Below are 113326 nucleotides of genomic sequence, written 5' to 3' on the forward strand. Positions count from 1 at the left end.
ACGGCAGTGCCGCCGGCCAGTTTCTTCGGCATCGAATTGAATGGCGGCCTGGCCTATTACTACTACGTACTGGCCATCGTCGGGCTGGGGCTGCTAATCCTGCATCGCGTTGTGGCGTCCCGCACGGGTGACGCCCTGCAGGCCATTGCAAACAATGAACTGGCCGCCCAATCGCTGGGTATACCAGTGTTTCGATACAAGGTTCTATCCTTCACCATCAGCGTCATGTTCGCTGCATTTGCCGGAACGCTGCTCGTGCACTACGACGGGTTCGTCGACCCGGAACGTCTGGGTACGCACGTTTCGATCCTGTTCCTGATCATGGCCTTCGTCGGCGGTATCGGTAGCCTGCCCGGGGCACTGTTGGGCGCGTTCTCCCTCACGATCATGGAGGAGTACACGCAGGAGTTCGGCGAGTACAACGTTTTGATCTACGGCCTGACGCTGGCCGTGGTGATTCTGTTCATGCCAAAGGGGCTGATCTCCCTTGTGCATCGCCTGTCCGCACGAGAGGGGAAGTAACATGTTAGACATCCGGAATGTCAGCCTGGCCTTCGGTGGAGTGCGTGCGCTGACCGATGTGTCCTTCACTATCCGTCCCGGCATCGTCACGGGCTTGATCGGGCCGAACGGCGCGGGGAAAACCTCGCTCTTCAACGTCGTCAGTGGCATCTATACGCCGACTAGCTGTGAACTGTCAATAGGTTGTATTCGTCCAGGTTGAGTCTGGAGATGGGTACAGCGCGCCCGATGCCTTGGTGGGGTCGATGCCAGTTGTAGTGGTGTAGCCAGGATTTCATGGCATCGGCTCGGTGTTGGGAGTTCTGGTAGGTGTGAGCGTAAGCCCACTCACGCAAGGCCGACTGGATGAAGCGTTCGGCCTTGCCATTGGTCTGTGGGCGGTAAGGTCGGGTAAAGCGGTGCTTGATGCTCAGCTCATGGCACAGCGCGGCGAAGGCGCGGCTGCGAAAGGCCGAGCCATTGTCGGTGAGCAAGCGCTGGATGGTCACGCCCAGGCGCTGGTAGTAGGCCACTGCGTCCTTGAGGAACTGGACGGCGCTGGGGAAGCGCTCGTCGGGGTGGATGTCGGTGAAGGCCACGCGGGCGTGGTCATCGATGGCCACGAAGACGAAGTCCCAGCCGGCCCCCTCAACGGTATCGCGTCGGTTGCCCGTGACCCGGTGGCCAGGGCGCTGGATACGTCCCAGCTTCTTGATGTCGATGTGCAGCAGATCGCCGGGGGCCTGATGCTCGTAGCGCACCACCGGCTCGGCCGGCTCCAGGTCGGCCAGGTGCGACAGACCGGCGCGGGCCAGGACGCGGCTGACGGTGCTGGCTGACACGCCCAGCGCCTGGGCGATGCGCGCTTGGGTCAGCCGCTTGCGGCGCAGCTCCACGATAGCCAGCGCCTTGGCCGGCGCAATCGCTCGGGGCGAGACCGTCGGGCGCGAGGACGCATCGGCCAAGCCCGCCTGGCCCTGAGCCAGAAAGCGGCCCAGCCATTTGCGCACAGTCGGCGCGGTGACCCCATAGGCGCGGGCCGCTTCAGGCACACAAACTTGATGGGCGATCAATTGCTGGACCATTTCGAGGCGACGTAGGAAGGTCAATCGGGCATGCTTATGGGTGTTCATCCGGCCGGGCTCCTTGAGTGAACTGGGGGGTTGGCGATTTCCAGTTTCTCAAATCCGGTTCGGATGAACCATGCATACAACCTATTGAATCTTCACAACTAGCGGGTCCGTATATTTCCAGGATACGGAGATCAGCCATCTGGCGTTGCATCAGATCAACCGCCTGGGCGTAGCACGCACGTTTCAGCACGTCATGGTGTTCCCCGACCTTACGTTGGTGGAGAACGTGATGATCGGTCGCCAAGCGCGCACGAAAGCTGGCGTGTTCGCGTCAGTTCTGCGCACACCAGGTGAGCGGCGTGAGCGAGCCGCCTCTCGCGCCCGCGCCATTGAGCTGCTTGATGATGTCGGTCTGGCCGACAAGGCTGACGAGTTGGCGGGCAGCTTGCCTTACGGTGAGCAGCGACAACTCGACATAGCTCGCGCACTGGCCACAGATCCCCAAATCATCCTTCTGGACGAACCGGCCGGCGGCCTTAATCTGCAGGAACGGCTTGCACTTAAGGCCCTGGTGCGCAAACTGCACGGCAAAGGATATACGGTTGTACTGATCGAACATGACATCCGTCTGGTGATGGAGCTGTGTAGCCATATCGTCGTACTTAACTATGGCACCAAGATAGTGGACGATACGCCCGACGCCGTCCAGCAAGACAAGCAAGTGATAGCCGCCTACTTGGGCGAAGGAGCGAAAAAATAAGGTTCATCGCGGAATAGCGTGGAGCCGTGCTTGATTGCCGTTACGCTTGATCCTTGATTTTTCAAGGATCAAGGCCGGGATCATGCTGGACCACAAGACGATCGAGAGGTTGGGTGGGTGGGAAGGTTATCGGGTGGAGCGGGTCGTGTGGCCTGAAGGTGAGAGCCGGACGGTCACGATTTACCTGAAGCCTTCAGCGCGAACGATGCACTGCGAGCACTGCGGCAACCGATGTCGGCAGGTGCATGAGACGACCACGCGCCGGGTGCGGGATCTGCCGCTAATGGCGCTGCGAGTGACGCTGGTAGTGCCGCGTCGGCGGGTCTGGTGCGAGCAGTGCGGTGGACCGCATCTGGAGAGGCTGAGCTGGCTGGGCCGTTACCAGCGAGTGACCGACCGGCTGGCCGAGGCGGTCAGCCAGTTGCTTGAGTCCAGCAACATTCTGGCCGTGGCACGCTTCTTCCAACTGGGTTGGCACACGGTCAAGGCGCTGGACAAGGCCCTGCTGCGACGGGCGATCCAAGAGCCGGACTGGAGCCAGATCCACTACCTAGCGATGGACGAGTTCGCTCTACACAAGGGCCATCGTTATGCCACGGTCGTTGTCGATCCGATCCGCCGTCAGGTGCTATGGATCGGTGATGGCCGCTCGCGCGAGACGGCCAGAGCCTTCTTCGAACAACTGCCAACTGGGGTTGCCCAGCAGATCCGGGCCGTAGCGATCGACATGACGACGGCCTATGAGCTGGAGATCCAGGCCAACTGCCCCAACGCCGAGATCGTCTACGACCTGTTCCACGTCGTGGCCAAGTACGGCCGTGAAGTGATAGACCGGGTGCGTGTAGACCAAGCGAACCAGTTGCGGCACGACAAGCCGGCCCGCCGGGTGATCAAGTCCAGTCGCTGGCTACTGCTGCGCAATCGCAAAAACCTCGATCCGTGCCAATCGGTAAAGTTGGACGAGTTGCTCCAGGCCAACCAGCCCTTGCTCACCGCTTATCTGATGCGCGATGAGCTCAAACAGCTGTGGTTCTACCAACACCCCGGCTACGCCCGCCAGGCATGGGATCACTGGCTGCAACAGGCTCAGGGCAGCGGCATCGCCGCCTTGGCTCACTTCGCGCTCAAGCTAAAAGCCTATCTGCACGGGATTCTGTCTCGCTGTCGCCACCGGCTCAACACCAGCATCGTCGAGGGCATCAACAACACCATCAAAGTCATCAAGCGCCGCGCCTACGGCTACCGCGATCAGGAGTACTTCTTCCTCAAGATCCGGTCTGCATTCCCCGGTATTCCTCGATGAACCAAAAATAATGCTCAAGCTGAACAACATCAGTGCCCGCTATGGCCGCATCGAAGCCTTGAAGGGCTGCTCACTGGAAATTGGCAAGGGTGAGTTCGTAACCCTCATCGGCGCCAATGGCGCGGGCAAGAGCACGATGCTCAAAGCCATTCTTGGTCTGAATCGTCCAAGCCAGGGCAGCATCGACTTTGATGGGCGCGCCATTACCGGTGCATCCACCGAGAGCATTATTCGCAGTGGCATCAGCATCGTTCCTGAAGGTCGGCGAATCTTCCCGGAATTCACGGTGGCAGAAAACCTGGCTATCGGCGAGCAGATTCGCAATGCCACCAAGGGCGAGATAGAAGCCGATCTCGAGCGAATTGTTGAGCAGTTCCCCCGCCTGAAGGAGCGCTGGAGCCAACGCGCAGGCACGATGAGTGGCGGTGAGCAGCAAATGGTCGCAATCGGCCGCGCGCTGATGAGCCGGCCGCGCCTGCTATTGCTGGACGAGCCTTCGCTGGGCTTGGCTCCACTCGTCGTGGCGGAGTTGATGGAGAAGCTCAAGGAAATCCATCGGGCTGGAACCACGATCTTCCTCGTTGAGCAAAACGTCACGCTGGCGCTTCAGACTGCGCAGCGTGGCTACCTCATGGAGACAGGTCGCATCGTGGGTGCAGACAGCTCCGAAGCCCTGCTCGCCAGTGACACCGTGCGCAAAGCCTATCTGGGCATTGACGACTAATAAATCATAAACAAGTTAATTCAAACGAGAGGAAGACATGCAAGGTATTCAGTACGCAAAAAAATGCTTGGGCGTTTTCGCCACGCTGGCCATGGTTGGCAGTGCCGTGGCCGCCGATACCCCGCTGCGGCTTGGCTTCATTGAGTCCATCACCGGCCCAGGCGCCGCCTACGGCGAAGCCCATTTCAAGGGCACCCGCCTTGCCGTTGATATGATCAATGCCGACGGGGGAGTGAATGGAAAGCCGATCGAGATCTTCGCCGAGGATGACAAGAGCGATCCGACGGTCGGCATTAATTCGGCCAAGAAGCTCATCACGCAGCGCAAAGTCAACGTCATGGCAGGTTCGTCAGCCAGCCTAGTGACCATCGCCTTCTCGCGTGAGAACGAGAAGGCAAAGGTGCCACTGGTGGTCGGTGTGGCGGGTTCTCCCACTATTACCAAACAGGGCTATCAGCATGTCTGGCGCGTCAACGTGACGGATAATCAGCTTGACCTCAAAGCCGTCGAGCACTTCTTCAAGGACGGCGGCAAGCGTCGCTTCGCCTTCTTGGCTGAGAACTCCGACTATGGCAAGCCTCCGACCAAGAGTTCTGCTGACTATATTCGTTCGTTGGGCGGCGAAGTCGTTGCCTACGAGGAGTACAACCGTGGCGAAACGGACTTCAAGGCGCAACTGAGCAACATCCGCAAGCAGAATCCGGAAGTTCTGCTGGTTCACGGTTACTACACCGAGGGCTCGATCATTGCTCGCCAGGTCAAGGAACTGGGCATCAATGCGCAACTGATCGTCAACATGGGGCAGGGCGTGCCCAAGTTCGCTGAGCTGGCTGGCGCGGCCGCCGAGGGCGTGGTGTTTCCAACCAACTGGGCTGAAGGCGCTGATCCGCGTCACGCTCCGTTTGAAAAGGCGTTCAAGGAAAAGTATGGCGTCAATGCCAGCGCCTTTGATGCCGCGGCTTACGCCGCCGTCCAAACTATTGCGGAGGCAGCGCGTCGTGGTGGTGGCAACGGTTCGGCCGATATTCAGAAGGGACTGCCAATGCTGATCGGTTTCGAAACCCTGCTGGGACCGATCCAGTGGGATGCGGCCAATCAGAACGACGGCAAGGTCCTGCTGGCAAAGTTCGAGCGCGGTCAGATCATCCCGGCCAAGTAAGCGCGGCCTGAATCAGTCGTTTTCCGGCCCTTGCCGGCCATTACTAGGCCGCCTTTCATGGCGGCTTTTTTTGGTTCATCGAGGAATACCGGGGAATGCAGACCGGATCTTGAGGAAGAAGTACTCCTGATCGCGGTAGCCGTAGGCGCGGCGCTTGATGACTTTGATGGTGTTGTTGATGCCCTCGACGATGCTGGTGTTGAGCCGGTGGCGACAGCGAGACAGAATCCCGTGCAGATAGGCTTTTAGCTTGAGCGCGAAGTGAGCCAAGGCGGCGATGCCGCTGCCCTGAGCCTGTTGCAGCCAGTGATCCCATGCCTGGCGGGCGTAGCCGGGGTGTTGGTAGAACCACAGCTGTTTGAGCTCATCGCGCATCAGATAAGCGGTGAGCAAGGGCTGGTTGGCCTGGAGCAACTCGTCCAACTTTACCGATTGGCACGGATCGAGGTTTTTGCGATTGCGCAGCAGTAGCCAGCGACTGGACTTGATCACCCGGCGGGCCGGCTTGTCGTGCCGCAACTGGTTCGCTTGGTCTACACGCACCCGGTCTATCACTTCACGGCCGTACTTGGCCACGACGTGGAACAGGTCGTAGACGATCTCGGCGTTGGGGCAGTTGGCCTGGATCTCCAGCTCATAGGCCGTCGTCATGTCGATCGCTACGGCCCGGATCTGCTGGGCAACCCCAGTTGGCAGTTGTTCGAAGAAGGCTCTGGCCGTCTCGCGCGAGCGGCCATCACCGATCCATAGCACCTGACGGCGGATCGGATCGACAACGACCGTGGCATAACGATGGCCCTTGTGTAGAGCGAACTCGTCCATCGCTAGGTAGTGGATCTGGCTCCAGTCCGGCTCTTGGATCGCCCGTCGCAGCAGGGCCTTGTCCAGCGCCTTGACCGTGTGCCAACCCAGTTGGAAGAAGCGCGCCACGGCCAGAATGTTGCTGGACTCAAGCAACTGGCTGACCGCCTCGGCCAGCCGGTCGGTCACTCGCTGGTAACGGCCCAGCCAGCTCAGCCTCTCCAGATGCGGTCCACCGCACTGCTCGCACCAGACCCGCCGACGCGGCACTACCAGCGTCACTCGCAGCGCCATTAGCGGCAGATCCCGCACCCGGCGCGTGGTCGTCTCATGCACCTGCCGACATCGGTTGCCGCAGTGCTCGCAGTGCATCGTTCGCGCTGAAGGCTTCAGGTAAATCGTGACCGTCCGGCTCTCACCTTCAGGCCACACGACCCGCTCCACCCGATAACCTTCCCACCCACCCAACCTCTCGATCGTCTTGCGGTCCAGCATGATCCCGGCCTTGATCCTTGAAAATCAAGGATCAAGCGTAACGGCAATCAAGCACGGCTCCACGCTATTCCGCGATGAACCTTATTTTTGGCGGCTTGCCCCAGACCGGTGACTCCGCGCGCCAGGCGAGCGCGCCACAGCATGCCAGCGCCCAGATACAGCAGGTAAATCGCACCGGCGATGCGTATCAGATCATAGGCAAGGCGCGAGGCGGACAGCAAGGCGCCAAGCCCGAAGGCGGCCGCCGCACCCCAAGCCAGGCAGCCTGCGCAAATGCCCACCGCGGCCATGAAAGCGCGTCGCGGGCCTTCGGTGGCGGCCGTGCGCAGAACCAGCGCCGTGTCCAACCCGGGGGTGAGCGTCATGATAAGGGCGGCAAGGGCGAAGGCGAGCAGGGCGGCAGTCATGGCAGAAAATGGTAGCTAAGCGCTGATGATACGCGCAGGCGGTATGATGGCGGGCTTTGGCGACTACGCCGGATGGTTTCATGGCCCTGCGCGCAACAATATACAAAGCCGACCTCAATATTGCCGATACCGACCGCCACTATTACGGCAGTCATGGACTGACCGTGGCGCGTCACCCTTCGGAAACCGATGAGCTCATGATGGTGCGCCTCGCGGCATTTGCCATGCACGCGGACGAGACACTGGCCTTTACCAAGGGCCTGAGCGACACCGATGAGCCGGATATCTGGTCCAAGGACCTGACCGGCGCGATTTCGCTCTGGATCGAGGTCGGCCAACCCGAGGAGCGCCGCATCCTGCGCGCCTGCGGTCGCGCCGATCAGGTGGTCATTTACTGCTACGGTGGCCACGCGTCCCAAATATGGTGGGAGGGCGTGCGCGGCAAGGTGGAGCGGGCGCGCAATCTACAGGTAGTCAACCTGCCGTCCCATCAGACGCAGGCCCTGGCCGCGCTGGCCGAGCGAGGCATGCAGATCAACGTCAATATCTCGGATCAGACCGTATACGTATCCGCCGCCGAAGGCGAGGTCGCTCTGGAGCCCGAAATCTGGCGTCAGGCCAGGGATTGATTGGCCACTCCCGGTTCTGGCGTACACTTGACGCCGTTGTGGCCGGTTTCGCGCCCGCCGTAAGCGTTTACGTCAATCAACGCACCTACCGATGCTCGGCTATCGGGGTGCGTTGTCTCATCCATGCACCCGCCGCCGCCGGGCCAGCATGGAGAAAATAGTGTTTCCTTTCTTTCGATCCGTTCCCCACGGCGCCCGTCTGCTGTGGCTCACGGCCGTCCTCTTTGTTTGCTACCTCTGCATAGGCATGTCCTTTCCGGTCGTGCCGGTCTATGTGGCCGACACCCTGGGTTTGGACAATTTCTGGGCCGGTCTGGCCGCCGGCAGCGCGTTTCTGGCCACTATCTTTACACGCACCTATGCGGGCGGGCTGGCCGACCGCGTGGGCGTCAAACCGGTGACCGTACGCGGTCTTTTGATCTACATGCTGGGCATAGGCTTGTCGTGGACCGCCAGTCTGAGTTCCCATTGGGCCGCCTTTGCCGTGCTGTTGGCCGGCCGTGTACTACTGGGCCTGGGTGAAAGTCTGGTCGCCGTTGGCGTGGTCACCTGGGGCATTGCGTTGGTCGGCGCCGCCAGTTCCGGGCGCGTCCTGGCGCTGATCGGCGCGGCCATGTATGGCGCGCTGGCGCTGGGTGGGCCGGTCGGCCTGGCCTTGTTCGCGCATCTCGGGTTTGGCGGCGTGATGCTTGCCGCCTCGGTGCTGCCTCTGATCGCGTTGGTCGGCACCCTGTCGTTGCCAGGCTCGCCGCTTCAGGCTGCCGGCGCCCGTCGAGGGTTTCTTCCTATCCTGGGCCGCATCTGGCCGTACGGTACGGTCGTGTGCCTGCAAGGCATAGGCTTTGCTGCCATTGGCGCGTTCTTTGCCTTACATTTTCTGCAGCGCCATTGGGAGTATGCCGGCCTGGGTTTGACGGCTTTCGGTGCCGGTTTCGTACTGGTGCGTCTGGTTTGTGGGCACCTGCCCGACCGAGTGGGCGGCCTGCCCGTCGTCATGGCCTCGTTGGCCGTGGAGGCCGCCGGCCAACTCATGATCGGGTTGGCCGACAGCCCCGGGATGGCGCTGGCAGGCGCCTTTCTCACGGGTTTGGGGTGCTCGATGGTGTTTCCTTCCATGGGGCGCGAGGTCGTGATGCGCGTCGAGCCCGCCCAGCGCGCAACGGCACTGGGTGCCTTTTCCGCGTTCCAGGATCTGGCCTATGGCCTGACGGGCCCCTTGGCCGGCCTGCTGGCCGATCGCAGCGGTTACGGTCACGTCTTTCTCATTGGCGCGCTCGCCGCTGCGGCCGGTTTGATGCTTGCAATGGGCCTGCGCCGGCGCCAGTCAGCGGCGCGGTGAGATGGCCTGAGCGGGAATGCCCGCCCGGCGGTCATGGGCTTTGAGCGGTGGCTGCGTGCGCCCGGCGTGCAGCCAGAATTCCGGGAGAAAACATTCCGCCACCAAAAGTGGTTGCCTGTGGCGCCAGAATACCGATCGCCGCGCCCATAACGCGCGCGCATCGGCAGGCGTGACCGAGGGCAGCCTGGCGATCATGCGGTAAAAAGGCTGGGCAGAGGTCAGGCGGCGGCAGGCAAAGGGGGAGCGGATGACGCTGCGGTCATGATAGAGCATGTCGGCCAGCGGCCGGGTCAGCAGACGCCGCATCCCTTGCCAGCTACCATGCGAGGCCGTCAACGGCGTGAGACTGCGCGCGGGAACGCTGTCGACGCCATCGACGGACATCAATACCTCACGCACCCATACTGCCGAACCCGGTGCGATATGCATGGCTTGCGCCTCATCGGGCGCGGCCCCTTCGGCATACTCGGCCACCACGCGCAGGCGCACCTGGCCCAACTGACGCAGGCCAGCCGTCAGCGCGCCAGGGCGGAATAGCCAATGGCGTTGGGCGGGTGTCAGGACATAGGGCGCGCGGGTCAGCCAGCCAGCGGCCAGCGGTGCTTGATACAGGACGGTCATGGCTACGTATTATGCCAACAGGCGGCGTGACAGGTGTAGCGCGGCATCGCTTTACAATACGCGCCATGGAAAAAGTACGTATCTCCAAGTTGATGTCCGAGCGCGGCCTGTGCTCGCGCCGCGAAGCCGACGGCTACATCGAGCGAGGCTGGGTTCGGGTCGATGGCGTGGTGGTGTCCGAACTGGGCGCGAAGGCCTATCCCGATCAGACCATCACGCTGGAACGCGCCGCCCGCGCGGCGCAGACGTCGCTGGTCACCATTCTGATCAACAAGCCCATCGGTTATGTGTCCGGACAGGCCGAGGACGGCTACACGCCGGCGGCCGCCCTGGTCGATGCGCGCAGCCAGTTCGAGGGCGACCGCTCGCGACGCCGCTTTGACCGCACGCATCTGCGCGGCTTGGCCGTGGCCGGGCGGCTGGACATCGATTCGCAGGGGCTGCTCATCCTCACCCAGGACGGGCGTATCGCCAAACAACTCATTGGCGAGGATTCGGCGGTCGACAAAGAATATCTGGTCCGGGTCGATGGCAAGTTGAGCGAGCGTGGCCTGGCCGTGCTAAATCATGGCCTGACGCTGGATGGCAAGCCGCTTAAGCCGGCAGATGTGCGCTGGCAGAACGACGACCAGTTGCGTTTTGTGCTGCGCGAGGGCAAGAAGCGGCAGATCCGGCGCATGTGCGAATTGGTCGGCCTCAAGGTCGTGGGCCTGAAACGGGTCCGGATCGGCCGCATCCGACTGGGCGATTTGCCCCTGGGGCAGTGGCGTTACCTGCGCGAGGACGAGGGCTTCTGAGCCCGGCCAAGCCCGCCAATTCGCTCAGAGTCGTGCAAACCAGTTTCAGGGATTACAAATGCCTGGTTCAGGCGGTGTCGGGGAACAGGCGGGCGCTATGCTTTTCGCCCGGCCCCTGCATGTCCAGGCGCTCCATCAGAAATTCGATGAAGATGCGTGTCTTGGCGGGCAGTAGCCGGGTGTCGGTGACCGCATAGACCGGAAAAGGGCCGGCATGCCAGTCGGGCAGCACCCTTTCCAGCGGGCGGCTTTCGTCGCCACGCACACTGCCCAGGATGGCAATGCCCGCGCCCAATCCCGTCAGACTGCGCAGCATGGACACGCTGTTGACGGAGTAACGTTTGCCGGGCGTGATTTCGATGTGATGGAGCCCGTCGGTCAGGGGCCAGCGCGTGACACGTCCCGCGTGTCCTACCCGGAACTCCATGCACTCGTGGTGGATCAGATCATCGGGATGCTGTGGGCGGCCGCGGCGGGCAAGGTAGTCCGGCGATGCGTAGAGGTAAGCCGGAAGTTTGCCCAGCAGGCGCGCAATCTGGGTGGAGTCGGGCAATTCACCGATCTGTATGGCGACATCGCAGGCCTGGAACACCCGTGTCGCATGCTCGGGGCTGGCAATGTCCAAGTAAAAATCCACGTCGGGGTAGCGTAGCGAGAATTCGACGAAGCACTCGGCCAGAAACTCTGTGCCGAAGTCGGCAGGCAGGTTTACGCGTAGCGGACCGGAGGGGGTTTCGAGCAGATTTTGCAGTTCTTCGTGCACGACCTGCGCTTCGGCCACGATGCGTTGGCAACGGTCGAAATAGAGCTGTCCGGCCGGGGTGAGTTCGACCTTGCGCGTGGTGCGGGCCAGCAATTGCAGGCCGATCGATCGCTCGAGGTCGGCCACCTGGCGCGAGAGCGTCGATTTGGGTATGCCGAGTTTTTCGGCCGCACGGCTGAAATTGCGTGTCTTGGCCACCTCGACAAAGAGTTCCATGCCTTGCAGTCGGTTGTTCATCGGGTAGGAGCTTAAGGTCTTTGGCGTCCTTTTATTGTCCCATATTTGGAATGATGTTTTCGAAATTGACGACTTTGTTTCTGCGGCGGCATAAAGGAAAATATTACGTTTTGCATTGCAGCAAAATGCGTACTGGCCGCGGGGTGCAGGTCCGTGGCCGGAGATAGCTTGGATTCGGGAAGGATCATATGAAAAGCAAGAAGCAGGTATGGCGCGGTGCTGCCGCGTTTTCAGTGGCGGCGATTGCCCTCGCATTGTCCGGCTGCGGCAAGGAGCAAGCTGCGCCTCAGGCCGGCAAACCCCAGGTGGGCGTGGTGACCTTGAAGACGCAGCCTGTTTCGCTTTCGACGGAATTGCCTGGCCGGACATCGGCCTTCCGCGTCGCCGAGGTCCGGCCACAGGTCAATGGCATTGTGCAAAAACGCCTCTTCACCGAGGGCGGGGACGTGCGTGCCGGCCAGCAGCTCTATCAGATCGACCCTTCCGTCTATCAGGCGACGTACGACAGCGCCAAAGCGGCGCTGGCACGGGCCCAAGCGCAACAACGCACGGCCGCGCTGCTGGTGGATCGATACAAGCCCCTGGTCGAAACCCGGGCCGTGAGCCGTCAGACCTATGACGACGCTGTGAGCTCGCGCGATCAGGCCGCCGCCGATGTGCTGTCGGCCAAGGCCGCGCTGGAGACGGCCCGCATCAACCTCGTCTACACCAAGGTGCTTGCACCCATCGACGGCATCATCGGCCGCTCGCAGGTCACGGAAGGCGCGTTGGTAACGGCCAACCAGACCGGCGCCATTGCTTCGGTGCAGCAAATCGACCCGATTTATGTCGATGTGACGCAATCCAGCGTTCAACTGCTCAAGCTCAAGCGCGCCCTGGCCACCGGTCAGTTGCAGCAGGCCGACGGTGCGCAAGCCGCCAAAGTCACTCTCATGCTCGAAGACGGCAGCGTCTACGACGCGCCGGGCAAGCTGGAATTCTCCGAAGTGACGGTCGACCCGACGACCGGATCGGTGACACTGCGCGCCTTGTTTCCCAATGCCAAGCATGAATTGCTGCCCGGCATGTTCGTTCGGGCGCGCCTGGCGCAGGGCGTAGCCGCCGATGGCCTGCTCGTGCCGCAGCGTGGCGTGGCGCGCAGTCAGCGTGGCCTGCCGACGGCGCTGGTGGTCAATGGTGAGAACAAGGTCGAGTTGCGCGAACTCGTCACCGACCGCGCACTGGGCGACCAGTGGCTGGTGACCAAGGGGCTGGCAGCGGGTGATCGCGTCATCGTCGAGGGGCTGCAGTCCGTGCGGCCCGGCGTCGAAGTCACCGCACAGGAATATCAAGCCGGCGCATCCGCGCCGGCCGGGCAGGGCGGCCAGGCGCCGGCAGCAAAGTAAGGGAGCCAGCGCATGGCAAAGTTTTTTATCGACAGGCCGGTATTCGCCTGGGTGATCGCTATCGTTCTGATGATGGCCGGCGCCTTGTCCATCCTCAGCCTGCCTGTAGCGCAATACCCCAGTATTGCGCCACCTGCGATCGCCATCAACGTGACCTACCCGGGCGCGTCGGCCCAGACCGTGCAGGACACGGTGGTCCAGGTGATCGAGCAGCAGATGAATGGTATCGACAACCTGGAATACATTTCCTCCGAGAGCAACTCGGATGGCAGTGTGTCCATTACCTTGACGTTTGGCCAGGGCACCAACCCTGACACTGCCCAGGTACAAGTGCAGAACAAGCTGGCCGTCGCCCAGCCCCTGTTGCCGCAGGAAGTGCAGCAGCAGGGGATACGCGTGACCAAAGCGACGAAGAACTTTCTTATTGTCGCCGGCTTTGTCTCTTCCGATGGCACCATGGACAAGTCGGACCTTGCCGACTACGTGGCTTCCTATGTACAGGATCCGATCAGCCGTACTCCAGGCGTGGGGGACTTCCAGCTGTTTGGTGCCTCGTACGCGATGCGTATATGGCTCAGTCCCGAGAAGCTGATCAACTACAACCTGTCGGCCTCGGACGTCACCAATGCGATCAAAGAGCAGAACGTTCAGGTTTCTTCGGGCCAGTTGGGCAGCCTGCCGGCCACGCGTGGTCAGCAACTGAACGCCACCGTCATCGGCCCGACTCGCTTGCAGACGCCCGAAGAATTCGGCGACATCCTGCTCAAGGTCAATACCGATGGGTCGCAGGTGCGTCTGCGCGATGTTGCCAAGATCGAGCTGGGTGCGCAGGGTTACTCCATCGACAGCTATTACAACGGCAAGCCCGCTTCGGGGCTGGCGGTCAAGCTGGCCACCGGCGCCAATGCGTTGGATACCGCCCAGGCGGTGCGTGACACCATCAACAATCTCAAGCCGTATTTCCCGCCGGGGATGGAGGTCGTCTATCCCTACGACACGACGCCGTTCGTCAGCCTGTCCATCGAGAGCGTGATCCACACGCTGCTCGAGGCCATCGTGCTCGTGTTCCTGGTGATGTACCTCTTTTTGCAGAATGTGCGCGCCACGCTCATTCCGACATTGGCCGTGCCCGTGGTGCTGCTGGGCACTTTCGGGGTGCTGGCGGCATTCGGCTATTCCATCAACACCCTGACCATGTTCGGCATGGTGCTGGCCATTGGACTGCTGGTCGATGACGCCATCGTCGTGGTCGAAAACGTCGAGCGGCTGATGGTGGAGGAGGGACTGTCTCCCAAAGCGGCAACGCGCAAATCCATGGGACAGATCACAGGTGCGCTGGTCGGCATCGCGATGGTGCTGTCGGCCGTGTTCATTCCCATGGCCTTCTTCGGCGGTTCGACGGGCGTGATCTACCGCCAGTTCTCCATCACCATCGTGTCTTCCATGGTGTTGTCGGTGCTGGTGGCGGTCGTCTTTACGCCGGCGTTGTGCGCTACCTTGCTCAAGCCCGTGCCCAAGGGCCACCACGGCACCAAGAAAGGGTTCTTCGGCTGGTTCAATCGTTCGTTTGAGCGCTCCACCGAGGGCTACGCCAACGTCGTGGGCCGCAGCCTTACGCGAGGCAAGCGGCTTCTGGTGCTGTATGTGGTGCTGATTCTGGCCATGGGCTGGCTGTTTACACGTATTCCGACGGCCTTTCTGCCTGAAGAAGACCTGGGCATTCTGTTTGCCCAGGTACAGGCGCCGTCGGGTGCATCGGCCGAGCGCACCAAGGTCGTCATCGACCAGGCCGTCAACTACCTGCTCAACGACGAGAAGGATTCGGTGGCATCGGTCTTCGCGGTCTCCGGCTTTTCGTTCGGGGGACGGGGCCAGAATGCCGCCATTCTGTTCATCAAGCTGCGTGACTGGAAAAATCGTTCCGGCAGCTCGTTGCGCGCCGGCGCCGTGGCACAACGCATCAATGGCTATTTCGCCACGCATATCCACGATGCGCAGGTGTTCGCCTTCGCGCCGCCAGCCGTGATGGAGCTGGGCAACGCCAGCGGCTTTGACTTCATGCTCCAGGACCGCGCCGGGGTGGGGCACGAGAAATTGCTGGCCGCGCGCAATCAGTTGCTCGGTGAGGCCTCCCAGAGCCCGGTGCTGGCGCGCGTGCGTCCCAACGGGATCGAGGATGCGCCTCAGTACCAGCTGGATATCGATCGCGAGAAGGCGCGCGCACTGGGCGTGGCCATCTCGGACATCAACAGCACGCTGTCGACCGCCTGGGGTTCGTCGTACGTCAATGACTTCATCGATCGGGGCCGCGTCAAGAAGGTCTTCGTCCAGGGCGAGGCGGCGTCACGCATGCTGCCCGACGACCTGGACAAGTGGTATGTGCGCAATACGTCGGGCGATATGGTGCCGTTCTCGGCGTTTGCCAAGGCGCACTGGACCTTCGGGCCACAAAAGCTCAACCGCTACAACGGTGTGCCGGCCTACAACATCCAGGGTGAGCCGGCGCCAGGCCGCAGCTCGGGCGAGGCCATGGCCGAAATGGAACGCATCGCCGCGAAGCTGCCGACGGGTATCGGTTTCGAATGGACCGGCCTGTCCTTCGAAGAGCGTCTGTCTGGCGCCCAGGCTCCCGCCTTGTATGCCATCTCGCTGATTGTGGTCTTCCTGTGCCTGGCAGCGCTGTACGAGAGTTGGAGTATCCCGACGGCGGTGATGCTGGTGGTCCCGCTGGGGGTGCTTGGGGCCTTGGCGGCAACCTTGATGCGCGGCCTGTCCAATGACGTGTATTTCCAGGTCGGGCTGCTCACCACCGTTGGGCTGGCGGCCAAAAATGCCATCCTCATCGTGGAGTTCGCCAAGGAACACTATGAAAAGGGCGCCGGTTTGACCGAGGCCGCGATCCATGCGGCGCGGCAACGCCTGCGGCCGATTCTCATGACGTCCATGGCCTTCGTGCTGGGTGTGGTGCCGCTGGCGATTTCCAGCGGTGCGGGCTCGGGCAGCCAGCACGCCATCGGTACCGGCGTAATTGGCGGCATGCTGTCGGGCACCTTCCTGGCCATCTTTTTCGTGCCCTTGTTCTTCGTGGTGATCCTGCGCCTGTTCAAAGTCCGGCGCCGGGCCGACATCCACGCCGAAGAAGAGGCATTGCATCCCCATTCCAACGGAGATCAGCCGCAATGATCCCGACCATGAAAACCTTATTGTCGATGTCGCTGGCGGGCGCCCTGGCGGGTTGCTCTCTGGCGCCTACTTATCAGCGTCCGGATGCCCCTGTTGACACGCTGTATCCGAGCGGCCCGGCCTATGGCGTGGCGGCGCAACAGCCTGCCGGTCAGGTCGCAGCCGCCGATGTGGGCTGGCGCGAGTTTTTCCATGATCCGCTGTTGCAGCGGATCATTGCACTGGCGCTGGCCAACAATCGGGACATGCGCGTAGCCGCCCTCAACGTCGAGGCAGCGCGCGCGCAGTACCGGATACAGCGCGCGGACCTCTTGCCCTCCCTGGGCGTGGCGGGCGATACCACCGTACAACGCTCGCCCGGCGACCTGACGCAGACGGGCAGACCGGAGATTTCGCGCCAGTATCGCGTCGGTGGCGCCATCTCGTCGTGGGAGTTGGATCTCTTTGGCCGCATTCAGAGCCTGAGTGAACAGGCTTTGCAAACCTATCTGGCTCAGGATGAGACCCGCATCGCCACTCAACTGGCCTTGATCGCCGAGACGGCCCAGGCCTACCTGACGCTCAGGGCCGATCAGGAACTGCTGCAACTGACCAAGGACACGCTGTCCTCTCAGGAAAACTCATACAAACTCACCAAACAGAGTTATGACCAGGGCGTGGGAACGGCGCTGGATCTGAGCCAGGCCGAGATCTCACTGCGAACGGCGCAGCGCAATCAGTCGCAATATCTGCGGCAGGTCGCTCAGGATCGTAATGCGCTGACGCTGCTGGCGGGCCAGCCGTTGCCTGCCGATGTGCTGGCGCAGTTGGACGAATCCAAAAGCCTGCCGGATGACATCGTCATCGCCGATCTGCCGGCAGGTCTGCCATCGGATCTGCTGTCACGCCGTCCGGACGTCAGGGCGGCCGAGCATGTCCTGCGCGGGGCCAATGCCAATATCGGTGCCGCGCGTGCGGCGTTCTTCCCCAGCATCAGCCTGACCGGCATGGCCGGCACCGCCAGCGCTTCGTTGGGCGGCTTGTTCAAGGCGGGTTCGGGTGCGTGGAGTTTCGCGCCCCAGATATCCCTGCCGATCTTTGCCGGCGGCTCGCTCATGGCCGACTTGGATCTGGCCCACGTGCGCAAGCGCATCGAGGTGGCCAATTATGAGAAGGCCATCCAGACGGGCTTCCGGGAAGTGGCGGACGGGCTGGCCGGGCGCGCCACGCTGGACGATCAGATTGCCGCGCAGCGGCTTTTGGTCGATGCGAGCCAGCGGGCTTACACCTTGTCGGATCAGCGTTTCCGCCAGGGCGTGGCCGATTACCTGAGCGTGCTCGACTCACAGCGTTCGCTGTATACCGCGCAGCAGGCCCTGGTCGATACGCGCCTGTCGCGGCTGACCAATCTGATCACGCTGTACAAGTCTTTGGGCGGGGGCTGGACAGAACATACCGTTAGCGCGGATGCCGCCACCACCGCGTCGTCGCAATAAGGGATGAGCCGTGATTGAAAAAGGGCGGGCACGTAATGTGCCCGCCCTTTTTGGGTAATCTGCCTGCGGCAGCGTGTTGCCGTGGCCTCAGGCGCGCTTGCGGGCGATGAGCCCCACCACGAACAAGACGATGATGGCGCCGACGACCGAGGCGATCCAGCCTGCCGGTTCGCCCGGCGCATACCATCCCAGCGATTGGCCGAGATACCCGGCGACAACCGAGCCGACGATACCGAGTATGGTCGTCATGATGATGCCCATGCTTTGATCTCCGGGCATCAGCGCACGGGCGATAAGCCCCACGACGAAGCCCACGATGATCATGATGATGATGCTCATGCTGCACTCCTTCTCCAGGGATAGTGGCAGCATCATACTCATGAGGCAGGCGCGCCGGGTGTAACAACTGGTGTATCCGCAGAGCCGACTCTTGCGCAGTCAGCCTTGAGTGATGTCGAGCAGATGCTTCACATCCTTGGTGATGTCCGCCACGCTGTCGGTGTCGGAGGCCAACAACCGCGCCCGGCCTTCGTTGTCGAAGATATAGACGCCCCGGCTATGGGTGACATCATACTGGTCCGCAGCGTAACCGGGCTTGGGTTTCTCTATCTGGTAGGCGACACGATAGCGGCGTGCCATATCGGCGATCTGTTTTTCGCTGCCTGTAACGCCCAGGGCCTGGTTGTTAAAGGCGTTGACGTAGGCCTGCAGAATATCGGGGGTGTCCCGATGCGGATCCACGCTGACAAACAGGATGCGTACGTCGCGGGCCCGCTCGCCCAGTTGCTGCAGGACTGCCGTCAGTTGTGCCATGGTGGTTGGACAGATGTCCGGACAACTGGCATAGCCAAAGAACAACAGCACGGTTTTGCCTTTGAGGTCTTCGCTGCTGAGTGTTTTACCGCCTGCCGCAGGCAGGCTAAACCGCAGGTCTGGCAAATGCCCCTTTACGTCATAGAGCGACCAATTGGCATTTCGCTCGCCACAGGCCGCCAGGCTCAGGCAGAGCATCAGAAACAGGGCAGGCAGGACGGAGCCGGGCGAACGGTTGCGCAGCATAGGGCAGAGAGGCGCCGGAAGTCGTTGAACTGACTTGATTCTAACGCGCAGGCCCGTCAGCGGCTGCCTGGCGGTGAGTACGTCTGGCATCGTTGCCTGATCCGCCATGGGCGCGGGGCTTGGCTAGAATTTTTGCTCCGGTTCACCTGGGGCCACCCTGGCCCCTCACAGTCAGGCAGTGCAGTCAGTATGCGTCCGTACCATTCCGTCGTTCTTGATATTTTGTCGCGCGATGGGGTGCGGGACGTCCTGGATGCGCCTTGTGGCACGGGATGGTTGGGCGAGCGCAGCAGCGCCATGGTGCTCGATGGCGTGGGGTTGTAGGAGTTTCCGCGAGATCCGGCTTGCTACCGTGAGGTGCGTGAGCAAGACCTGGATGAGCCGCTGAGGTTGTCGCAGCGCTACGATGCGGTGGTCTGCTGCGAGGCCATCCACCTGCTGACCAATCCGGGCCTGGCGCTGGCAGGGTTCTTCCAGGCCCTGCGGCCGGGCGGCCTGCTGGTCGTCACCACACCCAACACGTGGTACCAGCGTTCCCGGCGGCAGTTTCTGCTGCGCGGGTTTCATTCCGGGTTCCGGCCCATGGTCGGACGCCGCCGTGGCAGGGACTACATCACGTACTTCGCCTGGAATTTCCCGCTGTTGCACCTACTACTGACGCATGCCGGCTATGAGGATATCCGGCTGCATGAGGTCGAAGAGCCCAAACCCAAACGCTGGGTCGAACACATACTGGCATTGCCATCGCGGCTGTATTGCCGCCAGCAGATGCGCCGCGATCCCCGCCATGCGGCCTATTGGCGGCAGGCGGGTTCGGTGCAATCCTTGCATGGCCGCTGGCTGGTAGTCTCCGCCAGGCGACCGCCGCGCTAGCTGTGAACTGTCAATAGGTTGTATTCGTCCAGGTTGAGTCTGGAGATGGGTACAGCGCGCCCGATGCCTTGGTGGGGTCGATGCCAGTTGTAGTGGTGTAGCCAGGATTTCATGGCATCGGCTCGGTGTTGGGAGTTCTGGTAGGTGTGAGCGTAAGCCCACTCACGCAAGGCCGACTGGATGAAGCGTTCGGCCTTGCCATTGGTCTGTGGGCGGTAAGGTCGGGTAAAGCGGTGCTTGATGCCCAGCTCATGGCACAGCGCGGCGAAGGCGCGGCTGCGAAAGGCCGAGCCATTGTCGGTGAGCAAGCGCTGGATGGTCACGCCCAGGCGCTGGTAGTAGGCCACTGCGTCCTTGAGGAACTGGACGGCGCTGGGGAAGCGCTCGTCGGGGTGGATGTCGGTGAAGGCCACGCGGGCGTGGTCATCGATGGCCACGAAGACGAAGTCCCAGCCGGCCCCCTCAACGGTATCGCGTCGGTTGCCCGTGACCCGGTGGCCAGGGCGCTGGATACGTCCCAGCTTCTTGATGTCGATGTGCAGCAGATCGCCGGGGGCCTGATGCTCGTAGCGCACCACCGGCTCGGCCGGCTCCAGGTCGGCCAGGTGCGACAGACCGGCGCGGGCCAGGACGCGGCTGACGGTGCTGGCTGACACGCCCAGCGCCTGGGCGATGCGCGCTTGGGTCAGCCGCTTGCGGCGCAGCTCCACGATAGCCAGCGCCTTGGCCGGCGCAATCGCTCGGGGCGAGACCGTCGGGCGCGAGGACGCATCGGCCAAGCCCGCCTGGCCCTGAGCCAGGAAGCGGCCCAGCCATTTGCGCACAGTCGGCGCGGTGACCCCATAGGCGCGGGCCGCTTCAGGTACACAAACTTGATGGGCGATCAATTGCTGGACCATTTCGAGTCGACGTAGGAAGGTCAATCGGGCATGCTTATGGGTGTTCATCCGGCCGGGCTCCTTGAGTGAACTGGGGGGTTGGCGATTTCCAGTTTCTCAAATCCGGTTCGGATGAACCATGCATACAACCTATTGAATCTTCACAGCTAGCCGGGCATCAGGCGGATTCGAGCATACCACTGTGACGCAGCAGGGCATCGATGCGCGGTGCGCGGCCGCGGAACGCGGCAAAGGACTCGGCCGCGGGCCGAGCGCCGCCGACAGCGAGGATTTCGCGGCGGAATCGCTGGCCCGTTGCCGGGTTCAGGATACTGCCTGCCTGCGCAGCCTCCTCAAAGGCTTCATAGGCATCGGCCGACAGCACTTCGGCCCACTTGTAGCTGTAGTAGCCCGCGCCGTAACCGCCGGCAAACAGATGAGAGAACGCATGCGGGAAGCGATGCCATGCCGGCGGGAACAGCACGGCCACTTCGGCGCGTACCGTCTGCAGCAGCGACAGGACCTCGGCGATGGGCATTCCACCGGCGCGATCGTGCATCAGCATGTCAAACAGCGCGAACTCGATCTGACGCACGGCCTGCATGCCGCTTTGGAAGTTTCGAGCTGCCAGCAGCTTGTCAAAAAGCTCGCGCGGCAACGGCTGGCCGCTGTCGACATGGGCCGACAGTTTCTGCACGACGGCCCATTCCCAGCAGAAGTTCTCCATGAATTGCGAGGGCAGTTCGATGGCGTCCCATTCGACACTGGCAAATGCCGAGGCGCCCGGTTCGTCGACTTCCGACAGCAGCGCGTGCAGGGCATGGCCGGTTTCGTGAAAGAGGGTGATGACGTCGTCATGGGTGAGCAGCGCCGCCTTGCCACCATTGGGGCGTGAGAAATTGCAGGTCAGATAGGCAACCGGCGTCTGTACCGTGCCGCCGACCAGACGGCGGTTGCGCTCGCTGTCGACCCAGGCACCGCTTTGCTTGCCGGCGCGGGCGTACAGATCCAGATAGAGGTAGCCCAGCGTCTTGCCTTGGGCGGACGTCACGCGCACGCCTCGCGCGTCCGCATGCCAGGTCGAGACATCGGCTGCCTGCAGACGTACGTCGAACAGCGTTTCGATCACGTCGAACAGGCCCGCCAATACACGTGGTTCGGTGAAGTACTGCTTGATCTCGTCTTTGGAGTAGGCGTAGCGGGTTTCGCGCAGCCGTTCCGAGACAAAGGGCACATCCCAGGGTTGCAGATCGTCCAGGCCGAGTTCGCTCTTGCCGAAGGCCCGCAGTTCGGCCAGGTCACGCTGGGCGTGGGGCTTGGCGCGGCCGGCCAGGTCACGCAGAAAGGCCGTGACTTCGCTGGCCGAGGCGGCCATGCGGGTTTGCAGGCGCAGCTCGGCAAAACTGGCAAATTTCAGTAGCGCGGCTTCTTCGGCGCGCAGGGCCAGCAATTCCTCGATGAGCGCGGAGTTATCGAATTGGGGTTGACCCTGCTCGGAGGCCACGGTGCCATACGCGCGATACATCGTTTCGCGCAAGGAGCGGTCGTGGGCGTACTGCATCACCGGCAGGTAGTAAGGCATCTTGAGCGTGAGCAGATGGCCGTCCTGGCCTTGCTCGCGCGCGGCATCGGCCGCAGCGGCCACGACATCGGCCGGCACGCCATGCAGCCGGGTCGCGTCGTCCAGGTGCAGACTCCAGGCGTCGATCGCGTCGAGCACATTTTCGGAGAACTTCTGCGAGGCCTGCGCCTGCCGATCGGAGATCTCGGCGTAGCGGGCGCGTGCTTCGCCTTGCAGTTCCACGCCGCTCAAGCGGAAGTCGCGCAGCGCCAGTTCGATCACGCGACGGCGCACGGGCGACCAGTGGGCGAAATCGTCGGCCTGCGACAGACGCTGATATTGCCGGTATAGCCCCTCATGCAGGCCGACCCAGGTCGAGAACTCGGTGACTTTGGGTAGCGCCGCGTTGTAGGCCTCGCGCAACTCCGGCGTATTGACCACGGCATTGAGGTGGCCGGCCACCGACCAGGCGCGCCACAGGAGCTCGGAACGCGTGTCCAGCGGTTCGACGATGGCCTCCCAGGTGGCTGGGCGGGCCGGGTCGGCCGCAGCGTCCACCGCCTGGCGTGCCAGAGCCAGCAGCTCGTCGATGGCCGGGGCAATATGTTCGGGTTTGACGCTGGCGTAGTCAAGCAGGTCGGCCACGGGGGCGAGCAGCGGATTCTGGGTCATGGGAGTCCGATTAGAGAAGGCGTGACAGGGCGAGCCGGCGCGTGGCGGCCGGCCCTTGTTTGATATATGGGGAGCATGCCAGGGATTGCAATGCCCGGCAGACGTGCCGGGCATTGGGGTCAGGCAGCGAGGGTGCGCTCGGCAGCCTCAACCGTATTGACCAGCAGCATGGCGATGGTCATGGGGCCGACGCCGCCTGGCACCGGGGTGATGGCCGCGGCCACCTGGCTGGCGCTGGCGAAATCCACGTCGCCGCACAGTTTGCCGTCTGAGCCGCGGTTGATACCGACGTCGATCACGACGACGCCAGGTTTGACCATGTCGCCGGTGATCATGCGCGCCCGGCCCGTGGCCACCACCAGCACGTCGGCGCGGCGGGTCTGTGCGCCCAGGTCACGCGTTTTGGAATTGCAAAGCGTGACGGTGGCGCCGGCGGCCAGCAGCAGCATGGCCATGGGCTTGCCGACGATATTGCTGGCACCGACCACCACGGCCTCGGCGCCGCGCAGATTGACGCCTTCGGCTTCGAGCATCTTCATGACGCCGTAGGGCGTGCACGGACGGATCAGCGGCTGCCCGGTCATCAGCAGGCCCGCATTGCTGATGTGAAAGCCATCGACATCTTTCTCGGGGGCGATGGCTTCGATGACCTTGTGGGCATCCAGATGCGCCGGCAGAGGCAGCTGCACCAGAATGCCGTGGATGGCCGGATCGCGATTGAGCGCATCGATGCGCGCCAGCAGGTCGGCTTCGCTCAGATCGGCAGGGTATTGCTCTTTGACCGAATGCAAACCGGCTTTTTCGCAGGCGGCGACCTTGTTGCGCACATACACGTGGGAGGCCGGGTCTTCGCCCACGAGGACGACCGCCAGGCCGGGGCGCACGCCTTTTGCGGACAGCGCCGCCACACGTTGAGCGACTTCCTCACGGATACGCTGCGACAGGGCGACGCCATCAATGATTCTTGCGGTCATGCGTGGGCCTCGGGTTTGGCCAAGGCGACTTTCATGAGGTCGGCTACGGTGGTCACTTCCAGTTTTTCCATGATGTTGGCGCGATGCGCCTCGACGGTCTTGATGCTGATGCCCAGGTCGTCGGCGATCTGTTTGTTCAGGCGGCCGGCGACAATGCGCTCGAGCACCTGTTGCTCGCGCGCGGTCAGGCGCGCCAGCATGGCTTCGTGGTCTTTCTGTGCCTGATGCTGGGAGATGCGCTGCGCTGCCTGCTCGAGCATGCGCGCGACGATCTCGCGCAGATCCGACTCGTTGAAAGGCTTCTCGAGAAAATCGATGGCGCCTTTCTTCATGGTCGATACCGCCATGGGCACGTCGCCGTGACCGGTGATGAAGACGATGGGCAGCGGGGCGTTGCGGGCGATCAACTGTTCTTGCAGTTCGAGGCCGCTCATGCCGGGCATGCGGACATCCGCGATGAGAACGCCGACCTGGGCGGCGTCGTATTCATCGAGAAAGGTTTCGCCGCTGGCGAAAGCGCGCACCCGATAGCCGTTGGCTTCCAGCAGCCAGCGCAAGGAATCGCGGACTGCTTCGTCGTCATCGACTATGTATACCGTGCTCGACAGGTGGGGGGTGTTCATGCGTGCAACTCCTCTGACTGATCATTCCGGGCAGGCGCTTCTGGCGCCGCACAGGGCAAGGTAAAGCGGAAGATGGTTCCGCCAGCCGGATTGGGATCGGCCCACAAACGGCCGTGATGCGATTCGATAATGGTACGGCAGATGTTCAGCCCCATGCCCAGGCCCTGGGACTTGGTGCTGAAGAACGGTTCGAAGAGCCGCTCGGGCTCGGCAATGCCGTGGCCGCGATCGACCACGGCCACTTCCATCAGGTTGTCGTGGGGAATCACCGCGACCTTGAGTTCATCGGAGGTGCTGCCTTCCATGGCTTCGAGGCCGTTTTTCAGCAGATTCAGCAGCACCTGTTCAATCAGGATGGGATCGGCCATCACATCCGGCGCGGTCGAGGGCACGAAACTGTCGATACGGATGCGGCGTTTGCGCGCGTCGATTTCGGCAAATCCGATGGCGTTGTCGACGATACGGCCGATGGGCACGCGCTGGCGGCGGGGTTCGCTGCGTTTGACGAACTCGCGGATGCGGCTGATGATCTTGCCCGCCCGCTCGGCCTGCGCAGCGGCTTTTTCCAGTGCTGGCAATAGCATGGTGGGGCTGGTGTGGCCGGCCTTGACCAGGGCCACGGCGCCCATGCTGTAGTTGGCGATGGCCGTCAGCGGCTGGTTCAGCTCGTGCGCGAGCGAGGAGGCCATTTCGCCCATGGTGGTCAGGCGGCTGGTGATCTGGATTTTTTCTTGTTGCAGGCGCGAGGTTTCCTCGTGCGTGCGGCGTTCGGTGATGTCGCGCGCCACCTGCATGCGCACACGGCGGCCATCGGTCCAGGCCAACATGCGGTGATGGACCTCGAACCAACGCTGCACCGAGGGCGCAAAGACTTCCACGGACTCATCCGTAAAGCGGCCACGGCGCCCGGCCAGCAATTCGTCGTGCCCGCCGGTCTGCGCGCCAAAGACGCGGCGGTAGGTGCGGTTGGCAAACAGCAGCTCCAGCCCGTCATGGGTATCGGCGGTGACCGAAATGGCGTCGTCCAACCCTTCGAGCACCGTCATGAAGCGCTCGTGCGCGGCGGTCAATGCTTCCCGGATACGCTTGGGTTCGGTGATGTCGGTCATGGATGTCATCCAGCCGATCTGCGTGCCGTTGGGGTCCAGCAGCGGCGAGACATACATGCGCGCGGTAAAGCGAGAGCCATCGCGGCGCTGGGCTTCGACCTCCAGGCCGCTGGAGGGTGTTTTGCCGGACACCAGTACATCGAGCGTGTGCTGATGTTGCTCATGACGGCCTGGCACCCAATAGGGAAAGGGCGGGCTGCGGCCGATGAGGTCGGCTTCGTTCCAGCCTATCATCCGGCAAAAGGCGGGATTGACATAGGCGATGCGGCCTTCCATGTCCAGCACGCGCATACCGGTGGACATGGAGTTCTCCATCGCGCGGCGAAAGCCGGTTTCGGCGATGAGGGCGGCTTCGGCGGTCGAGCGAAAACGCGTGTAGCGCCACAGCATCAGCAGACTGATGATGATGACGATGGACAGGGCCAGAACCACCCACAGCAGGCGCTGCTGGCGCAACTCCTGGTCGATGGTCACGAACATGACGCTGTCGTCATGGATGCGTTGCAGCCAGAAAAACATGCCCATCACACATATATAGAGGACGAGCACCAGCGCGGGCGTCACCCAATACAGACCGCGCCGGCGTGAGCGGGCGTGATCGTGGAATGAATTCGGGATGTTGGACTTGGCGGGACTGAACATGGGCATACGGCCGTTAGGCTGCGTATTTTACGGGTAATAGGGCGCGGATGGGCCGGGCACCTGCGCCGCTCAAGCCGCCGGGACGAGGCGGGTTGCCGGCGAGGCGAATATTTCGATGCTGCACTGCGCCATATTACGGTGCCGGGCGCGGCATTTTGATTTTTTTTGTCTATGAGGAGCTGGCTGGCTGCGCCGCCACATGCGGGCGACACGATCCTGCACGGCGCGCCCGGCGCCGCCACCCGTTGGGCTGGCGGGGCTGGATTTACCGGGTATTCCGAGCGCCATCGAGGGGTGGAGCGTGTCGGATGAAGGCAAGGGCGGCGCGCCCAGACGATTCAGAAAACTGTCAATATTCCGCATTATGAAATGCCGTACCGCAACATGAAATTTTTCTTGCTCCGGGCTAACCTAGCTACTTAGAATGCGCGCTTCGATGGTTGGCGCCCCTGATTCGATCGAGGGGTGTCGGCGCGCATAAACTTCTGTACCCCGCTTACCCATACACGGGGTGTGGTCCAAGAAACCCCATCAGGAGACACACGATGTCCTCTCCCGCTCAGGCCGGCGGCCTTCTGGCTGCCAACGACGAAGACACCCAAGAAACCCAGGAGTGGCTGGAAGCCCTGGCTGCCGTCCTCGATCGCGAAGGTCCGCAACGCGCGCACTACCTTCTGGAGCGCCTGATTGATGAGGCTCGCCGCTCCGGCGCCCACATCCCGTTCTCGCCCAATACGGCCTACGTCAACACCATCCCGCCGGGCCTGGAGCCCGCGCATCCGGGCAATCTGGAGCTGGAGTCGCGGATTCGCTCCTATGTGCGCTGGAACGCGATGGCCATGGTGGTCAAGGCCAACAAGCATAACCCGGCCGATGGCGGCGACCTGGGCGGGCACATTGCCTCGTTTGCCTCGCTGGCGACCATGATCGGTTGCGGTCAGAACCACTTCTGGCATGCAGAGAGCGACGATCATGGCGGCGACCTGGTGTATTTCCAGGGCCACACCTCGCCCGGCATGTACGGCCGCGCCTATCTCGAAGGCCGCCTGACCGAAGAGCAACTGAATCACTTCCGTCAGGAAGTCGACGGCAAAGGCCTGTCTTCTTACCCGCACCCGAAGTTGATGCCGGATTTCTGGCAGTTCCCGACGGTGTCCATGGGCCTGGGCCCGCTGATGGCTATCTATCAGGCACGCTTCTTGAAGTACCTGCATGCCCGTGGCATTGCGGACACCAGCAAGCGCAAGGTCTGGGTCTTCTGCGGCGACGGCGAAATGGACGAACCCGAATCCTTGGGCGCGATCGCCCTGGCTGCCCGCGAAAAGCTCGACAACCTGATTTTCGTCGTGAACTGCAACCTGCAGCGCCTCGACGGCCCGGTGCGCGGCAACGGCAAGATCATCCAGGAACTGGAAGGCGACTTCCGCGGTTCGGGCTGGAATGTGATCAAGCTGATCTGGGGCGGGTATTGGGACCCGCTGCTGGCGCATGACAAGGAAGGCATCCTGCGCAAGATCATGGAAGAGACCGTCGACGGCGAGTACCAGGCGTACAAGGCCAATGACGGCAAGTTCGTGCGCGAGCATTTCTTCGGCAAGCATCCCAAGCTGCTCGAAGCCGTTGCCCGCATGAGCGATGAAGACATCTGGCGCTTGAACCGCGGCGGCCACGATCCGCATAAGGTGTACGCGGCGTTTGACGCGGCCTCCAACCACAACGGCCAACCCACGGTCATTCTGGCCAAGACCATCAAGGGCTATGGCCTGGGCCAGGTGGGCCAGGCCAAGAACCCCACGCACCAGCAGAAAAAGCTCGAGCTGGATTCGATCCGCGAATTCCGCGATCGCTTCGGCATCCCCATCGCCGACGATCAGCTCGAGAACCTGCCGTACTTCAAGCCGGCGGAAGACTCGCCGGAGATGAAGTACCTGCACGAGCGCCGTAAGGCGCTGGGCGGTTACCTGCCCAAGCGTCGCCAGAAAGCCGACGAGCAGCTCAAGGTGCCCGCGCTCGAAGCCTTCAAGTCCGTGCTGGAGCCCACCGCCGAAGGGCGTGAGATTTCGACCACCCAGGCGTTTGTGCGGGTCTTGAATCAGATTCTGCGCGACAAGCAGATCGGGCCGCGCGTGGTGCCCATCCTGGCCGATGAGTCGCGCACCTTCGGTATGGAAGGCCTGTTCCGCCAGATCGGCATTTATGCTCCCGAAGGCCAGAAGTATGTGCCGGTCGACAAGGACCAGGTCATGTACTACAAGGAGTCCGCCGACGGTCAGCTCCTGCAGGAAGGCATCAACGAAGCGGGTGCCATGAGCTCGTGGATCGCGGCGGCCACGTCGTACTCCACCAACAACCGCATCATGGTGCCGTTCTTCATCTATTACTCGATGTTCGGCTTCCAGCGTATCGGCGACCTGGCCTGGGCGGCTGGCGACATGCAGGCCCGCGGCTTCTTGCTGGGTGGGACTGCCGGACGCACCACGCTCAATGGCGAAGGCCTGCAGCACGAGGACGGCCACAGCCACATCCTGGCGTCGACCATCCCCAACTGCGTGTCCTATGACCCGACGTTTGCCCACGAACTGGCCGTCATCGTCCAGCATGGCATGAAGCGCATGGTCGAAGATCAGGAGAATGTGTATTACTACCTGACAGTGATGAACGAGAACTACGTCCAGCCGGGCCTGAAAGCGGGCGACGAGGACGGCATCATCAAGGGCATGTACAAGCTGCAGTCCAAGGGCGCCGCCAAGGCCAAGGCCCGCGTGCAGCTGATGGGCTCTGGCACGATTTTGCGTGAAGTGATGGCCGCGCAGGATCTGCTGGACGCCGATTGGGGCGTGGCATCCGACGTCTGGAGCGTGACTAGCTTCACCGAGCTGCGCCGCAATGGCCTGGATACCGAACGCTTCAACATGTTGCACCCGGAAGCGCCCGCTCAGGTGGCCTACGTGACCGAACAACTGGCCTCGACCGATGGCCCCATCATCGCGTCGACCGACTACATGAAGCTGTTCGCCGATCAGATCCGCCCCTTCATGCCCAAGGGCCGCGAATACAAGGTGCTTGGCACGGACGGCTTTGGCCGGTCGGACTTCCGCAGCAAGCTGCGCGAGCACTTCGAGATCGATCGTCATTTCGTGGTCGTGGCCGCGCTCAAGGCGCTGGCCGACGAAGGCAAGGTGCCGGCTGCCAAGGTCGCCGAGGCGATCAAGAAGTACGGCATCAACCCGAACAAAGCCAACCCGCAATACGCCTGAGGGTAGACAAACATGAGCAATATCGTGGAAATCAAGGTTCCCGACATCGGCGACTTCAAGGAAGTGGAAGTCATCGAAGTGCTGGTGGCCCCGGGCGATACGATCAAGGCCGAACAAAGCCTGATCACGGTGGAGTCCGATAAGGCCTCGATGGAAATCCCCGCCTCGCAAGGCGGTGTGGTCAAGTCGATCAAGGTCAAGGTCGGCGACAAGGTCGCCGAGGGCGGCGTGATTCTGGAAGTCGAGGCCGAGGCAGAGGCTGCCAAGTCCGAAGCTCCCAAGGCCGAGCCGGCCCCGTCCGAGCAGGCCCCGGCGCAGCCCGCCAAGGCAGATGCCCCGGCCAAGGCCACCGCGGTCCAGGCCGAGGCGCCCGCTGCGGCCAGCGGCCCGGTGGATGTCGCCGTGCCGGATATCGGTGACTTCAAGGATGTGGAAGTCATCGAAGTGTTGGTGGCCGTGGGCGACACCATCAAGCCCGAGCAAAGCCTCATTACCGTCGAGTCCGACAAGGCATCGATGGAGATCCCCGCCACGGCCGGTGGCGTGGTCAAGTCCATCAAGATCAAGGTGGGCGACCGTATCAACAAGGGTGATGTGATTCTGGTGGCTGAAGGCGCTGCTGCGCCGGCGGCCAAGGCTGAAGCCGCCGCGCCCAAGGCCGAGGCGCCGGCGGCCAAGGCCGAAAGCGCCGCAGCTCCCGCCAAGGCGGCCGCGCCAGCGCAGCGTCCCTCGCCCACGCAGGACCTGGAAGACGCCGCTCTCAAGCCCGGCCAGTTGCCTCATGCCTCGCCGTCGGTGCGCAAATTTGCCCGCGAATTGGGCGTGAACCTCTCGCGCGTCACCGGCAGCGGCCCCAAGGGCAGGATCGTGCTCGACGATGTGCGCGGCTTCGTCAAAACCGCGCTGGCCGCCCCAGCGCCCGCGGCCCAAGGCGATGGCGTAGCGCTGGGCCTGCTGCCCTGGCCGAAGGTGGACTTCACCAAGTTCGGCCCGGTCGACGCCAAGCCGCTGTCGCGGATCAAGAAGATTTCCGGCGCCAACCTGCATCGCAACTGGGTCATGATCCCGCACGTCACCAACAATGACGAAGCGGACATCACCGACCTCGAAGCCCTGCGCGTGCAGTTGAACAAAGAGAACGAGAAATCGGGCGTGAAGGTCACCATGCTGGCCTTTGTCATCAAGGCCGTGGTCGCCGCCCTGAAGAAATTCCCCGAGTTCAACGCCTCGCTCGACGGCGACAACCTGGTCTACAAGCAGTATTTCCACATCGGCTTCGCGGCGGATACGCCCAACGGGCTGGTGGTGCCGGTGGTGCGCGATGCGGACAAGAAGGGCATTATCGAATTGGCGCGCGAGACCTCCGAGCTGGCCAAGAAGGCGCGCGACGGCAAGGTGTCGCCGGCCGACATGCAAGGCGGTTGCTTCTCGATTTCGTCGTTGGGTGGCATTGGTGGCACGCACTTCACGCCCATCATCAACGCGCCCGAAGTGGCCATTCTGGGGCTGTCGCGCTCCTTCCAGAAACCGGTGTGGGACGGCAAGCAGTTCGTGCCGCGCCTGACGCTGCCGCTGTCGCTGTCGTATGACCACCGCGTCATCGACGGTGCGGCTGCGGCCCGCTTTAACGCTTACCTCGGCCAGTTGCTGGCTGATTTCCGTCGTATCGCGCTGTAAGCGCCCGGAGACAAGATGAGCAATCTCAAGCCAATCAAGATCCCGGACATCGGTGACTTCAAGGAAGTCGAAGTCATCGAGGTGCTGGTTGCCGTGGGCGACACCATTAAAGCTGAGCAAAGCCTGATTACCGTCGAATCCGACAAGGCCTCGATGGAGATCCCGGCATCCGAAGGCGGCGTGGTCAAGTCGGTCAAGGTCAAGGTGGGCGACAAGGTCGCCGAGGGCGCGGTCATTCTGGAGATCGAGGCTGGTGCGGAGGCGGGCAAGGCCGACGCTGCCCAGCCTGAGGCCGCCAAGGCCGAAGCACCCAAGGCTGCCGCCGCGCCTGCCAACGCCAAGCCCGCCAAGGCGGCCGCCGCTTACAGCGGCTCGGCCGATCTGGAGTGCGACGTCCTCGTGCTGGGCGCGGGCCCCGGCGGGTATTCGGCGGCATTTCGCGCCGCCGATCTGGGCCTGTCGACCGTGCTGGTCGAGCGCTACGCCACCCTGGGGGGCGTGTGCCTGAACGTCGGTTGCATTCCGTCCAAGGCCCTGTTGCACAATAGCGCCGTCATCGACGAGGCGCGGGCCCTGGCCGCGCACGGCATCAGCTTCGGCGAGCCCAAGATCGATCTGGACAAGCTGCGCGGCTACAAAGACAGCGTGGTGGCCAAGCTCACGGGTGGTCTGGCCGGCATGGCCAAAGCACGCAAGGTCAGCGTGGTCACCGGGGTGGGCGAGTTCGCCGACTTCCATCATCTGACGGTCAAAGCCTCCGATGGCAAAAGCCAGACCATACGCTTCAAGAACGCCATCATCGCCGCCGGCAGCCAGTCGGTGAAGCTGCCGTTCCTGCCGCAAGATGACCGCATCGTGGACTCGACCGGCGCGCTGGCGTTGCGTGAGATCCCCAAGAAGATGCTCATCATCGGTGGCGGCATCATCGGCCTTGAGATGGGCACGGTGTACTCGACGCTGGGAGCGCGCCTGGACGTGGTGGAGATGCTCGATGGCCTGATGCAGGGCGCGGACCGCGACCTGGTCAAAGTGTGGCAGAAGATGAATACCGGCCGTTTTGACAACATCATGCTCAAGACCAAGACGGTGGGCGCCGAGGCGCGCGCGGACGGCATCTACGTCAGCTTCGAGGGCGAAGGCGCACCCAAGGAACCGCAGCGTTACGACCTGGTATTGCAGGCCGTGGGCCGCAGCCCCAATGGCAAGAAGATCGCCGCCGATAAGGCGGGTATTGCCGTGACCGACCGGGGCTTCATCGAGGTGGATCGCCAGATGCGCACCAATGTGCCGCACATCTTCGCCATCGGCGACATCGTGGGCCAGCCCATGCTTGCGCACAAGGCCGTGCACGAGGGGCATGTGGCGGCCGAAATCTGCGCCGGCCAGAAGTCCTTCTTCGACGCCCGCGTCATTCCTTCGGTGGCGTACACCGATCCGGAAGTGGCCTGGGTGGGCCTGACCGAGGATGACGCCAAGAAGCAGGGCATCAAGGTCGAGAAGGGTGTGTTCCCTTGGGCCGCCTCGGGCCGCGCCATCGCCAATGGCCGCGACGAAGGCTTCACCAAGCTGCTGTTCGATGCCGAGACGCACCGCATTCTGGGCGGCGGCATCGTGGGCACCCATGCGGGCGATCTCATCAGCGAAATCGCGCTGGCCGTCGAAATGGGCGCCGACGTGGTGGACATCGCCAAGACCATCCACCCCCACCCGACCCTGGGCGAATCGGTCGGCATGGCCGCCGAGGTCGCCGAAGGCGTCTGCACCGACCTGCCGCCGCAGCGCAAGAAGTAAGTCCGCCGCCGCGCACGCCAAAGCCGCCTTCGGGCGGCTTTGGCGTCTGCCAAGCAGGCATACGCGGTCGGCATGCGGTTTCGGGGTCTGACGTGAGGCCAAAAATGAGCTGCCCCCAGATTTAGTACGGCACCGACATAGAGCCCAGGGGTAAAAGACCTTCTTTCTGATGAGCCTGCACGAATTGCACCAGCCTGACGGAGCTGGCCCGGCGCTCGCAATTCATACGGTACAGCGCACGGTCCTTCATGGGCGCGGAGATCGACCGCCTGCTCGAGTCACGCAGCATCTTCATCGAGCGCACCTTTTAGTTCGACAATACGGACCCTCTGCTGAGCCTGGTCAGCGCGGGCCTGGGCTTTGCTGTCAGCACACCCTTGTGCTTATGGCAGAGCCGTCACTTCCTGCCTACCTTGAAGATCCTGCCTCTGACGCTGCCGACCACCAGCGCCGAAATCCCCAATAGCCGCAGCTTCTATCTGGCTGCACGCGCCAGTGAGGCCGGCCGGCTCCCGTATGAGGCACGTGAGGCGATTCTGGTGGCGGTGGAGTCACTCTACGACAAAGAAATCGTCCCGGCACTGCGCTTGCCCAGCGCCACCTTGTGGCGCAGCCTGCGCCGCTAGGTGGCGGCCTCCCTAGGGTTAGCCCGCAAGCAGGATAGGGGAAGTCGATGTTTTATATCGCCGCAGCTTATAAACCCGCTGCTGACCCCCGGGCCGAGAGACAGTTCAGCTTCATCATTCGCGCCATCGAGGCGCTCAAACCAAGGGGAATACAGCATTGAATCGTCGGGACATGTTGAAACGCGCAACCGCGCTTGCCGCCGCCAGCACCATGGGCTTTCCTATGATTGCCCGAGCGGCCAAGACACGCCTGACCTACGGGGGATCAGGATGGCTGGGGCACTATTCTGCCTATATCGCCCTCAAGACCGGGCTGTTCGACAAGCAAGGTCTGGACATTGTCTGGCAGAGCTTCGCGACCTCGTCGGATCGCATGGGTGCCGTCATGGCTGGCAATATCGACCTGGCAGGCACGGGCGTGGTTTCGTCGTTGGCGCTGATGGCCGCTGGCGCTCGCCAGTTCCAGGTAATTGCCACGCCGAACAATTTCGGCCGGGCTGAAGGCGTACTGGTGCGTGAGGACGTCAACGATGTGGCAGGCCTGAAGGGCAAGAAAATCGGCGTGACCTATGCCTCCAGCGCCCACGTGCTCCTGCTGGACGTGCTGCAGCAAGCGGGGTTGAATCCCGACAAAGATGTCACCATCATCAATCTGCCGGCGACCAATCTGCTGGCTGCTTTCCAAGGCAAGCAAATCGAGGCGGCCGTGGTGGCCTGGACCCCGGCGTTCGACCGCATCAAAGCCATCCCCGGCACCCGGGTGTTGCTCGATGACACGGCGTTCTCCCTGTATAAGCAGTACGGCATCACCCCAGGTCCGGATGTGCTTCTTACACGAGCCAGCATCGGCAAAGAGAACCCGGAGGCCGTGCACAAATTCCTGACTGCCGTATTCCAGGCCAACACCATGATGACCGAATCGCCCGCCGAGGCCGCCAAGGTATTGCTCGAACTCACCGGCCTGAGCCAGCAAGAACAGGAAGCCGTCATCACACAGACCACCTGGTACACCGAGAAAGAGCAGCACGCCCTCATGGTCGACCCAGGCAATTTCGTCAATGGTATGCAGCAACTGGCGGGCATGCTGGTTTCGCTCAAGCAGATCGACAAGGCACCCACGGTCAAAGACTGGGTCCAGACCAAGTACCTGTGATTACGGAAGTCAAAGCATGTCCACGCAATCTAACAAAGGAGGCCGTTCGCTGATTCTGGTCAGCGTTCTGTCTCTGATTGGTTTTCTTCTGGTGTGGGAGGCGCTGTGCCGAGGCGGCGCCGTGGATCCCATTTTCCTGCCCGCGCCGTCTCAAGTCCTGGCCCGGGCCATGTCGATGTCCGACCAAGGCGCCTTGTTCTACAACGTGTTGGCTTCGGCGCGCCGTGTGATGGTGGGCTTCATCGCCGCCATCGTCGTCGCCATCCCACTGGGAATCCTGCTGGGCACATCGCGCGTGGCGCGCTCGGTGTTCGACCCCATCATTTCCTTCTTGCGGCCGCTGCCTTCCATGAGCTGGATTCCGCTGTCGCTGCTGTGGTTCGGTATCACCGAAACGCAGAAGTACAGCATAGTCTTCATGGGGTCCTTCGTCCCGGCGTTGCTTTACGTGATGGAAGCCACGCGCAGCATCGATCCGCTGCTGGTGCGCGCCGCCCGCAACCTGGGTGCGAATCGCTGGCAGATTATGCGGGAAGTACTTTTTCCGGGTTGCCTACCTCAAATCATCTCCGGAATGAAGATCATCCTGGGACTGTCCTGGACCTGCGTCATCTCCGCGGAGCTGGTGGCATCCAAGGAAGGCCTTGGCTTCATGATCATGAACGGCAAAGAGTTCTTCCAGACCGACACCGTCGTGCTCGGCATGGTTCTGATCAGTTTCACGGTCCTGGTGACGGACCTCTGCTTGCGCCTACTTGAGCGCTGGATACTCTTTCAGCAGTACGCACTTTTTCCTTGGCGCACGGTATAGGAAAACGTCGAATTCGGCCTGAAAATGCGCGGCATGCCAAAAGCCGAACGCGCACCGATCGCCCGCAAATACATCGACATGGTCGGCCTGAAGCATGCCGCGGACAAATACCCGCACGCGTTATCCGGCGGGATGAAGCAGTGCGTGTCGATCGCCCGTGTCCTAGCCAACAATCCGGACGTCATGCTCTTCGACGAACCCTTCGCCGCGCTCGACGCCATGACCCGGCAGGTCTTGCAGGACCAGTTGCTCAAGATCTACGAGGAAAGCGGCAAGACCATCGTCTTCATCACGCATTCGATCGATGAAGCCCTGACGCTATCGACCCGCATGGCGGTAATGGGGTCAAAACCGGGCCGTATCGTACAGGACATCGACAACGATCTGCCGCATCCGCGCAGCGCCGACGTGCAACTGTCGGAGCAATTCGTCCAACTCAAACGAGCTATCTGGCAGCGAGTGCAGGAAGAAGTGACCCGCAGCATGGAGCTTGCGGACTAAATGCCAACCGCGCCTGGGCTAGGCCACGTCTGGCGAGCCTGGCGCGTTTGCCATTGCGCGTGGCGGTCACGTCGGGGCGACAGAAAAAAGAGGAGGGCAGCGCAACGTCCGATCATGGACGTTTGCCTTTCTTGCGAACAAGGCGCGGTCCAGCCCCGGAACAGACGCGGAAAGACTCCGGCCCATAGCGCTTGCGCGACTCATTGCGGCGCGCATATGAGGCACGCCGGCTCGCGTGCGATCTTGGATTGCCGTGATCGTGACCTTGCGCAGACCCGGCGAACAACCCGGATCCTAGCCGCTGCAGCACCAGGAACCACTGCAAGAGGTGTTCTATGACGTCAAACGGAACACCATTTCATTGGCAAAATCGGCTTTCTTCAAACGCCTCCGGCGGCTTGCCAGTGGACGTGGCGCTTGCTGATTCAAAATACGCATAATGTATATTATGTAAAGTACAGGATTTATCGGCGAATAAGCTAGACGGCCTGTCTGCGAACAACGCGGGCAATTGCCCCAGCTTCCAAAAGGCGGTTGCGCCGGGGTCTTGCCCATGATGGGCATCTACCCCAGGGCCCCGCCCAATGACGCGCTGGCGACTCAGACCTCAAGAATCTTACGTCCCATATACCGTTTCGGCTGTCCAGGCTTCTTGGGGTTGCTGGTACATCTGCCAGAACAAACTGGCGACGGCTTTGGTGTCCGGGCTGTTGGCGTCAATGAATTTGGCGATCGTTACCGTCGCCACATGCACGCCCTGGGCCTTGAACGGCTCAAACAACGCCAGCGCCAGTGCGCGGATGGCCGCTTTGCCAATGCTCAGCGTCAGGTAGTCCGGGTGCGGATACAGGCCCAGACCACCGCCAGTAATCAGAACGGCGCCCTGGCGCCGCGCCAGCATTTGGCCTGCCGCAGCTTGGACCGCGGCGACGGCCCCGCCCACGTTGGCCAACAAATCGCTGGAAATATCCTCGCGGCGAAGCTGTTCGATAGAGGCCTGGCGAAGGCTGGCTACGTTGTAGTGAAGTACGTCTATACCCCCCCTCTCCTGCTCGATGTCCCGTATCAGTGACGCCACCGAGTCGATATCTGTGACGTCGACGGTGCGCGCCTGAGCGCGGTAGCCCGCAGCATTGATCCGTTGCGCCAGCGGATTCACGGTATCGGCCCGGCGCGCAACGAGCACGACGTCGAAGCCCTGCCTGGCGAATTCCGCTGCCGTTTCATAGCCCACGCCCGGACCTGTTCCCAATCCCAGATAGGTTTTCAAGATTGACCACTCCATTAAAAGGTGGCCTCATCTTAATTAGCCACTATGCTTGCAATAAATAGTCTCCAACACATAACACTCATGCAAAAACTGCACGGCAATAACGAAGCCGGACTGGATGAGCTCAAGGCGTTCGTGGCGGTGGCCACGCAAGGCAGCTTTGCTGCGGCAGCAAGGATGTTGGATCGGGATAGCTCGGTGTTGTCCCGCCGTATCAGTGCGCTGGAACGGCGTTTGGGCGCCCGCCTGGTCACCCGCACGACCCGAGCCATCATTCTCACCGAGGCAGGAACACAATACCTGCGTCGCGTACGCACCATCCTGGACGAGCTCGACGCGGCCAACCTGGAGGCCAGCGACGTCGCATGCACCCCTCGTGGCGTGCTGCGTATCTCGATGCCGCTGTCTTTCGGGCGACGATGGATCGCTCCCTTGTTCTCCCGATTTATGCGGGCCTATCCGGCGGTGAAACTGGATGCCCGCTACACGGACCGGTACGTCGATCTCGTATCCGAGGGTTTCGACCTCGCCGTGCGTGTGGGACGCATGGCCGACAGCTCGCTGGTCACGCGGCGGATCGGAACGTATCGAACCATGCTCGCCGCCTCTCCGGGGTATCTGCAAGAGCATGGCCACCCGCAGACCCCTACGGAACTGGCCTCGCACGCCTGTCTCGGATTCACGGGCTTTTCAAGTTGGCCGCGCTGGAGTCTGGCGCGGGCCGACAGTCGATTTACGTTTGAGCCGGTGGGCCCTCTCATTGCGGACAGCGCGGAAGTGGTGGTCGATTCGGCCGTAGAGGGTTTAGGTATTGTTCTGGCGCCGGATTGGCTCATCGTTGACCATCTGCGCAGCGGTCAATTGGTTGAACTATTGCCTGGTTGGGGCGCGAGCAATGATGGTCCCGTCAGCATCGTTCATCCGTCCGGTCACATTGTTGCAGCCAAGTCGCGCGTCTTTATCGACATGGTGGTCGAGAATTTGCACAACGTTTGGCACTGGCCGCCCTCTCGTTGAAACCCTCCCGCCCCTGCCCCACGGCACCGGCGCTGACGCGGGAAACGCTGGCTCGCCTGTCTTTTTATTCAGGCAGATAGGTCTGGGTCTTGCTATTCATGCCGCCAACGATGCTGCCGTGCGCCGCGCCGCCTGAAGTGTCCTGCCCGGGGACTGTCGGATGGCCAAACAGGCTATTATTAGTATGTTATAATATTCGTTTTTGTGGATTGGGTGTCACGGTGCGACCGACCTGTTGAACCTCATTGCTGAAGGAAGCCCATGAAAGTCCTCGCCTCTCTCAAGGATGCCAAAACCCGTCATCGGGATTGCCAAGTGGTGCGCCGTCGCGGCCGCGTCTACGTCATCTGCAAGTCCAACCCCCGCTTCAAGGCTCGTCAAGGCGGCGCGCGCAACCGCAACAGCTAATCGGTCAGGAACGTCAGCGGCGTGACCCCGCCCAGCACGACACGCCGGCCACCCTGCACCTGAGGCGCGCGGCGGGTTACGATCACGCGCATGACGCTCCGCTTTCATCTTCGCTCTCTGTGTGTTGCCGTGGCACTGCTTTTGGCCATGGCAACGCTTGCCACGGTTGGAGCCCATTGGGGATGGGCCCGTAGCTTTCTGGGCGACACCCTGGCCGTCATCTGGATTTACTACCTGTTCAAGACTTTTTTGGGTGCCCATGTCCTGACGCTTGCCGGCTTGGCGTTTGGCATGGGCGTTTTCATCGAGATGGCTCAGTATGCGGCCACCTATCTCGGCTGGAGCCTGCCCAACCCTGTCTTGCGCATCGTGTTGGGCAGTACGGCAGACTGGTGGGACATCCTGGCTTACGCGCTGGGCTGGATCGCGGTCGTCGTGATCGAGTTGCCACGCCAACTCCCGCTACGCCGTAGTGAGTCGCCTGCCGCTTGACCCCCCCCCTCCCCCGATAGCACCCAACACGTTTTAGCGATTGCCGGCCGCTGGCCACCGACGAGAATCCCTCGCATGACATCCCGCTCCAAGTCCGTCCGCACCTATGGCATGCGCGAGCGCAGCGATCGCCTGGATTTCTATATCCGTACGCAGGATGCCCGGCCAGCGCTCGAAGATATGCACCGCCACGACTACTTCCAGATCCAGATCAATCTGGGCGGCGATACCGTGCAACAGATTGGAGGAACGACTCGGCCCTTCGTCAAGGGCATGATGGCCTTTATCCTGCCGCACCGACTGCATCGCATTCCCCACCCGCCCGATGGCAGGTTCATGGTCATCAATGTGTCGCAGGAGTTCTTGCTGCCCGGCCTGCAGTGTGATCCGTTGGATCTGGAGGATGTGCCATTGTCGCAGGCGCCGGAGTTGGCCCCGTTCCGATTTCAGGAGAGCCTGGATTTTTCGGTGTCTGCCGAGGAACTGCCCGAGTTGGAGTCGTTGCTGGCGCGCATGCTGCACGTGGACCGCGAGCGCGGCTTTGGCTCGGCTGCCGTGTTGCGTGGCGGCTTGCTGCAATTGATCGGGCAGACCTGCATGCGTCATGCGTCGGCCTTGCAGGCGGGCTTGCCTCGGCAAGGACGGCGCCAGGCACTGGCACGCGTGAGCGCGCACATCGAGGCCCGGCTGGATCAGGCGGATTTGTCGCTCAATAGCGCTGCTGCCGCGGCGTTTCTGTCGCCCAGCCACCTGGCGCACCTGCTGCGCAAAACCCTGGACCGCAGTTTTACCGAATGGGTGCTCGAACGCCGCATGACACGCGCAAAAGCCTTGTTGCTGACGTCCGACAAGCGAATCACCGAAGTCGCCCACGCCTGCGGTTTTGCCGATGAAGCCTATTTCTCGCGCCGTTTTCGGCAATCCGTAGGAATGTCGCCGCGCCAGTTCCGGCAGCAATAAGCACACGGTGTCCAAGTCATCGGCAGCTTTGTCCAAGTTCGGAGCGCGCCGGGAAACTAGACTGAGGCTTCCTGTCAGTAGAGAGAAACCTCATGTCCAACTATGTGATTGCCGCCCCTGAACAAGCCTCGGCCGCCGTGGCCGGCAGCAGCCAGCGGTTTCCGATCCGCCGGGTATTCTGCGTGGGCCGCAACTACGCCGAACATGCCCGCGAAATGGGTCATGATCCCGACCGCGAACCTCCTTTCTTCTTTACCAAGCCGGCTGACGCCGTCGTGCCAGCCCAGGGGACCCTGCCCTACCCCCCGCTGACCGAAGACCTGCACCACGAAATCGAGATGGTCGTGGCGATCGGCAAGGGTGGCAAAGATATCGAGGTAGACCAGGCGCTCGCGCATGTCTGGGGTTACGCGGTCGGTCTGGATCTGACCCGGCGCGATCTGCAGGCGCAGGCCAAGAAAATGGGCCGTCCCTGGGACTGGAGCAAGGCCTTCGATGCCTCCAGCCCGATCACGCCCTTGCGCCCCGCGTCTGAAATCGGTCACCCGCAGAAAGGGCGTATCTGGTTGGACGTCAACGGCAGCGTACGCCAGCAAGGCGATCTGGCCGAACTGATCTGGTCGGTGCCCGAGGTCATCGCCGCCATTTCGCGGTCCGTGGCCCTCAAGCCCGGAGACTTGATTTTCACCGGTACGCCCGCTGGCGTTGCCGCGCTGCAGCCCGGAGATGTGGCTCGGGGCGGTGCCGATGGCATCGGCGAATTCGAACTCACGATTGGCCCGAAGGTCGCGGCCTGATAGACCCGTGCCTGGCAGGCCCGAGAGCCTGCCAGGCGCTATCCCGCCGGCTGAGGCGCCAACATCGCCGCTGCCTCGGGATCGAAGGTCCAGGCCGCCGCGGGCCGTCCGGTCAGATAACCCTGCAAGACGTCGCAACCCAGATCAATCAGTAAGCGGCGTTGCGCTTCGGTCTCGACACCTTCGGCCACCACCGACAGTCTGAGCGCATGCGCCAGGGCCACGATGGCGGCCACGATGGCGGCCACGATGGACACATCCTCGCTGTCCTGCGTCAGTTCCATGACGAACTCGCGGTCTATCTTCAACTCTCGTGCCGGAAACCGCTTGAGATAAGACAGGCTGGAGTACCCCGTGCCAAAGTCATCGATCGACAGCCCCACGCCCATGGCGTAGAGCCGGCGCATGATTTTCACGCTTTGCGCGGCCTGCTTCATGGCCGTGGTCTCGGTGATCTCGAGCACCAGACGCTTGGCGGGCAAGCCATGACGCTTGAGGGCCGCGGCGATGCTGTCGACGAAGTCGTTCTGCTGGAACTGCAGCGCGGCGATATTGATGGCGACCGTCGGGATGTCGGCGCCGAGTCGATCCCAAGCGGCCAATTGCCGGCAGGCCTCGTCCAGCACCCACGTCTGCAAGGACAGGATCAGGCCGGTCTGCTCGGCCAACGGGACAAACTCCGCAGGCGACACATCACCCAGCTCGCCGTTGTGCCAGCGCAGCAGCGCTTCGACCCCTACCCGCTCTGCAGTCTGCGCCTTGACCTTGGGTTGATAGAACAACCGCAACTCGCCTCGCTCGACAGCCAGGCGCAGTTGTTCGAATACGCGCAAATGCCTGTCGCTGCCGGCATTCATCGAGGGTTCGAAAAAAGCATGGCGATCACGCCCGAGGTTCTTGGCGTAGGACTTGGCGGCTTCGGCCTTGGCCATCAACGCATGCGGATCCACGCCGTCATGGGGATAGACCGCGATGCCGACACTGGCCGATATCCTGATGTCCTGTCCGGCCACGGTGAAAGGTTGCCGCAATGCCGCGAGATAGTTGTCAGCCACATGGCCGGCGTAGCTTGTGTGCGGCAAGACCGCAACGGCGACGAACTCATCGCCGCCCAAGCGGGCAAAGCTGTCGTGCGGCCCAGCCGCCTGAGACAGACGCTGAGCCGTCTGCATGAGGACTTCGTCGCCCACCGGATACCCGTAGGCCTCGTTGACGGCACGAAAGCTATCGACGTCAATGACCAGCAGCGCGAGCAATCCTCCTTCGGCGCGGCTGGCGGCGATGGCTGCAGCAAGCCGTTTGTCGAACATCCGGCGATTGACCGCGCCGGTCACGCTATCGTGAGAATTCAAGTAAGACAGGCGGTGTCGGGCTTCCTGTAACGAGCTTGCCAATTGCGCGCTTTTGGCGGTGGTCTTCGCGTAGCTGGCCGATAGTTTGATCGCCGCCAACGACAAAACGACGGACAGGCCCAGGATGGTCGCCGCCAGGCCTTCGGCGCTGACCGCCAGCGAAGGCGTCCCCGCATCGGTGCCCTGCACCGCCGAAGCCATGCCGCTATAGTACATGGCCGACAACCCCAGACCCATGGCCACCGCCTCCCAGACACGTAGCGATGCCCGTTCGGGCCGCGCGCGTTGGCGCGTGCCTCGCCAGATGCCCAGCCCAGCGGCGAAAACTGCTGCCGCAAAACACAGCAGCACCAGCGGCCATGAGAAGCTCGATGAAATCCGCACCGCTTCCATTCCGGTGTAGTGCATGCCGGCGATGCCGGTGCCAACGATGACGGCGCCCAACGCTCGCTCCCAACGCGCCAGCCCGGGCTGCGTCATCAACCACAGCGCGAGCGCTGCGAAGGCGATGGCAATGAGCAAGGCGATAAGCGTGGCCAAGCGTCCGTAGCCCCACGGCAATGGCAGACCAAACGCCAGCATGCCCACGAAATGCATGCCCCAGAGCCCGAAACCCGTAATGCAGGCGCCGACCCACAGCCACGCGGAACTGACGCCTTCCCGTTCGACGACGATGCGCGCCGCGATCGACAGTGCGGTATAGGAAGCCAGCACGGCCAGCGCAATGGACAGCAGAATGAGTGCGGGGCTATAAGCAGCCTGGGCCATGGGTCGACGCGCCGATCAGGAATCAGAGAGCGCCCAGATTAGAGCGCGGCCGCAATGAAATCAAGAAGAACGACGATGACGCAATTAGGCTGCGAATTTTTGCTTTTTAAGAGATTCGCAGCCCTGTGAACATCAGCCTGCGGCAACCCGGCGGCAATGCTGCAACGCCGCTTCGATCAGGTTGTCGCTGGCCTCGGGAGTGCGAAACGCCGAATGCGCTGAAAGAGTGACGTTATCGAGACTGTAGAGCGGATGGTCAGCCGGCATGGGCTCGATATCGAAAACGTCGAGCCCGGCATGGCGCAGCTTGCCGTTTTTCAGGGCGGCGATCATCGCAGCCTCGTCGACCAGCGCGCCGCGCGCGGTGTTGATAAGAATGGCACCATCGCGCATGCGGGCGATGCGCTCGGCCGACAGCCAGCCACGGGTTGCATCATTGAGCAGCAGATGCACGGACAGGACATCGCTTTGCGCCAGCAACTCATCAGGCTGCATGAATTTCACCCCCGGATGGGTCTTGGCGCTACGGTTCCAGGCCAACACCTTCATGCCGGCCCCTTGGGCCAGCCGTGCCATCTCGGCCGCAATGCCGCCAAATCCCAGCAGCCCCAAGGTCTTGCCCGTCAATTGCACGGCATCGGTACGCAACCATTGACCCGCGCGCATGCCGCGGTCCATCTTGCCGAAATCGCGGGCCGCAGCCCACATCAAGGCAAAGGCGCATTCGGCCACCGCCGTATCGCCGTATCCCTTGATGATATGAACCTCGATACCCAGACCGGCCAGCTCTTCGGGATTCATGTAGGAACGTGCACCCGTGCCAAGAAACACCACATGCTTGAGCCCTTTGCAGTTGCGCGCCACGTCGGTGGGCAGGTGCGTGTGATCGATGATCGCAATCCCCGCGCCATCGAGCACGGCAGGAATCTGCTCGGGACGGATATCCGGCTGACCGTTGATCGTCAGGTCCGGATCACCCTGGCGATGAAGGCGTTGCGCCACAGCGGCCAGGGTCGGATTGGCATCGATGAATACAGCGTGCATGCGGGCTTCCTGTTGGGTGTGGAATGACCTCGAAAGCATAGCAGGCCGATGTCTGCCAGTCTGTTCAATCCTGCGATGCGGCCGGCGGCGCGATACGGAAGCGCACGGGCAACAAAAAACGCGTGGGCCGCAACAAGGGCTGGCCGTCGTCGAAGGCCAGGCCACGCATCGCCTCCAGTGCCGACTGATCCAACACAGGCCAGCCGGAGGATTCCTCGATTTCGATCTCATGCTCGCCTGAGGGCTGCATCGCGATACGCAGGACAACCCTGCCCTCTTGCATCATCCGTCGGGCCTTGAGCGGATAGACGGGCTGGTTCCAACCCAGCGTACGCACGACGGGCGGGATCTCACTGCTGAAATTCAGGCGCATCTGCTGGCGCACCGGTCTGCTCGCCACCCCCTCTTGCGCTGCTGGCGCCTGCGGCCAGGCTGCTAGGGGCGCAATGACGAGGCCCACCGCGAGGCAGGCGCTGGCGAAGGCGTTCAATGTCATGCTGCATTCCGACAAAAACTGGCGTGGACAGGACGGCGCACACTATATACCCCGCCCGCCCTCCTGCAGAGGCTTGACCCCACCTCGCCCGGCTGCGGATGGTCACGTCTTGCGCGGCCCCCTGGCCTTGCTGCGCGCCGCCGCCAACAACCCGGCGATCTGTTCGTCCTTGATCGCCAGTTGTGCAAGCAACTGGGCCGCGTGCGCTTCGAGGTCTGACTGCCGCTGAGACAGCGCCGCTTCGCGCAACGCCAGTGCACGCTCACCGGCCTCGGCAACCGCCTGCCAATGCGCCTGGCCGGCAAGCGCCTCACTGGCCGCAGCAAGCGCTGCGGCCAGCCGCTCGCCCTCGGCCCGCGCTTGCTGTTCCATCGCCTGCAGCGCCTGCGTATGGGACTGCTCGCGGGCAGCTAATGTTCGGGCACTTGCCTCACGCTCTTCCTGTAGGCGGCGCACTGCCTGGCGTTGTGCGTCTATGTCGAGCAGCCACCGCCGCTCGTGGCTGGCGTGGCGCGCCTCGGCCTGCTCCAGGGTTTCCTGATGCAATTTGTGGGCCGCAGCCAGACTGTCCCGTCCTTGCCGTTCGGCCTGCTGAAGCTGTTGGTGTGCACCCTCGAGGGCCTGCCGCAGGGCCTGTAACTCGGCCTCTGCGCTGTCGAGGCGTTGCTGCAGGGCCTGCGCCCTGGCCTGGGCTGCCTGGCCCAAGGCCTGCGCGGCGACCAGCGCAGCCTCCAGATCGGCCTCACGTTGAAGCAGCCGCTGAGCATCCGCCTCGAGGGCTTCGCGCTGCGTCTCGATGGCGGCCTGTTCGGCGCGCAGCGCAGCGTGCTGCTCGGCTGCCTGCGCGTTGGCATCGGCATGCGCCTGCGAGAGAGCCATCTGCCACAGCTGCTGGGCGGCAGCGACGATGGCGTCGGGCGGCTCGCCTTTGTCGAGCCGCCCGCCCAGATCGCGCAGCCAGGTTTTCAGGTGGGGGCCGACCGTATTGGGCGAGCCCCTGCCCAGATGCAAGCGCACCCTTTCTATCGTGGGCTGCTCGCCCGCGCGCAGCAACGCGTCTGCGGCGGCCCAAACGTCCTGCTGCTGAATACCGATCCCCATGTTTTTGCCCCTGGCCCTGATGACTGCACGAATTTGCGCGACGAATCGTATTTAGCGCGGATAATAGATGTTTATCCGCGCTAACTATACAATGATCGTATTATATATTATGTACTACATATGATTTACAACATTGATAAACGAGGGCCGTCCGTTGAGCCAGAATCTGCGGCGCAGTCGGGGGCTCTTTCGTTAAGCCAGCACCTCGAAGGGCTCGGAAGCAGTGCAGCCTCGCTGCGTGCCTTGCTGCGCGAAGGCAGCTCGCCCAATACGCGCGCCGCGTATATCGCGGCGATCCGCTATTGGTCCGGGTGGCATACCTTGCGCATGCAGGGCCCTTTTGTCCTGCCTTTGCCGGTCGCTACCGTGCTGCAATTCATCGCGGATCACCTGCAACACAGCGAGCAGACCACGCTGGTGCATGACCTGCCCGAGGCCATTGACCAACAGTTGGTGGCCAGTGGCGTCAAGCGTGCGCCAGGCCCGCTGAAGCTCTCGACGGTTCGCCACCGTCTGGCGGTGCTGTCTGAAGCGCACGAAACTCAAGGGCTGCCCAACCCTTGCCGCGACCGGGCCGTACGTGCGTTGATGAAGCGTAGCCGTGCAGCCTATGCACGCCGTGGCGACCTGCCCCAAGGCAAGGATGCCCTCACGCGTGAGCCGCTCGAGAAATTGCTCGCGACGTGCGATGACAGCCTTATCGGCCTGCGAGACCGCGCAATGCTGTTATTCGCCTGGGCCAGCGGCGGACGGCGCCGCTCGGAAGTCGTGGCCGCCACGATGGAGAACACGCGCCGCACACCTGAGGGCTATCTCTATACGCTGGCGCACTCGAAAACCAATCAGGAAGGCCGAGCACGCCCCGATATCTATAAGCCAGTTGCCGGCCGGGCCGCCGCGGCACTGAGCGCATGGCTGGAGAAAGCCAATATCACCGAAGGCGCGCTGTTTCGGCGCGTTCGGCGTGGAGGCATCGTCGGGGAGGCCCTGAGCGCCGAGGCCATACGCCGGATGGTCCAGGCCCGCGTGCGCCTGGCCGGGCTGGATGGCGATTTCGCCGCGCACAGCCTGCGCGCCGGGTTCATTACCGAAGCCGGCCGACAGGGCCTGCCACTGGCAGAGGTCATGGCGATGAGCGGGCATGCAAGCGTGGCCACGGTGATGCACTACCACCGTGCCGGAGCCGCCGCCTCCTCCAAGGCGGCCCACATGCTCGATGACGACTGACGCTCTGACGCGAGCCGCGACAGTCCACGCGCTACACTAGCGGATCAGGCGGGCACTGCCTGCAACATTCATCCGGCGCCGGCCCGCGTGTGGCCCGCCCTTACTGGAGCCTCACCATGGCACAAGCCTCTGCCCGTCATATCCTCGTCTCGACCGAAGCCAAAGCTCAGGAACTGAAAACCGCCATCGAAAACGGCGCAGACTTCGCGGACGTGGCCCGCGAAAACTCGAGCTGCCCGTCGGCTCGCCAAGGCGGCGAACTGGGCACGTTCGGGCCCGGTGAAATGGTGCGCGAATTCGACGAGGTAGTCTTCAGCGCCCCGGTCAACCAGGTCCAGGGCCCGGTCAAGACGCAATTCGGCTATCACCTGGTGGAAGTCACCAGCCGCCGCGACTGATCGTGGTGGTTCGCATCGGCTCCAAACCACCGCGGAGCCGATGCCATCGGCCGCTGACATGCTGTCACGCAGCCTAGAGATCGCGGCCCAGAGAGCGTGACCCGGGCACCAGGTTCTGCGTCACGGGCGGCGTCTCGTGAAAGCCTAGCGACTCATAGAGATACTGTGCCGCCAGAAACTCCGGCAACACGTCCAGACAGATGCGCCGGTAGCCTGCCGCACGTGCCTCGTCCAAAATACGTTCCATTAATTGCCGATCCAACTGCTGCCCGCGCGCTTCGGGCCTGACGTAGACGCGCTTCATTTCGCAAGTCGTCGCGTCGATCTCGCGAAAGCCGCCACAGCCGACCACCGCTCCCGCTTTCCTTGCCAGCAACATCAAGCCGCGCGGCCGGGCGTACTTGCCCGACAGGCCGTCACGTTCTTCGTCGTAGTGCTGATACTCCAGACTGACACGCGTGCTGCTGATGTATTCGCGGATGATGGCAATCAGGGCATCGCGGTCCTGGGGAAAACGGGCGCCTTCGATCTGAAACATGACCTACCTTCGCGGCACACGCGGCGCCGCTGCGTTCAAATAAAAACGCCTGCGCCGTCGTCCGGGGCAGGCTTTGCGTGCGCGTACTAGCGTCTGACGCACGCACGCCCCGCAGAAACAGGCCGTTGGGCCATAGCGCGGCAACAACGAGTATTTGCAGCATGGGCGCGGCTGTCTTGCCTCAACCGCAGGCTGTCAAACCGCGGCGAGCCGGTCGACCTACTTGAAGCGCGCCAGCGCCTGCGCGCCGGTCATACCCTCTTGCAGACCCAGGGCACGAGCTGCCTGGCTCACCGCGATCAGCGGTGCGCCAAGCATCTGCGTGTGATCCGAGACCCCGGTGACAATGGCTGCCGCCTCGCCGGTTTTGTCAAACGTCGCGATGTTGAGATAGCCGCAGGCCAGCACACCATTGCCGCCTTTGACCAGCAGCAAGGGACGCGCCAGCTCATGGCGGATCTGTTCGAAATCGTTGAGGTTGATGTCCATGATCGTCGGCCCCGAAGCGCTGAATGAAGAACCCATTGTGTCACAGCCGGCCCACTCTGCGGTTTAATAAGGCCATGGAACACGAACACGAACTTGCGGCGCGCGTCACGGAGCTGGAGATCAAGCTGGGCTTTGCCGAAGATCTGCTCGAACAGCTCAACCTGCTGGTCTTTGAGCAGCAAAAGCAAATCGAAGCGATGGCCGCCCAGATCGGGCAATTGCGCAATCAGCAGACCGACGGCGCCAACGGCCCGTGGCGCAGCCTGCTGGACGAACGTCCCCCGCACTATTGAATCTGCATTCTGTCAGGAGATCACCATGAGAATTGCCATGGGGCAATTTGCTGTCCGACCCGTGTGGGAGGAAAACACCGCCATTTGCCGCGACCTTATGGAGCGCGCCCGCGCAGGCGGCGCGCAGGCGCTGGTATTGCCTGAAGGCGTACTGGCTCGCGACATCACCGATCCGGACATCGTCAAACGCTCGGCCCAGCCCCTGGACGGCCCTTTTCTCACCGCCCTGCTGCCCTATACCCAGGGATTGACGGTATTTTTCTGCGTGCACGTCCCCGCCCCGGACGGCAAAGTCTGGAACACCCAGGTGGCGTTGCGCGACGGCCGGGTCATTGCCCAGTACCGCAAGCTGCACCTGTATGACGCCTTCAATATGCAGGAATCCATCAACGTCTTGCCGGGCGCCGACATCCCTGCCCTGGTCGACGTCGCCGGCCTGAAGATCGGCATGATCACCTGTTATGACTTGCGCTTTCCGGAGCTGCCACGCCGCCTGGTTCTCGATGGGGCCGATGTCCTCGTCGCCCCATCGGCCTGGGTCAAGGGACCACTCAAAGAAATGCATTGGGAGGTGCTCTCGCAAGCCCGCGCGCTGGAGAATACCTGCTACGTGGTCGCCGTCGGGGAATGCGGGCCGCGCAACATTGGAGCCAGCATGACGGTCGATCCGCTGGGGGTCATCATTGCACGTGCGGCCGAGACCGATGCGCTGGTATTTGCCGACATCGATCCGACCCGCTTGGCGCAGGCCCGACAAGCCCTGCCTGTTTTACAAAATCGCCGTTTCGGGCGCCCGGAACTGGCCTGAGTGCACTGCGGCCGGCTCGGATGCGAGCCGCGCGGCGGTCAGTGCCGCGCCGCGGATGCGGCGGCGCCGTCAAGCTGACCTACGCGCGTATGGTTTTCCACGCCGCGCACGCCGACGCAGCTATCGGCGCAGCTCTGTACGCCATGACGGGTGCGGCCATCTGGCACCATGCCGTCCAGCCGCACACACCCCTGGTGTACGTCAACCGTCACCGCACTGACGTCATACCCGCTGTGGCGCAGTTGCTCACGCACGATTTCGCCCACGCGCGCATCGCCGTTGATGATGGGACGGTGTTCGGTGGAGCCCGCCGCGTCAGCCTCGGCTGAACGGCGCGGTCCGGGATACTGGCCGCCCTCTTCATATTGAGGGCCCTTGGGATTCGGTTTGCGCTCACCCGCCTGGCCCGGGCGCTGCCCGGCCGGGCGTCCATAGCCGGGTTCGTCGGCTCCGACGCGGCCGCTTCTGGCCTTGCCCTGGTGCCGCTCCTGCTCACCGATTCCGGGGTTTCGCTGCGGTTCTGCGTGCTTTTGCATGCTTGCCTCCTTGGATATGCCCGCGCCATCGTTATCGACTTGTCTTTCCATAGTAGGAAGCGAAGCGCCCCGGCATGTAAACGTCGGAAACCAAGTGCTGGATATTACCGCTGGCTGAACGGTCGCCCTGCGAGCCAGCTACCTCGCCGTAAGCGCTGCTTACGATTTGTCCATCCCTGCACGCGGCGAACACCATATAAGCACCGGGAATATCTTTATTCTCGCAATGGGCGCGAAGCGATACACTGCCAGAGGCGCTGCTGACCGGTTGCGCACCCTCCATAAGCTGATCGCAACAATGTCCGCCTCTCTGCGTCCCGCATTGCCCATCCTGATCGGTGCGTCGATCATGCTCAGTCTGGCGATGGGGTTGAGGCAAAGCCTAGGTATTTTTCTGCCACCGCTGACGCAGGACCTGGGTATATCCGTCAGCGATTTCACCATTGCCATTTCCGTACAGAACCTGGTGTGGGGCGTTCTTCAGCCTTTTGCCGGCGCAATGGTCGTGCGCTGGGGGTTCCGACCCCTGATGGTAGCTGGCGCGTTGCTCTACATCCTGGGCATGGTGCTGCTTACCACCGCGCACGGCATGCTGGGCGTTTTGCTCGGCGCGGGGTTTGCGGTCGGCGCGGCACTGGCCGCGACCGGCAGTGCGGTCGCCATGGCCGCTTCCGTCCGCCCTGTACCGCCTGCCATGCGCAGCCTCGTGCTGGGGATTGTTTCTGCCGCGGGTTCGCTGGGTGCGTTGGTGGCCGCGCCCCTGGGCCAGTCCGTCGCCCAGACCTGGGACTGGCGCATGGGCGGCGTGTCGTTCGTCGTGCTGGCCGTTTTCATGCTGCCTGCTGCTTGGTATGCCGGCAAGGTAGATAGTCTTCCTCGGTTGCCTGCTCCTGTCGACGGTGAGCAGAATGCCCGCCAGGCGCTGTCCATGGCAATGAAGAATCTGCCTTTCGTCGTGATGGCTACCGCCTACTTTGTTTGCGGTATGCAATTGGTGTTTTTGACCACTCACCTGCCGGCCTACCTCGCTCTTTGCGGACTCGACCCGATGCTTTCGGCCAAGGCGCTGGCCACGATCGGCGGGTTCAACGCCATGGGTAGCCTTTTCTTCGGTTGGGCCGGTGGGCGTTGGAACAAGCAAATCCTGCTGGGCTTGATCTATATCCTGCGATCCCTGAGCTTCATTTGGTATTTCCACACGCTGCCTACCCCGGAAAGCACACTGGTTTTCGCAGCGGTGATCGGCTTTCTTTGGCTGGGCGTGGTGCCCTTGGTCAGCGGCTGGATCGCGCAGACGTTTGGCCTGCGTTGGCAGGCCATGCTTGCCGGGGTGGCATTCTGCGGCCATCAGTTGGGCAGTTTTACCGGCGCCATTGGCGGCGGGCTGGCGTATGACCTGCTTCACAGCTACACCCTGGCCTGGCAGGTGGGCGCGGGGATGGGCATCGCCGCGGGTATTGTGCAGGTTATGGTGGCCTACCTGGCCAGACCTCGCCCGCCGTGGGCCCCGGTGGCGACTTAAACAGTCGTCCACGTCCCACGCAACTCGCTGTCGCGCAGAATCTGCAGCAAGGTCTCGGCCGGACGGCTCAGATGCGCCGCGCCCAGGGTGACGAACTCCGCATCCGGCAAGGCAGGCAGCTTGGCCGCATTGACAGGCTGGGCCAGACCCCGCCCGCTCATGAATTGCGGCCTGACCGTCAATCCCAGGCCACCCCGCGCCGCCGCGCTGCTGCCCGCCAACGAGCTGCTGGTGCACACGATGCGCCAGCTCGCGCCCGCCATGGCCAGGGTGTCGAGCACAACCGAGCGCGACACACTGGGCTCGGCAGCCAGCACCAGCGGCAACGGTTGATCCAGATCCACTTCGGTACCGCTGCGCGCGATCCACAACATTTGACTGCTAAAGAGCCGAGTGCCTCGTGTGTCGCCTGGCCGCCGTTTACCTACCAGCAAGTCGATGGCACCGGCGTCGAGCAACTCATAGAGTTTGCCGGTCATGGCGATCGTGAGCTGAAGTTCCACGTCCGGATGAGCGGTGCGAAAGGCCGCGAGAATCCCGGGCAATGGGCCCAACGCAATGTCATCGGAGCAACCCAGGCGGACCCGGCCCCGCAGACGCGGGGAACGAAACTGCGACTCTGCATGCGCCATCGCTTCGAGAATCACGCGGGCGTGCACCAGCATGGCCTCGCCGTCGGGAGTCAGCGCCACGGTGTGCGTGTCGCGCGTCAACAGCCGGCGGCCGACGTTGCTTTCCAGACGCCGGATGTGTTCGCTGATGGTGGATTGCGTCAGTCCCAGCTCACGGCCGGCAGCCGAGCAACTGTGCGATGTGACGACGGTGGCGAAGGAGCGCAACCAGACGGGATTGAGCATGGAGAGGGCCTGAGCAAGTACTGCTCATCGAATATATCGATGACAGTCAGTGTACCTAACGGATATATCGATAGGCTAGCGCTCACTAGAATAAACCTATTGCACAACGCCTGACGCTTGCCCGCCTCAGGCAAGTTTTCAGGACCCGCGTCGTTCATGCCCAAGTCTTCCGCTCACACCGCCATGCTATGGACCGTAGCAGGCGGTTTTTTCATGGTTCATCGAGGAATACCGGGGAATGCAGACCGGATCTTGAGGAAGAAGTACTCCTGATCGCGGTAGCCGTAGGCGCGGCGCTTGATGACTTTGATGGTGTTGTTGATGCCCTCGACGATGCTGGTGTTGAGCCGGTGGCGACAGCGAGACAGAATCCCGTGCAGATAGGCTTTTAGCTTGAGCGCGAAGTGAGCCAAGGCGGCGATGCCGCTGCCCTGAGCCTGTTGCAGCCAGTGATCCCATGCCTGGCGGGCGTAGCCGGGGTGTTGGTAGAACCACAGCTGTTTGAGCTCATCGCGCATCAGATAAGCGGTGAGCAAGGGCTGGTTGGCCTGGAGCAACTCGTCCAACTTTACCGATTGGCACGGATCGAGGTTTTTGCGATTGCGCAGCAGTAGCCAGCGACTGGACTTGATCACCCGGCGGGCCGGCTTGTCGTGCCGCAACTGGTTCGCTTGGTCTACACGCACCCGGTCTATCACTTCACGGCCGTACTTGGCCACGACGTGGAACAGGTCGTAGACGATCTCGGCGTTGGGGCAGTTGGCCTGGATCTCCAGCTCATAGGCCGTCGTCATGTCGATCGCTACGGCCCGGATCTGCTGGGCAACCCCAGTTGGCAGTTGTTCGAAGAAGGCTCTGGCCGTCTCGCGCGAGCGGCCATCACCGATCCATAGCACCTGACGGCGGATCGGATCGACAACGACCGTGGCATAACGATGGCCCTTGTGTAGAGCGAACTCGTCCATCGCTAGGTAGTGGATCTGGCTCCAGTCCGGCTCTTGGATCGCCCGTCGCAGCAGGGCCTTGTCCAGCGCCTTGACCGTGTGCCAACCCAGTTGGAAGAAGCGCGCCACGGCCAGAATGTTGCTGGACTCAAGCAACTGGCTGACCGCCTCGGCCAGCCGGTCGGTCACTCGCTGGTAACGGCCCAGCCAGCTCAGCCTCTCCAGATGCGGTCCACCGCACTGCTCGCACCAGACCCGCCGACGCGGCACTACCAGCGTCACTCGCAGCGCCATTAGCGGCAGATCCCGCACCCGGCGCGTGGTCGTCTCATGCACCTGCCGACATCGGTTGCCGCAGTGCTCGCAGTGCATCGTTCGCGCTGAAGGCTTCAGGTAAATCGTGACCGTCCGGCTCTCACCTTCAGGCCACACGACCCGCTCCACCCGATAACCTTCCCACCCACCCAACCTCTCGATCGTCTTGCGGTCCAGCATGATCCCGGCCTTGATCCTTGAAAAATCAAGGATCAAGCGTAACGGCAATCAAGCACGGCTCCACGCTATTCCGCGATGAACCTTTTTCATGCAGGCGCTCGATACCACCATCATCAATACGGCCTTGCCGTCCATGGCCGACAGCCTCGGTGTATCGGCGTTGCAGATGCAACCGGTGGTGGTGGCTTACACCTTGACGATGGCCCTGCTCACGCCCGCCTCGGGCTGGCTGTCCGACCGCTTCGGCTCGCGCCGCGTCTACTTTGTGTCGATATTGCTTTTCGTGCTGGGCTCGGTGTTCTGTGCGCTGTCGCAGTCGTTGCCGCAATTGATCGCTGCGCGCGTGGTGCAGGGTGTGGGAGGGGCCATGCTGTTGCCCGTCGGCCGCCTTGCCGTACTGCGCGCGATTCGTGGTGAGGCGTACGTCGCTGCGCTGGCCATGATCTCGATCGCCGGTCAGGTCGGGCCCATCGTCGGCCCCACTCTGGGCGGCTGGTTCGTGCAGTCTATGAGCTGGCACACCATTTTCCTGATCAATGTGCCGGTCGGCGTCTTGGGACTCGTTGCAGTATGGAAATTCCTGCCTGACGACAGCCTGCCCGATGCGCCACGCTTTGACTGGCTTGGTGGCGCTTTGCTGTCGTTGTGCATGGTCAGTTTCTCGCTGGCCCTGGAAGGCCCCGCGCACGAACACCGCGCACTGATCGCCAGCGTGCTGCTCAGCGTCAGCGTTCTGTCGGTCGGTGCGTACATATGGCATGCCCGCCGCCACGCCAATCCGCTGTTCCGGCTGGAACTGTTCAGTGCGCCGAATTTCGGCGTTGGGCTTGCGGGCAACCTTGTCTGCCGCATCGGATCGAGCGCCGTGCCGTTTTTACTTCCGCTGCTGATGCAGTTGCAGCTCGGCTACAGCCCTCTTCACTCCGGCCTGATGCTGCTGCCGGCGGCAGTCACCGGTGCAATTGCCAAAAGCTGGATCACTCCGCTGCTCAAACGTTTCGGCTACACCCACTTTCTGATCTGGAACACCGTCCTCGTCGGCGCGTCGATTGCCGGTTTCGCGACCTTTTCGCGGGTTACCCCGCTGTGGCTGGAAATCGCCGTGCTGTGCGTGTTCGGGGCCAGCAATTCCATGCAATTCGCGGCCATGAATGGCGTCACTCTCAAGGGCCTGCCGCCACGCGACGCCGGCAGCGGAAACAGCCTGTTTTCGATGGTGCAAATGCTGGCCATCGGACTGGGCGTGACCATCGGCGGCGGCTTGGTGACGCTGTTTGCTGGACATAGCGGCGATGCGGCCAGCGCATTTCGTATCGCCTTCGCGGTGACGGGATTGGTCACCATGACCTCGGCATTGGTTTTCCGCCGTATCGACGCACCGACCCGCCTGAGCCCGCAGGCGGCCTGAGGCCGGTGGCGGGCGCGGGGCCGCGCGCGTGGCGCGACCCCGCGGCCGAAGGTCTACTGTCCCATCGCCGGATCCGTGACCGATGCCTTACCGGTTTCCACGCGGCCGGCAAAACGTCGCACAAAGGCAGGATCCTCGCTCAGGCGTACGGTGAAGTCGTACCAGGCGCCGCTATTGGCAAGCGCCCAGTGCTGCTCGAACTGCCCGCCGGCGGCCACGCTGATACTCCAGCTCTCGTTGTTGGTGTAGTAGGCGTTGGGCGTGACCTCGAAATGGCAAGCGACGTTGCCGGTGTTCAGGAAGCTGGCATAGACGTCACCGTTAGCCACGTCATAGCAGACCCGGATCTCGGCATCGAGCTGTGCCGTTCTGGCCAGCGCGAGGTCCCCGGCGAAATGCCGGTGATAACCATTGGGGCCCAGCACCCACAGGTCGTACATGCCGCTGTCGCCGGCGACATCCCAACTGCCTTCGAGCTGCTTGCCAGCTTCGACGGTATACCGGCGCGGTAAACGATCCAGATGCAGCCGATCATAGACATGAAATACGGCGGCCGCCTTGCCGGTATTGGCAAACACCAGCCACATCGTTCCCGTGGCCGGCTGGCTGCGGCCGCTGGTGTGCAGCTCGTAAGGCAATGCTCGCGAAGGCCGCACGCCCGCGTCCTGAACCGGCCGCGCCTGCGCGGAGATATCCGGCAGCGGCACGGCCGGCAGCGCCTGCTGTGCACTTCGCTCCTGATCTGAACCGGTCCGCGTCAGCAGGTTCAAATCTGGCAGCACCTCGTCGTTGGGGTTGGCGAAGTTGAACGCCGAGGTCATGTCACCGAGCACTGCACGCCGCCAGGGGCTGATGTTCTCCTCCGCGACACCGAAGCGCGCCTCCAGAAAGCGCAGGACGGAGGTGTGATCAAAGGCTTGCGAATTGATCCAGCCGCCCCGGCTCCAGGGCGAGACGACATACATCGGTACACGTGGCCCAGGTCCGTAGACGCGGTTGTCGGCAGCATCTTGCGCCGATGCATGCGTATGGCGTTCCATATCGGTATTGACCGTCGAGGCGCCTGCCATCGAACCATCGGCGTTGATCGACGGCGCGGCCGGCGACGGCACATGGTCGAAGTATCCGTCGTTCTCATCAAAATTGATCAGAAAGACCGTTTTGCTCCAGACGTCCGGATTGGACGTCAGCGCGTCCAGCGCTTCCTGGATATACCAGGCACCTTGCACCGGGCTTGATGGGCCGGGATGCTCGGAATAGTTGGCCGGCGCCACAATCCAGGACACTTGCGGCAAGGTGCCATTCTGGACGTCGTCACGCAGAGCCTGCAGAAATCCGCCGTCGGGCATGGTGTTGGCTATCCCGCGGTACAACGGGTTGCCGGCGTCCATGCTAGGGGTCCACGGCGTGTAGGGCGAGCCGCTGCTGGCGTTGCCGGCCAGTTCGTTGGCACGGCGATACTGCTGGAAGCCGGCTAGCGGATTGTCCGTGTAGTTGTCCGGCAGATTCTGATAGACCTTCCAGGACACCCCGGCGCTTTGCAGCCGCTCGGGATACGTCTTCCAGGTCCAGCCGGTCGAAGATGCCCCCAAGCCGTCCCACTGGTTGCGGGTCGAAGGCCCATTGCCCTGGGCCAAGGGATCATTGGTGCCCGTCCAATGAAAGAGCCGGTTGGTATTGGTGCCGCCATGCGAGGCGCAATGGTAGGCGTCACACAGCGTGAAGGCTTCGGCCAGCGCGAACTGAAACTCCACCTCCTTTTGCCGGTAATACCCCATGGATTGATCTTGCTTGTAGCGCGGCCATTGCTGCATGCGACCGCCATCCCATGCGTTTTGCGCATCGGCGTAATCATGCGGCGTGCCCGCGACGCGTTGTGCATTGCCCTGCGTGCTATCGAGGTGATAGGGCATCACCACGCGGGTACCGTTGCTTTGCTCCCATACGCTGCGCGGGCCTGGCAACGGAATTGTGATGCGATCGCCAAAACCGCGAGCGCCCTTGTACGTCCCAAAATACATGTCGAAGGAGCGGTTTTCCTGCATCAGGATCACCACATGCTCGACGTCGTTGATCGTCCCGGTGCGGTTATTGGCGGGGATAGCCAGGGCACGGCGGATCGACGGCGGAAACATGGACAGCGCGGTCAGACCGGCAGTCGACGCCAGAGCGTTGCGAAGAAAGCGCCGCTTGCCGGCGTGAATAGGCGTGTTGTTGGAGTTCACAATTACTTTTCCAGGCAGGTGTTCGGGACTCAGGGCGCGCAGCGCAACTCGGGTTTGACGGCAGGCGGCTGCGGCTGGGTGCCGTTGTCAGGGGCGGCAGCACTGTCGTCGTCGTGGTCACTGCCGCCGCACGCGGCCAGCGCGGCCGTCAACAGCAGGGTGGCGCCCAGGCGCAGGGCGCCGTGCAGGAAGGGATGCTTAGTCATGGGTGTGTGTTCCGGCGAAAATCAGCGAAAAAGTTCCTGGACGGATCGTCCGGACAGTGCGATGGAGCGCACTTCGGCCTCGGTCAGCGCACGTGACCAGATGCCCAGGTCGTCGAAGTACATGGTGTAAGGCCCTTTGGTTCCGGCGCAGCACACGCCATACGTGCCCACTCCGTCTTCGTTCAGGCCGATGTGCGGGCCAAGTGAGCCTTCGACCTGCGCGAAATTGACCGACCCGGTGGCCACGCTACGGCGCGAGAACCCCAGCTCCGGGTCATACACATAGGCCTCCATCGTTTTGGCCGTCTTATTGATGACCATCGCTATATAGATCGGCTTATTCGGTGTGAACCGGACCCCGTTAATGTCTACACGCGCCCCGCCTGCCAGGTTGAATCGCAACTCCGGTCCAGCCCATTGGGCGATGGTGATGCCGGGATTGGCGCCAGTGTTGTAGTTTTTGTTGCCCACAATGGAGCGATCGTTGGCCACACCATCCGACTGATACCAGAAACCGATGGTAAAGGCGTTGGGCGTGGTCAGCATCCCGGCGGGATGATCCAGCTTGAAGGCCCCGCTTGCGGCCGAGCCGCGCTCGTTCTGGAACATCTGCCCGAAGACGCCATGTTGAGCAAAGGCAGGCTGCTGCACGCCGTCATAGGGGGTGATCGCGCCTCCCCCATTGGCCAGGTCGGTCAGCGCGCCCTCGAAGGGGAAAAACATCGTCAGACCGGCGCGCAGCGACTCCAGCAAGGCGACGGGCTTGGTGTAGACGACCGTGGCGCGTGCCGTCGCCACCGAGCGGCCTGCCGACACGCTATAAATCAGGTTCATCGCGGAATAGCGTGGAGCCGTGCTTGATTGCCGTTACGCTTGATCCTTGATTTTTCAAGGATCAAGGCCGGGATCATGCTGGACCGCAAGACGATCGAGAGGTTGGGTGGGTGGGAAGGTTATCGGGTGGAGCGGGTCGTGTGGCCTGAAGGTGAGAGCCGGACGGTCACGATTTACCTGAAGCCTTCAGCGCGAACGATGCACTGCGAGCACTGCGGCAACCGATGTCGGCAGGTGCATGAGACGACCACGCGCCGGGTGCGGGATCTGCCGCTAATGGCGCTGCGAGTGACGCTGGTAGTGCCGCGTCGGCGGGTCTGGTGCGAGCAGTGCGGTGGACCGCATCTGGAGAGGCTGAGCTGGCTGGGCCGTTACCAGCGAGTGACCGACCGGCTGGCCGAGGCGGTCAGCCAGTTGCTTGAGTCCAGCAACATTCTGGCCGTGGCGCGCTTCTTCCAACTGGGTTGGCACACGGTCAAGGCGCTGGACAAGGCCCTGCTGCGACGGGCGATCCAAGAGCCGGACTGGAGCCAGATCCACTACCTAGCGATGGACGAGTTCGCTCTACACAAGGGCCATCGTTATGCCACGGTCGTTGTCGATCCGATCCGCCGTCAGGTGCTATGGATCGGTGATGGCCGCTCGCGCGAGACGGCCAGAGCCTTCTTCGAACAACTGCCAACTGGGGTTGCCCAGCAGATCCGGGCCGTAGCGATCGACATGACGACGGCCTATGAGCTGGAGATCCAGGCCAACCAGCCCTTGCTCACCGCTTATCTGATGCGCGATGAGCTCAAACAGCTGTGGTTCTACCAACACCCCGGCTACGCCCGCCAGGCATGGGATCACTGGCTGCAACAGGCTCAGGGCAGCGGCATCGCCGCCTTGGCTCACTTCGCGCTCAAGCTAAAAGCCTATCTGCACGGGATTCTGTCTCGCTGTCGCCACCGGCTCAACACCAGCATCGTCGAGGGCATCAACAACACCATCAAAGTCATCAAGCGCCGCGCCTACGGCTACCGCGATCAGGAGTACTTCTTCCTCAAGATCCGGTCTGCATTCCCCGGTATTCCTCGATGAACCATAAATCAGGGTGTGCATGCCCTCGGCCTCGAAAGCCAGGGCCGAATCCACATACTCCGACGTGGTGCCTGCCACCCGCGCGATCTCGACTCCGTCGCGGCTGATGACGACGTCGCCCTGCGGCTCGCCGACGCGCACCCAACGCAGAGTCACGCTTTTGTTATCCGTGGCCGTGCGCGTCACCAGTCTGCGCACCGCCACGGGTTCTGCCAGCGACGTGCCCGCCATGTCGTACGCGCGCGGCTCGGGCAATGCGCCCATGTGGCTCAACACGGTCGGCGTGACATCGGCCGCGCTGGGCAAGGCATACCAATTACTGTCCCAGGAGCCATCGAAAGCGGCATCATCCGCGCTGCCACCGAGCATGCATTCAAGGTTGCCCGCCACAAAAATAGTCTTGTTCAGCGACAGAGGCAGTCCGTCTTCGGTACCGGTCTTGCCTAGGCCGTGGCTGCTCACCAGCAGCGTCAGCCATTTCTCTCCGGGGTGGGCCAGTTGCCTGGCCGCGACCTGTGCTGCAAGGACGCCGACGGCGGCGTCGGTGCGGCGCAGTACAGCCTCATAACTGACATCGAGCCCCCCTGCAGCAGCAGCCCTGCCCGGCGCACCGAACTGAGCCAACACGATGTCATAGCCCTCGGTGATCCGGTCGCGCGCCTGCGAGGACACACAGTCGTCCTGGCCCGCGCAATCGGTCAAGGACGCGAGATACCCCGCGTCGTGATCGCGCCGCAAGAGAGTGGCCAAGGGGCTGGCCGACAGTGCAGCGGCGCTGCGCACCTGCGGCTGAGCGGCAATGACACGTTGAAACAGGCTGGCGGTCTTGATGGCCTGATCGGTGGCGTTGGAACGCACGTTATGCCGATCGGCCCACTGACCACTGAGGAGTGTGGCCCATCCAGGCGCAGACAGTGTCGGCTGCTGGGTCGCCTCGCCCGTCACTCCCCCGGTCCAGGCCCGCGTGAGCGAATACGCAGACAAGTGGGGCAAGGTTTTGTCCGCCAGCCCGCGCCGCAAGGCATCGTACGTCAACCCGTCGTGACCTGTGACCTGCCCCCAGATTTAGTACGGCACCGACATAGAGCCCAGGGGTAAAAGACCTTCTTTCTGATGAGCCTGCACGAATTGCGCCGGCGTTAAATATCCGAGCGCGCTGTGAGGCCGATCGGTGTTGTACTCGACTCGCCAGTTTTCGATCAAGCTTTTAGCCTGTCGCAGGGACAAGAACCAGTGCTCGTTAAGGCATTCGTCGCGGAACTTGCCGTTGAAACTTTCGATATAAGCGTTCTCCACCGGCTTACCCGGCCGAATAAACGACAGCTTTACGCCTGCTTGGTAGGCCCAGGCGTCCAAGGCTCTTCCGGCGAACTCTGGCCCGTTGTCCACGGTAATAGATCGCGGCAGGCCACGCATCTCCGCCAGCCGTTGCAGCACCATGGCAACACGCAGTCCCGGCAACGACGTATCGACCTCGATGGCCAGGCATTCGCGAGTGTAGTCATCGACGATAGTCAAACAGCGGAATCGGCGGCCATAGGCTAGGCCGTCGGCCACAAAGTCCATTGACCAACTCTGATTCGGCGCGATTGCCGCTGGGCGAACCACGCGCTCGGTCGCCGCGATTCGCTTACGCTTTCGTTTTCGCACGCTTAACCCTGCCAGACTGTGCAGCCGCCAGATTCGCTTGTGATTTGCTTGCCAGCCTTCGCGACGTAAGAGCACATGGATCCTCCGATAGCCGTAGCGTCGTTTCGCCACTGCCATCTCTTTCATGCGCTCGGTCAGCGCAGCATCGCCTGAGCGTGTGCTCTCGTAGGCAAACAGCGACCGCGAAATTCCTACCAGCCCACAGGCCCGGGTAACACCCATGCTGCGCTCGGTCATTAATGTCCTGACCGCCTCGCGTTTGGCCTGCGGGCTGACTACTTTCGGCTTAGCAGATCCTGAAGCGCCGCCTTGTCCAGCATCGACTCGGCCAACAGCTTCTTGAGCTTGTTGTTCTCCTGCTCCAGCTCCTTGAGCCTCTGAGCGTCCGACACCGTCATGCCACCGAACTTCGCCTTCCAGTTGTAGTACGTTGCCTCGGAGATTCCGTGCTTGCGGCACAACTCTGCGGGCTTGGCACCTGCATCGGCTTCCTTGAGCACGCCGATGATTTGCTCTTCCGTAAATCGTTTCTTCATTGCCATTCCTTTGGGAACGGACTCTACATCGATTTCGTACTAATCACGGGGAGCAGGTCACAGAAAGTCAAATTTTCACCTTCATCTACTTATAGAGTAAAAAATAGAAAATTTCATATAAATATATTTTTTTGCCTGCCAAACCAGATACTCGATAGAAAAGTGTTGTTTTAATACAATTAATAAAAAATACTTGCGAATAATATCCTGAGGTTCCGAGCTTTACCGGTATGCTGTTGTCCGCCTCAACGATGCGATTCGAACGTGGGAAGTACAGGCACACAGAACTCACGACGCAGGCGGTAGTGCGACTCGCAGGACAACCGCAAGGGCGGTCAGGTGGCAGCCGATAGCCCAAGCGGCCAGGCTCATCGGCAAGGCATAAGCGGAATCTGAACAACGGGCGATACAATCCTGTGCGCGAAGGCGGCGGCCGCTGGAGTCAGGAGGAACAACTTGACCGAGCGCGCGGGCAAACCCGCCAACCCTATGCCAACTCGTGGGGACGCGCGCGCGGCGACTGAGCCGGCGCAACGCTCTCGAAAGCATGCTTGAGTCCCTGCCTGCATCAGCCACGGGTAGCGGACTGACATAGCCTGCCCCCTGTCACAGCACATCGTCTTATCCGAAGCGGCCATCGACAGCACCCCAAGGCTGGTTCCCTCCTATCACCGCGGACCGCGCCGAACCGCCGCCCGGAGGCGGCGAGCGGAACCCGGCGGGGTGAGCAGGTATCATCTGACACCACCGTTGGTGGCACGGCACCCATGCCCAGGGTTGAAAAGCCAGAAGAGTCACAATGGCGACCTTTGCGCCAATCGCCCTTGGAAACCCGCGTTAAACAGCGATCTAACTATTCATGCAACTAGCCACCTGGAACGTCAACTCCCTGAACGTGCGCCTGCCGCAAGTCATCGCCTGGCTGGCCGACAACCCGGTCGATGCCCTGTGCATCCAGGAACTCAAACTGGCCGATGACAAGTTCCCGCTCGAGGCCTTCACCCAGATCGGCTACCACGCCGCCTGGGCCGGCCAGAAAACGTATAACGGCGTGGCCATCCTCACCCGCGAACCCGGCCAGGCTATGGTGCGCAACATCCCCGGCTTCGACGATCCGCAACAGCGCGTCATCGCGGTCACCCTGCCCACTCCGGCCGGTGAGGTGCGCATCATTTGTGCGTACTGCCCTAACGGCCAGAGTGTAGGCAGCGACAAATACGCCTACAAACTTGAATGGTTCACTGCCCTGCACCGCTGGCTGCAGGAAGAACTGCGCGCGTATCCACGCCTGGCCATCCTGGGCGACTACAACGTCGCCCCTGCCGATGAAGACGTCCACAACCCCGAAAAATGGGAAGGCCAGGTCCTCGTCTCCGAACCCGAGCGCGCGGCCCTCAAGAGCCTGCTGGACCTTGGTCTGACTGACGCCTTCCGCCTCTTCGAGCAACCCGAGAAATCTTTCACGTGGTGGGATTACCGCATGTTCGCCTTCCGCCGCAATGCCGGCCTGCGCATCGACCATATCCTGCTCTCCGATGCCCTGAAACACACCTGCACCGCCTGCGTCATCGACAAAGCGCCGCGGGGCAACGAACAGCCCTCGGATCACACCCCGGTCATCGCCACACTCGACCTGAGCGCCTGAAATCGGCCTGGCCGCATCAAAAAAATTTGGTGTATAGTTTCGATCTTCTGTTTTGGGGCGGTAGCTCAGCTGGGAGAGCGTCGCGTTCGCAATGCGAAGGTCGGGAGTTCGATCCTCCTCCGCTCCACCAAAATTCCCGGTCAAAACAAGGCACTACATTTAGCGATGTAGTGCCTTGTTTTGCATTTGATGGCAGGTTTTGCCACACCCGCTCTGGCAACCCACAAATGCGGTTTGCCACGCGCTCAAGACGTTGTGAACGGCTCCAGGAAAATGCCAGGGATGGATGCGGGTAACGCCGTTCGCACGCCAGCCGGCGAGAGCGGCGGATTGCTCAGCATCCGCCACCGTAAACGTATCGGCGGAAACGCCAGAAAGAACGCACCAAGCATCGCCAGTCGATGCCCCGCCAGTCAGAATGGAGCCGGTTAAGCCAAGATCGGTATTGACCTGCCCCCAGATTTAGTACGGCACCGACATAGAGCCCAGGGGTAAAAGACCTTCTTTCTGATGAGCCTGCACGAATTGCGCCGGCGTTAAATATCCGAGCGCGCTGTGAGGCCGATCGGTGTTGTACTCGACTCGCCAGTTTTCGATCAAGCTTTTAACCTGTCGCAGGGACAAGAACCAGTGCTCGTTAAGGCATTCGTCGCGGAACTTGCCGTTGAAACTTTCGATATAAGCGTTCTCCACCGGCTTACCCGGCCGAATAAACGACAGCTTTACGCCTGCTTGGTAGGCCCAGGCGTCCAAGGCTCTTCCGGCGAACTCTGGCCCGTTGTCCACGGTAATAGATCGCGGCAGGCCACGCATCTCCGCCAGCCGTTGCAGCACCATGGCAACACGCAGTCCCGGCAACGACGTATCGACCTCGATGGCCAGGCATTCGCGAGTGTAGTCATCGACGATAGTCAAACAGCGGAATCGGCGGCCATAGGCTAGGCCGTCGGCCACAAAGTCCATTGACCAACTCTGATTCGGCGCGATTGCCGCTGGGCGAACCACGCGCTCGGTCGCCGCGATTCGCTTACGCTTTCGTTTTCGCACGCTTAACCCTGCCAGACTGTACAGCCGCCAGATTCGCTTGTGATTTGCTTGCCAGCCTTCGCGACGTAAGAGCACATGGATCCTCCGATAGCCGTAGCGTCGTTTCGCCACTGCCATCTCTTTCATGCGCTCGGTCAGCGCAGCATCGCCTGAGCGTGTGCTCTCGTAGGCAAACAGCGACCGCGAAATTCCTACCAGCCCACGGGTGTCAGCGCCGATGTAATACTGACCCACCGCGTCGGAGTAAATCTGACCCACCTGGGCGATGATGGCGGCCTTTTGGCCGCCGACAATGTTGACTCAGGAGCAAGCAGTGGAGATCAAGGTAATGGCGCGTCGTGGCGTCAGCATTCGGGAGATGGCCAAGCAGCTGGGCTGCTCACGCAACACGATCAGGCGGTATCTGCGTGAGGCTGGTGCCCAGCAGTACAAGCCCCGCGAGGCACGGACCACCAAGCTGGATCCGTACAAGGACTATCTGCACGGGCGCATCGAGGCGGCCCGGCCGCACTGGATTCCAGCAGCCGTGCTGCTGCGGGAGATTCAAGAACTGGGCTACCCCGGTGGTGTAACGCAGCTCAAGGAGTTTCTTGGCGGCTACAAGCACCAGGAGCCTGAACCGGTCGTTCGTTTTGAGACGCCGCCTGGCAAGCAGATGCAGGCCGACTTCACCCACATCCGGCGCGGCCGTGATCCCTTGATGGCCTTTGTCGCCACGCTGGGATACAGCCGTTCGAGCTGGGTGCGGTTCACCACCGATGAGCGCGCCGACACTTGGTTCGGATGTCTGCGTCAGGCCTTCATCTACTTCGGCGGCGTACCCCAGCACGTGTTGTTCGACAACGCGGGCGCCATCATCACCGAGCGCGATGCCTACGGCCCCGGCCAGCATCGCTGGCACAACGGGCTGTTGGCCGTCGCCCAGGAGTTCGGCTTCACCCCGCGTGTGTGCCAGCCTTATCGCGCCAAGACCAAGGGCAAGGTCGAACGCTTCAACGGATACCTGAAGGGCAGTTTCTGTGTCCCGTTGGCCGCGACCCTCAAGCAGGCTGGCCTGCGCTTCGATGTGACGGCAGCCAACGCGCACGTCGGTCGCTGGCTCACGGAGGTGGCCGATCAGCGGCTGCATGGCACCACTCGGGAGAGACCCGCTAAGCGGTTGCAGGAAGAGCGCCTGGCGCTACTGCAGTTGCCTGCGCAACACGGCATGCTGGTGCCGGCCACGTCTCACCGGCCTGTGCCGCGAGAGAGCTTCCAGCACCCGCTGTCGGTCTATAACGAGTTGCTGGAGGTGCGAGCATGAACCTTCAACACAACCGCATCGAACAGATCTGCGATGTCCTGAAGCTGGAGCGTATCGGCAGCGAGTGGCCCGCCATGGCCCAGCAGTGCGCCCGCGAAGACGCCAGCCATGGCGACTTCCTGGAGCGCCTTCTGGGTATTGAGAACGACGCCCGGATCGAACGCCAGCGCGCCGCCCTGATGAAGATCGCCACGCTGCCCTCGGTCAAGACCATCGAAGACTATGACTTCGCCTTTGCCAGTGGTGCGCCGCGTGCCCAGATCCAGGAACTGGCGGCCCTGAGCTTTATCGAACGGGCTGAGAACGTGGTGTTCCTGGGACCCAGCGGCGTGGGCAAGAGCCACCTGGCGCAGGCATTGGCGTACCGCGCCGTCATGGCGGGCATCAAGACCCGGTTTCTGACTGCCGCCGACCTGATGATGCAGTTGGCCACGGCCCATAAGCAGGACCGGCTGCAGCAGTACTTCAACCGCGCCATCATCGGGCCGCGCCTGCTGGTGATCGATGAGATTGGCTATCTGCCCTTCGGGCGCGAGGAAGCAAACCTGTTCTTCAACGTGGTGGCCCAGCGCTACGAGCGTACCAGCATCATCGTCACCAGCAATCTGCCCTTCAGCCAGTGGGCCTCGTGCTTCTCTGAGGATCAGACGCTGACCGCTGCCTTGCTCGACCGCCTGCTGCACCACGCCCATATCGTGCAGATTGCCGGGGAAAGCTACCGGCTCAAGGACAAGCGCAAAGCAGGAAACATCAAGATCAGGAACTAGGTTTTTGAACGCCGGGGTGGGTCAGTTTTACTCCGACGATTCCGACGAAAGTGGGTCAATTTTCAACCGGCGTTGACACACAGGCCCGGGTAACACCCATGCTGCGCTCGGTCATTAATGTCCTGACCGCCTCGCGTTTGGCCTGCGGGCTGACTACTTTCGGCTTAGCAGATCCTGAAGCGCCGCCTTGTCCAGCATCGACTCGGCCAACAGCTTCTTGAGCTTGTTGTTCTCCTGCTCCAGCTCCTTGAGCCTCTGAGCGTCCGACACCGTCATGCCACCGAACTTCGCCTTCCAGTTGTAGTACGTTGCCTCGGAGATTCCGTGCTTGCGGCACAACTCTGCGGGCTTGGCACCTGCATCGGCTTCCTTGAGCACGCCGATGATTTGCTCTTCCGTAAATCGTTTCTTCATTGCCATTCCTTTGGGAACGGACTCTACATCGATTTCGTACTAATCACGGGGAGCAGGTCACGGGCACGATCAAACCATTTAAATCGACGTGGCAAACGCAATCAATCCGAAAACAATGCCTGGAAAGTTTACGCAGGCTAACGGCCAATCACGCTTCGGCTTTTTGAGTGCCCCATACGTCACCCAGAGAGTGCAATTGATTGCAGCAACAAGCGGCTGAAGCCAACTTCCTTTCATGCCATCTAGGTTATTACTAATCTGCGGAATATATGACACATACATAGCGACGGCAGTTACAGTTGCTACCCAACCCAAAACCGTGAGCATTTTTTCGTTCATGTCATCTGCTTCGTTCGATTAACTCAGATCGGAAAATACCGCCGTCCGATACGTAAGTTACTACACCTAGCCGCTGCGTATCAGAAATCCTGCTCCACAAGCAACCTCAAGTCGACACCCACTCGCGAACCAACACAGATGTCTCCCTTCCCTTGGTAATCCCCCCCTTCTTAGCGATTGCCAGAAGTAGGAACGCTATGCGGCCATGGCTAGCCGCTGTTTAGGGGTGTAGCCGCCCAGTGCCATATTCGGGCGTTCGTGATTGTAAGACCACATCCATTCGGTCGCGGCGCGCTGCACGTGATCCAGGTCTTCCCAGTGGTACTGAGACAGCCACTCGTAGCGCACGGTCCTGTTGAATCGTTCGACATAGGCATTTTGCTGTGGCTTGCCTGGCTGGATGTATTCGAGCTTGATACCCCATTGCCCAGCCCACTTGGTAATAGCGTCGCTTAGATATTCCGGTCCGTTGTCGCAGCGGATCGCCAGAGGTTTTCCCCGCCAACCGATAATCTGCTTCAAAGATCGGATCACGCGCTCGGACGGCAGCGAGAAGTCGATTTCGATGCCCAGGGCTTCTCGATTGAAGTCGTCGATCACGTTGAACAATCGGATGCTTCGGCCATCGGTCAGCTGATCGTGCATGAAGTCCATCGACCATACATGGTTGAGTTGGTTTGGCACGGTCAGCGGCTCGGGCGCTTGGCGCACCAGACGCTTGCGCGGCTTGATACGAAGATTCAGCTCCAGATCCCGATGGATGCGGTAGATCCGCTTATGATTCCACGAGTAGCCTTTGACGTTGCGCAGATACAGGTAGCACAGCCCGAACCCCCAACTGCGGTGGCTGTCTGTAAGCCTCATCAGCCAGTCTGCAATCTCATCGTTCTCGGTGCTGCGCTTGCAGACGTACCGGTAGCAGGTCTGGCTGATGCCAACCACCTCGCAGGCCAGGCGTACTGAAATGCCTCGCTCGCGCACCATGTGTTGGGCCATCTCGCGTCGGCGAGATGGCCTCACCACTTTTTTTCGAGTGCCTCCGCTCGAAGTTCAGCTTTGAGCCTCTCCTCGACATACATCTTGCGAAGCCGCGCGTTCTCGGCCTCCAGCTCCTTCATCCGCGACATCATTGACACATCCATGCCGCCGAACTTGGACCGCCATTTGTAGAACGTTGCTGAACTGATTCCCAGCTCGCGGCACAACTCGGGCACTGCCAAGCCTGCCTCGGCCCGCTTAATCGCTTCGATGATCTGGCTGTCTGTAAATTTCGACTTCTTCATGCGGTAGAACTCCTCAACGAGAAAATTCTACTTCTGACCTCATCGCTTTTGCGGGGGGATTACCGTACATAACCCTCCCCGAGAAGGAATCTCAGTCATGAACCTGTCAGTGACTCTTGACGACCCGCTGCGCATTGCGCCGCCCTTCGAGGGGCCGGGCGACGCGATCGCATCCATGCCCATCTGGCGCCCCAACTCGACCCTGCCCTGTATCTTGACCACGACGTCGGCCAGACCAGCAGTGTCTACCCTGATCGGGCCGCAGCGCTGCGCAACGACTGCGCCACACCCGAGGTGCAAAATGTCTTCGCCGCCCTGGTGCGCGCAGCGGCTCGCCCCTCGCCTAACCAAGCCGGCCATCGTGCTTTCCCTGCTCAATCGTTGGCAGGCGATGGCCAAGCAGGCCGCGCTGGCCAATCTGGTTGCAGCCGAACTGGCCGGACGGCGCATAACCTTCGGAGCACTGCCCTTTTCATCCTGTTGCACTGACCGACTGAATCCATACGGACTAATTCGGGGCTAGGGTCAGCCAAGCACTGCTCCCAGGTTTGAAGCGATCACAGGGGGCAACTTGAACAGACAGCGGTGGCCCTTATTCCGGGGCGACACCTCATCGCTATAGCGATGTAGCACCTGGGCAACGGTTTGGAGCGCAATCCCGCCCACCGCCGTGGTCAGAATCTCAGTTTCGCGGGAGGCGACCCACTCCTGCGCCTCGCGCTTGGTGTCAAAAGACTTGCTCTCGCGGATGCCGGCCTTGCTGATCTCGGCGCGCCACGTCTTGCCACGTTTCCGAAATGTTCCCATCCCCTACTCTTGCTTGGCGTAAATCCTGGCGTAGATTTGGCGTAGAAAAATAGGCGATTCAGTATGAAAAAGTCAACGTCGTGGACAAAAGAAAAGCCCCCAGGCACTCGAATGCCAGGGGGCTGTATGACACTGTTGGCGTAACGCCAAAACAGTATCAAGAATAAGTTGGTGCGAAGGGCGGGACTCGAACCCGCACACCTGTTACGGCGTCAGGACCTAAACCTGGTGCGTCTACCAATTTCGCCACCTTCGCAAAGCCAAGCCCGCTATTGTAGCTTGCTTGTTAAAATCTTGCTCTATGAATCCAAGACTTGATGCTTTGCATCCCTATCCCTTCGAGAAATTGCGCGCGCTGCTGGCCGAGGCTGGTGCACCGCCACAGGGGCTAACGCCGATCAACCTGTCGATCGGCGAACCGAAGCACGCCGCGCCTGCCCGGGTTGGACAGGCTATTTGCGACAATCTGCAGGGTCTGTCGGTCTATCCGTCCACCAAGGGCGAACCCGCCCTTCGGCAAGCCATTTCGCAATGGCTGTCGCAACGCTACAGCATCCTTGCTCCCGATATCGAGCGCGAGGTTCTGCCGGTACTGGGATCGCGTGAGGCGTTGTTCGCTTTTACGCAGACGGTGGTGGACCCGACCGCCGATGCGTTGGTTGTCTGCCCCAATCCTTTCTATCAGATCTACGAGGGTGCCGCAGTGCTGGCGGGCGCCACGCCCTATTTTGTCAATGCGGATCCGGCCCGAGATTTCGGCTGCGATTGGGCCCGCGTGCCAGAAGACGTCTGGAAGCGCACGCAACTGGTATTCGTGTGTTCGCCGGGCAACCCGGCGGGCAATGTCATGTCGCTGCAGGACTGGGAGGTGCTGTTCGCGCTCTCGGACCGCCACGGCTTCGCGATCGCCTCCGACGAGTGCTACTCCGAGATTTACTTCGACGAGGCACCGTTGGGCAGTCTGCAGGCTGCCCGCCGCCTGGGCCGCGACGATTATCGCAACGTAGTGGCGTTCTCCAGCCTGTCCAAACGCTCGAACGTGCCCGGCATGCGCTCGGGTTTCGTGGCGGGCGACGCCAGGCTTATCAACCGCTTCCTGTTGTACAGGACGTATCATGGCAGTGCCATGAGCCCGACGATCGCAGCAGCCAGCGTGGCCGCCTGGGGCGATGAAGCGCATGTTGTCGAGAATCGGCATGAGTATCGAGCCAAGTTCGAGGCCGTGTTACCGATTCTGCAGCGAGTCATGGATGTGCGTCGGCCTCAGGCTGCGTTTTATCTATGGGCGCCCACCCCCGGTTCGGATACCGCTTTTGCCCGTGACCTGTATGCCCGCACGGGTGTGACGGTTCTACCTGGCAGTTTTCTGGCCCGTCAGGCGCATGGTGTCAACCCTGGCGCTGGGCGCGTGCGTATCGCGTTGGTTGCCCCCTTGGCGCAGTGTATCGAAGCTGCCGAACGCATTGTGCACTTCATCAAGACTTCCGTTTGATCAACCCTTTATAAGCAAAGCTTCATGACCCTCGATCTGCAAACCACTATCGAAAAAGCCTGGGAAGCCCGGGCCAACCTGTCGCCTTCCGACGCAAGCGCCGAAGTGCGTGACGCGGTCGAGCACACTATCGCTGCGCTGGACCACGGCCGCCTGCGTGTGGCCGACAAGTCCAGCGGCGAATGGGTCGTTCACCAGTGGATCAAGAAGGCGGTGCTGCTGTCGTTCCGACTGCAGGACAACGACGTGATGGGCCAGGCGCCGCTGACGTTCTACGACAAGGTGCCGACCAAGTTTGCCGAGTACGGAGCGGCCGCGTTCAAGGCGGGCGGCTACCGCGTGGTGCCGCCCGCCGTGGCCCGCCGTGGCGCCTTCATCGGCAAAAACGTCATCCTGATGCCTTCCTACGTCAACATCGGCGCCTACGTCGATGAGGGCACGATGGTCGACACGTGGGCTACCGTCGGTTCGTGCGCCCAGATCGGCAAGAACGTCCACCTCTCCGGTGGCGTCGGCATCGGCGGCGTACTCGAGCCCCTGCAGGCCAATCCCACCATCATCGAAGACAATTGCTTCATCGGCGCGCGCTCCGAAGTGGTCGAAGGCGTTGTGGTCGAAGAGAACTCGGTGCTGGCCATGGGCGTGTTCCTGTCCCAAAGCACCAAGATCTTTGACCGTGCCACCGGCACGATCACCTATGGCCGCGTTCCCTCGGGTTCGGTCGTTGTGCCGGGTTCGCTGCCTTCGGCCGACGGTTCGCACAGCCTGGCTTGCGCCGTGATCGTCAAGCGCGTGGATGCGCAGACCCGCGCCAAGACGAGCATTAATGATTTGCTGAGGGCTTGATGAGCACCGTACTGGATCTGGTTAAGGACCTGATCGCCCGTCCGTCGGTCACGCCCGACGACAAGGATTGTCAGCAATTGCTGGGCGATCGCCTCGCGCGCGTAGGTTTCACCTGCGAAACCATCGCGCGCGGCGGCGTCACCAACCTGTGGGCCCGCCGGGGCTCGCAGGCGCCGCTGGTGGTGTTTGCGGGACATACGGATGTCGTGCCCCCGGGTCCCCGCGAGAAGTGGGACAGCGATCCTTTCTTGCCGACCGAGCGCGACGGCTTTCTGTATGGCCGGGGTGCGGCCGACATGAAGAGTTCCATCGCTGCCTTCTTGGTGGCGGTGGAAGAATTTGTGGCCGCCAACCCCGCACACGACGGCTCCATAGCCTTTCTGCTGACCTCGGATGAGGAAGGCCCGGCGATCGATGGCACCGTCATCGTCTGCGAAGCCCTGCAGGCGCGGGGCGAGACCCTCGACTACTGCATCGTGGGAGAGCCGACGTCGACCGCCGATGTCGGGGATGTCTGCAAGAACGGTCGCCGTGGCTCGCTGTCGGGTGAGTTGACCATCAAGGGCATACAGGGGCACGTGGCGTATCCGCATCTGGCGCGCAATCCGGTGCATCAGGCCGCACCTGCCTTGGCCGATCTGGTCGGTATCGAGTGGGACAAGGGAAATGACTATTTCCCCCCCACCACGTTTCAGATTTCAAACATGAAGGCCGGTACTGGCGCGACCAATGTCGTGCCCGGGGAGGCGGTGGTGACGTTCAACTTCCGCTTCTCCACCGCAAGCACGCCGGCTTCGCTCAAGTCACGCGTGCACGAGGTGCTCGATCGTCACGGCCTGGAGTATGACCTCGTGTGGGAATTGGGGGGCGAGCCCTTTTTGACCGCTCGCGGCCCGCTGACCGACGCCCTGTCCTCGGCCATTCTCGCCGAGACCGGACTCACTACCGAACTGTCGACCACGGGGGGCACGTCGGACGGGCGCTTCATCGCCAAGATCTGCCCGCAAGTCATCGAATTCGGCCCGTGCAACGCCACGATCCACAAGATCAATGAGCGTATCGCCCTCGACAGCCTGACTCCCTTGAAGAACATCTACCGGCGCACGTTGGAAAACCTGCTGCTGGCACATTGAGGCTTTATGCCGTCTAACGATCGCCAAGAATTGCAGACCCTGCGCGACCTCATCCGCTATGCGGTGTCGCGCTTTCATGCCTGCCAAGTCGCCCTGGGCCACGGTTCGGACAATGCCTGGGACGAGGTCGTTTACCTGGTGCTGCACGGCCTGAATCTTCCGCCCGACACCCTCGAGCCTTTTCTCGATGCCCGCGTCGTTGAACAAGAGCGCGAGCGCGTGCTCAACCTGATCGACCGGCGAGTCAACGAGCGCATTCCGGCGGCCTACCTGACCCAGGAGGCATGGTTGCGCGGTCAACGTTTTTACGTGGATCAACGCGTCATCATGCCTCGCTCGCCCATTGCTGAATTGCTGGATCACGGTCTGGCTCCCTGGGTGCGTGAGCCTGAATCCGTGCAACGGGCGCTCGACATGTGCACGGGCTCGGGTTGCCTGGCCATTTTGGCTGCGCTGGCCTTTGCACACGCACAGGTCGACGCAGTCGATGTGTCTGCCGACGCGCTCGAGGTCGCGCGTCGCAATGTCGCCGATTATGGTCTGGAAGATCGCCTGTCTTTGCATCGTAGTGATCTGTTCGAGGACCTTCCGGAAGTGGCCTATGACGTGATCGTTTGCAACCCCCCTTACGTCAACAGTCAGTCCATGGACGAGTTGCCGGCCGAGTATCGCGCAGAGCCTTCACTGGCTCTGGCCGGCGGCTCGGATGGGATGGATCTGGTGCGTCGCATTCTGCATGCGGCCCCCCGCTATCTGGCACCGCAAGGCATACTGGTACTTGAAATTGGCCACGAAAGGGATCACTTCGAGTCCGCATTCCCCGATCTGGAACCCATGTGGCTGGATACTGAACAAGCCTCCGGCCAGATTCTTCTGTTGACCCGCGAGCAGTTGTGATACGTGCCTCTGGATTGACCCTGCGCCGCAGCACCAAAGTGCTGCTCGACAACGCAGAATTTGTCGTCAACCCGGGCGAACGGGTGGGTTTTGTGGGCAAGAACGGCGCGGGTAAATCGTCGCTTTTCGCTTTGCTGACAGGCACCCTGGATCAGGATGCCGGTTCGCTGGATGTGCCCTCGGGCTGGCGTATCGCCAGCGTTCAACAGGAAATCGCCGCAGACGACAAGCCCGCCCGAGAGTTCGTCATCGACGGGGACACTCACTTGAGAGCCTTGCAGGCCGAGCGTGCCAGCCTGCCGGACGATCAAGGCGATCGGATAGCCGAACTCGAGGCGGCACTGGCCGAGGCCGACGTCTGGAGCGCCAATTCACGTGCCGAACAGTTGCTGGCCGGTCTCGGTTTTGCGCCTGACGAGTGGATGAAGCCCGTAGCCAGTTTTTCCCGCGGCTGGCGCATGCGGCTGGCTCTGGCACGCGCCCTTATGGCGCCATCGGAATTGCTGCTGCTCGACGAACCCACCAATCACTTGGATCTGGACGCCATGCTATGGCTGGAGAAGTGGCTGGCGGCGTACCCCGGCACCGTGCTGCTGATTTCTCACGACACGGAGTTTCTGGATGCCGTCGCACGCGTCATCCTGCATTTCGATCACGGAAAACTGATCCGATATCGTGGCGGTTACGAGGACTTTCTTACGCAGAGAGCGGAACGGCTGCACCAGGCCAGCATCGCCCATGAGCGCCAGACGCGCGAGACCGCGCGCCTGCAAGGCTTTATCGATCGTTTCAAGGCCAAAGCATCCAAAGCCAAACAGGCGCAAAGCCGCGTCAAAGCGCTTGCACGCATGCAAACGCTCGCTCCCCTGCATGCCGAAGCAGGTATCGATATCCGCATACCATCACCGGATCACACGCCGGACCCGCTGCTTGTGCTGGACAAAATGGCAGCTGGATACACCCGTGCCGATGGCGAGCCTGTTGCGATCCTGCAGAACGTAACCCTCATGGTACGCGCCGGGGCACGCATCGGCGTGCTAGGCGCCAATGGTGCAGGTAAGAGTACGCTGATCAAGACGCTGGCCGAAGAGTTGCCTTTACAGGCGGGAGAGCGTCGTGCATCCCGAGGCCTTGCCATCGGCTACTTTCACCAGCATCAACTCGACATGCTGGATCTGGACGCCACACCTCTTCAACACCTGGCACGGCTTGCGTCCGACACACGCGAACAGGAGTTGCGCAACTACCTGGGCGGATTCGGGTTTTCCGGCGACACCGTCAACAGCAAAGTGGCCCCCATGTCGGGCGGAGAGAAGGCCCGTCTGGCGCTCTCGCTCATCGTGTGGCAAAAGCCGAATCTGCTGCTCCTGGACGAGCCGAGCAACCACCTGGATGTCGAAACCCGCGAAGCGCTCGCTGCAGCGTTGGCCGAGTTTTCGGGAAGCATGCTGCTGGTCTCGCATGACCGTCACTTGCTGCGCACCACCGTCGACAGCTTCTGGATCGTCTCCGACGGACAAGTCAGGGAATTCGACGGGGATCTGGAGGACTATCGCGATTGGCTGACAGCCCGCAATGCCGAAGCGCGCGCCGAGGCCGCGCCCAAGGAAAGCGACAGCGTAGATCGCAAGGCTCAGCGCCGCATCGAAGCTGAACAACGGCAGAAGCTCGCCGTTTTGCGCAAACCGCTTCAGGCCCGGCTCGCCAAGGTCGAAAGCGAAATGGACAAGTTGCGTGCGAGGCTGCATGCCCTGGACGCGTTGATTGCCGATGCAGACCTCTATTCCGATGCGCGCCGCTCAGAGCGCCAACAGGTCATGAGCGAGCACGGCGAAGTAGGCAAGCGGATGAATACGCTCGAAGAAGAGTGGCTGGACATCCAGACCTCGCTCGAGGATCTCGCACAAGACCTGCCGGGCTAGCCGCTGGCCAGCGACTCCCGGCCGGCCAGCGGCTACCAAGCTGCCGTGTCCCGCCACGGCAGCTTAGTTCCGCCACGCAGGCTGCGGACATAATTGAAGTTTCTGATTATACCGCATGAGGTTTCGCCGCCGTATCGGCCGGGACCCACGCAAGCCTGCGCACGCCTATAGTTTGGGCTCTCTCTGGTTCCGGGTTTGCTCATGTTTGGCTCTCTTCCCCTTCTGCTCCATGGCTGTTTTTTACCGTCATCTGGAAGTTCAGAATGTGGATTCCTCTGCTTCGGCGCTATGCGGCGCTGACCACCCTCCTTGTTTGCGGCGCCGCGACGGCCCAAGAGCAAACCGCCCCCAAGCCTGCGCAAGACCCTACGCCATGGCTGGACACGGTGTCCGTCACGGCCCCGCTGCCACGCGAACATATCTATACATCCAGTGAAATCCGCGCTACGCCAGCATCCAACCGTGATCTGAGCTCGCTGCTGTCGACACTCCCGTCGGTACGTCAGGACAATGCTGTCGCGGATAGCGCTGGCCGAGGTTCACTGGACGTGGCCGACATATCTTTTCACGGCTCCAGCCCTTTCCAGAATCGGTTCCTGATCAATGGCGTCAACGCGACCAGCCAGGTGGATCCCTCCAGCAAAGATCGTTTGCTGGGTAGCGTGCCCAGCAACCCCCAGGCCTATTTTCTGGATACAGCGCTGCTTGGCGAAGTGCGCGTTTTCGACAGCGGCATCCCGGTGGAGTACGGCTCATTCACGGGCGGCGTGGTCGACGCCAGCCTGCGCCGGCCGTCCGGCGGCAATCACATCGAGCTGGGCTATCGTTGGAACAGCTCCAACCTCACCCGCCAACGGATCCCGGACTATGACCTCGAAAAATGGACTCAGGGCGAGCCTGGCTTTACTCCCCGTTGGCGCAAGCGCTTCTACACCGTCACGAGCGACCTCTCGCTGGGCGACAGGAGTGGCGTGATCCTGGGCGTATCGCGACGCGAATCGCACATCCAGCGCTTTCGTCTCGGCGCCATGAACGATCTGGACCTCATCGAGCAGGACAATTACGCCGACCGCGTCGACAATTTTCTGGCTGACTTCACTCATCGCATCGATTCCCGGACACTGCTTGATCTAAACATCAAGCACGCCAACCGTCGCGAGCATCTGGTCAGTATCGAGTCGCGCGATACCGACTGGCGCAACCAGCACCTCGCCCACGGTGTGGACCTGGGTCTGGAACACGAATCCGGCATCGGGCAGTGGTCGCTACGCGCGGGGCTGGATGACTTCAACAGCCGACAGAACTCCGTTCACAACGCGTTCGTTCAACACGAGTTCGAAGACGGCAGGCCGGATTTCTCCAGCGGCGGTTACGGCAAAAGCGAAAGAGGTCAGCGCAATCTCACCTTCAATAGCCGCCTGGACCTGGCCCCCTGGCAAGCGGCCGACTGGCACTTCAGCCCTTATGTCGGCTTGCAGGTCGAGCACGCTCAGGCCCGCTTCAAACGCTATCGCGAAGCCTACTCCTATCGCGCGATACATATGCTCGACGGCACCGAGGCCCAATCCTCCAAGGTGCGCCACAAACCAGGCAGCGTATCTCTGCAGCACACCCAGCTCGGGCTATACGCCTCCAACGACTTGCGGTGGCGGCGTTGGACGCTGATGACGGGCTTGCGCTACGACAAGGACAATTTTCTGAATCAGCGGCATATCGCTCCCCGCAGCCGCCTCGATTGGGACGCGCGGGGCGACGGAAACACCGTGTTGAGCGCGGGTTGGTCACGCTACTACGGCGCGCAGGCGCTGAAGATCGCGCTCGCCGAAGAGTTCAGCCGCCTGAGCGAAGTCGTCCTCGACGTCTTCGGCAATCCGGTCGTCGACAGCAGCCTGGCCACTCGTGTCGACTATGCTGGTCTGCGCAGCCCTTATGACGACGAATGGGCCTTCTCGCTGACACAGAAAGCGTTCGGTCTGCAAGGCGTGCTTTCTTTCGTCCACCGTAACGGGCGTGATCAGGTCGTCAGGCGGGGCGACTCCTATACCGGCTACCGCTACACCAACGAAGGGCGATCACGTACACGGGACTGGACCCTTACCGTCAGCAACGAGAATCCTTGGCGTATCAGGCAGACACTGTGGCAGGCGTCATTGAGCTGGGGCTATCAGAAAAGCCAGCGTAACACCCGTCTCGCGGAAGGCTACGAAGCCTCGCCTGCCGAACGCGATGCTTACGTGATCTATCGGGGCAAACGTATCCGAGCCTCCGACCTGCCGCCGGGCGACTTCAACCTGCCCCACAAGGTTTCGCTGGATATCCACGGACAATGGCCGCAGCTCGGCTTGAGTTGGAACAATGCGCTCAACTGGCAGAGCCGTCGTCACGACATCCTATACGTGGACAGCACGCCGGGGCGGCACCCTCTGGATATTTATGCGCCCGTACGCCTGCCATCGCACTGGACGTGGGACACACGCATTGCCTGGTATCCAAGTTTCGCCAAAGGCCTGATGATGGCAGTCGATGTACTCAACGTCCTCAACCACATGCCCCCTCTGACAGCCACGCGCCCGGGCAACGACATCGACGAACGTCGATTTCGCACCGGGCGCGAGATCTGGCTACAGGTAGCGTACCGTTATTGAGGACTGCCGTTCAGGCAACGATGTCCAGTTTTGCAATGCCCAGCGCCAGCGTTTTGGTGCCGACATCACGGAACTGAATCTGCGCCTGGGCGTCTTGGCCTGCTCCGCTCAGGCCGATGATAGTGCCCTCGCCAAAACGGCCATGGCGCACACCTTGCCCCACCCTGTACTGCACGTCGCCCACGGTCACCCCATTGGTACCCGTGCGCGGCGCCCGCGGTGCGATGGTGCCGGTATGGCGACGGCCATAGGCATCACCCCGATCTGTCCAAGCGATGCTGCTGGCAGAGCTCAGGCCAGCGTTACTGCTCGCACGCGGCGTCAGCCACTTCAGATGCGCCTGCGGAATTTCGTCCAGGAAGCGCGAGCGCATGGCGTAACGGGTCTGCCCATTCAACATCCGGCTTTGCGCCAGCGTCAAATAGAGTCGCTCACGCGCGCGAGTGATGGCCACATACATCAGACGGCGTTCCTCCTCCAGTCCGGCGGGCTCCAGAATGCTGTTCTCATGAGGAAACAAGCCATCTTCCAGCCCGCTGATGAACACGGCATCAAACTCCAGGCCCTTGGCCGCGTGTACCGTCATCAACTGCACGGCATCCTGGCCAGCCTGCGCCTGGTTGTCACCTGCCTCAAGCGCGGCATGTGACAAGAAGGCAGCCAGGGGCGTCATGATCGGAGCCACCAGGGCCGCCTCCGGCTCCTCACCCACTGCAGGCGCAGTCCCCTCCAGCAGCTCGCCGGCCGGCAACCCCTCGACGTTCTCTTCGGTAGCAAACACCGCCGCCGCCGTGACGAGTTCGTTCAGGTTTTCCAGGCGCTCGGCACCCTCACGTTCGGCCTGATAGTGCGCCTTCAGACCGCTTTCTTCGATGAGATGCTCAACCATTTCCGGTAACGGCAGCTCTCGCGTCTCTGACGCCAGGCGACCGATCAACTGGGCAAATGCAGCAAGGTTTGCGCCACCCTTGCCAGGCACGCGGGCGACGGCACCGAATAAGCTGGTCTGCCCGCTCTGGGCGGCATCCGCGAGTTGCTCGAGCGTGCGGGCGCCAATGCCGCGAGTGGGGAAATTGACCACTCGCATGAATGACGTATCGTCGTCGGGGTTGGAGATCAGCCGCAGATAAGCCAGCGCATGCTTGATTTCCTGACGCTCGAAAAACCGCAGGCCACCATAGACTTTGTAGGCTACGCCCGCAGAAAAGAGCGCGTGTTCCAGAACGCGTGACTGCGCATTGCTGCGGTAGAGCACGGCGATTTCGCTGCGCGAACGGCCTTCGTGGATGAGAGCGCGAATTTCTTCGACCACCCACTGTGCCTCCATACCATCGGAGGGCAGCTCCATCACACGGATGGGTTCGCCTTCGCCCTGGTCGGTCCAGAGGTTCTTGCCCAGGCGCCCCTGGTTGTGGCCAATGAGCGCGTTGGCAGCATCGAGGATATGGCCAAAGGACCGGTAGTTCTGCTCCAGGCGAATGACACGTCCGTGAGCATAGTCGCGCTCGAAGTCGGCCATGTTGCCGACGTTCGCACCGCGGAAGGCATAAATGGACTGGTCGTCGTCGCCAACGGCGAAGATGGCCGCGCCGCCTCCGGCCAGCAACCGGAGCCATTTGTACTGCAGCGTATTCGTATCCTGGAACTCATCGACCAGAATATGGCGAAAGCGCCGCTGATAATGCTCTCGCACCGGCGCATTGCGTGACAACAGCTCGTAGGCGCGCAACAGCAACTCGGCGAAATCCACCACGCCTTCACGCTGGCACTGGGCCTCGTAGAGCTGATAAATCTCGATGAGCTTGCGCCGATGCGCATCCCAGGCCTCTACCTCGGCCGGACGTTGGCCTTCTTCTTTGGCGCTGGAGATAAAACGCTGAACATCGCGCGGGGGATATTTCTCGTCGTCGATGCCTTGAGCTTTGAGCAGCCGCTTGATGGCAGCGAGCTGGTCGGCGGTATCGAGGATCTGAAAGGCCTGGGGCAGCCCGGCGTCACGATGATGCGCCCGCAGCATGCGATTGCACAGACCATGGAACGTCCCAATCCACAGCCCTCTGGTATCGATAGGCAATATGGCCGCCATGCGCGTCAACATCTCGCGGGCAGCCTTATTGGTAAACGTAACGGCCAGGAGTCCAAACGGACTGGCCTGGCCGGTTTGAATCAGCCAGGCCATGCGGGTCGTGAGGACCCGGGTCTTGCCGCTACCCGCCCCGGCCAAGACCAGGGCGTGTTGCGGTTCTAGAGTGACTGCGGCGCGTTGTTCGGGATTGAGCTTGTCCAGCATCATGCCGCGTAGCGGCGCAAATTGACAGCAAACTGCTCCAGCCCGGCGATGCCACTTTGCTGAGCGCGCTGGCACCAGGCTTGCAGGTCATGCAGCAACTGCTCGCTGCTGGCGCTAGAGCTTTCCCACAGGCGACCAAGTTCACGGCGCATTTGCACCAGGGTCGACAGCGAGGCATTTTTGGCGATGACCTGATCCACCTCGGCCAACTGCGCCGGACGCAGCACATCTTCGTTGCGGGTCAGCGTGCGGCGGGCGCGCTTGAGCACCGTCCAGTTGCAATCCTCGCTACCCTTGCGGCGCGACGATTTCAGCTTGGACATTTCTTCGCCGGCAGCCTTTTTGATGACGTCAGCGTAGCGGGCCATGACTTCGTATCGGTGCGTGATCACGCCTTGCAAGGTACGCAGGTCGATGGACTTGGCATCCGGATCCAGCGTGAGCTTGGGAGCGACCTTCTTGACCTTGGCCAGACCCAGCCAACGCATGACGGTGATGTAGCCCCAGCCGATATCCAATTCATACCACTTGGCCGAAAACTTGGCCGATGTGCCATGAGCGTGATGGTTGTTGTGCAACTCTTCGCCACCGATGACGATGCCCCAGGGGAACACGTTGGTGCTGGTATCGGGGCTGTTGTAGTTGCGATAACCCCAGTAGTGGCCGATACCGTTGACCACGCCAGCGGCCCAGAAGGGAATCCACGCCATCTGTACAGCCCAGACCGTCAGGCCCATGGCGCCGAACAAGGCGATATCGATGGCCAGCATCGTCAGCACGCCCCACAGGCTGTGCTTGGTGTAGACGTTGCGCTCGAGCCAGTCGTCAGGGGTGCCATGACCAAACTTGGCCATGGTTTCCTTGTTGTTGGACTCTTCGCGATACAGTTCGGCACCGCGGAACAGCACCTTCCAGATGCCAAAGAGCATGGGCGAGTGCGGATCGCCCTCTTTCTCACACTTGGCGTGGTGCTTACGGTGAATGGCGACCCATTCCTTGGTGACCATACCCGTGGTCAGCCAAAGCCAGAAGCGGAAGAAATGCATGACCGCAGGATGCAGGTCGAGGCCTCGGTGCGCCTGACTACGATGCAGAAACACCGTCACGGACACGATCGTGATGTGGGTCACGATCAGCGTGAAAGCGAGGATCTGCCACCAACTGGCCTGAGTCAGACCACCGGATATGAAAGAAAGGATGTAATCCATAAAACCGTTTTCTAGCCTCACAGAAAGAGTGGGAGAAGTGTAGCCCACCTGAATTTCTTATGACAGCGCAATTTCAAAATAGTTTTTGAGCGAAATCAAGTACTAAGCCGTCTTTCGCTCACCCTGGTGGGGGGCTGCGCCAGCCGGCCAAAGGGCTGCCTGTCGCCTCTAATATGGTTCATCGAGGAATACCGGGGAATGCAGACCGGATCTTGAGGAAGAAGTACTCCTGATCGCGGTAGCCGTAGGCGCGGCGCTTGATGACTTTGATGGTGTTGTTGATGTGACCTGCCCCCAGATTTAGTACGGCACCGACATAGAGCCCAGGGGTAAAAGACCTTCTTTCTGATGAGCCTGCACGAATTGCGCCGGCGTTAAATATCCGAGCGCGCTGTGAGGCCGATCGGTGTTGTACTCGACTCGCCAGTTTTCGATCAAGCTTTTAGCCTGTCGCAGGGACAAGAACCAGTGCTCGTTAAGGCATTCGTCGCGGAACTTGCCGTTGAAACTTTCGATATAAGCGTTCTCCACCGGCTTACCCGGCCGAATAAACGACAGCTTTACGCCTGCTTGGTAGGCCCAGGCGTCCAAGGCTCTTCCGGCGAACTCTGGCCCGTTGTCCACGGTAATAGATCGCGGCAGGCCACGCATCTCCGCCAGCCGTTGCAGCACCATGGCAACACGCAGTCCCGGCAACGACGTATCGACCTCGATGGCCAGGCATTCGCGAGTGTAGTCATCGACGATAGTCAAACAGCGGAATCGGCGGCCATAGGCTAGGCCGTCGGCCACAAAGTCCATTGACCAACTCTGATTCGGCGCGATTGCCGCTGGGCGAACCACGCGCTCGGTCGCCGCGATTCGCTTACGCTTTCGTTTTCGCACGCTTAACCCTGCCAGACTGTACAGCCGCCAGATTCGCTTGTGATTTGCTTGCCAGCCTTCGCGACGTAAGAGCACATGGATCCTCCGATAGCCGTAGCGTCGTTTCTCCACTGCCATCTCTTTCATGCGCTCGGTCAGCGCAGCATCGCCTGAGCGTGTGCTCTCGTAGGCAAACAGCGACCGCGAAATTCCTACCAGCCCACAGGCCCGGGTAACACCCATGCTGCGCTCGGTCATTAATGTCCTGACCGCCTCGCGTTTGGCCTGCGGGCTGACTACTTTCGGCTTAGCAGATCCTGAAGCGCCGCCTTGTCCAGCATCGACTCGGCCAACAGCTTCTTGAGCTTGTTGTTCTCCTGCTCCAGCTCCTTGAGCCTCTGAGCGTCCGACACCGTCATGCCACCGAACTTCGCCTTCCAGTTGTAGTACGTTGCCTCGGAGATTCCGTGCTTGCGGCACAACTCTGCGGGCTTGGCACCTGCATCGGCTTCCTTGAGCACGCCGATGATTTGCTCTTCCGTAAATCGTTTCTTCATTGCCATTCCTTTGGGAACGGACTCTACATCGATTTCGTACTAATCACGGGGAGCAGGTCACCTTGATCCTTGAAAAATCAAGGATCAAGCGTAACGGCAATCAAGCACGGCTCCACGCTATTCCGCGATGAACCTCTAATTTGGGGGTGTATTTGCCGCCCAACAGAGCGATCCAACATTTTGCTACAAAGGGGGTGGCACAATATGTTGTGTCTTCCCCTTAGTTCGGCCCGACAGGCCCGACCCATGTTACGCCTATTCGCCGTCTCTCTGCTTGCGTGCACTCCGTTGGCAGCCACGCCTGCCCCTGTTTCTTTAAAGCCGGGCCAGACCGTCGTGCTGGCCAGCTTTTACGAGCTAAGAGGTTGCCTGGCGCTGGCCGCTCCTCGCCTGCAACTGACGCAGCCGCCCACACTGGGGGCGGCCACCGTCGTTAGCAGCCAGGGCAATACGGGTGGCAGCGGCGGGTGTGGTTATATCGCCACGCCAGTATCCCAAATCATCTACAAGGCCGACAAAACGGGCCGTGATACCGTCACCTGGACCGTGCGTTATCAGGCACGCGACCGCGCCCCCGAAACCGGAAGCGCGAACATCGTGGTCCTGCCGTGAGCCTTTAATCCTTGACCTCTTCGACAGCCTGAACCTGGTCGGAGGGGGGCACGTGCTCGGTGGCAGCCGGCTCGACGGCCTCTTGTTTTGCCTCGGCGGTGTGACGGACGGCCTTTTTGCGCTCGAAGACGGCAGCGAAAAAGCCATCGGTGCCGTGCAGATCGGGGCGCAACTGGACGTAAGGGCCTTCCAGCTCCAGGTTGTCGCAGCGGTTATGCAACAGCGCGGCCGCGTCCAGGCGTTCGAAATCGGGATGTTCGGCCAGGAAGCGGTCGGCCTGATCGCCGTTTTCTTCCGGCAACAGGCTGCATGTCGCGTAGACCAGGCGCCCACCCGGCGCCACACACCGCGCTGCGCTCTTCAGGATGCGATATTGCAGCTCGCACAATTCGCCCAGCGACTGGGGCTGCTGCCGCCACTTCAGATCGGGGTTGCGCCGCAACGTCCCTATGCCGGTGCAAGGCGCATCCACGAGTACGCGCTGAGCCTTGCCTGCCAGGCGCTTGACCCGGGAGTCGTTCTCGCTATCAATGGCCACGGGCACCACATTGGACAGGCCGCTGCGCGCAAAGCGCGGCTTGGCTTTGGCCAGACGCGCGGCCGAGACATCGAATGCATACAGGCGGCCCGTCGAGCGCATCAATGCCCCCAGCAGCAACGCCTTGCCGCCAGCGCCGGCGCAGAAGTCGATAATCATTTCGCTGCGCCGCGGGCCGACCAGCAAGGCCAGCAATTGGCTGCCTTCGTCCTGCACCTCTACCTGTCCGCTTTCGAACTCGGGCCAACGGTTGATTGGAGGATGGCCCTTGAAACGGATACCCCAGGGAGAGTAGCGCATAGGTTGCGGGTCATAACGGCCGGCCGGACCCTCGCGCAACTTGGCCAGCAACGCATCGCGTTCGATCTTCAGGGGGTTGGATCGCACGTCGAGCTGAGCGGGCTGCTGCAACGACTGCATGAGCGATTCCGGTTGCGGCAGCTTGCCCAGGCGCTCTTCCAGCCAATCGGGAAGGCTGTAGCGCACGGCCCGCGGCAACGCGGACGGGTCGACTTGGTCCACGCGCGCGACCCAGTCGGCTTCGCCGGGATCCAGGGCGTCCTTCAGCCACTCCACCCCGCGCGTGGCCGCCAGACCGAGAATGGCCAAGCGGCGGGTCGCGTTGCCTACGCCACTTTCGGCCAGTTGCCGGTAGTGGCGCAGATTGCGCACAACGTCATAGACCCCTTCGGCCAACTCGGCCCGGTCTCGCCCTCCCAGCGCCGGGTTAGCGCGCAACCAATGCGACAGCACGGCATCGGCCGGGCTGGTCCATTGCAAGACCTCGCCCAGCACGCGCTGGACCTGCTCGATGCGAAAGGCCGCTACCGAGCGCCGTGGACGGGCGTCGCCACGCTCGGCGGGACGGCTGCCAGCAGGCCGTGCCGGGTCGGGCCTTGCGGGCCTGCCGGTGGATTGGCGCGAGTTCGAGTTCTTATTCATGATGATTCCTGGGGAAATCCCCGTTTGGACCGCCGCGCCTCATCGGGCGACTGACGGCCAGGTAAACAGTCGCGCCGGGTCGCCCTCGACCTCGACGCGGTGATCGGCGGTCAGACTGACACGCCGCTCGGCCAACCAGCGAGCCGCCGCCGGATAAACCACGTGTTCTACGTCAAGCACCCGCCCGGCCAGCGCCTCGGGTGTGTCGCCAGCCAGGACCGGCACACAGCCCTGGGCAATGATGGGTCCATGATCCAGCATCGGCGTGACGAAATGCACGGTACAACCATGGACGCGGACGCCGGTGGCCAGCGCCTGCGCGTGCGTATGCAAGCCCGGAAACGCCGGCAGCAGCGAGGGATGAATGTTCACCAGCCGCCCGGCGTAATGATTGACAAACCCCGGCGTGAGCACACGCATGAAACCGGCCAGGAGCACATAATCCGGTTGGTATTGGTCAATGACCTGCGCCAATGCCGTGTCAAAGGCCTCGCGGCTCGGAAACTCTTTATGGAACAGGGCCGCGGTGGGAATGCCCTACCCGGCGGCCCATTCCAGGCCTGCAGCGTCCGGACGACTGGCGATCACCGCAGCCACTTGCGCCGGCCATGCCTGTTCCTCGCAGCTTTGCACCAGCGATTGCATATTGCTGCCGCGCCCTGAAATCAGGATGACAAAGCGGCACGGAGTCGATTGGGTTGGGGACAAGATAAGAAATTCCAAAGCGAGCCAACCCAAAATTGTAAACTCTTGGACGTGAAACCATTGCTGCGCATCCACCACCACCTGCCGCCCCCTGGGCAGCGCCCCCCCTGTGCCCTGACCATCGGCAACTTCGATGGGGTGCACCGGGGCCATCAGGCCATCCTCGCCCGAGTCCGCGAAGCCGCGCAAACTCGCGGTTTGACGCCTGCGGTAATGACGTTCGAGCCGCATCCGCGCGAGTATTTCGCGCAACGGCATCAGCGTCCGGAGCTCTCCCCCACCCGCATCAGCGGCCTGCGCGACAAGGTGGCCTCGCTGGCGTGCGCGGGCATCGAGCAGGTGCTGATCGAGCCGTTCGACGCTCGTCTGGCCGAAATGTCGGCCAACGCGTTCATCGAAGATCTGCTGGTCGATGGCCTGCAGACACGCTGGCTACTGGTAGGCGAAGACTTCCGCTTCGGTCATAAGCGCAGCGGCGATATCGACCTCTTGCGCGAGGCAGGTCTGGCACACGGCTTTGAGGTGGCCACCCTGGCCGACGTGACGAACAGCCATGGCCACCGCATCTCCAGCTCGGAAGTGCGCACCGCGCTCGCGGTGGGCGACCTGGCGCGCGCTGAACACTTGCTTGGCCATCCCTTCCATATCAGCGGCCATGTGATCCACGGCCGCAAACTGGGGCGGCAACTGGGCTTTCCCACCATGAATCTGCGCGTAGCGCCTCGTTGTGCGGCCCGCTCAGGCATTTACGTGGTGCGCGTCCAAGGCCTGGGCCCGCAGCCCATGGCCGCCGTTGCCAGTCTGGGGGTACGCCCCAGCGTCGAAGACGCCGGCCGGGTTTTGCTTGAAGTTCACTTGCTCGACGAGAGCCTCGACGCTTACGGTAAACTCATAAACGTCGAATTCCTGCACAAACTGCGGGATGAAGAAAAGTTTTCCGACCTCCCTTCCCTGACTGCCGCCATCGCCGAAGACGCGCGAAACGCGCGTGCCTATTTTGCCGTTCATGGACTATAAAAAGACCCTCAACCTGCCCGATACCTCTTTCCCCATGCGGGGCGACCTTGCCAAGCGCGAGCCTGGCTGGGTGCAACAATGGGAGGAAAACCGCGTCTATCAGGCCATACGTGCCGCCAGCAAGGGCCGGCCGCTGTTCGTTCTGCACGACGGCCCGCCATATGCCAATGGCGACATTCATATCGGGCACGCGGTCAACAAGATTCTGAAGGACATCATCGTCAAGAGCCGCAACATGGCCGGCTTTGATGCGCCTTATGTGCCGGGCTGGGACTGCCACGGCATGCCGATCGAGATTCAGATCGAGAAAAAATACGGCAAGAACCTTCCGGTTACCGAAGTCCAGGCCAAGGCTCGCGCCTATGCGCACGAACAACTGGACCGCCAGCGCAAGGACTTCAAGCGTCTGGGCGTGCTGGGCGACTGGGACAACCCTTATCTCACCATGAACTTCAGAAATGAGGCCGATGAGATCCGGGTGCTGGCGCGCATCCTCGAGAAGGGCTACGTGTTTCGCGGTCTCAAGCCCGTGAACTGGTGTTTCGACTGCGGCTCGGCGCTGGCCGAAGCCGAGGTCGAGTACGCCGATCGCGTCGACCCGGCCGTGGACGTCGCCTTCCCCTTCATTGACAAGCCCGGGCTGGCCCGTGCCTTCGGGCTGGACAGCGTGGACGATGGCGCAGTCGTCATCTGGACCACGACGCCGTGGACCATTCCGTCGAATCAGGCTCTCAATGTCCATCCCGAGATCGCCTACGCTCTGGTGCGCGTGTCGCCTACGCCGGTTCACGGTCCACTGGTACTAATCGCCAAAGAGCGGGTCGAAGCCTGCCTGCAATCCTGGGGGCTGGAAGGCGAAATCATTGCCACGGCACCCGGCGAGGCCCTGGCCGGCCTGCGTTTTGCGCATCCACTGGCCAATGCCGCCGAAGGCTACGACCGCACCTCCCCCATCTATCTGGGCGACTACGTCACCTTGGACGCCGGCACCGGCGTCGTGCACTCGGCTCCGGCCTACGGCATCGAAGACTTTGTCTCATGCAAAGCGCATGGTCTGGTCGATGCCGACATCCTCAGCCCGGTCATGGGCGATGGCAAGTTCGCTTCCACTCTGCCGCTATTTGGCGGGCTGACAATCTGGGAGGCCAACCCCAAGATCGTCGAAGCCCTGAAACTGGCGGGTTCGCTCATGCATGTGCAAAAGCTGTCGCACAGCTATATGCACTGCTGGCGTCATAAAACGCCGGTCATCTATCGCGCCACGAGCCAATGGTTTGCTGGCATGGATGTCACTCCGGCTGACGGCGGCCCCACATTGCGTGAAAGCGCGCTTGCCGGCATCGAGGCCACCGCCTTCTACCCGGCCTGGGGCCGGGCCCGCCTGCACTCCATGATCGCCAATCGCCCCGACTGGACACTGTCGCGGCAGCGTCAATGGGGCGTGCCGATGGCGTTCTTCGTACACAAGGAAACCGGTGAACTCCACCCTCGCACGGTGGAATTGCTCGAAGAAGTCGCCAAACGCGTCGAGAAAGGCGGCATCGAAGCCTGGCAGTCGCTGGATCCGCGCGATCTGCTGGGCGATGAAGCCGACAGCTACGAAAAGAATCGCGACACCCTGGATGTGTGGTTTGACTCGGGCAGCACCCACGCCACCGTACTCGGTGGCAAAGACCATGCCCTGGCTGGTTCGCATGGCGAGCAACTTGCCTGGCCTGCCGATCTTTATCTTGAAGGCAGCGACCAGCACCGCGGCTGGTTTCACTCTTCGCTGTTGACCGGTTGCATGCTTTACGGCCAGCCGCCCTACAAAGGCCTGCTCACCCACGGTTTCGTGGTGGACGGCCAGGGTCGCAAGATGAGCAAATCGGTTGGCAATGTAATCGCGCCGCAGAAAGTCTCCGATTCGCTGGGTGCCGAGATTCTGCGCCTCTGGGTGGCCTCGACCGACTACTCGGGCGAGTTGTCCATATCCGACGAGATTCTCAAACGTGTGGTCGAAGGCTATCGCCGCATCCGCAATACTTTGCGTTTCCTGCTGGCCAACGTGGCTGATTTCGACGGGGTCAATCAGGCCGTCGATTTTGGCGACCTGCTCGAGATCGACCGCTATGCGCTGGCCATGACGGCACAGATGCAGAGCGAGGTATTGGCCAATTACGAGCGCTACGACTTCCACCCGGCAGTTTCCCGGCTGCAGACGTTCTGCTCCGAAGACCTCGGCGCTTTCTATCTGGACATCCTGAAGGATCGTCTCTATACCAGCGCCCCGGACAGTCACGCACGTCGCAGCGCACAGACCGCATTGCTGGAGATCACGCAGACACTGCTCAAGCTGATGGCTCCTATCCTGACCTTCACGGCGGAAGAGGCCTGGACCGTCTTGGTGGGATCGGCTCTCAAGCACCAGGCCGACGCGGCACGCCTGACAATTCTGACCGAGGTCTACCATCAGCTGCCGCCCTACGCCGACGCCGAAGCGCTAACGGGCCGCTGGACCCGCCTGCGCGCCATCCGCGCTGACGTGCTGCGCAAGCTAGAAGACGTTCGCAGCGAAGGCCTGATCGGCTCCTCTTTGCAGGCCGAAGTCGACCTTTACGCACAAGGCCAAGATCACGAACTGCTGGCCAGCCTGGGCGATGATCTGCGTTTCGTGCTGATTGTTTCGCGTGCCACCGTGCACGCCCGAGACGGCGAACTCACCATCGAAATCGCCCCCTCCGGCAACAAGAAGTGCGAACGCTGCTGGCACTGGCGCAGCGATGTCGGACAGGACGCCAATCATCCCGAGATCTGCGGCCGCTGCGTATCCAATCTCTTTGGCGCGGGCGAAACGCGCGAGAAGGCCTGAGCATGACGCAAGCCTCGCCGAAGGTCCGGGGAAAACTGGGCGGCGCCCTGGCGCTGGCCCTGTTGATCATCGTGATCGATCAGGTCACCAAGGTCTACTTCAATACTGCATTTTCCTTTGGCGAGCGTGTCAACGTGCTGCCGTTTTTCGACTTCACCCTGCTGTACAACCGCGGCGCGGCGTTCAGTTTTCTGGCCGCGCAGCAAGGCTGGCAACGCTGGTTCTTCACGTTGCTGGGACTTGTCGCGGCAGGCGTGATTGTCTGGTTGTTGTGCCGCTCTCCGGGACAGCCTCGCTTTCGTGCAGCGCTCATCCTCATCATGGGCGGCGCACTGGGCAACGTGATCGATCGCTTGATCTACGGGCATGTGGTGGACTTCCTGCTGTTCTACTGGAAGGATTGGTATTACCCTGCCTTCAACATTGCCGACGTCGCCATTACCTGCGGCGCCGTGCTGCTGGTGCTCGACGAACTGCTGCGCGGCCGTGCCAAGCCGAAAACGTCTGCCGGCGCCTGATCGGCCTACAATCCGTTCCATCGACCAACAGGAAAGCGGCGCCTGCGCCGCATAGCCACCATGCTTGATCTCGCCCGCAAACGCATTGTCCTCGGAATGACTGGAGGCATTGCCTGCTACAAGATCGCCGAGCTCGTGCGCCGTCTGACCGAGCAGGGAGCCACGGTCGATGTCGTCATGACCGAAGCAGCGACGCATTTCATCACCCCCACGACCATGCAGGCACTGTCAGGCCGCCCGGTCTTTGTCGACGCCTGGGATGCGCGTGTGCCCAACAATATGGCGCACATCGATCTGACCCGCGGCGCCGATGCGGTACTGATCGCGCCGGCGAGCACCGATTTCATGGCCAAGCTGGCTCATGGTCTGGCCGACGACCTGCTCTCGACGCTGTGCGTAGCTCGGGCCTGCCCTTTGCTGGTGGCGCCTGCCATGAACCGAGAGATGTGGTCCAATCCGGCGACCCAGCGCAATGTGGCCCAACTGCAGGCCGACGGCGTTACCCTGCTCGGACCTGCGGCTGGCGAACAAGCCTGTGGCGAAACAGGTTCGGGGCGCATGCTCGAGCCACACGAAATCCTTGCGGATCTGATTGCATTTTTTCAACCCAAGTTGTTGGCCGGGCGCCATCTGCTGTTGACGGCGGGCCCGACCTCCGAGCCGGTCGATCCGGTTCGTGTGCTGACCAACCGCTCCTCGGGCAAAACCGGCTATGCATTGGCGCGCGCCGCCCACGAAGCGGGGGCACGTGTCACGCTGGTGACCGGCGCGACCGCGTTGCTGGTACCGCGTGGCGTGATGGCCATACAAGTCATGACCGCGCAACAGATGTACGACGCCGTCATGGCTCACGCTCACGACGCGGATATTTTTGTGGCTGTGGCGGCCGTCGCAGACTGGCGCGTCAAGAATCCCGCCAACCAAAAGCTCAAGAAGGACAGCGAGGGTGGCGGTCAGCCCCGCATGGAGTTCGAACCCAATCCTGACATCCTGGCCGAAGTCGCGCGTTTGCCCAAGGGCCCATGGTGCGTCGGTTTCGCGGCCGAAACCGAGAAACTGTCGGAGCACGCCGAGGCCAAGCGCCAGCGCAAGGGCATCCCTCTATTGGTGGGTAATCTGGCGCATAAAGTGATGGATGCGGATACGACCGAACTGGTGCTGTTCGATGCCCTGGGCGCGCATCCGTTGCCGGCCGCACCCAAGTTGGATGCCGCCCGCCGGCTGATAGCCGAGATCGCGGGCCGCTTTGCGCAAGGCAACGTCCAGGCCTGAGGCAGCTTTCCAGCCACCGGATGCCTAACGCTTTGCCGGGCGCCATGCCCGGGCTCAGAGGCCACAGGCGCGCCAGCCCCGCCACGACCAGCAACGTTAGAACGACACGCCCCAGCAACACGATCCACACATTGGCTCCCACTGCCAGCAAGAGCAATGTGTCCTCGATCAACGAGTGCGATAGTGACAACCAGCAAAGAGCCAGAAAGCGGGTGCGCGCCGACAGTTGCATACGCTGGGCTTCATCGATGATGAGCACCCCCCTGACCTGCCCCCAGATTTAGTACGGCACCGACATAGAGCCCAGGGGTAAAAGACCTTCTTTCTGATGAGCCTGCACGAATTGCGCCGGCGTTAAATATCCGAGCGCGCTGTGAGGCCGATCGGTGTTGTACTCGACTCGCCAGTTTTCGATCAAGCTTTTAGCCTGTCGCAGGGACAAGAACCAGTGCTCGTTAAGGCATTCGTCGCGGAACTTGCCGTTGAAACTTTCGATATAAGCGTTCTCCACCGGCTTACCCGGCCGAATAAACGACAGCTTTACGCCTGCTTGGTAGGCCCCCAGGCGTCCAAGGCTCTTCCGGCGAACTCTGGCCCGTTGTCCACGGTAATAGATCGCGGCAGGCCACGCATCTCCGCCAGCCGTTGCAGCACCATGGCAACACGCAGTCCCGGCAACGACGTATCGACCTCGATGGCCAGGCATTCGCGAGTGTAGTCATCGACGATAGTCAAACAGCGGAATCGGCGGCCATAGGCTAGGCCGTCGGCCACAAAGTCCATTGACCAACTCTGATTCGGCGCGATTGCCGCTGGGCGAACCACGCGCTCGGTCATTAATGTCCTGACCGCCTCGCGTTTGGCCTGCGGGCTGACTACTTTCGGCTTAGCAGATCCTGAAGCGCCGCCTTGTCCAGCATCGACTCGGCCAACAGCTTCTTGAGCTTGTTGTTCTCCTGCTCCAGCTCCTTGAGCCTCTGAGCGTCCGACACCGTCATGCCACCGAACTTCGCCTTCCAGTTGTAGTACGTTGCCTCGGAGATTCCGTGCTTGCGGCACAACTCTGCGGGCTTGGCACCTGCATCGGCTTCCTTGAGCACGCCGATGATTTGCTCTTCCGTAAATCGTTTCTTCATTGCCATTCCTTTGGGAACGGACTCTACATCGATTTCGTACTAATCACGGGGAGCAGGTCACACCCAGCATCGTGACTGGCGCGACCTGAGGGTCTAACCCTGACCAACGCAACACCGGAGTCAGAACGCGCGTCAGCGCTGCGGTCAGGCCGCAACGCTGCATGATGTCCAGCAAGACGAGCAAGGCGGCGATCACGGCAAAGGTCAGCGCCATCGACACCGCCGTCCCTTGCAACCATTGCCACAGACTTAATTCCGCCGCGCTGGCCTGTTGCCCTTGCATCCACGCAAAAGACATTGGCTGCGAAAGCACTCCCAACGCGTGGCAGGTCCAGGAGACCGCCGCGCCGTAGGCCAGAGCCATGACCAGGCGCAAACCCGCCGTGGCCCAGAAACTGGCCCCAGCACGGCGCACGATGGCCTGCTTGACGGGCAAATTGTGCGCAAGCAACACCATGGCCGCGAGCGCACTGAATTGCCCGGCAGTGATATCCAGCCCCCCCGCCAGGCCAGCCAAAGCGGCCAGCGCGCCGTAGACGCCAACAAAAATACTTGCCATCCATATCAGTGCTGCTTGTGCTGGCAGGTTCAACCAGCCCATTACCGGTGCGAAATAATGGCCGAGAACGTCAACCCATCCCATCCATTGACCCAGCTGCACCAGCAACATGATGGGCAGCATCACCTTGGCCAAGGCAATGAACAAACGCAGGCTGCGGCTTAGCACGCGACGGACATAAGCAAGCATGAGTATCGGCTTTTGTGTGCGAAAACCGGGCAGCATAGCGTGGAAGCTTCACAACATGGACGCCTTTCGTTGCCTGCAGATAAAAAAATACGCTATAAATCGCGCACGACTCACAATAAAATTGCGCCATGTTGTTAGACCCACTAGACCACCGTATCCTTTCGATACTGCAGCGGGATGCGGACCTGTCCAATGCCGCTTTGGCCGATGAAGTCGGTCTTTCGCCTTCAGCCTGTCTGCGGCGAGTTGCCCGCCTGAAGGAAACCGGCGTCATCCAGCGCGTCGTCGCATTGCTGGACACCAAACACACCGGCCGCGCATTGACGGCCATCGTCACCATTGAATTCAGCCGGCATGGGTCGGAATACCGGCGCAAACTCATGCAAGCGTTGCTGGCCGAGCCGGCCGTGACCCAGTGCTATCTGGTGACTGGCCGAATTTCCTGTGTGATCATCGTCCACATGAACAATATGGACGACTATCTGGCTTTCGCCGACCGGCATTTCGACCAAGACGAAAACGTCGAGGCCTTCTATACCCATGTTGTCATGCAGACCGTGAAAAACGAGCCGGGGCCGCCTTTGCTCGACCTCGTCTGAGCGAGGGCGGCGCATTTTTCAAAGCAGAGATAGCTTGCCTGGTGCCAACGCCTGCGCCGCTACCGCGCCATGAAACAGCAAGGCCGGGTGCGTACCCAGCAACGCCAAGCCACGCGCATCCAGACGCAGGGCACTTCCTTCCGGCAGCGCCACCACCTTGCGTTGCGGATGGATGGCGCAGAATTCGGCAATGCGCTGATCGCGCGTCTCGCCCAGATGGCCGGGCGGATGGGCAGTCGTGTAGTGCGGGTTGATCTGGAACGGCACCAGATCCAGCGCCTCGAAACCGCCCGGATCCACGATGGGCATGTCATTGGTGGTGCAAATGGTGGGCGCGGCAATATTGGCGCCAGCGCTCCAGCCCACATACCCTGCCTGGCCGGCACGCACTCGCTCGGCGATCAACGACAACAGGCCGCGCCGGCGCAACTCGCGCAGCAGTTGAAAAGTATTGCCGCCGCCCACGATGATGAGCCGTGCCTCGGCCAGCGCGCAGGCCGGATCGGCCTCCTGATGCAGCCCCCGTATAGCGATGCCCGCCGGCAACAACGCATCGGCGACCTGCTGCGTGTAGTCGTCCCAGGTGCGCGTCACCCCCGCAAAGGGCACGAACAACGCCGGGCCACTACCGGTCAGCGTCGAAGTCAGCTCCGACAGCCAGGGCTGAGCGTGAATCAAATAACCAGCCGAGCTGGCCGAGTTGCTCAAAAGCAGTGCGTTCATGATCAGGATGCTTCAGTCAAAGTTGCGCTGGGCCCAATCGGCCAGCGGCAAAGGCGTGCCGGCGATGCGCGCCAGCAATTGGCGAAATTCAGGCCATCCACCGCGCTGGCTCGGCCAGCGCCGGGGAGTGATCGCTTGCCAATCCGGGCCGTGGCGCTCGCCCATGGCAAAACGAAACGTATAGTAGCCGGGTAGCCCCATACGCAAATCAGTCACCACCAACGTATCATCCAGCACGTCGTAACGCAGCCAGTCGTTGGTAAACCAGCGCAAACGGGCCAATTGCGGATCATCACCGAGCACCTTGCCCAGATCACGATTAAGGGACTGCGCGAGCAATTGCGGCGGCGAACCATCCAGCCAGCCGCTCAGCGCCTCGTAATACTCATCTGCGTCGGTTTTCGCCACGACACGCCACAAAAGAATATTCAACGGCGTAGGCGTTGCCAGCACCTGTGTCACCTGGTGGCCACGCGCCTGCAAGGCAGCCGTCACCTCGCGCTCAGCCATGAAACGCCCGGCCAAGCCGGCAAAGAGATAAGCCGTACTGAACACGAGGGTGGCGGCCAGAATGCGCTACATGGTGCGGCTCACACCCACGGCTGCCGCCGCCAGCACGGCAAGCAGGAGAGGAACGGTATAGAGCGGATCGATAATGAACACCGCCGACCAACTCTCCGGCGTGAAGGCCAGCGGCCAGAACAATTGCGTGCCATACACCGTAAACGCATCCAGCAAGGGATACGTGATCAGGACCAGCCACACGGTCAGAAACAGGCGCCCGATGAAGTAAGGCGCACCCGGCCAACGCTTACGTATCAGCCATGCCAGTAGGGCCGCCAACGCCGTCAGCACGAAGATCGAGTGCGAAAAGCCCCGGTGATAGGTCATGCTGAACACCGGGTCGGGATAGGAAATCACGACATCCAGATCCGGTAAAGTAGCCAGAATAGCCCCATACACCAACGCGCGCCGCCCCTGCCAGCGCCCCAGCAATGTCGCCTGTATACCCGCACCCAACACTGCCTGTGTTACCGAGTCCATATGTCCGCCTGTCCTGCCCTAGTCTGCTAGTGCCCGGCTGCTCGAACCGACGCCGCCTGGCTGCGCTACACAGGCGTTAAGATACAGGATTGATCTCAGCGGTTTTCCCATGGATTCATACATCGCCAAAATCGGGACATTCATAGAAGCCAATCAGGACTGGGCCGGCCCCATCACCTTTTTGCTTACGTTAGGCGAATCGATGCTCATCCTGGGCCTAATCATCCCGGCCACCGCATTGATGCTGCTAACCGGAGGACTGATCGGAGCGGGGACTTTGTCTGTTGGCACCATTCTGATTTGGGGAGTGGCTGGTGCGGTGCTAGGCGACGCCATCTCCTACTTGATCGGTCGTTGGCTGGGCCCGGGCGTCACACGACGCTGGCCCCTGTCGACCCAGCGCACGGCTGTCGCCCGCGCACGGCTGTTTTTCTATCGTTATGGATTTGCCTCTGTCTTTTTGGGGCGCTTTCTCGGGCCGATCCGTTCGACCATACCCACGGTGGCCGGCATCATGCGCATGAACCACGCGCGCTTTCAGATTGCCAACATCCTCTCCGCAATCGTCTGGCTACCCGCTATGCTGGCGCCGGGCTACTTCGCCGCGCGTGGCCTGGCCGCCGCCCGCCAGAGCCAACAATTCGGCCTGATCGCCGCGGCACTGGTATCCGTGGTGATCGGATTGTGGCTGGCCACCAGTTTGTTGAAAAAGCGCCGCCTGGCTGCTCATCGCGGCCGGTAAAACTCCTGATCAGGAATACCATGTCCATCTACGGCGAACCCAAAAATGGCGATTTCGCGCGCTACGTTGAAGAGCTATCGCGCCAAGGCCTGGGCTCCGAGACAAGCGTGACCGGGCAATCGCCGGGCGAAGTACCGCGCGGCCATGTGCCGCCCCCACGTCTTCGCCGAGCCAAACCGGCCAGTGTGCCGGCAGCCCTCTCGCCTGCAACTGCCACGCCCGCCGGCCAGCCGACCTTGGCTCAGCAAGCCAGCCTGCGCCAAGCCAGTTCGCGGCAAGCGTTGCTGGGCTTCATCGTGATCTGCTTGGCCGTCTGGAACTTCGCGTCCTATCTGGCTCACGAACACCAGAGCGCGGGACGCTTCATCATTCCTGCCTTGGTCGGATTGTGGTTGTTTCGCGGGGCTGCCCGCAAACGCGAGCAATCTCGCGCTGCAACGCGCGTGCTGCCGCCCCTGAACCTGCCTCCGAAGCCGTGAGCCTCTGTTAGGCTTGCGTCTTTACTTTTTACATTCCCGCAATGAAATCTGTCGATCTAAAAATCCTTGACGCGCGCATGCGCGACTGTCTACCCGCCTACGCCACGCCCGGCTCCGCCGGCCTGGACCTGCGTGCGTGCATCGACCAAGCCCTCGTTATCGAGCCCGGTGCCACCGTTCTCGTCCCCACCGGACTGGCCATCCATGTGGCTGACCCGGGTTATGCCGCTGTCATTCTGCCCAGGTCGGGCCTGGGCCACAAACACGGCATCGTGCTGGGCAATCTGGTCGGGCTGATTGACTCCGACTATCAGGGCCAATTGATGGTGTCGACCTGGAATCGTGGTCAGACCGCTTTTACGCTGGAACCCATGGAGCGCCTGGCGCAGTTGGTCATCGTGCCGGTCGTGCAAGTCAGCTTCAACGTGGTGGAAACATTCGGTGATTCGGAGCGCGGTGCCGGTGGTTTCGGCAGCACTGGGCGCGCCTGATGCCAAGGGGCAGCGCCGCAGCCTGCCCCTTCTCCAGCCGCCGACAGCGGCTACTCTGCCTCGATGACGCTTTGCAGGAACTGCCGGGTACGCTCTTGCTGAGGATCCGCAAACAATTCCGAAGAGGGCCTATCCTCGACGATATTCCCTTCGTCGAAGAAAAGCGTTCGATCGGAACTACGCTCGGCAAACTTCATCTGATGCGTGACGATGATCATCGTCATGTCTTTCTTGGCCGACAGATCACTCAGGATCTGCAAGATCCCGCCCACCAATTCGGGGTCCAGTGCCGAGGTCACCTCATCAAAGAGCATGACATCAGGGCGCATCGCCAAGGCGCGCGCGATGCCCACTCGTTGTTTCTGGCCCCCCGACAGCCGCGCGGGATGCGCGTCCAGCTTATCCCCCAGACCAACGAGCTCGAGATACTCCCGGCCACGGGCTTCGGCCTCCTCGCGCCGCAAACCCAGTACCCGCAGCGGCGCCTCCATCACATTACCCAATGCCGTCATGCGAGGAAAGAGATTGAAATGCTGGAAAACCATTCCTATCTTGCTGCGCACCTGGCGCACGTGCGCTGAATGAGGGTCGGCCAGCCTGCCCTGAGCATCGTGCCACATCGAGACACCATCGATCTCGATTTCCCCATCACTGGGGCGATCCAGCGTCATGAGCAAACGCAGCAACGTGGATTTCCCCGAGCCTGAAGGCCCGATGATGGAAAGCGTCTGGCCTGCAGGAATTTCCAGATCTATGCCACGCAGCACTTCGTGTTCACCGTAGCGCTTGCGCAGATTCTTCAGAAGTATGCTCGCGCTCATCACGCACCTCCATAAATGACTTTCAAGCGGCCCTCCAGACGGCGTACGCCCCAGGCAGCGATCAGGCTCAGCACCAGAAAGATAATCCCCACCAGTGTCAGCGATTCGGTATAGCGAAATGTGCTCGAACCGATGATTTTGCTTTTCTGAAGCAGTTCGACCACCGTAATGGCCGACAACAGAGGGGTGTCCTTGAACATGGCAATCAGGTAGTTGCCCAGCGCCGGCACCACCGGGGGAATAGCCTGCGGCAGGATGATGTCAACCGCTGTGCGCCAAGGCGAGAGATTCAAGGCGATAGCCGCTTCGTGCTGGCCGCGCGGCACGCCCTCGAGGCCGGCGCGATAGACCTCGGAGCAATACGCGGCATAGTGCAGTCCCAGTGCAAGCACACCCGTGATCAGGGGCGACATGCTCAGGCCCAGCGAAGGCAGCACGTAAAACAGAAAGTACATCTGCACAAGCAGTGGCGTGCTACGCACGAACTCCACTACCAGGCCTGCAGTCCACGATACGGCCTTCCAGGGAGAGCGGCGCAATAGGGCCAAGACCAAACCGAACACGACGGCAAACAACATTCCCAGGATGGTGGCCTGCACCGTCACCAGCAAGGCCGAACCCAGCGATGGCAGGATTTCCCAGGCGAATTTCCAATCAAAAATAGGAGTCATTGGATCCGCACCCTTTTCTCAAGCCAACGCACCGCGCCCGTGATGCATAGCGCCACGGCGAAATACATCAGCAGCATGATGCTGAAGATCTCTGTGGTCTGCAGTGTCTCGCTACGCAGCAATTGCCCGCGAAACGTCAGGTCTGTAATCGTGATGAGGGACACGAGTGCCGTATTCTTGAGCAACTCGATAAGCAGATTGCCGGCCTGCGGCAGCATGGCCGCAAACGCTTGAGGCAAAATCACGCGCCGCATGACCTGACGACGTGTGAAATTCAACGCCACGCCGGCTTCGCGCTGCCCGGCGGGCACCGCCTGGATCGCTCCACGCACGACCTCTGCTCCATAGGCTCCGGCATTTAGCGCCAACACCACGATGCCAACGAGAATCGCCGGTAAGCGCACACCGAACATCGGCAGTACAAAGTAGAACCAGAAAAGTTGCACCAGCGCCGACGTGCCGCGGAATACCTCGACATAGACCAGAGAAATCATCCGCAGCCATGCCTGACTGGACAATCTGGCCAAACCGGCCAGGATGGCAAGCGGAATAGCCAAGAGCGCCGCGCCGAGCGTAATACGCAAGGTCACCAGTAAACCTTGCCATAGCGGGCCTATCAGTTCAGGTAACGAGTCCATGACCGCGCCCTCAAGGCGTGCCGCACAGCTTGGCGGCCGTCACGTCGCCAGGTAACTCCGCTTTGGTAAATCCAAAAGGGGCCACGAGTTTGGCGTGCTCTTCAGTGCCCAAAAACTTGGCCAGCTCGGCATTGAACGCATCCGCAAACGCTTTGTCCTCCTTGCGAAAGGCGAACGCCCCATAACCACGTGCCTCCTTACCGTCAATGACTGGGTTCTTGAAAGGCTGCGCACGCTCCATCCCCCCGCCATCCTGTACCTTGTTCAGCAGATCGTTGATCGTCAGCGCAGTAGCCGCATACGCGTCAGCGCGCTCGGCCTGCACCCCTGAAAACGCACTGACCGCATCCGGGAAGACCACCATCTGACCGGCATCGACCTTCGAGTCCCGCGCGTAATCGCCCTCGATTGCGCCTACCACAACACCCAGTTTCGCGTCTGGCTTGTTGGCGACGTCCTCGAAACTGTGCAATTGCTTGGGGTTGCCCTTGGGAACCAAAAAGCCCTCATCCACGCCATAGGTGGGATTGGAGAAGGCCACCTGCTTGCAGCGCTCAGGAGTGACGTACATCCCGGCGGCGATGATGTCGAAACGCCGGGCCTGTAACCCGGGGATGAGAGAGCCGAATTCGGTCAAGACCCCGTCCACCTCATTGATGCCCATGCGTTTGAGCACCACGCGCGCCACCTCAACGGACTCCCCGCTCACCCGGGCGTTCTGGCTGTCCATGAAGGCATAGGGAGCCTCGTTGGCATAACCGATGCGTATACGACCCGCGCTCTTCGCGGCCTGGAGCGTGTCCTGCGTGCTGCTCTGCTTCTCCTGCGATGCAGGAGCGACATTGTTGCTCCCTGAATCACACGCCGCCAGTGCAGTGAGAGTGGCCGCAGCAAGCACTCGCTTGGTCCAGAACCCGCTCGTCGTTGTTGTCATCTTGGTGTCCCGATAATTAGTTCACCAAGAATATTATGCGAATAAATGATTTGAGTACGAATCAAATTTCAACAAAAAGGGGCAGGATCAGACCTGCCCCCTAGGGCAACGACTATTTAACCCGGGTATATATCAGGGTTGTCCCGCATAAGAGAATTTGCCATCCTTAATCACACCCATGACGCGGGCACGCTCGTCAAACCCTTGATGGTCCTTCGCGCTGATGTTGAGCACGCCATTGGGCACGGCCAAATCCCGCGTGTTCTCCAGCGCATCCCGTAAGGCGCGGCGAAATTCAGGCGTACCCGGCTTGGCGCCCGATTTCAGGGCTCGGGCAACTGCCGAGTCCAGCAACATCCAGGCACCATAAGCGTCGCCGGCGAACTGCGTCAAGCTGTGCGCACCATGCTCGGCCTCATACTTTTCGGCGAAGTCCATGGCAACCTTCTTGACCGGATTGTCCGCGGGAAGCTCACGTGCCACCACGGCCGGTCCCGTCGGAAACAACGTGCCTTCAACGTCCCGTCCGCCCACCTGCAAAAATTCCAGCGTACCGATGCCGTGAGTTTGATAGATAGGCCCCTTGTAACCACGCTCGAGCAGGGTCTTTTGCGGCAGCGCCGACGGTGTACCGGCCCCGGCGATCAAGACAGCATCCGGCTTGGCCCCGATGACCTTAAGCGCCTGCCCCACGACGGAAGCGTCTGTGCGCTGGAAGCGCTCCTGCGCCACGATATCCAGGCCTGCAGCCTTGGCAGCCGCGGAAAACTCCTTCCACCAGCTGTCGCCATAGGAATCGGCGAACCCGATGAAGGCCACCGATTTAACCCCCTTCTTTTTCATGTCCTGGACCAGCACCGAAGCCATGAGCGAGTCGTTCTGCGGCATTTTGAATGCCCAGGTTCGCTTGGGATCGGATACCGGCTCGACAATGACGGCCGAGGCAGCCAGCGCCACCATGGGTGTACCTGTTTCGGCCAGCACATCCAGTCCAGCCAGCGCCGCCGCGGTGGTGTTGGGCCCTACGATGGCGTCAACCTTGTCTTCCGATGTCAACTTGCGCATGTTCTTGACCGCGCGGCTGACGTCGGTGCCATCGTCCAATACGACATAGCGCGCAGGCTGGCCACCCAGCGTGCTGGGCCAGAGGCGAATGGCGTTGTTGGTTTGAATACCGATGGCTGCGGCCGGACCGGTGGTGGAGACATCCACACCGATGACGACGTCGGCCTGCGCGCCGAAGGCGCAACCCATGGCAACCGCAAGCGCGGCGCATCGCTGAACAATGGAGGACATGATTGGATTCCGTATGGAAGGAAAAAGCCTGACGGCGGTCCCGTAACCGCCTGCATACGTATTTTGCCCTATGTCTCTGCCGTACGTGCCTGGCTCATTACGAGCTCGGGCTCGGCAGCGTACGCCTCGTACACCAAAGCAGCCAGAGCAAGATCCTCCAGCGCGCTACCAACGGCCTTGAAAACCGTGATCTGCCCGTCTTCGCTGCGGCCACTGACCTGCCCGCGGACAAGATCAAACAACGTGCCGCGGATATCTGGCATGCGCAGCGTGCCTGCCTTGAAGGCCTCTAGCAGGTCGCCCGATTTGGTCGGCGCCTCGTCGGTATCGACGTAGACGGAAGTGCCTGCAAAGCACGCCGGGTCCGCCTCCATCATTTCCGGGGTGAAACTGCCGATCAGATCGAGATGAGTCCCACCGCGCAACCATTCTCCACGCACTAAAGGCGTGGTGGACAAGGTGGCGCAACTGACAATATCTGCCCTGCTCACAGCGGTCTGCAGATCTGTGACCGCCCACGCACGAAATCCCTCATCGCACAACCGCCGCGCCAATGCCTGGGCGCCCTGCTGGCGCACATTCCAGACCATGACCTCTTCAATGGGGCGCACGGCACGCATGGCAGCTGGCACCAAGCCCGCAATGCGGCCGCTGCCGAGCACCAACAGCCGCTGCGCGTCGCGCCTGGCCAGATAGTCCGCTCCCAGTGCGGCAGCCGCTGCCGTACGGAACGCCGTCACCACATTCCCATCGATCTGGGCCAACGGCACGCCGGTACGTGCGCAATACAGTGCGTAACTCGCATGTAGCCCTGGCAAGCCGTCGCGAGTGTTCTCGGCAAAGATGTTGATTACCTTCACACCGTAATACCCCGCCTCGCTCCAGGCCGGCATTATCAGGGAGGTTCCCTGTCGGCCTTCGGCCTTGATGTGGTGCACGTGCCGCGCTGGCACCGTATACCCACCGCGAAAAGCGGCTCGCAATGTGGCAATCACGGACGGAAAAGCCAGCGCCTTGCGCGTGGCGGTGCTATTGATGTTCAACATGGCAGCCTCCTGGTTGCATTATGGCCGCATCCCCTCACGATTTTCCACTTAGGCCATGGGACGATATGATGGACCGGCTGGGAGCTGGTCTCCCTCATCACGCTAACAGGAGTTTCCTCATGAAAAAGACAGCATCTGCCGTCTGGCAAGGCGACCTGAAGAACGGCAAGGGCAGCATCTCCACCCAGAGCGGCGCACTCAAGAGCCAGCCCTACGGCTTCAAAACCCGTTTTGAGGATGAACCCGGCACCAACCCCGAAGAACTCATTGGGGCGGCCCACGCGGGTTGTTTTTCCATGGCGCTATCCAATGTGCTGGGTGAGGCAGGGCTGACCGCCGAACGCATCGACACCTCCGCCGAGGTCACGCTGGACAAAACCGATGATGGGTTCGCGATAACGGCCATCCACCTGATCGTCGTGGCGAGCATCCCCAATGCCAGCGACGCGGCATTTCAGGAAGCGGCCGCCAAGGCCAAGGCAGGGTGCCCGGTGTCCAAGGTGCTCAACGCCAAGATCACCATGCAGGCCTCGCTGGCCTGAACCCGAGGCGTTCTGGGGGCGATAGGGCCTACGATCCGGCACCTGGGTGGCCGAGATCGCCACTGGCGCCGGATTGGGTCAAAACCTGCTGGCGGCGGTTTTTGCATCGGCCTTGCGTTCGATGGGTTTTCAAATCCTGGCGGCCAGGCTGGCTGGCGCCACCCAGACCGGCTTGCTCATCGGGCTCAGGGCCCGCCCCTGCTGCGCAGCGCGGTATCGCCCGTCGCCTCAGTCGGCAGGATCCGGGTTCGCTTGACAAAACAAGGGCCGGCACGTGGCCGGCCCCGTTCGGCCCAACACCGATCAAGCCTGCTCGAGGTGATCCAGGTCCACGGGCAAGGCCCGGTTGATCACGGAAGCCACCTTTACGCGCAATGCATTCGAATGCGCCCGCCTGACCTCACGTTTGACGTCGAGCAGTTGCTGCGGATGCATGGAGAACTCCTTCAACCCCAGCCCCAATAACAGCCGTGTCAGCCGCGCATCGCCCGCCATCTCGCCACACACGGCAACCGGCTTGCCAGCCCGCTCACCGGCGTTGATGGTCGCGGCAATCAAACGCAGGACCGCCGGATGCAAGGGGTCATACAAGCCAGCCACATCGTGATCACCCCGATCGATGGCCAGCGTGTACTGAATCAAATCATTGGTACCGATGGATAGGAAGTCCAGCGCCTGGGCAAAAGGCTCGATCGCGATCGCCATGGCAGGTACTTCGACCATGGCACCGACTTCCATTTTTGCCGCATAGGCCTGCCCTCTGAGATCTAGCTCCCGACGCGCGGCATCCAGCGCGGCATACACCGCTTTGACTTCGTGCATGTGGGCGATCATGGGAACCAGCATGCGCACCGGGCCGTGAGCCGACGCACGCAGAATGGCCCGCAACTGACTGGCAAACATGTCCGGGCGCGCCAGACAATATCGAATGGCTCGCTGGCCCAGGGCAGGATTGGTCGCGACGGTCGCCTCGCCGTCCAAGGTTTTGTCTGAACCAATATCCAGCGTGCGTATCGTGACGGGTCGACCTGCCATGGTCCGGACCACCGAAACGTAGGCGTGGTACTGCTCCTCTTCGCCAGGCAAATCGGCCCGGCCCATGAAGAGAAACTCGCTACGAAACAAACCGATCGCATCGGCACCACTAGCCAGGGCCAGCGCGGCTTCCTCCGGAAGTTCGATATTGGCTTCAAGCTTGACGTCTATGCCATCGAGCGTGATGGCCGGCACATCTCTGAGCAGCGCAAGCTCGGCACGCTCTTGCGCATAAGCGCACTGACGGGCGCGATACTCGTCGAGAATGGCCGCCGAGGGATTGACCACCAGTACTCCGGAGGCACCATCGACAATCAACACATCACCATCGCGAACCAGTTCGCGCGCATTGCCCATCGCCACTACGGCGGGCACCCCCATGCTGCGTGCCACGATGGCGGTGTGCGACGTGGGCCCGCCCAGGTCTGTGACAAAGGCCGCAAAACGTCCGCCACGCAGGCGCAGCATGTCAGCGGGAGAAATATCATGTGCCACCACCACCAGCGCATCATCGCCATCCACGCTGGAGCCATCGGGCAACAAGGTCGAGGTGCCGGACAGCACCTGCAAGACCCGTTCGATGACCTGGCGTACGTCGCCTCCTCGCTCGCGCAGATACTCGTCCTCCATGGCGTCGAACTGCTCGCTCAGGATCTGGCCCTGAGCAGTCAACGCCCACTCGGCGTTGTAAAAGCGTTCGGCAATCATGGTACGCGCCTGTTCGGCCAACAGCGGATCGCCAATAAGCAGACGATGCACGTTGAGCATGGCACCCAATTCGCGCGGCGCGTCTTCCGGCAAGCTATCGGCCAACTCGAGCAAGTCGGCTTGCGCCTGCACAAGTGCCTGCGTCAGGCGATGACATTCGGCACCCACATCTTCCGCGGCAATACGATAATGCGCCACCTCGAGAGCCGCTGCGCCCATGACCACAGCCCGGCCGATAGCGTAACCCCGTGCGACACCCTTGCCGAACAAAGACAATACGGGGTTGGCAAGACCAACCCCGTCATCGGACACAGCTAGCGGCGCCGGAGCAACCATGGCGCCGAGAGTCCTCCCCTCTTCGCGTCTACTCTTGCTCACCGAATTTGTTATCGAACAGAGATTGAATCTCAGCCAGGGCTTGATCAGCATCGGCACCGGATGCATCGATCTTGACCGTGACCCCCAGACCTGCGGCCAGCATCATCACGCCCATGATGCTTTTAGCGTTGACGCGCTGCGCACCGCGGGCAATGAAAATCTCGCTGTTGAACTTGCTGGCGAGCTGCGTGAGTTTGGCTGCCGCCCGGGCGTGCAAGCCAAGTTTATTGCTGATGACAATATCTAACGTAGGCATATTTTGTTTTTTGATCACGGCCCGCAAGCCGTGCTGGGTGGATTGTCAGGGCGAACCCCGCATCAGTCTACACGCAAGCAGCCCTGCACCCCTCCTGCCAACGCTTTTTCACGTGTTTCGGCCAATGACAGATTGCGGTAGGTCAATGCCCGAAGCAGCATGGGCGTGTTCAGACCAGCTAACACGCAGCATTGCACGCCGCTAGCCTGGGCATCGGCCACTGCGCGTTTGGCGATATTGGCTGGCGTCGCGCCGATGAGATCCGTCAACACCAGCACACCCTGCCCTCTGTTGACTCGCAGAATATCCTGCAAGACCTGCGGTACCAAATCATCCGGCAAGTCCTGCGGCAGGATGTCATGCACCGCTAGCACATCCGTGGTATCACCCAGGACATGCCGCACGCTCTCGCGCATGGCGCTGCCCAACGGGGCATGGACGACGATAACGATCCCTGTCATGGCCGAGTCGAGGTCAAGCAGCAGCGCGCTCAAGCGCCTGAGCGAACATGTCGGCAACGTCAAAGCCCGTCTGCTCGGTGATTTCGACAAAGCAGGTCGGGCTGGTGACGTTGATTTCCGTCACGTAGTCACCAATCACATCCAGTCCGATGAGCAACAACCCACGGCCGGCGGTCCGGGCTGCCACCACGCGCGCTAACTCCAGATCGCGCCCGGAAAGCGGCTGCGCCACCCCTCGGCCACCAGCAGCCAGATTGCCCCGCGTCTCACCAGCCAGAGGAATACGCGCCAGCGAATAAGGCACTGCCTCGCCACCGATGATCAGGATGCGCTTGTCGCCCTTGACGATCTCGGGAATGTAGCGCTGCGCCATGATGGTGCGCGTGCCGTTGTCGGTCAGCGTCTCCAGGATGGCGTTGCGGTTGGCCTCATTCGGCTGGAGACGAAAAATACCCGTGCCGCCCATACCGTCGAGCGGTTTGACGATCACATCGCCATGCAAGGCATGAAAGGCCTTGATGCGGTCCATGTTGCGGGTGACCAGCGTTGGGGGGGTCAGTTCCGCCACTTCGGTAATAGCGAGCTTTTCGGGGTGATTACGAATCGCTGCTCCGCCGTTGAAGACTTTGGCGCCCTGAGCCTGGGCATACTCGAGCAAATGCGTGGAGTAGACGTACTCCATATCAAAAGGCGGATCCTTGCGCATGAGCACGGCACCAAACTCCGCCAGCGGCACATCGGACTGCGCACCCGTGTCGCGCCACCAGTCATGACCGTGCAGATCAGCGCCGTCGACCAGCTCGATGGGTTGGCTATGCGCGCAGACCGTGCCTGCTTCGATATAAATATCACCCTGCAAAGCCACGCTTAGCGTATGTCCGCGAGCGACGAGCGCGCGCATCATGGCCACAGAGCTGTCCTTGTATGCCTTGAGCTGGGGCAAAGGATCGATGATGAACAAGACGTGCATTACGTTACCTGACACCTCTGCCCCGCTTCCTGGACACCCAGAACGGAGCCGATAAATACGTCGTAGCGCAGCCGGGCGGCACGCCATGCCCCACCCTTGGTGGAGCAATCAACGCAAACCGGCCCGGAGCCTTCCCTGAGGAAGATCCGGGCCGGACTAGCGGAATCAACTGGCCGCGTCGGCCTTGGTTGCGCTCGCTTTTTTCTTCGGTGCAAGCACCATGACCATCTGGCGGCCTTCGAGCTTGGGCATCGCCTCGACCTGAGCCACTTCGGTCAGATCGTCGCGCACTCGCTCCAGCACCCGCATACCGAGCTCCTGGTGAGCCATTTCGCGTCCGCGAAAGCGCAGCGTCACTTTGGCCTTATCACCCTCTTCCAGGAAGCGGCGCAGATTGCGCAGCTTGACCTGATAGTCGCCATCGTCGGTCGCAGGGCGGAATTTCACTTCCTTGACCTGGATGACCTTCTGCTTGGAACGCGCTTCGGCCTGCCGCTTTTGTTCCTGGTACTTGAACTTGCCGTAGTCCATCAAACGGCAGACTGGCGGCTCGGCATTAGGCGCGATTTCGACCAGATCCACGTCAGCTTGTTCCGACAGACGGAAAGCATAGGTAATCTTGACGATACCCAGTTGCTCTCCCTCCAGACCTATGAGGCGCACCTCGGGGACGCGGATTTCACCGTTGATGCGAATGCTTTTTTCAGTGGCGATGTTGAAAACTCCTAGAAAGATTAAACAGCTTTGGCATCCGGCTGAACGACATTGCGCCGACTGGCGACGTCCTCGTTCAGGCGAGCGACAAAGTCGTCGAAAGGAATGGCGCCCAGATCCAGGCCACCAAGTCCACGTACGGCGACGGTTCCGTTTTGAGCCTCCTTGTCGCCTACGACAAGGATGTACGGAACCTTTTGCAGGCTGTGTTCCCGGATTTTACGAGTGATTTTTTCACCACGCAAATCGGCCTGGACCCTAAAGCCTTGTTTTTTCAGGCTTTGTGTGATTTTGGCCGCATAATCGGCCGAGGGCTCGGAAATGCAGCATACAACGGCCTGCACCGGTGCCAGCCAAGGTGGCATTGCGCCGGCATGATTTTCGATCAGCATGCCGATAAAACGTTCCAGCGAACCCAGAATCGCACGATGCAGCATCACCGGCGCGCGACGCTGGTCGCTTGGGTCGACATATTCGGCGCCCAGGCGCACGGGCATGGAGAAATCCACCTGAATCGTGCCGCACTGCCAGTGACGGCCAATGGCGTCCTTCAAGGTGTATTCCACCTTGGGCCCGTAGAAAGCCCCCTCTCCCGGCGAGATCTCGAACTCGCAACCCGTGCGGCGCAGGCTTTCCATCAGGGCCGTTTCGGCCTTGTCCCAGATCTCGTCGCTGCCGATGCGCTTTTCAGGCCGGGAGGCGACCTTGTACAGCACTTCGGTAAAGCCGAAATCCCGATACACCTTCTGTAACAAAACCGTGAAGTCCGCGCACTCGTCCTGAAGCTGGTCTTCGGTACAGAAAATATGCCCGTCATCTTGTGTAAAGCCGCGCACACGCATCATGCCGTGCAGCGAACCCGACGGCTCGTTGCGGTGGCATTGGCCAAACTCACCGTAGCGCAGGGGCAGCTCGCGATACGAGTGCAACCCGGCGTTGAAGATCTGCACGTGCCCCGGGCAGTTCATGGGTTTGAGGCCATACACGCGGTTCTCCGACTCGGTCGTGAACATGTTTTCGCGGTAGTTGTCCCAGTGCCCGGTCTTTTTCCACAAGGAAAGGTCCAAAATCTGGGGGGCTTTGACTTCCTGGTAGCCATTATCGCGATACACGGCACGCATGTACTGCTCAACCTGCTGCCAGAGCGCCCAACCTTTCGGGTGCCAGAAAATGAGTCCGGGTGCTTCGTCCTGGAAATGGAACAGATCCAGATCACGGCCGATCTTGCGATGGTCGCGCCGCTCGGCTTCTTCGAGCATGTGCAGATAAGCATCCTGCTCTTCCTTGCTCGCCCAGGCCGTGCCGTAGATGCGTTGCAGCATCTCGTTGTTACTGTCTCCACGCCAATAAGCGCCAGCCACCTTCATCAGCTTGAAAACCTTGAGCTTGCCCGTGGATGGCACGTGAGGACCACGGCAAAGGTCGATGAAATCACCTTCGCGATACAGGCTGATGTTCTCGTTGCTCGGAATCGACGCGATGATTTCTACCTTGTAGGCCTCGCCTATTCCCCTGAAGAAAGCCACCGCCTCATCGCGGGACCACACTTCGCGCGTCACCACCTCGTCCTTGCGGGCGAGTTCGATCATCTTTTTCTCAATCGCCTGCAAGTCTTCTGGCGTGAAGGGGCGCTTGTAGGCGAAGTCGTAATAGAAGCCGTTGTCGATCACCGGCCCGATCGTGACTTGAGCATCCGGATAAAGCGACTTGACCGCGTACGCCAACAGGTGGGCCGTCGAATGGCGGATCAAATCCAGGCCATCGGCCTCTTTGGCTGTGACGATGGCCAGCCGCGCATCGCCTTCGATACGATAGCTGGTGTCGACCAGCTTGGGCTCGGTGCCCTCGAAGGTGACGCGCCCAGCCAAGGCCGCCTTGGCCAGGCCGGTTCCGATGGACTGCGCGACTTCCGCGACCGTGACCGGCCCGGGGTATTGGCGCTGAGAACCATCCGGCAAAGTGATTTGTACCATCGACGAGTTTCCTGGATGAGAAACGAAAAACGCGGCTATCTAGCCGCGTTTTATCTGCCTATGTTTTGCGTTCAATTGTCTGCTGACATCAAACACCACTAACGACTTAACGCGACAAGGGGCGATAGGTCGAAGTCGTAGTTCGTGCCGGTGCGCAAAACATATAGGCCTTTTAGGGAATTGGGTCTTGGCCACCCCGCGCAGCAAGCACGCCCGGCGCGGTTTGACCATAGAAGAGCATTGTAGCACTTTTGCCGCGCTTCGCGGTGCATCCTCGCCCCCGCCCCCGCCCCCGCCCCCCGCCCCCCGCCCCCACGAATGATGTCCGAAAGCCGGAAAGCGAATTTAAGGCGTATTTAGGTACATATGTAGGACCTTTCCTGATTTTTCAGTATCCCGATTTTTCCCGCAATTTCCCTTTAACCTCCGGACTGAAGCTCAGTTCCGATCGGACGAAAGCACTTCTCTGAAGCACTCTTTCCAGGAATCAGCCATGTCGAACAACATCTCCCACCTTCCCGGCCAAGATAGACCGGAAGACGCGGCCGATCCGGGCTACGGCGTGCGGCGTTACATGCTGCTGTCCCGGCCCAGTCATAAGATCCGTGTCGCCATCCTCGATGACCATCCTGCCATCACGCTGGGACTGGCCGCCTACCTACGCAACCAGACCGATCTGGAAGTCCGATGCGTCGAAACCAAAGCCGACGCGCTAGCCAAGACCTTGAAGCAGAACCCCTGCGATGTCGCCGTGGTCGATTTCTATCTGCCGCGACAGCCATGGGATGGCATGGACTTCATTCGCCGTCTGCGGCGCCAGCACCCTGAAATGGCCATTGTCACCTTCTCTGCCGGCAAAAACAGCGAAACCGAATTCGCCGCCTACCGCGCAGGCGCCAACGCCTATCTACCCAAAGAGGCCTCGGTTGAGACGCTGGTGGAGGTCATTCGCCAGACAGCCGCCGATCGTCGCCAATTCCTGGGTTGGAAGGACGGCCGTTCGCAGATTACCGAGCCTGCCCACCCGGACTCTCAACTCACCACTGCCGAACTTGAGGTGCTGCGCCAAATTTCGCAGGGATTGTCGGTCACCCAGGTAGCCTCACGCCTTCTGCGCAGCAAGAAGACCATCAGCACGCACAAGCGTCGTGCGATGAAAAAACTCGGCTTGGCAGACGACCTCGCGCTGGCGCTCTATCTGAATGAAAAGTTCGAGCAGAACATCTGCGGCTGATCACGCAATGCGCGAGAAGCCCGGTGGCGTGGCCGCTGTACGCAAATGGGCATCGAACACCATGGCTATCGCCCGCACGAAAAACCAGCCTTGCTCCATTACGGTCAGGCAGCCATCGGCCAACTGCAGCAACCCCATGGCCTGCAGTTGGCGCAATTGCGGCAACTCACGAGCAAAAACCCGCTCGGGATCATCCTGGCCACTGGCGGCAGCCAGGTCCAGATGGCCCCGGCACATAATGTCCATGATGATCCGACGGCGCCACAGATCATCGTCCGAACAACTCAGCCCACGCTCAACAGGCAACACCTGGGCATCGATGGCCTCGTAATACGCGTCGATATCCTTGTGATTCTGGCTGTACACGCGCCCCAGTTGGCTGATGGCCGACACGCCTATCCCCAGCAGGTCGCGGTCTGGCTCCGTCGTGTAGCCCTGGAAATTACGGTGCAAACTGCCTTGGGCGCATGCGCGGGCCAGGCTGTCTGCCGGCAAGGCGAAGTGGTCCATGCCAATATAAATGTAACCCTGGTCCATGAAGCCTTTGATCGCGCCGGCCAACAACGCCACCCGAGTCGCAGGATCGGGAAGATCCTCGCCCACGATGCGTCGTTGCGGCTTGAACCGCGTGGGCAGATGCGCGTACGCATACAGGGCAATACGGTCCGGACGCAGTGCGTTCACCTGCTCTACCGTGCGGGCAAACGAGGCGGCCGTTTGCCGCGGCAAACCGTAAATCAGATCCACATTGACAGACGCAAAGCCGACATCTCTGGCGGCGAGCATCAAGTCGCGCACCGACTCGTAGGGCTGGATGCGATGAATAGCCTGCTGCACGGCGGGATCGAAGTCCTGCACCCCATAGCTCAGACGATTAAATCCCAACTGCGCCAGATGGTCCAGACGCTGGGCATCGACAGTACGAGGATCGATCTCGATGGAAATCTCGGCCTGGCTCGACAGATGAAAATAACGCCGGATGTCGTCCATCAAACGCGTCAGCTCTGCATCGGACAGAAACGTCGGAGTTCCGCCACCAAAATGCAATTGCGTAATCGTCGCCTTGTTAGCCAGTAACGCAGCCTGCATGGCCATCTCGCGCGCTAGTGCGGCCAGATAACGAGCGGCACGCTCATGGTGTCGGGTCACAACCTTGTTGCACGCGCAGTAATAGCAAACCGAATCACAAAACGGGATGTGGACGTATAACGACAAAGCCTGCCCCGCGTCTCGTGCGCCTAACGCCTGTTCCCACTGCTCGGGTCCGAAGCCTTCATGCAGGCGGTCGGCGGTAGGGTAGGAAGTGTAGCGAGGCCCGGTCTTGGCCAACGCGGCGAGAACATCGGGTTTGAAGTGAGAATGCGAGGGCACGGGCAGGGAGGGTATGCTGCGGATTATGCGGGCTGACGAGCACCCCTCTTTTGATCTGGCGCAAGCCGCGCCGCGTAGAATGAACGCCCCCCCCTGAAACTGCCGGAATCCCATGGAAACAGAACTCGACGGCCGCTTGCTGGCCCTGCGCCAAGCGTTGGCCATTTCTATCGCACTGTCCACGCGCGGCCACCCCCAAGCGACCGGCATGGCTCTGGAACTGCTCGACGACCTGCGCAGCCACGCAGATAGCACACCAGCCGATGCGCCGTTCGACGCCCCAGTGTGGGTACAGGGTGCGCAGGACGAACTTGAACAGATATCGCGCCTGGTCCGGGCCTTCACGCAGACGCAGGACTGATCGCCTCAAGCCAAAAAAATGCAGGGGCGACCGCGGTCAGCTGGTCCAATTATTTGTGCTTGCGCCCGGCCCCCTGCCTGCCCTTGTGCCCTGGCTGGCGACTTTGCAAAGCTTGACTTTCTTTGACCCATGCCGAGATTGTAAAATCTAGTCACATTGACAAAGGATCGTTTACGTCATCTGCAGGCCATGAGTAAGCATAAGTACAAGTTTCTCCAACCTCCCGCGCTCACAGAGGCAGAGCGACGCGCCCAGCGCACTCTGGCGGCCGCCAATAAGCTATTGAATCCGAATCCCCCCGAGCCAGCACCAGACGTCAGCCCGGCCGAGGCGGAACTGTTGCGATACATGGACGAGCTGCGCGCTCGCCAAACCGGCGTCACAGCGCCCCCGCCTGCGAAAATCCGCTCGGGCAGGCCTACATAGTCCTC

104 protein-coding genes, 2 tRNA genes and 5 pseudogenes (1 of these 111 cut by a window edge) are annotated in these 113326 nt (G+C 61.6%); 55 read left to right on the top strand and 56 right to left on the bottom strand.

What is annotated here, in order from left to right; translation table 11 throughout:
* Nucleotides 1–522, top strand: partial view of a branched-chain amino acid ABC transporter permease gene (locus LK440_RS07850; protein WP_005013730.1) — the 3' portion only. The gene continues 405 nt to the left of window position 1, outside the view; only the last 522 of its 927 coding nucleotides appear in the window; the start codon falls outside the window, past its left edge; the stop codon is at nt 520–522.
* Nucleotide 523: 1 nt separating this feature from the next.
* A complete protein-coding gene (locus tag LK440_RS07855; RefSeq protein WP_111118755.1) occupies nt 524–724 on the top strand; it encodes an ATP-binding cassette domain-containing protein in 201 nt (66 codons plus the stop codon).
* Here LK440_RS07855 and LK440_RS07860 read toward each other — a convergent pair.
* Entirely contained in the window at nt 684–1634 is a 951-nt protein-coding gene (locus LK440_RS07860) for an IS481-like element IS481 family transposase (protein WP_005013727.1), read from the bottom strand. The genes LK440_RS07855 and LK440_RS07860 overlap by 41 nt on opposite strands.
* Before the next feature lie 145 nt (nt 1635–1779).
* On the opposite strand from LK440_RS07860, the gene LK440_RS07865 reads away from it, so the two are divergent.
* The 4 genes from LK440_RS07865 to LK440_RS07880 all read left to right on the top strand — a co-directional run bounded on the left by LK440_RS07865 (nt 1780) and on the right by LK440_RS07880 (nt 5520).
* The gene (locus tag LK440_RS07865) at nt 1780–2334 is read left to right on the top strand and encodes an ABC transporter ATP-binding protein (RefSeq protein WP_005013726.1); all 555 of its coding nucleotides are present in this window, start codon (nt 1780–1782) and stop codon (nt 2332–2334) included.
* An 82-nt stretch (nt 2335–2416) separates the two neighbouring features.
* Nucleotides 2417–3637 (top strand): ISL3 family transposase, encoded by a 1221-nt coding sequence (locus LK440_RS07870; RefSeq protein ID WP_005013725.1) that lies wholly within the window; start codon nt 2417–2419, stop codon nt 3635–3637.
* A gap of 10 nt (nt 3638–3647) precedes the next feature.
* Nucleotides 3648–4361, top strand: coding sequence for an ABC transporter ATP-binding protein (locus LK440_RS07875; protein ID WP_005013724.1), 714 nt, complete (start codon nt 3648–3650; stop codon nt 4359–4361).
* A gap of 37 nt (nt 4362–4398) precedes the next feature.
* Entirely contained in the window at nt 4399–5520 is a 1122-nt protein-coding gene (locus LK440_RS07880) for an ABC transporter substrate-binding protein (RefSeq protein ID WP_005013723.1), read from the top strand.
* Nucleotides 5521–5595: 75 nt separating this feature from the next.
* Here LK440_RS07880 and LK440_RS07885 read toward each other — a convergent pair whose 3' ends face one another.
* Both LK440_RS07885 and LK440_RS07890 read right to left on the bottom strand, forming a co-directional pair.
* Nucleotides 5596–6816: an ISL3 family transposase gene (locus LK440_RS07885; RefSeq protein WP_005011985.1), complete on the bottom strand. Its 1221-nt coding sequence runs from the start codon at nt 6814–6816 to the stop codon at nt 5596–5598.
* 47 nt (nt 6817–6863) lie between these two features.
* Complete coding sequence (locus LK440_RS07890; RefSeq protein WP_005013722.1) at nt 6864–7223, bottom strand: LysE family translocator; 360 nt, start codon at nt 7221–7223, stop codon at nt 6864–6866.
* An 80-nt stretch (nt 7224–7303) separates the two neighbouring features.
* Between LK440_RS07890 and LK440_RS07895 the strand changes: the two genes are divergently transcribed.
* Both LK440_RS07895 and LK440_RS07900 read left to right on the top strand, forming a co-directional pair.
* Entirely contained in the window at nt 7304–7852 is a 549-nt protein-coding gene (locus LK440_RS07895) for a YaeQ family protein (protein WP_005013721.1), read from the top strand.
* A gap of 247 nt (nt 7853–8099) precedes the next feature.
* Nucleotides 8100–9191, top strand: a complete 1092-nt coding sequence (locus tag LK440_RS07900) for an MFS transporter (RefSeq protein WP_230580935.1) — start codon at nt 8100–8102, stop codon at nt 9189–9191.
* On the opposite strand, the gene LK440_RS07905 is transcribed toward LK440_RS07900, so the two are convergent.
* A complete protein-coding gene (locus LK440_RS07905) occupies nt 9177–9812 on the bottom strand; it encodes a chorismate--pyruvate lyase family protein (protein WP_005013719.1) in 636 nt (211 codons plus the stop codon). The two genes, LK440_RS07900 and LK440_RS07905, sit on opposite strands and share 15 nt — an antisense overlap.
* 65 nt (nt 9813–9877) lie before the next feature.
* On the opposite strand from LK440_RS07905, the gene LK440_RS07910 reads away from it, so the two are divergent.
* Nucleotides 9878–10609 carry a pseudouridine synthase gene (locus LK440_RS07910; RefSeq protein ID WP_005013718.1) on the top strand — a complete coding sequence of 244 codons (732 nt, stop codon included), beginning with the start codon at nt 9878–9880 and terminating at the stop codon, nt 10607–10609.
* Nucleotides 10610–10676: 67 nt separating this feature from the next.
* Here LK440_RS07910 and LK440_RS07915 read toward each other — a convergent pair whose 3' ends face one another.
* Nucleotides 10677–11588: a LysR family transcriptional regulator gene (locus tag LK440_RS07915; protein WP_025341441.1), complete on the bottom strand. Its 912-nt coding sequence runs from the start codon at nt 11586–11588 to the stop codon at nt 10677–10679.
* Nucleotides 11589–11797: 209 nt separating this feature from the next.
* On the opposite strand from LK440_RS07915, the gene LK440_RS07920 reads away from it, so the two are divergent.
* Genes LK440_RS07920 through adeC form a run of 3 tightly spaced genes read left to right on the top strand, consistent with a single transcriptional unit; the run spans nt 11798 to nt 17652 of the window.
* Nucleotides 11798–12994, top strand: a complete 1197-nt coding sequence (locus tag LK440_RS07920; protein ID WP_005013715.1) for an efflux RND transporter periplasmic adaptor subunit — start codon at nt 11798–11800, stop codon at nt 12992–12994.
* Between the two features lie 12 nt (nt 12995–13006).
* Nucleotides 13007–16177 carry an efflux RND transporter permease subunit gene (locus LK440_RS07925; protein ID WP_005013714.1) on the top strand — a complete coding sequence of 1057 codons (3171 nt, stop codon included), beginning with the start codon at nt 13007–13009 and terminating at the stop codon, nt 16175–16177.
* Complete coding sequence (gene adeC / locus LK440_RS07930) at nt 16174–17652, top strand: AdeC/AdeK/OprM family multidrug efflux complex outer membrane factor (protein ID WP_005013712.1); 1479 nt, start codon at nt 16174–16176, stop codon at nt 17650–17652. The genes LK440_RS07925 and adeC overlap by 4 nt, the downstream gene beginning before the upstream one ends.
* A gap of 87 nt (nt 17653–17739) precedes the next feature.
* On the opposite strand, the gene LK440_RS07935 is transcribed toward adeC, so the two are convergent.
* A complete protein-coding gene (locus tag LK440_RS07935) occupies nt 17740–17991 on the bottom strand; it encodes a GlsB/YeaQ/YmgE family stress response membrane protein (RefSeq protein WP_005013711.1) in 252 nt (83 codons plus the stop codon).
* 99 nt (nt 17992–18090) lie between these two features.
* A complete protein-coding gene (locus LK440_RS07940) occupies nt 18091–18711 on the bottom strand; it encodes an SCO family protein (RefSeq protein ID WP_005013710.1) in 621 nt (206 codons plus the stop codon).
* 189 nt (nt 18712–18900) lie between these two features.
* Here LK440_RS07940 and LK440_RS17870 point away from each other — a divergent pair, with 189 nt between their 5' ends.
* Together LK440_RS17870 and LK440_RS07945 are read left to right on the top strand one after the other, a co-directional pair.
* Entirely contained in the window at nt 18901–19035 is a 135-nt protein-coding gene (locus LK440_RS17870; RefSeq protein ID WP_017685863.1) for a hypothetical protein, read from the top strand.
* A 33-nt stretch (nt 19036–19068) separates the two neighbouring features.
* Nucleotides 19069–19584: a class I SAM-dependent methyltransferase gene (locus tag LK440_RS07945; RefSeq protein ID WP_005013708.1), complete on the top strand. Its 516-nt coding sequence runs from the start codon at nt 19069–19071 to the stop codon at nt 19582–19584.
* Here the strand turns inward: LK440_RS07945 and LK440_RS07950 are convergent.
* The 5 genes from LK440_RS07950 to LK440_RS07970 form a co-directional block, all read right to left on the bottom strand.
* Nucleotides 19581–20531 (bottom strand): IS481-like element IS481 family transposase, encoded by a 951-nt coding sequence (locus LK440_RS07950; protein WP_005012067.1) that lies wholly within the window; start codon nt 20529–20531, stop codon nt 19581–19583. The two genes, LK440_RS07945 and LK440_RS07950, sit on opposite strands and share 4 nt — an antisense overlap.
* Nucleotides 20532–20640: 109 nt before the next feature.
* Entirely contained in the window at nt 20641–22695 is a 2055-nt protein-coding gene (locus LK440_RS07955; RefSeq protein ID WP_005013707.1) for a M3 family metallopeptidase, read from the bottom strand.
* A 119-nt stretch (nt 22696–22814) separates the two neighbouring features.
* On the bottom strand, nt 22815–23669 hold the full coding sequence (gene folD, locus LK440_RS07960) for a bifunctional methylenetetrahydrofolate dehydrogenase/methenyltetrahydrofolate cyclohydrolase FolD (RefSeq protein ID WP_005013706.1): 855 nt from the start codon (nt 23667–23669) through the stop codon (nt 22815–22817).
* Nucleotides 23666–24292 (bottom strand): response regulator transcription factor, encoded by a 627-nt coding sequence (locus tag LK440_RS07965; protein WP_005013705.1) that lies wholly within the window; start codon nt 24290–24292, stop codon nt 23666–23668. Before LK440_RS07965 ends, folD begins: the two co-directional genes overlap by 4 nt.
* A complete protein-coding gene (locus tag LK440_RS07970; RefSeq protein WP_005013704.1) occupies nt 24289–26043 on the bottom strand; it encodes a PAS domain-containing sensor histidine kinase in 1755 nt (584 codons plus the stop codon). Before LK440_RS07970 ends, LK440_RS07965 begins: the two co-directional genes overlap by 4 nt.
* Before the next feature lie 545 nt (nt 26044–26588).
* Here LK440_RS07970 and aceE point away from each other — a divergent pair.
* From aceE to lpdA, 3 genes are read left to right on the top strand one after another with little or no spacing between them, the layout of a single operon-like run.
* Complete coding sequence (gene aceE, locus LK440_RS07975; protein WP_005013703.1) at nt 26589–29300, top strand: pyruvate dehydrogenase (acetyl-transferring), homodimeric type; 2712 nt, start codon at nt 26589–26591, stop codon at nt 29298–29300.
* A 12-nt stretch (nt 29301–29312) separates the two neighbouring features.
* On the top strand, nt 29313–30977 hold the full coding sequence (aceF, locus tag LK440_RS07980; RefSeq protein ID WP_005013702.1) for a dihydrolipoyllysine-residue acetyltransferase: 1665 nt from the start codon (nt 29313–29315) through the stop codon (nt 30975–30977).
* A 15-nt stretch (nt 30978–30992) separates the two neighbouring features.
* Nucleotides 30993–32768 carry a dihydrolipoyl dehydrogenase gene (gene lpdA, locus LK440_RS07985; protein WP_005013701.1) on the top strand — a complete coding sequence of 592 codons (1776 nt, stop codon included), beginning with the start codon at nt 30993–30995 and terminating at the stop codon, nt 32766–32768.
* Between the two features lie 121 nt (nt 32769–32889).
* Here lpdA and LK440_RS07990 read toward each other — a convergent pair whose 3' ends face one another.
* A complete protein-coding gene (locus LK440_RS07990; protein ID WP_153566129.1) occupies nt 32890–33063 on the bottom strand; it encodes a hypothetical protein in 174 nt (57 codons plus the stop codon).
* Nucleotides 33064–33181: 118 nt separating this feature from the next.
* On the opposite strand from LK440_RS07990, the gene LK440_RS07995 reads away from it, so the two are divergent.
* The 4 genes from LK440_RS07995 to LK440_RS08010 all read left to right on the top strand — a co-directional run bounded on the left by LK440_RS07995 (nt 33182) and on the right by LK440_RS08010 (nt 35859).
* Nucleotides 33182–33394 (top strand): hypothetical protein, encoded by a 213-nt coding sequence (locus LK440_RS07995; RefSeq protein ID WP_005013700.1) that lies wholly within the window; start codon nt 33182–33184, stop codon nt 33392–33394.
* Nucleotides 33395–33566: 172 nt separating this feature from the next.
* Entirely contained in the window at nt 33567–34547 is a 981-nt protein-coding gene (locus tag LK440_RS08000; protein WP_005013699.1) for an aliphatic sulfonate ABC transporter substrate-binding protein, read from the top strand.
* Between the two features lie 16 nt (nt 34548–34563).
* Nucleotides 34564–35358, top strand: a complete 795-nt coding sequence (locus tag LK440_RS08005) for an ABC transporter permease (protein WP_005013698.1) — start codon at nt 34564–34566, stop codon at nt 35356–35358.
* A 33-nt stretch (nt 35359–35391) separates the two neighbouring features.
* Nucleotides 35392–35859 carry an ABC transporter ATP-binding protein gene (locus LK440_RS08010; protein WP_157933265.1) on the top strand — a complete coding sequence of 156 codons (468 nt, stop codon included), beginning with the start codon at nt 35392–35394 and terminating at the stop codon, nt 35857–35859.
* Nucleotides 35860–36475: 616 nt separating this feature from the next.
* Here LK440_RS08010 and LK440_RS08015 read toward each other — a convergent pair.
* Nucleotides 36476–37129: an SDR family NAD(P)-dependent oxidoreductase gene (locus tag LK440_RS08015; protein WP_005013696.1), complete on the bottom strand. Its 654-nt coding sequence runs from the start codon at nt 37127–37129 to the stop codon at nt 36476–36478.
* Nucleotides 37130–37210: 81 nt separating this feature from the next.
* Here LK440_RS08015 and LK440_RS08020 point away from each other — a divergent pair, with 81 nt between their 5' ends.
* From LK440_RS08020 to LK440_RS08040, 5 genes are all read left to right on the top strand, one after another.
* A complete protein-coding gene (locus LK440_RS08020) occupies nt 37211–38146 on the top strand; it encodes a LysR family transcriptional regulator (RefSeq protein WP_005013695.1) in 936 nt (311 codons plus the stop codon).
* A gap of 261 nt (nt 38147–38407) precedes the next feature.
* A complete protein-coding gene (gene ykgO, locus LK440_RS08025) occupies nt 38408–38554 on the top strand; it encodes a type B 50S ribosomal protein L36 (protein WP_005013694.1) in 147 nt (48 codons plus the stop codon).
* A gap of 90 nt (nt 38555–38644) precedes the next feature.
* Nucleotides 38645–39046 carry a ribosomal maturation YjgA family protein gene (locus LK440_RS08030; RefSeq protein WP_005013693.1) on the top strand — a complete coding sequence of 134 codons (402 nt, stop codon included), beginning with the start codon at nt 38645–38647 and terminating at the stop codon, nt 39044–39046.
* A 75-nt stretch (nt 39047–39121) separates the two neighbouring features.
* The gene (locus tag LK440_RS08035; RefSeq protein WP_005013692.1) at nt 39122–40006 is read left to right on the top strand and encodes a helix-turn-helix transcriptional regulator; all 885 of its coding nucleotides are present in this window, start codon (nt 39122–39124) and stop codon (nt 40004–40006) included.
* Between the two features lie 92 nt (nt 40007–40098).
* Nucleotides 40099–40803, top strand: coding sequence for a fumarylacetoacetate hydrolase family protein (locus tag LK440_RS08040; protein ID WP_005019382.1), 705 nt, complete (start codon nt 40099–40101; stop codon nt 40801–40803).
* A 38-nt stretch (nt 40804–40841) separates the two neighbouring features.
* On the opposite strand, the gene LK440_RS08045 is transcribed toward LK440_RS08040, so the two are convergent.
* The 4 genes from LK440_RS08045 to LK440_RS08060 form a co-directional block, all read right to left on the bottom strand.
* Nucleotides 40842–42923 carry a putative bifunctional diguanylate cyclase/phosphodiesterase gene (locus LK440_RS08045; RefSeq protein ID WP_005013691.1) on the bottom strand — a complete coding sequence of 694 codons (2082 nt, stop codon included), beginning with the start codon at nt 42921–42923 and terminating at the stop codon, nt 40842–40844.
* 132 nt (nt 42924–43055) lie between these two features.
* Nucleotides 43056–43967, bottom strand: a complete 912-nt coding sequence (locus LK440_RS08050; protein WP_005013690.1) for an NAD(P)-dependent oxidoreductase — start codon at nt 43965–43967, stop codon at nt 43056–43058.
* 64 nt (nt 43968–44031) lie between these two features.
* Nucleotides 44032–44463 carry a TonB family protein gene (locus LK440_RS08055; RefSeq protein ID WP_005013689.1) on the bottom strand — a complete coding sequence of 144 codons (432 nt, stop codon included), beginning with the start codon at nt 44461–44463 and terminating at the stop codon, nt 44032–44034.
* A gap of 102 nt (nt 44464–44565) precedes the next feature.
* Nucleotides 44566–45564 carry a DNA-binding protein gene (locus LK440_RS08060; protein ID WP_005013688.1) on the bottom strand — a complete coding sequence of 333 codons (999 nt, stop codon included), beginning with the start codon at nt 45562–45564 and terminating at the stop codon, nt 44566–44568.
* 243 nt (nt 45565–45807) lie between these two features.
* Here LK440_RS08060 and LK440_RS08065 point away from each other — a divergent pair, with 243 nt between their 5' ends.
* Nucleotides 45808–46791, top strand: a complete 984-nt coding sequence (locus LK440_RS08065; protein WP_005013686.1) for a site-specific integrase — start codon at nt 45808–45810, stop codon at nt 46789–46791.
* A 116-nt stretch (nt 46792–46907) separates the two neighbouring features.
* Entirely contained in the window at nt 46908–47189 is a 282-nt protein-coding gene (locus LK440_RS08070; RefSeq protein ID WP_005013685.1) for a peptidylprolyl isomerase, read from the top strand.
* A gap of 73 nt (nt 47190–47262) precedes the next feature.
* Here LK440_RS08070 and LK440_RS08075 read toward each other — a convergent pair whose 3' ends face one another.
* Together LK440_RS08075 and LK440_RS08080 are read right to left on the bottom strand one after the other, a co-directional pair.
* Nucleotides 47263–47727: a GNAT family N-acetyltransferase gene (locus LK440_RS08075; protein WP_005013684.1), complete on the bottom strand. Its 465-nt coding sequence runs from the start codon at nt 47725–47727 to the stop codon at nt 47263–47265.
* Nucleotides 47728–47946: 219 nt separating this feature from the next.
* Nucleotides 47947–48216 (bottom strand): YunC family protein, encoded by a 270-nt coding sequence (locus LK440_RS08080; RefSeq protein WP_005019379.1) that lies wholly within the window; start codon nt 48214–48216, stop codon nt 47947–47949.
* Nucleotides 48217–48290: 74 nt separating this feature from the next.
* On the opposite strand from LK440_RS08080, the gene LK440_RS08085 reads away from it, so the two are divergent.
* Together LK440_RS08085 and LK440_RS08090 are read left to right on the top strand one after the other, a co-directional pair.
* Nucleotides 48291–48509 (top strand): SlyX family protein, encoded by a 219-nt coding sequence (locus LK440_RS08085; protein WP_005013682.1) that lies wholly within the window; start codon nt 48291–48293, stop codon nt 48507–48509.
* Between the two features lie 25 nt (nt 48510–48534).
* Complete coding sequence (locus LK440_RS08090; RefSeq protein WP_005013681.1) at nt 48535–49317, top strand: deaminated glutathione amidase; 783 nt, start codon at nt 48535–48537, stop codon at nt 49315–49317.
* Between the two features lie 38 nt (nt 49318–49355).
* Here the strand turns inward: LK440_RS08090 and LK440_RS08095 are convergent, their stop codons facing one another.
* A complete protein-coding gene (locus tag LK440_RS08095; RefSeq protein WP_005013680.1) occupies nt 49356–49853 on the bottom strand; it encodes a BON domain-containing protein in 498 nt (165 codons plus the stop codon).
* Between the two features lie 298 nt (nt 49854–50151).
* Between LK440_RS08095 and LK440_RS08100 the strand changes: the two genes are divergently transcribed.
* Nucleotides 50152–51375 carry an MFS transporter gene (locus tag LK440_RS08100; RefSeq protein ID WP_005013679.1) on the top strand — a complete coding sequence of 408 codons (1224 nt, stop codon included), beginning with the start codon at nt 50152–50154 and terminating at the stop codon, nt 51373–51375.
* On the opposite strand, the gene LK440_RS08105 is transcribed toward LK440_RS08100, so the two are convergent.
* Nucleotides 51372–52232 (bottom strand): LysR family transcriptional regulator, encoded by an 861-nt coding sequence (locus LK440_RS08105; RefSeq protein WP_005013678.1) that lies wholly within the window; start codon nt 52230–52232, stop codon nt 51372–51374. The two genes, LK440_RS08100 and LK440_RS08105, sit on opposite strands and share 4 nt — an antisense overlap.
* Before the next feature lie 218 nt (nt 52233–52450).
* Complete coding sequence (locus LK440_RS08110; protein ID WP_005011985.1) at nt 52451–53671, bottom strand: ISL3 family transposase; 1221 nt, start codon at nt 53669–53671, stop codon at nt 52451–52453.
* Nucleotides 53672–53759: 88 nt separating this feature from the next.
* Here LK440_RS08110 and LK440_RS08115 point away from each other — a divergent pair, with 88 nt between their 5' ends.
* Nucleotides 53760–55079 carry a DHA2 family efflux MFS transporter permease subunit gene (locus tag LK440_RS08115; protein ID WP_005013677.1) on the top strand — a complete coding sequence of 440 codons (1320 nt, stop codon included), beginning with the start codon at nt 53760–53762 and terminating at the stop codon, nt 55077–55079.
* Nucleotides 55080–55132: 53 nt separating this feature from the next.
* Here the strand turns inward: LK440_RS08115 and LK440_RS08120 are convergent, their stop codons facing one another.
* Genes LK440_RS08120 through LK440_RS08130 form a run of 3 tightly spaced genes read right to left on the bottom strand, consistent with a single transcriptional unit; the run spans nt 55133 to nt 58344 of the window.
* Nucleotides 55133–57304, bottom strand: coding sequence for a phosphocholine-specific phospholipase C (locus LK440_RS08120; RefSeq protein WP_005013676.1), 2172 nt, complete (start codon nt 57302–57304; stop codon nt 55133–55135).
* A gap of 29 nt (nt 57305–57333) precedes the next feature.
* Nucleotides 57334–57510, bottom strand: a complete 177-nt coding sequence (locus tag LK440_RS08125; protein ID WP_017685973.1) for a hypothetical protein — start codon at nt 57508–57510, stop codon at nt 57334–57336.
* A gap of 21 nt (nt 57511–57531) precedes the next feature.
* A complete protein-coding gene (locus LK440_RS08130; protein WP_005013675.1) occupies nt 57532–58344 on the bottom strand; it encodes a LamG domain-containing protein in 813 nt (270 codons plus the stop codon).
* Between the two features lie 75 nt (nt 58345–58419).
* On the opposite strand from LK440_RS08130, the gene LK440_RS08135 reads away from it, so the two are divergent.
* The gene (locus LK440_RS08135; protein ID WP_005012353.1) at nt 58420–59424 is read left to right on the top strand and encodes an ISL3 family transposase; all 1005 of its coding nucleotides are present in this window, start codon (nt 58420–58422) and stop codon (nt 59422–59424) included.
* Between the two features lie 1065 nt (nt 59425–60489).
* Here the strand turns inward: LK440_RS08135 and LK440_RS08140 are convergent.
* Nucleotides 60490–61610 (bottom strand): IS3 family transposase gene (locus LK440_RS08140; RefSeq protein WP_370510767.1). Its coding sequence is split into 2 segments (ribosomal slippage): nt 60490–61358 and nt 61358–61610, totalling 1122 coding nucleotides; the frame shifts between segments, so codons are not numbered across the junction.
* Between the two features lie 859 nt (nt 61611–62469).
* Between LK440_RS08140 and xth the strand changes: the two genes are divergently transcribed.
* Entirely contained in the window at nt 62470–63255 is a 786-nt protein-coding gene (gene xth / locus LK440_RS08145; protein WP_005013673.1) for an exodeoxyribonuclease III, read from the top strand.
* Nucleotides 63256–63309: 54 nt separating this feature from the next.
* Nucleotides 63310–63385 (top strand) — tRNA-Ala (locus LK440_RS08150).
* Nucleotides 63386–63717: 332 nt separating this feature from the next.
* On the opposite strand, the gene LK440_RS08155 is transcribed toward LK440_RS08150, so the two are convergent.
* Nucleotides 63718–64560: an IS3 family transposase gene (locus tag LK440_RS08155; protein ID WP_005013672.1), complete on the bottom strand. Its 843-nt coding sequence runs from the start codon at nt 64558–64560 to the stop codon at nt 63718–63720.
* A gap of 34 nt (nt 64561–64594) precedes the next feature.
* Here LK440_RS08155 and istA point away from each other — a divergent pair, with 34 nt between their 5' ends.
* On the top strand, nt 64595–65605 hold the full coding sequence (gene istA / locus LK440_RS08160; protein WP_025341421.1) for an IS21 family transposase: 1011 nt from the start codon (nt 64595–64597) through the stop codon (nt 65603–65605).
* Nucleotides 65602–66372 (top strand): IS21-like element helper ATPase IstB, encoded by a 771-nt coding sequence (gene istB, locus LK440_RS08165; RefSeq protein WP_005013542.1) that lies wholly within the window; start codon nt 65602–65604, stop codon nt 66370–66372. Before istA ends, istB begins: the two co-directional genes overlap by 4 nt.
* Nucleotides 66373–66451: 79 nt before the next feature.
* Here istB and LK440_RS08170 read toward each other — a convergent pair.
* The 5 genes and pseudogenes from LK440_RS08170 to LK440_RS08190 all read right to left on the bottom strand — a co-directional run.
* Nucleotides 66452–66786: pseudogene (locus tag LK440_RS08170) on the bottom strand (transposase); the annotation flags it as partial.
* A gap of 78 nt (nt 66787–66864) precedes the next feature.
* Nucleotides 66865–67125 (bottom strand): SemiSWEET family transporter, encoded by a 261-nt coding sequence (locus LK440_RS08175; protein WP_005013671.1) that lies wholly within the window; start codon nt 67123–67125, stop codon nt 66865–66867.
* A 195-nt stretch (nt 67126–67320) separates the two neighbouring features.
* Nucleotides 67321–68408 (bottom strand): IS3 family transposase gene (locus tag LK440_RS08180; RefSeq protein ID WP_101557814.1). Its coding sequence is split into 2 segments (ribosomal slippage): nt 67321–68156 and nt 68156–68408, totalling 1089 coding nucleotides; the frame shifts between segments, so codons are not numbered across the junction.
* 525 nt (nt 68409–68933) lie between these two features.
* Nucleotides 68934–69215, bottom strand: a complete 282-nt coding sequence (locus LK440_RS08185) for a hypothetical protein (protein ID WP_005013668.1) — start codon at nt 69213–69215, stop codon at nt 68934–68936.
* Between the two features lie 169 nt (nt 69216–69384).
* Nucleotides 69385–69471: transfer RNA gene (locus tag LK440_RS08190), tRNA-Leu, on the bottom strand.
* 45 nt (nt 69472–69516) lie between these two features.
* Here LK440_RS08190 and dapC point away from each other — a divergent pair.
* From dapC to LK440_RS08220, 6 genes are all read left to right on the top strand, one after another.
* Nucleotides 69517–70707: a succinyldiaminopimelate transaminase gene (gene dapC / locus LK440_RS08195; RefSeq protein WP_005013667.1), complete on the top strand. Its 1191-nt coding sequence runs from the start codon at nt 69517–69519 to the stop codon at nt 70705–70707.
* Nucleotides 70708–70731: 24 nt separating this feature from the next.
* The gene (gene dapD / locus LK440_RS08200) at nt 70732–71553 is read left to right on the top strand and encodes a 2,3,4,5-tetrahydropyridine-2,6-dicarboxylate N-succinyltransferase (RefSeq protein WP_005013666.1); all 822 of its coding nucleotides are present in this window, start codon (nt 70732–70734) and stop codon (nt 71551–71553) included.
* A complete protein-coding gene (gene dapE, locus LK440_RS08205) occupies nt 71553–72686 on the top strand; it encodes a succinyl-diaminopimelate desuccinylase (protein WP_005013665.1) in 1134 nt (377 codons plus the stop codon). The genes dapD and dapE overlap by 1 nt, the downstream gene beginning before the upstream one ends.
* Before the next feature lie 6 nt (nt 72687–72692).
* Complete coding sequence (prmB, locus tag LK440_RS08210; RefSeq protein WP_005013664.1) at nt 72693–73583, top strand: 50S ribosomal protein L3 N(5)-glutamine methyltransferase; 891 nt, start codon at nt 72693–72695, stop codon at nt 73581–73583.
* Nucleotides 73580–75505: an ABC-F family ATP-binding cassette domain-containing protein gene (locus LK440_RS08215; protein ID WP_025341436.1), complete on the top strand. Its 1926-nt coding sequence runs from the start codon at nt 73580–73582 to the stop codon at nt 75503–75505. Before prmB ends, LK440_RS08215 begins: the two co-directional genes overlap by 4 nt.
* Nucleotides 75506–75768: 263 nt before the next feature.
* Nucleotides 75769–78150: a TonB-dependent receptor plug domain-containing protein gene (locus LK440_RS08220; protein ID WP_005013662.1), complete on the top strand. Its 2382-nt coding sequence runs from the start codon at nt 75769–75771 to the stop codon at nt 78148–78150.
* A 10-nt stretch (nt 78151–78160) separates the two neighbouring features.
* Here the strand turns inward: LK440_RS08220 and LK440_RS08225 are convergent, their stop codons facing one another.
* From LK440_RS08225 to LK440_RS08240, 4 genes and pseudogenes are all read right to left on the bottom strand, one after another.
* Complete coding sequence (locus tag LK440_RS08225; protein ID WP_005013661.1) at nt 78161–80443, bottom strand: UvrD-helicase domain-containing protein; 2283 nt, start codon at nt 80441–80443, stop codon at nt 78161–78163.
* Complete coding sequence (locus tag LK440_RS08230) at nt 80440–81648, bottom strand: DesA family fatty acid desaturase (RefSeq protein ID WP_005013660.1); 1209 nt, start codon at nt 81646–81648, stop codon at nt 80440–80442. Before LK440_RS08230 ends, LK440_RS08225 begins: the two co-directional genes overlap by 4 nt.
* A gap of 178 nt (nt 81649–81826) precedes the next feature.
* Nucleotides 81827–81931, bottom strand: a pseudogene (locus LK440_RS18090) (transposase); the annotation flags it as partial.
* Between the two features lie 17 nt (nt 81932–81948).
* Nucleotides 81949–83069, bottom strand: a protein-coding gene (locus tag LK440_RS08240) for an IS3 family transposase (protein ID WP_370510763.1) whose coding sequence is annotated in 2 segments (ribosomal slippage) — nt 81949–82817 and nt 82817–83069 — 1122 coding nt in all. Because the reading frame shifts where the segments join, the coding sequence is not laid out codon by codon here.
* Between the two features lie 336 nt (nt 83070–83405).
* Between LK440_RS08240 and LK440_RS08245 the strand changes: the two genes are divergently transcribed.
* Entirely contained in the window at nt 83406–83681 is a 276-nt protein-coding gene (locus LK440_RS08245; protein WP_005013659.1) for a hypothetical protein, read from the top strand.
* Nucleotides 83682–83685: 4 nt separating this feature from the next.
* On the opposite strand, the gene LK440_RS08250 is transcribed toward LK440_RS08245, so the two are convergent.
* Both LK440_RS08250 and purN read right to left on the bottom strand, forming a co-directional pair.
* The gene (locus tag LK440_RS08250; RefSeq protein ID WP_115597246.1) at nt 83686–85014 is read right to left on the bottom strand and encodes an RsmB/NOP family class I SAM-dependent RNA methyltransferase; all 1329 of its coding nucleotides are present in this window, start codon (nt 85012–85014) and stop codon (nt 83686–83688) included.
* Between the two features lie 186 nt (nt 85015–85200).
* Nucleotides 85201–85806: pseudogene (gene purN / locus LK440_RS08255) on the bottom strand (phosphoribosylglycinamide formyltransferase).
* Between the two features lie 111 nt (nt 85807–85917).
* Here purN and LK440_RS08260 point away from each other — a divergent pair.
* From LK440_RS08260 to coaBC, 4 genes are read left to right on the top strand one after another with little or no spacing between them, the layout of a single operon-like run.
* Nucleotides 85918–86883 carry a bifunctional riboflavin kinase/FAD synthetase gene (locus tag LK440_RS08260; RefSeq protein ID WP_005013657.1) on the top strand — a complete coding sequence of 322 codons (966 nt, stop codon included), beginning with the start codon at nt 85918–85920 and terminating at the stop codon, nt 86881–86883.
* Nucleotides 86873–89734 (top strand): isoleucine--tRNA ligase, encoded by a 2862-nt coding sequence (ileS, locus tag LK440_RS08265; protein ID WP_005013656.1) that lies wholly within the window; start codon nt 86873–86875, stop codon nt 89732–89734. The genes LK440_RS08260 and ileS overlap by 11 nt, the downstream gene beginning before the upstream one ends.
* Before the next feature lie 2 nt (nt 89735–89736).
* A complete protein-coding gene (lspA, locus tag LK440_RS08270) occupies nt 89737–90252 on the top strand; it encodes a signal peptidase II (RefSeq protein WP_005013655.1) in 516 nt (171 codons plus the stop codon).
* Nucleotides 90253–90312: 60 nt separating this feature from the next.
* The gene (gene coaBC / locus LK440_RS08275; protein WP_005013654.1) at nt 90313–91524 is read left to right on the top strand and encodes a bifunctional phosphopantothenoylcysteine decarboxylase/phosphopantothenate--cysteine ligase CoaBC; all 1212 of its coding nucleotides are present in this window, start codon (nt 90313–90315) and stop codon (nt 91522–91524) included.
* Between the two features lie 280 nt (nt 91525–91804).
* Here the strand turns inward: coaBC and LK440_RS08280 are convergent.
* A pseudogene (locus LK440_RS08280) lies at nt 91805–92660 on the bottom strand (IS3 family transposase).
* A gap of 43 nt (nt 92661–92703) precedes the next feature.
* Nucleotides 92704–93408: a hypothetical protein gene (locus tag LK440_RS08285; protein WP_026087937.1), complete on the bottom strand. Its 705-nt coding sequence runs from the start codon at nt 93406–93408 to the stop codon at nt 92704–92706.
* A gap of 128 nt (nt 93409–93536) precedes the next feature.
* Here LK440_RS08285 and LK440_RS08290 point away from each other — a divergent pair, with 128 nt between their 5' ends.
* Nucleotides 93537–94007 (top strand): Lrp/AsnC family transcriptional regulator, encoded by a 471-nt coding sequence (locus tag LK440_RS08290; protein ID WP_005013652.1) that lies wholly within the window; start codon nt 93537–93539, stop codon nt 94005–94007.
* 18 nt (nt 94008–94025) lie between these two features.
* Here the strand turns inward: LK440_RS08290 and pepE are convergent, their stop codons facing one another.
* Nucleotides 94026–94730 (bottom strand): dipeptidase PepE, encoded by a 705-nt coding sequence (gene pepE / locus LK440_RS08295; protein ID WP_005013651.1) that lies wholly within the window; start codon nt 94728–94730, stop codon nt 94026–94028.
* 12 nt (nt 94731–94742) lie between these two features.
* A pseudogene (locus LK440_RS08300) lies at nt 94743–95774 on the bottom strand (metal-dependent hydrolase).
* 109 nt (nt 95775–95883) lie between these two features.
* On the opposite strand from LK440_RS08300, the gene LK440_RS08305 reads away from it, so the two are divergent.
* From LK440_RS08305 to dut, 3 genes are read left to right on the top strand one after another with little or no spacing between them, the layout of a single operon-like run.
* Nucleotides 95884–96516 (top strand): DedA family protein, encoded by a 633-nt coding sequence (locus LK440_RS08305; protein WP_005013648.1) that lies wholly within the window; start codon nt 95884–95886, stop codon nt 96514–96516.
* 20 nt (nt 96517–96536) lie between these two features.
* On the top strand, nt 96537–96995 hold the full coding sequence (locus tag LK440_RS08310) for a hypothetical protein (RefSeq protein ID WP_005013647.1): 459 nt from the start codon (nt 96537–96539) through the stop codon (nt 96993–96995).
* A gap of 41 nt (nt 96996–97036) precedes the next feature.
* Entirely contained in the window at nt 97037–97486 is a 450-nt protein-coding gene (gene dut, locus LK440_RS08315) for a dUTP diphosphatase (RefSeq protein WP_005013645.1), read from the top strand.
* A gap of 50 nt (nt 97487–97536) precedes the next feature.
* Here the strand turns inward: dut and LK440_RS08320 are convergent, their stop codons facing one another.
* The 6 genes from LK440_RS08320 to lhpI form a co-directional block, all read right to left on the bottom strand.
* On the bottom strand, nt 97537–98307 hold the full coding sequence (locus tag LK440_RS08320; protein WP_025341434.1) for an amino acid ABC transporter ATP-binding protein: 771 nt from the start codon (nt 98305–98307) through the stop codon (nt 97537–97539).
* A complete protein-coding gene (gene ehuD, locus LK440_RS08325) occupies nt 98307–98978 on the bottom strand; it encodes an ectoine/hydroxyectoine ABC transporter permease subunit EhuD (RefSeq protein WP_005013644.1) in 672 nt (223 codons plus the stop codon). The genes LK440_RS08320 and ehuD overlap by 1 nt, the downstream gene beginning before the upstream one ends.
* The gene (ehuC, locus tag LK440_RS08330; RefSeq protein ID WP_005013643.1) at nt 98975–99616 is read right to left on the bottom strand and encodes an ectoine/hydroxyectoine ABC transporter permease subunit EhuC; all 642 of its coding nucleotides are present in this window, start codon (nt 99614–99616) and stop codon (nt 98975–98977) included. Before ehuC ends, ehuD begins: the two co-directional genes overlap by 4 nt.
* Nucleotides 99617–99626: 10 nt before the next feature.
* The gene (ehuB, locus tag LK440_RS08335) at nt 99627–100550 is read right to left on the bottom strand and encodes an ectoine/hydroxyectoine ABC transporter substrate-binding protein EhuB (protein ID WP_025341433.1); all 924 of its coding nucleotides are present in this window, start codon (nt 100548–100550) and stop codon (nt 99627–99629) included.
* A gap of 132 nt (nt 100551–100682) precedes the next feature.
* Entirely contained in the window at nt 100683–101846 is a 1164-nt protein-coding gene (locus LK440_RS08340) for an ABC transporter substrate-binding protein (RefSeq protein ID WP_005013641.1), read from the bottom strand.
* A gap of 68 nt (nt 101847–101914) precedes the next feature.
* Entirely contained in the window at nt 101915–102892 is a 978-nt protein-coding gene (gene lhpI / locus LK440_RS08345) for a bifunctional Delta(1)-pyrroline-2-carboxylate/Delta(1)-piperideine-2-carboxylate reductase (RefSeq protein ID WP_005013640.1), read from the bottom strand.
* A 119-nt stretch (nt 102893–103011) separates the two neighbouring features.
* Between lhpI and LK440_RS08350 the strand changes: the two genes are divergently transcribed.
* Nucleotides 103012–103434: an OsmC family protein gene (locus LK440_RS08350; protein WP_005013639.1), complete on the top strand. Its 423-nt coding sequence runs from the start codon at nt 103012–103014 to the stop codon at nt 103432–103434.
* Nucleotides 103435–103737: 303 nt separating this feature from the next.
* Here the strand turns inward: LK440_RS08350 and ptsP are convergent, their stop codons facing one another.
* From ptsP to thrS, 6 genes are all read right to left on the bottom strand, one after another.
* The gene (ptsP, locus tag LK440_RS08355) at nt 103738–105396 is read right to left on the bottom strand and encodes a phosphoenolpyruvate--protein phosphotransferase (RefSeq protein ID WP_230580933.1); all 1659 of its coding nucleotides are present in this window, start codon (nt 105394–105396) and stop codon (nt 103738–103740) included.
* Nucleotides 105397–105541: 145 nt separating this feature from the next.
* Nucleotides 105542–105811, bottom strand: a complete 270-nt coding sequence (locus LK440_RS08360; protein ID WP_005013636.1) for an HPr family phosphocarrier protein — start codon at nt 105809–105811, stop codon at nt 105542–105544.
* A 62-nt stretch (nt 105812–105873) separates the two neighbouring features.
* Entirely contained in the window at nt 105874–106272 is a 399-nt protein-coding gene (locus LK440_RS08365) for a PTS sugar transporter subunit IIA (RefSeq protein WP_005013635.1), read from the bottom strand.
* Between the two features lie 13 nt (nt 106273–106285).
* Entirely contained in the window at nt 106286–107242 is a 957-nt protein-coding gene (gshB, locus tag LK440_RS08370; RefSeq protein WP_005013634.1) for a glutathione synthase, read from the bottom strand.
* Between the two features lie 165 nt (nt 107243–107407).
* Complete coding sequence (infC, locus tag LK440_RS08375) at nt 107408–107977, bottom strand: translation initiation factor IF-3 (protein WP_227944834.1); 570 nt, start codon at nt 107975–107977, stop codon at nt 107408–107410.
* Nucleotides 107977–109929, bottom strand: coding sequence for a threonine--tRNA ligase (thrS, locus tag LK440_RS08380; RefSeq protein ID WP_005013632.1), 1953 nt, complete (start codon nt 109927–109929; stop codon nt 107977–107979). Before thrS ends, infC begins: the two co-directional genes overlap by 1 nt.
* 493 nt (nt 109930–110422) lie before the next feature.
* Here thrS and LK440_RS08385 point away from each other — a divergent pair, with 493 nt between their 5' ends.
* Complete coding sequence (locus LK440_RS08385) at nt 110423–111163, top strand: response regulator transcription factor (RefSeq protein WP_005013631.1); 741 nt, start codon at nt 110423–110425, stop codon at nt 111161–111163.
* Here LK440_RS08385 and hemN read toward each other — a convergent pair whose 3' ends face one another.
* The gene (hemN, locus tag LK440_RS08390; RefSeq protein WP_005013629.1) at nt 111164–112534 is read right to left on the bottom strand and encodes an oxygen-independent coproporphyrinogen III oxidase; all 1371 of its coding nucleotides are present in this window, start codon (nt 112532–112534) and stop codon (nt 111164–111166) included.
* A 112-nt stretch (nt 112535–112646) separates the two neighbouring features.
* Between hemN and LK440_RS08395 the strand changes: the two genes are divergently transcribed.
* Nucleotides 112647–112895: a hypothetical protein gene (locus LK440_RS08395; protein ID WP_005013628.1), complete on the top strand. Its 249-nt coding sequence runs from the start codon at nt 112647–112649 to the stop codon at nt 112893–112895.
* Nucleotides 112896–113326 lie beyond the last annotated feature (431 nt).

It is taken from the genome of Bordetella holmesii (assembly GCF_020735985.1).
GTDB lineage: Bacteria > Pseudomonadota > Gammaproteobacteria > Burkholderiales > Burkholderiaceae_B > Bordetella > Bordetella holmesii.

What these genes read in the sequence shown, in the direction of transcription:
- istA (WP_025341421.1), top strand. Translation starts at nt 64,595, where the DNA reads ATGTTGACTCAGGAGCAAGCAGTGGAGATCAAGGTAATGGCGCGTCGT.
- LK440_RS08095 (WP_005013680.1), bottom strand. Translation starts at nt 49,853, where the DNA reads ATGCAAAAGCACGCAGAACCGCAGCGAAACCCCGGAATCGGTGAGCAG.
- ehuD (WP_005013644.1), bottom strand. Translation starts at nt 98,978, where the DNA reads ATGACTCCTATTTTTGATTGGAAATTCGCCTGGGAAATCCTGCCATCG.
- LK440_RS08350 (WP_005013639.1), top strand. Translation starts at nt 103,012, where the DNA reads ATGAAAAAGACAGCATCTGCCGTCTGGCAAGGCGACCTGAAGAACGGC.
- LK440_RS07925 (WP_005013714.1), top strand. Translation starts at nt 13,007, where the DNA reads ATGGCAAAGTTTTTTATCGACAGGCCGGTATTCGCCTGGGTGATCGCT.
- LK440_RS07950 (WP_005012067.1), bottom strand. Translation starts at nt 20,531, where the DNA reads ATGAACACCCATAAGCATGCCCGATTGACCTTCCTACGTCGACTCGAA.
- LK440_RS07870 (WP_005013725.1), top strand. Translation starts at nt 2,417, where the DNA reads ATGCTGGACCACAAGACGATCGAGAGGTTGGGTGGGTGGGAAGGTTAT.
- LK440_RS07875 (WP_005013724.1), top strand. Translation starts at nt 3,648, where the DNA reads ATGCTCAAGCTGAACAACATCAGTGCCCGCTATGGCCGCATCGAAGCC.
- LK440_RS08010 (WP_157933265.1), top strand. Translation starts at nt 35,392, where the DNA reads ATGCCAAAAGCCGAACGCGCACCGATCGCCCGCAAATACATCGACATG.
- LK440_RS07970 (WP_005013704.1), bottom strand. Translation starts at nt 26,043, where the DNA reads ATGTTCAGTCCCGCCAAGTCCAACATCCCGAATTCATTCCACGATCAC.
- folD (WP_005013706.1), bottom strand. Translation starts at nt 23,669, where the DNA reads ATGACCGCAAGAATCATTGATGGCGTCGCCCTGTCGCAGCGTATCCGT.
- xth (WP_005013673.1), top strand. Translation starts at nt 62,470, where the DNA reads ATGCAACTAGCCACCTGGAACGTCAACTCCCTGAACGTGCGCCTGCCG.
- LK440_RS08110 (WP_005011985.1), bottom strand. Translation starts at nt 53,671, where the DNA reads ATGCTGGACCGCAAGACGATCGAGAGGTTGGGTGGGTGGGAAGGTTAT.
- LK440_RS07910 (WP_005013718.1), top strand. Translation starts at nt 9,878, where the DNA reads ATGGAAAAAGTACGTATCTCCAAGTTGATGTCCGAGCGCGGCCTGTGC.
- LK440_RS08340 (WP_005013641.1), bottom strand. Translation starts at nt 101,846, where the DNA reads ATGTCCTCCATTGTTCAGCGATGCGCCGCGCTTGCGGTTGCCATGGGT.
- LK440_RS07915 (WP_025341441.1), bottom strand. Translation starts at nt 11,588, where the DNA reads ATGGAACTCTTTGTCGAGGTGGCCAAGACACGCAATTTCAGCCGTGCG.
- LK440_RS08395 (WP_005013628.1), top strand. Translation starts at nt 112,647, where the DNA reads ATGGAAACAGAACTCGACGGCCGCTTGCTGGCCCTGCGCCAAGCGTTG.
- LK440_RS07860 (WP_005013727.1), bottom strand. Translation starts at nt 1,634, where the DNA reads ATGAACACCCATAAGCATGCCCGATTGACCTTCCTACGTCGCCTCGAA.
- LK440_RS07935 (WP_005013711.1), bottom strand. Translation starts at nt 17,991, where the DNA reads ATGAGCATCATCATCATGATCATCGTGGGCTTCGTCGTGGGGCTTATC.
- LK440_RS07955 (WP_005013707.1), bottom strand. Translation starts at nt 22,695, where the DNA reads ATGACCCAGAATCCGCTGCTCGCCCCCGTGGCCGACCTGCTTGACTAC.
- LK440_RS08385 (WP_005013631.1), top strand. Translation starts at nt 110,423, where the DNA reads ATGTCGAACAACATCTCCCACCTTCCCGGCCAAGATAGACCGGAAGAC.
- dapC (WP_005013667.1), top strand. Translation starts at nt 69,517, where the DNA reads ATGAATCCAAGACTTGATGCTTTGCATCCCTATCCCTTCGAGAAATTG.
- LK440_RS08290 (WP_005013652.1), top strand. Translation starts at nt 93,537, where the DNA reads ATGTTGTTAGACCCACTAGACCACCGTATCCTTTCGATACTGCAGCGG.
- aceE (WP_005013703.1), top strand. Translation starts at nt 26,589, where the DNA reads ATGTCCTCTCCCGCTCAGGCCGGCGGCCTTCTGGCTGCCAACGACGAA.
- LK440_RS07895 (WP_005013721.1), top strand. Translation starts at nt 7,304, where the DNA reads ATGGCCCTGCGCGCAACAATATACAAAGCCGACCTCAATATTGCCGAT.
- LK440_RS08320 (WP_025341434.1), bottom strand. Translation starts at nt 98,307, where the DNA reads ATGAGCGCGAGCATACTTCTGAAGAATCTGCGCAAGCGCTACGGTGAA.
- LK440_RS07900 (WP_230580935.1), top strand. Translation starts at nt 8,100, where the DNA reads ATGTCCTTTCCGGTCGTGCCGGTCTATGTGGCCGACACCCTGGGTTTG.
- LK440_RS07990 (WP_153566129.1), bottom strand. Translation starts at nt 33,063, where the DNA reads ATGAAGATGCTGCGTGACTCGAGCAGGCGGTCGATCTCCGCGCCCATG.
- LK440_RS07890 (WP_005013722.1), bottom strand. Translation starts at nt 7,223, where the DNA reads ATGACTGCCGCCCTGCTCGCCTTCGCCCTTGCCGCCCTTATCATGACG.
- dapD (WP_005013666.1), top strand. Translation starts at nt 70,732, where the DNA reads ATGACCCTCGATCTGCAAACCACTATCGAAAAAGCCTGGGAAGCCCGG.
- LK440_RS08305 (WP_005013648.1), top strand. Translation starts at nt 95,884, where the DNA reads ATGGATTCATACATCGCCAAAATCGGGACATTCATAGAAGCCAATCAG.
- LK440_RS08135 (WP_005012353.1), top strand. Translation starts at nt 58,420, where the DNA reads ATGCTGGACCGCAAGACGATCGAGAGGTTGGGTGGGTGGGAAGGTTAT.
- LK440_RS08365 (WP_005013635.1), bottom strand. Translation starts at nt 106,272, where the DNA reads ATGACAGGGATCGTTATCGTCGTCCATGCCCCGTTGGGCAGCGCCATG.
- ehuC (WP_005013643.1), bottom strand. Translation starts at nt 99,616, where the DNA reads ATGGACTCGTTACCTGAACTGATAGGCCCGCTATGGCAAGGTTTACTG.
- gshB (WP_005013634.1), bottom strand. Translation starts at nt 107,242, where the DNA reads ATGCACGTCTTGTTCATCATCGATCCTTTGCCCCAGCTCAAGGCATAC.
- prmB (WP_005013664.1), top strand. Translation starts at nt 72,693, where the DNA reads ATGCCGTCTAACGATCGCCAAGAATTGCAGACCCTGCGCGACCTCATC.
- LK440_RS08285 (WP_026087937.1), bottom strand. Translation starts at nt 93,408, where the DNA reads ATGCTTGCTTATGTCCGTCGCGTGCTAAGCCGCAGCCTGCGTTTGTTC.
- LK440_RS07905 (WP_005013719.1), bottom strand. Translation starts at nt 9,812, where the DNA reads ATGACCGTCCTGTATCAAGCACCGCTGGCCGCTGGCTGGCTGACCCGC.
- dut (WP_005013645.1), top strand. Translation starts at nt 97,037, where the DNA reads ATGAAATCTGTCGATCTAAAAATCCTTGACGCGCGCATGCGCGACTGT.
- LK440_RS17870 (WP_017685863.1), top strand. Translation starts at nt 18,901, where the DNA reads ATGCGTCCGTACCATTCCGTCGTTCTTGATATTTTGTCGCGCGATGGG.
- LK440_RS07880 (WP_005013723.1), top strand. Translation starts at nt 4,399, where the DNA reads ATGCAAGGTATTCAGTACGCAAAAAAATGCTTGGGCGTTTTCGCCACG.
- LK440_RS08125 (WP_017685973.1), bottom strand. Translation starts at nt 57,510, where the DNA reads ATGACTAAGCATCCCTTCCTGCACGGCGCCCTGCGCCTGGGCGCCACC.
- ileS (WP_005013656.1), top strand. Translation starts at nt 86,873, where the DNA reads ATGGACTATAAAAAGACCCTCAACCTGCCCGATACCTCTTTCCCCATG.
- lspA (WP_005013655.1), top strand. Translation starts at nt 89,737, where the DNA reads ATGACGCAAGCCTCGCCGAAGGTCCGGGGAAAACTGGGCGGCGCCCTG.
- LK440_RS08055 (WP_005013689.1), bottom strand. Translation starts at nt 44,463, where the DNA reads ATGACATTGAACGCCTTCGCCAGCGCCTGCCTCGCGGTGGGCCTCGTC.
- LK440_RS08100 (WP_005013679.1), top strand. Translation starts at nt 50,152, where the DNA reads ATGTCCGCCTCTCTGCGTCCCGCATTGCCCATCCTGATCGGTGCGTCG.
- LK440_RS08030 (WP_005013693.1), top strand. Translation starts at nt 38,645, where the DNA reads ATGACGCTCCGCTTTCATCTTCGCTCTCTGTGTGTTGCCGTGGCACTG.
- LK440_RS08075 (WP_005013684.1), bottom strand. Translation starts at nt 47,727, where the DNA reads ATGTTTCAGATCGAAGGCGCCCGTTTTCCCCAGGACCGCGATGCCCTG.
- LK440_RS07965 (WP_005013705.1), bottom strand. Translation starts at nt 24,292, where the DNA reads ATGAACACCCCCCACCTGTCGAGCACGGTATACATAGTCGATGACGAC.
- LK440_RS08185 (WP_005013668.1), bottom strand. Translation starts at nt 69,215, where the DNA reads ATGGGAACATTTCGGAAACGTGGCAAGACGTGGCGCGCCGAGATCAGC.
- LK440_RS07855 (WP_111118755.1), top strand. Translation starts at nt 524, where the DNA reads ATGTTAGACATCCGGAATGTCAGCCTGGCCTTCGGTGGAGTGCGTGCG.
- ykgO (WP_005013694.1), top strand. Translation starts at nt 38,408, where the DNA reads ATGAAAGTCCTCGCCTCTCTCAAGGATGCCAAAACCCGTCATCGGGAT.
- LK440_RS07940 (WP_005013710.1), bottom strand. Translation starts at nt 18,711, where the DNA reads ATGCTGCGCAACCGTTCGCCCGGCTCCGTCCTGCCTGCCCTGTTTCTG.
- LK440_RS08050 (WP_005013690.1), bottom strand. Translation starts at nt 43,967, where the DNA reads ATGCACGCTGTATTCATCGATGCCAATCCGACCCTGGCCGCTGTGGCG.
- LK440_RS08220 (WP_005013662.1), top strand. Translation starts at nt 75,769, where the DNA reads ATGTGGATTCCTCTGCTTCGGCGCTATGCGGCGCTGACCACCCTCCTT.
- lhpI (WP_005013640.1), bottom strand. Translation starts at nt 102,892, where the DNA reads ATGTTGAACATCAATAGCACCGCCACGCGCAAGGCGCTGGCTTTTCCG.
- adeC (WP_005013712.1), top strand. Translation starts at nt 16,174, where the DNA reads ATGATCCCGACCATGAAAACCTTATTGTCGATGTCGCTGGCGGGCGCC.
- aceF (WP_005013702.1), top strand. Translation starts at nt 29,313, where the DNA reads ATGAGCAATATCGTGGAAATCAAGGTTCCCGACATCGGCGACTTCAAG.
- LK440_RS08070 (WP_005013685.1), top strand. Translation starts at nt 46,908, where the DNA reads ATGGCACAAGCCTCTGCCCGTCATATCCTCGTCTCGACCGAAGCCAAA.
- LK440_RS08360 (WP_005013636.1), bottom strand. Translation starts at nt 105,811, where the DNA reads ATGCCTACGTTAGATATTGTCATCAGCAATAAACTTGGCTTGCACGCC.
- LK440_RS08115 (WP_005013677.1), top strand. Translation starts at nt 53,760, where the DNA reads ATGCAGGCGCTCGATACCACCATCATCAATACGGCCTTGCCGTCCATG.
- lpdA (WP_005013701.1), top strand. Translation starts at nt 30,993, where the DNA reads ATGAGCAATCTCAAGCCAATCAAGATCCCGGACATCGGTGACTTCAAG.
- LK440_RS08000 (WP_005013699.1), top strand. Translation starts at nt 33,567, where the DNA reads ATGTTGAAACGCGCAACCGCGCTTGCCGCCGCCAGCACCATGGGCTTT.
- ehuB (WP_025341433.1), bottom strand. Translation starts at nt 100,550, where the DNA reads ATGACAACAACGACGAGCGGGTTCTGGACCAAGCGAGTGCTTGCTGCG.
- LK440_RS07920 (WP_005013715.1), top strand. Translation starts at nt 11,798, where the DNA reads ATGAAAAGCAAGAAGCAGGTATGGCGCGGTGCTGCCGCGTTTTCAGTG.
- LK440_RS08060 (WP_005013688.1), bottom strand. Translation starts at nt 45,564, where the DNA reads ATGGGGATCGGTATTCAGCAGCAGGACGTTTGGGCCGCCGCAGACGCG.
- dapE (WP_005013665.1), top strand. Translation starts at nt 71,553, where the DNA reads ATGAGCACCGTACTGGATCTGGTTAAGGACCTGATCGCCCGTCCGTCG.
- pepE (WP_005013651.1), bottom strand. Translation starts at nt 94,730, where the DNA reads ATGAACGCACTGCTTTTGAGCAACTCGGCCAGCTCGGCTGGTTATTTG.
- LK440_RS08310 (WP_005013647.1), top strand. Translation starts at nt 96,537, where the DNA reads ATGTCCATCTACGGCGAACCCAAAAATGGCGATTTCGCGCGCTACGTT.
- LK440_RS08105 (WP_005013678.1), bottom strand. Translation starts at nt 52,232, where the DNA reads ATGCTCAATCCCGTCTGGTTGCGCTCCTTCGCCACCGTCGTCACATCG.
- LK440_RS08080 (WP_005019379.1), bottom strand. Translation starts at nt 48,216, where the DNA reads ATGGACATCAACCTCAACGATTTCGAACAGATCCGCCATGAGCTGGCG.
- LK440_RS08020 (WP_005013695.1), top strand. Translation starts at nt 37,211, where the DNA reads ATGCAAAAACTGCACGGCAATAACGAAGCCGGACTGGATGAGCTCAAG.
- coaBC (WP_005013654.1), top strand. Translation starts at nt 90,313, where the DNA reads ATGCTTGATCTCGCCCGCAAACGCATTGTCCTCGGAATGACTGGAGGC.
- LK440_RS08035 (WP_005013692.1), top strand. Translation starts at nt 39,122, where the DNA reads ATGACATCCCGCTCCAAGTCCGTCCGCACCTATGGCATGCGCGAGCGC.
- thrS (WP_005013632.1), bottom strand. Translation starts at nt 109,929, where the DNA reads ATGGTACAAATCACTTTGCCGGATGGTTCTCAGCGCCAATACCCCGGG.
- LK440_RS08085 (WP_005013682.1), top strand. Translation starts at nt 48,291, where the DNA reads ATGGAACACGAACACGAACTTGCGGCGCGCGTCACGGAGCTGGAGATC.
- LK440_RS08130 (WP_005013675.1), bottom strand. Translation starts at nt 58,344, where the DNA reads ATGAACCTGATTTATAGCGTGTCGGCAGGCCGCTCGGTGGCGACGGCA.
- LK440_RS08005 (WP_005013698.1), top strand. Translation starts at nt 34,564, where the DNA reads ATGTCCACGCAATCTAACAAAGGAGGCCGTTCGCTGATTCTGGTCAGC.
- LK440_RS08175 (WP_005013671.1), bottom strand. Translation starts at nt 67,125, where the DNA reads ATGAACGAAAAAATGCTCACGGTTTTGGGTTGGGTAGCAACTGTAACT.
- istB (WP_005013542.1), top strand. Translation starts at nt 65,602, where the DNA reads ATGAACCTTCAACACAACCGCATCGAACAGATCTGCGATGTCCTGAAG.
- LK440_RS08230 (WP_005013660.1), bottom strand. Translation starts at nt 81,648, where the DNA reads ATGGATTACATCCTTTCTTTCATATCCGGTGGTCTGACTCAGGCCAGT.
- LK440_RS07885 (WP_005011985.1), bottom strand. Translation starts at nt 6,816, where the DNA reads ATGCTGGACCGCAAGACGATCGAGAGGTTGGGTGGGTGGGAAGGTTAT.
- LK440_RS08225 (WP_005013661.1), bottom strand. Translation starts at nt 80,443, where the DNA reads ATGATGCTGGACAAGCTCAATCCCGAACAACGCGCCGCAGTCACTCTA.
- LK440_RS08040 (WP_005019382.1), top strand. Translation starts at nt 40,099, where the DNA reads ATGTCCAACTATGTGATTGCCGCCCCTGAACAAGCCTCGGCCGCCGTG.
- LK440_RS08045 (WP_005013691.1), bottom strand. Translation starts at nt 42,923, where the DNA reads ATGGCCCAGGCTGCTTATAGCCCCGCACTCATTCTGCTGTCCATTGCG.
- ptsP (WP_230580933.1), bottom strand. Translation starts at nt 105,396, where the DNA reads ATGGGCGCAGCGGCTCTCGAGGTGGCGCATTATCGTATTGCCGCGGAA.
- LK440_RS08090 (WP_005013681.1), top strand. Translation starts at nt 48,535, where the DNA reads ATGAGAATTGCCATGGGGCAATTTGCTGTCCGACCCGTGTGGGAGGAA.